Below are 96,601 nucleotides of genomic sequence, written 5' to 3' on the forward strand. Positions count from 1 at the left end.
CCCTTGGCAAGCGGCGCAACGCAGCAATACGCCCAAATAGCCCGTTCCCTTCGGGTTCTTACCAAAAGTGGCGCTGGCCGCGTTGTGCTCCTTGCGCATAGGCCACTATGCGACGCGTCGCACGCCTTGCCAGCACCGCTTTTGGTAAGAACGCATCTCACGGATATTTGTGAAATGAGTTCTAGTAGATTTAGCCAGGAGTATGGCTGAGTGCATTCGACAGCAGTTTGGCCGTGATATCGACGATCGGGATCACGCGTTCATACGCCATGCGGGTCGGGCCGATCACGCCCAGGGTGCCGACTACTTTGCCGTTCACGGTATAGGGTGAGGTGACTACGCTCATCTGATCCATAGGCACCAGCTTGGATTCGCCGCCGATGAAGATTTGCACACCGGTCGCTTTATTCGATACATCCAGCAGCTGCATCAGGCTGGTTTTTTGTTCGAACAGATCAAACAGCTGACGCAAGGACACCATATTCGATGACAGGTCGCTGACGCTGAGCAGATTGCGCTCGCCGGAAATGACGACGTCGTCACTATTGTCATTCATCGCATCGCTGCCGGCTTCAACTGCAGCCTGCATCAGGCGCGTCATATCGTCGCGCAACTGCTTCAATTCACCCTGCAAACGTATTCTTACTTCGTCGAAGCTGAGGCCGCCGTAATTCTGGTTGATGTAATTCGCCGCCTGTATCAACTGGCTCGGTGTGTAATCGACATCGGTCAACAGCAAGCGGTTCTGCACGTCGCCGCTCGGACTGACGATGACCAGCAGGATGCGTTTTTCGGACAGGCGCAGGAAATCGATTTGCTGGAATACTGATTCGTGCCGCGGCGTCATGACGATACCGGCGAATTCGGACAGTGAGGACAGGATTTGCGCGGCGTTGGAAATAATCTTTTGCGACGAACCGGTTTGCAGTGAATTCTGCAATTTCGATTCGAGTGCGCTTTCATCGATGGATTGCACCGTCAGCAAGGTATCGACGAAGACACGGTAGCCGCGCGGTGTAGGCACGCGTCCGGCGGAGGTGTGCGGGCTGGCGACAAAGCCCATCTCTTCCAGGTCGGCCATCACATTGCGTATGGTCGCAGGTGACAGGTCGAGGCCCGAGATCTTGGAAAGCTCGCGCGAACCGACTGGCATGCCGTCCGCTATATAGCGTTCGACCAGGGCTTTCAGCAGGGTTTGTGCACGGTTATCAAGTTGCATAGTATCGCTATTGTATGAGTGGTCATGCCGGGCGGCAAGGGCAAGGCCGCAGCGGCATGCAGACCATTATGCGCGCTTTAGCCAGGCATCGAGCTCATATAAATTGGTGATGCTGGCTGTCGGCACGATATGTTCAGGCAGGGTATGGTCAAAACGATTCATCCACACCGCGCGTAAACCGGCATTTTGCGCACCCTGGATGTCCAGTTTAGGATCGTCGCCGACGTAAATGGCTTCGTGCGGCGCAACTTCCAGCGCAGTGCAGGCGGCATGGAAAATTTCCGCACCGGGTTTGGCGCTGCCGAATTGATGGGCTGCGATTGATACCTGGAAATAAGGCGCCAGGCCAATTTCACCGAGGTCGGCAAAACCATTGGAGACCGAGCCCAGCGCATAACGTTGGCTCAGGCTGGCCAGGGTCGGCGCCACATCTGCAAACGGGTTAACGGCATTGCGTGCGACGGAAAAGACGGCCATCGCCTGATCGACCAGATCCTTGTTTTCGCTTGTTAAGTGACAGGCGCGTGTCAGCGCAGCGTGGCGTAAAGCCCATACATTGAATTGAAATTGCGGATCGGTAGGTAATAACTCCATCCTCAGCTCGCGCAATTCCTCATTGCTGAAGCGCTGCGTCACGCCCGGAATGTGCACATTCAGCCAGTCATACAAAATGGCTTCTGCCTTGACCAGCGTCGGGGCCAGGTGCCACAAGGTGTCATCCAGATCGAATAGGATGGCCTTGACTGGAGGATGGGTGGAATGCGGTGTCGGCTGGGACGTCATGTCGGATACTCAATCATTTATGTAGATGCTGCATTGCATAGCGCAAGAGAAGGCCAAAAGAAGTACAAATTATGGTCTAATCTGCAGCATGTCGCTTACCTCACACCCTAACCACCCTTCCAGTTTTAATACGATTGCTATCGTCGGCAAACATATGGCCGGCGGAATTGCGAAATCGTTGACCGATATCGCCGACTGTATGGCCAGTACCGGCCGCAGAGTCATTTTTGAAGCGGAAACTGCACTTAACTTCTCCCTCACTGATTACGAGGCCTTAACTTTGCCGGAAATCGGTGAGTGCGCGGATGCCGCTATTGTAGTCGGCGGCGACGGTACCATGCTGGGGATTGCGCGCCAGCTGGCACCCTACAATGTGCCGCTGATAGGCGTGAACCAGGGACGTCTCGGTTTTATGACCGATATCTCACTGGATCAGATGATGCCGCTGCTGAAAGAAATGCTGAGCGGTAAAGTTCGGTCTGAACAGCGCAGCTTACTGAAGGGCTCGATAGAGCGTGAGGGCGAGGCTGTATACAGCACACTGGCTTTCAATGACGTGGTTTTATCGCGTGGCTCGGGCTCCGGCATGGTGGAATTGCGCGTCGAAGTAGATGGTCATTTCATGTACAACCAGCGTTCGGATGGCCTGATCGTGGCGACGCCGACTGGTTCCAGTGCATATGCTTTATCGGCCGGTGGCCCGATTTTGCATCCCAGCCTGACCGGGATCGGACTGGTGCCGATTGCACCGCATGCCTTGTCGAACCGTCCTATCGTGGTGCCGGACAGTAGCGTGATCGAGATCGAAGTGGTCGGTGGTCGCGAAGCCAATGTCAATTTCGATATGCAATCGGTAGCGCGCTTGCTCAAGCATGACCGGATTACCGTGCGTCGTTCTGAACATACGATTACCTTCCTGCATCCGGAAGGCTGGAATTATTACGATACCTTGCGCGAAAAGCTGCATTGGAATGAATACCCGTCAGTAGAAGGTCGCTTGAAATAAACATGCTGCGCACGCTCTCCATCCGTGATTTCGTTATTGTCGATGCCATCGAACTGGAATTTTCGCCTGGTTTCTCCGTCTTCACTGGCGAAACAGGTGCGGGTAAATCCATCCTGATCGATGCGCTGGCACTCGCGCTCGGCGGGCGTGGTGACGCCAGCGTGGTACGCGAAGGTGCAGCCAAGGCTGACATAACGGCGGAGTTTTCCAGCAGTGCCGAGCTGGATGCCTGGCTGGCAGAAAACGAATTCAGCAATGAAGACGGCGGCGCATTGCTACGCCGCGTCATAGACAATGCCGGTCGTTCCAAAGCATTCATCAACGGCATCGCAGCCACCGCGACACAATTGCGTGAACTGGGCGAGCAACTGGTCGACATCCACGGCCAGCATGCACACCAATCTCTGTTGAAAACCGATGCGCAACGCGTGCTGCTGGATAACCAGGCTGGTTTGCAGGATGAGGTGAAAGCGGTCGCCGCCGCGTACAAGGCATGGCGCGCGCTGGCGCGGCAGCGTGAAGAGTTTGAAACCAATGCCAAGAATGTCTTGCTGGAGCGCGAGCGCCTGGAGTGGCAAGTCGGTGAGCTGGAAAAGCTCGCAGTCAAACCGGGTGAATGGACCGATATCAGTAATGAGCATAGCCGCTTGTCGCACGCCGCCAGCCTGATAGAGGGCGCGCAGGAAGCGCTCAGCCTGATCTCCGAAGCCGACACGCCTATGCTGTCGCAACTGTCGTCGCTGAATACCCGCATAGGCAAACTGGTGGATCTCGATGCCGGCTTGCAACCGGTGCTGGATGCGCTGGAGCCTGCCCGTATCCAGTTGCAGGAAGCGGTTTATGCATTGAACGATTACCTGAGCCGGGTTGAACTGGATCCGGCGCGCTTGCGCGAGGTGGAAGTACGACTCGAGAACATCCATTCAGCTTCACGCAAATTCCATGTTGCGGCTGATGATTTGCCGCAGGAACTGGAAACGTTATCCGGGCAGCTGAAGCAACTGGCCGATGCCAGCGACCTCGATGCCTTGCGTGCGCAGGAAGAAAAACTGAAAGCCGCGTACACCAGCGCTGCACAGAAGCTGACCAAGGCACGCAGCAAAGCAGCCAAGGCATTGGGTGATGCAGTGACTGCGGCGATGCAGGATCTCAGCATGAGCGGCGGCAAGTTCGCGATCGCCTTGCAGCCATGCGAAGCAGCTTCGTACGGACTGGAACAAATAGAATTCATGGTGGCCGGGCATGCCGGTACGACGCCACGGCCGCTGGCCAAGGTTGCGTCGGGCGGTGAACTGGCGCGTATCGCGCTGGCCATCTCTGTCATCACCTCAAGCGCGACTGCCACACCGACCTTGATTTTCGATGAAGTTGATAGCGGCATAGGCGGTGGCGTGGCGGAAGTTGTCGGCCGTTTACTGCGCCGTCTCGGACAAGACAGGCAGGTACTGTGCGTCACGCATTTGCCGCAAGTAGCGAGCCAGGCCAACCAGCACTTCCAGGTCAGCAAACAAAACAACAAAGGCAAGACCGCATCGTCGATCGCTGCGCTGGATAGCAATGCGCGTGTTGAGGAAATCGCCCGTATGTTGGGTGGGCTGGAAATTACTGCCACTACGCGTACGCATGCACGTGAATTGCTGGCAAACTGAGCTAAGCTTATACCTGCGATGCTTAGGCATCGCTTCCCATAAGACTAATAATATTGAGAGCTCATGTCCTTTAGAACTGAACCACCGTACACCCATGGCAGTTTGCCGAAAACAGCAGTGGTACTGGTCAACCTCGGTACCCCCGATGCGCCGACGACATCGGCAGTAAGACGTTACCTCAAACAGTTTTTATCTGATCCGCGTGTGGTGGAAATCCCGCGTGCGGTCTGGTGGTTCATCCTGCATCTCATCATCCTGCCGTTCCGTTCCGGGCAATCGGCAAAAAAATATGCGTCGATCTGGAGTAACGAAGGTTCACCGCTGAAGGTGCATACCGAGAAGCAGGCCAAATTACTGAAAGGTTACCTGGGTGAACGCGGTCACAAAGTCAAAGTGGTGTATGCGATGCGTTATGGCCAGCCGGCATTGCCGGATGTGTTGCGCGAATTAAAAGCTGACGGCTGTGAACGCATCCTGATCCTGCCAGCTTACCCGCAATATTCCGGTACGACGACGGCCTCCATCTTCGACGCCGTATTCAGTCATTACGCGCAGGAACGTAATGTGCCCGAGTTACGCTTCGTCAAGCATTATCACGATCACGATGCCTATATCCGTGCCTTGCGCAAATCGGTGCAGGCACATTGGGATATGGCTGGACGTCCGGACAAGCTGGTCATGAGTTTCCACGGCGTGCCCAAGCGTACGCTGACCCTGGGTGATCCGTATCACTGCGAATGTCATAAAACAGCACGCTTGCTGGCCAAAGAGCTGGAGCTGACGCCGGATCAGTACATGGTTACCTTCCAGTCGCGCTTCGGTAAGGCGGAATGGCTGCAACCCTACACCGCACCAACGCTGAAAAAACTGGCGCAGGAGGGCATAGGCCGGGTGGACGTAATTTGCCCGGGCTTTACCAGCGACTGCCTGGAAACCCTGGAAGAAATCGCGATGGAAGCACGCCACGACTTCATGAGCGCCGGCGGCAAGGACTTTAACTATATTGCCTGCCTGAACGAAGACGATGCCTGGATTAAGGCAATGGCGGAAATTACGGAGTTGCACCTGATCGGCTGGCCGACTATTGTTTCGCCTGCGCAGCACGAAGAGCAGGTACACGACGCGCAGATTTCTCGGGATGAAGCGCAGCGCCTGGGCGCAAACCAATAAAAATGGCCCGTAAGGGCCTTTTTACTGGAAAAACCTTGAGTTTGTGCAATAAAACCCCATTTATTGAGGGTAAAGGCGGTCTGGACATGCTTTTACCCCGCTACGACTACTAAGTGGCTGGTGCATTGTTTTACAATGTCGTATAACAAATGACCGTGGTCGCAATCGCGGTATAGGCAAGGATCGACATGGAAATGAACGGCAGTTTCATGGCTGGCTCCTGTCGGCAGCAGTGGCGGTACGCACCGCACACTCCATTACAGCCTAGTCCGTATCGAGAAAAATGCCATCCCATGAACAGGGAAATTTTGTAACAACGGCAGCGCTACTGCGCTTATCATCGCGGTTCGTGAATTTTTGCTAAGCCTGCAGGAATACCCCTTGAAATAGTGTGGGATAACCCCATGTGCACTGTCGCATTGGCATTTTTTGTCATAACTCATTGATTGTTGGAGATTTTTTCATGCAAGACCAAGATAAATACGCTGAGCAAGCAGCGTCGATCGAAGATCCGGTAACGGCTGAGGCGGCTTCTGCTACTACTCCTACCGTGGAGGAGCAGCTCGCGGCGTCCCAATTGCTCGTACAGGAATTGCAGGACTCATTCTTGCGTGCAAAAGCCGAGGTCGAGAATTTCCGTCGTCGCGCCCAGGAAGATGTCACCCGCGCACACAAATTCGCGATTGAAGGCTTTGCCGAAATGCTGCTGCCAGTGAAAGACAGTCTGGAAATGGCGCTGCAAGTAGAAACACCTTCCGTCGAGTCCTTGAAAGAAGGTGTGGAAATGACCTTGAAACAGCTGAACGCTGCCTTCGAGAAGAATCGTCTGCTGGAAATCAAACCACAGCAAGGCGACAAACTGGATCCAATGAAGCACCAGGCGATGTCCCTGGTTCCTGCTGATCAGGAACCAAACACAGTCGTCAACACGCTGCAGAAGGGCTATCTGATTGCAGATCGCCTGTTGCGTCCAGCGCTGGTAACGGTTGCACAAGAAAAATAACTTGAAAGCATCTGTTTACACCACATATTGACGTTAACAAATTTTGTATTTAACAGTTTCGCATCACAGACATTAAGGGAAATTCCATCATGGGCAAAATTATCGGTATTGACTTGGGTACGACCAATTCCTGCGTAGCAATCATGGAGGGTGGCAAACCTAAAGTTATCGAAAACTCGGAAGGTGCGCGTACTACGCCCTCCGTGATCGCATATCAGGAAGACGGCGAAATCCTGGTTGGCGCACCAGCCAAACGCCAGGCCGTAACCAATCCAAAAAACACGCTGTACGCAGTCAAGCGTCTGATCGGCCGTAAATTCGACGAAAAAGAAGTGCAAAAAGATATCGGCATGATGCCGTATCAAATCGTCAAAGCCGACAACGGCGACGCATGGATCTCCGTGCGCGACAAAAAGCTGGCCGCACAGCAAATCTCCGCAGAAATCCTGCGCAAAATGAAAAAAACCGCCGAAGACTACCTCGGTGAAGAAGTGACTGAAGCCGTCATTACGGTTCCAGCTTACTTCAACGATGCGCAACGTCAGGCGACCAAAGACGCAGGTCGTATCGCTGGTCTGGATGTTAAGCGCATCATCAACGAACCTACTGCAGCTGCGCTGGCTTTCGGCCTCGACAAAGGTGGCAAGGGTGACCGCAAGATCGCTGTGTACGATCTGGGTGGCGGTACCTTCGATATCTCCATCATCGAGATCGCAGACGTAGACGGCGAAATGCAATTTGAAGTGTTGTCGACCAATGGTGACACCTTCCTCGGCGGTGAAGATTTCGATCAACGCATCATCGATTACATCATCGACGAATTCAAGAAAATCAACGGCCTCGACCTGAGCAAGGATGCGATTGCACTGCAACGTATCAAGGCATCGGCTGAGCGCGCGAAGATCGAATTGTCGTCGTCGCAGCAAACTGAAATCAACGAACCGTACATCGCTATGGCGAACGGCGCACCTGTGCATTTGAATTTGAAAATCACCCGTGCAAAACTGGAATCGCTGGTTGAAGAACTGATCTCGAAAACCATCGAACCATGCCGCACCGCGATCAAGGATGCAGGCGTTAAAGTTTCCGACATCGATGACATCATTCTGGTCGGCGGTATGACCCGTATGCCTAAAGTGCAGGAAACCGTAAAAGACTTCTTCGGTAAAGATCCACGTAAAGACGTGAATCCGGATGAAGCAGTTGCTGTCGGTGCTGCAATTCAAGGTTCGGTTCTGTCCGGCGATCGTAAAGATCTGTTGTTGCTCGACGTGACTCCGCTGTCGCTGGGTATTGAAACCCTGGGTGGCGTGATGACCAAAATGATCCAGAAGAACACCACCATCCCGACCAAGTTCAGCCAGGTCTTCTCGACTGCTGACGACAATCAGCCTGCGGTCACCATCAAAGTGTTCCAGGGTGAGCGCGAAATGGCCGTTGGTAACAAAGCGTTGGGTGAGTTCAATCTGGAAGGCATTCCGCCATCAGCACGTGGTACGCCGCAAATTGAAGTAACCTTCGACATCGATGCCAACGGTATTTTGCACGTCGGTGCGAAAGACAAGGCAACCGGCAAGGAAAACAAGATCACCATTAAGGCAAACTCCGGTTTGACCGAAGAAGAAATTCAAAAAATGGTGCAGGACGCGGAAGCGAATGCAGAAGAAGACAAACGTCTGAAAGAAGTAGCGGAAGCACACAACCAGGGCGATGCACTGGTGCATTCGACGCGTAAATCCTTGACCGAATACGGCGACAAACTGGAAGCCGGTGAGAAAGAAAAAATCGAAGCAGCGATTGCTGAACTGGAAGAAGCATTGAAAGGTAGCGACAAGGCTATCATCGATGAAAAATCCGCAGCCCTGACCACTGCAGCGCAAAAACTCGGCGAAAAAATGTACGCCGACATGCAAGCGCAGCAAGCAGCAGGCGCAGCTGGTGGTGATGCAGGCGATGCCGGTCACAGCCACGCTGAAAGCAAACCACAGCAAGATGACGTAGTGGATGCTGACTTCAAAGAAGTGAAAGACAAGTAATTTTTAATGGTCTAGCGGTCGGATGCATGGCGCCGCTGGTCACTTCAAATTGTTGTCTTGGAGTGTCTTGCGTTTGCCATCGTCTGTACTGTGCAGACTCGCCGGGTCGTATGGTTTTTTAATAAAAAACCGTCGATTCGGCGTTTTAGTTTAGATAGAACAAGGCGCCTACAAAAATGGCAAAACGTGATTTTTACGAAATTCTTGGCGTAGGGAAGAGCGCTTCCGACGAAGAAATCAAGAAAGCGTATCGCAAGCTTGCAATGAAACATCATCCGGATCGTAATCCGGATAGCAAGAGCGCGGAAGATAAATTCAAAGAGGCGAAAGAAGCCTACGAGATGCTGTCGGATCCGCAAAAGCGCGATGCGTATGACCGCTATGGTCATGCCGGCGTGGATCCGAACATGGGTGGTGGCGGAGGCGGCGGCGGTTTTGCAGATGCCTTCGGCGATATCTTTGGCGACATCTTCGGCCAGACCGGTGGTGGTCGCGGTGGACGTGGCGGCCCGCAGGTATATCGCGGCGCAGACTTACGCTACAACCTCGAAATTACCCTGGAACAGGCAGCGCACGGTTACGACACAACTATCCGTGTTCCTTCGTGGGATAACTGCGAAACCTGTGATGGCAGTGGTGCCAAGCCAGGTACTTCGCCAGTCAACTGTACGACGTGCGGTGGTCATGGTCAGGTCCGCATGCAGCAGGGCTTCTTCAGCGTGTTGCAAACCTGTCCTAAGTGTCACGGCAGCGGCAAGATCAATCCATCGCCTTGCGGTACTTGCAGCGGCGCCGGCAAGATCAAACGCAACAAGACACTGGAAGTCAAAATCCCGTCAGGCATAGACGATGGCATGCGTATCCGTTCGTCCGGTAACGGCGAACCGGGTATGAACGGCGGCCCGCCAGGTGATTTGTATGTTGAAATCCGCATCAAGCAGCATGCGATGTTCCAGCGCGATGGCGACGACTTGCATTGCGAGATTCCTATCTCGTTTGCCAAAGCAGCATTGGGCGGTGAAATTGAAGTGCCGACGCTGAATGGCAAGGCTTCGTTCACGATTCCTGAAGGCACACAGTCGGGCAAGACTTTCCGCCTGCGCAGCAAAGGGATCAAAGGCGTCCGTTCCGGTTATGCCGGTGACTTGTTCTGCCACGTCATCGTGGAAACACCTGTCACCCTGACCGAGCGCCAGAAGGAATTGATGCGTGAGTTCGAACAATTGACGGTCGAAGGCGGTTCCAAGCACAGCCCGCAAACCAAATCATGGAAAGACAAGGTTAAGGAATTCTTTGAATAAGGCTTCCTGATCCCAGCAAAATGCCGGTCGATATTTCGACCGGCATTTTTTTTGTTGATCACCGGGCTGTAAGCTTCTATGCTGGTTCCACATCCATCACAGGAGACACCATGAAACCGTTCCAGGCGATAGGCTCCATCCTGACCTTATGCAGTGCCGTGTTCTTCTCCGGTAACGCAGCTGCAGTCGAATTGGCCGGGGTCAGGCTGGACGACAGCGTGCGAGTGGCGAATCAGGACTTGCGCCTGAACGGTGCGGGTATCCGCAGCAAGCTGATCTTCAAGGTGTATGTGGTGGGTTTGTACTTGCCGGAAAAGAAAACCTCGGCCGCCGACGTCATCGCTGTTGCAGGAGCCCGGCGCGTCAGTATCGTGATGTTGCGCGAGGTTACCAGCGATGAGTTCGCCAAGGCATTTACTACAGGCATCGAGCAAAACACCGATGCGGCTGAACGCGCGACTTTGGCGCCATCGATGGCGAAATTCAATGCCATGTTTGCATCTGTTGCCCAGTTGAAGGAAGGTGATGCCTTGCAGCTGGATTGGGTACCTGCCACTGGGATGACGGTGCAACTGAACGGCAAGCGCATACTCGAACCACTGGCTGATGCTGCTTTCTATAACGCCGTACTGCGGATCTGGATCGGTAATAAACCGGTTGATGACAAGCTCAAACGACGGCTGTTAGCAGAGCAGTAAAGCCTGCTCCCCCTGGTTTCCATGCTACTCAATGCTCTTTATCCGGATTGCCTGATTCCGGATAAAATGGCTGCCATTATGGTCGCGCCGTCGGCGTAGCCGGTCCGTAGCATGATAGAAAAAGATGACTAAAAAAGAACCGCTCGAATTGGAACAACTGTTTCAGAAAAACCGGAATTGGGCAGCAGCAATGGTGGCGCAGGATGCCGATTTCTTTGCCAAACTTGCTGCCCAGCAATCTCCCGAATATTTATGGATAGGCTGCTCTGACAGCCGCGTCCCGGCAAATGAAATTGTGGACTTGCAACCGGGCGAATTATTCGTCCATCGCAATGTCGCCAATGTGGTCGCGCATTCGGATTTGAATTGCCTGTCCGTGCTGCAGTTTGCGATTGATGTATTGCGCGTCAAGCATGTGATCGTCTGTGGTCACTATGGCTGCTCGGGCGTGCACGCTGCGATGACAGGACGCCGTGTCGGTCTAGCTGATAACTGGCTGCGCCACGTGCAGGATGTGCACCAAAAGCATGGCCGCTATCTGGGTGACGCTTTACCGACACAGGCGCAGCATGATCGCTTGTGCGAACTGAATGTGATTGAGCAGGTGGCCAACGTTTGCCGTACCACCATCGTGCAGGATGCTTGGGAAAAAGGTCAGGACCTGACGGTGCACGGTTGGGTGTATGGCTTGAAAGACGGTTTGCTGCACGATCTGGACGTGACGATCAATAGCCCGGATGCAGCAGATGAAAAACTGGAAAATAGTTTTGCCCGTTACGAGCAATTGGAAAAACGCTAAGCTAGCAAAACATGCTTTAAGCCGGGGGAGGCAACATGAAATGGGACGGTAATCGCGAAAGCGATAATGTGGAAGACCGACGCGGCAGCGGCGGCGGTGTTTTCGGCGGTCGCTCGATCGGCATAGGCACCATCGTGATTGCCTTGCTCGGTTCTTACTTCCTCGGCATTAACCCGGCCACCATCATCAGTTTGCTCAGTGGCGGTCCCGGCCAGTTGCAGTCGCAGCAGGCACCGGCGCAACGTCCGCCAGCGGATGACCAGACCGCGCGCTTTGTCAGTACTGTGCTGGCCGATACCGAAGATGTTTGGGGGCAGATTTTCCGTGAAAATGGCGGCACGTACGGCAGGCCTAAACTGGTGCTGTTCTCCGGACAGACGCCGACCGCGTGCGGCACTGGTGATACCGCAGCCGGGCCTTTCTATTGCCCGGGTGATCAGAAGGTTTATATAGACCTGGAGTTCTTCCAGACCATGCGTGATCGCTTCCGTGTCTCCAGCAACTTTGCGCAAGCTTATGTGATCGCGCATGAAGTCGGTCATCATGTGCAGCACATCAGCGGCATTATGGACAAGGTTGATCAGGCACGTCGCGGCGGTACGCAGAAGCAGGCGAATGCATTGTCGGTGAAGGTTGAGTTACAGGCAGATTGCTTCGCTGGTGTCTGGGCTTACCATGCGAACCAGGCGCGCAGCATTCTGGAAGACGGCGATGTGGAAAGTGCGTTGAAGGCAGCGAGTGCGATTGGTGATGATGCCTTGCAGCGCCAGTCACAAGGTGTGGTGGTGCCGGATTCATTCACACATGGTACGTCGGCACAGCGGGTACGCTGGTTCCAGCGCGGCATACAACGTGGTCAGTTGAATGACTGCAATACCTTTGCAGCGCAACAGCTTTAAATATCCGCAGCCATATGAAAAAAGCCTGTTCACAGAACAGGCTTTTTTATTTTCAGAAACAGTGTTCCGGTGCAGGGAAGGAGCCATCCTTGACCGCTGCAATGTAAGCACGGGTCGCGCCTTCTATGCTGGTCTGGCCTTCCATGAAGTTGCGCACGAAGCGCGCTTTCTTGCCCGGGAAGACATTGATGTAGTCGTGCAATACCAGTACCTGGCCGGAGCAGTCAGGGCCGGCGCCTATGCCTATGGTTGGCATGTCGACCAGCTCGGTGAGCTCTTTGCCGAGCGAAGCCGGAATCGCTTCCAGCAATAACATCGCAGCACCAGCGGCTTGCAATGCCAGTGCATCGCTTTTCATTTGTTCGGCACCTTCTGCGGTTTTGCCTTGTACTTTGTAGCCGCCGAACTGGTGTACGAATTGTGGTGTCAGGCCGAGATGCACCATGACCGGGATCGCACGTTCGGTCAAAAAGCGCACGGTGTCTGCCATCCATGCGCCGCCTTCTATCTTCACCATTTGCGCACCGGCTTGTACCAGTTTCACCGCGTTTTTGAACGCGTCTTCTTTCGTGGCGTAAGAGCCGAAAGGCATGTCGGACATGACGAATGCTGTCTTCGAACCGCGCGCGACGCAGGCAGTGTGATAAGCGACGTCATCTATCGTGACCGGCAACGTGGAGTTGTGCCCCTGGCACACCATACCCAGCGAATCGCCGATCAAGATCATCTCTACGCCGCAGGTATCCATCATCGACGCAAAGCTGGCATCGTAGGCGGTCAGCATGGTGATCTTCTCGCCGCGCTCTTTCATCGCGAGCAGAGATGGAACTGTTACGGCTTTGGTACGTGCTTCTTGCAAATAGCTGGACATGCTTATTCTCCACGGCTAAAAAATTCGCGTTTTCCGCGCATGTTGGCGATGCGCGTTAACAGCAGCGCAAAGTCTTCATTGTTATCAATCGGGTTCAAATGTTCGGTGTTGACGATCAGCAAGGGTGCATGATCGTATTCGTAAAAGATGCGGCTGTAGCTGTCGCACAGGCGATGCATATAGTTTTCCGAAATACCGGCTTCCATAGCGATGCCGCGTTTCTTGATGCGATCTATCAGGGTTTGCGGTTCTGCCTGCAGGTAGATGACGAGATCAGGCAGCGGTGCTTGCGGGCGCAAGTGATCGTACAGTTGCTGGTAGAGTGCGAGCTCGTCATCGCTCAGGGTCAGACGCGCGAAGATGGGGTCTTTGTCCAGCAGGAAATCGGACACGATGCGTGCATCGAATAAATCCGGTTGTGCCAGGTCGCGTAGCTGGTTCATGCGCTGCAGCAGGAAAAACATCTGCGTCGGTAATGCATAGCGTGCGGCATCACGATAGAACTTTTCGAGGAAGGGGTTTTCTTCCGGTAGTTCCAGCAAGGTCTGTGCGCCGAGCTGGGTCGCGAGTTTGCGCGCCAGCGTGGTCTTGCCTGCACCGATGGCACCTTCGACCACGATATATTTATATTTCTCTAAATCCATAAGATGTTTTCTTGACCTTTTCTATAGGCGATATTGCGATGTCAGGTACGGAAAATGAAATAAACCGCGCCAACCAGACAGAGTGCTGCCCAGACATAGTCCAGCTTGAAAGGTTGGTCCATAAAGACAATCGCAAAGGGCACGAACACCGTGAGTGTAATCGCTTCCTGCATAATTTTCAGTTGGGCCAGGCTGAACTGGGTATAGCCGATGCGATTGGCAGGGACTTGCAACAGGTATTCGAAGAGCGCGATGCCCCAGCTGATGAGTGCGGCGATCCACCATGGTTTGGATGCCAGTCCTTTGAGGTGGCCGTACCAGGCGACGGTCATGAAGATATTCGATAGCGTCAGCAAGCCGACTGTTTGGACGATTACAGGTATCTGCATGCTGGCCTCGTGTATGAGCAATCAGTATGTGGGTGTGGAGCGAGAGGGGGCGGGTAAAGACTCAGGCTAGCTTGCTGATGGCCTGATCTGCCACCGCTGGTGCAAACTGATGTGCGGCTCCCAGTCCCGGAATCTGGATGTAGGGATCGATTTGCAGCAACGGAATAAGTACGAAAGCGCGACTGGTCATGCGTGGATGCGGTACGGTCAGCGTGTCCGATTTGATCACGACATCACCGTAGAGCAGCAGGTCGAGATCAAGCGTGCGCGGTGCGTTGAAGTAAGGGCGCTCGCGGCCGCGTGTCTGTTCCAGCGCCAGTAAAGCCTGCAGCAATTCTTCTGCTGACAGGCTGGTGCTGACAGATGCAACCGCATTGATGTAATCGTCGCCGTCGGAATCTATGGGAGCGGTACGGAACAGCGATGACTGCGCCAGCAGGCGGGTCGATGCGAGCTGATCCAGCTCGCGCAAGGCGTACAAGACATGATCCCGGGCATCACCCAGATTCGAGCCTATCGCTATATAGGCTGTGACTGGCTTTGTGGCTGCGGTCATTCGGTTTTGGCAGTACCGCCGGCGCTACCACCAGCTGAGCGTGAGCGACGACGGCGTGGACGTTTCTTGGCAGGGGCTGCTTCAGCAGTGCTGGACGGTTTCTTCGCCAGCAAGGCTTCGCGTCCCGGGCCGTCTGCTTCCATGAAGGCCGTCCACCATATACCGATTTCGCTATCGATTTCACCCGATGCGCAGCGCAGCAGCAGGAAGTCGTAACCGGCGCGCATGCGCAAGTGTTCGAGCAATTTGTAAGGCGATTTGCCGATGCGACGTTCGAAGCGCGGTTGCATTGCCCAAATGTCGCGCATGTCGGATGCAATCTTGCGTTGCAGTGCGAGCTTATCGGTTTGCGTGTTCAACACATCATCGGCTGCCAGGTGCAGCGCCGGTATCGGATACTCGCCAGCAGCCTGATAAGCCTTCCATTTTTCCAGTACCTGATGCCACAACAGTGAAGCGAACAGGAAGCCCGGCGAAACCGGTTTGCCTTGTTTGACGCGTTCATCGGTGCTGGCCAGCGCGAGGCGGACAAACTTCTCGCCCAGCGGTTGTTCGAGTACGACGTCCAGCAAAGGCAGCAAGCCGTGATGCAAACCTTCCTTGCGCAATTGCTGCAGGCAGGCGAGGGCGGAACCGCTCATCAGCAACTTCAGCATTTCATCGAATACGCGTGCCGCCGGAACGTTGTTGATCAATGGCGCCATCACGCGGATAGGCGCGCTGGTGGCCGGATCGATGACGAAGTTCAGTTTGGCGGCAAAGCGCACGACGCGCAGCATGCGTACCGGATCTTCGCGGTAGCGCGCTTCCGGCACACCGATGATGCGCAGGGTTTTGTTGCGTATGTCGGCCATGCCGCCGTGGTAATCCAGTACGGTTTGCGTGGCCGGATCGTAGTACATCGCGTTGATGGTGAAGTCGCGGCGCAAGGCATCTTCATGCTGCTCGCCGAAGGTGTTGTCACGCAGTACGCGGCCGTGTTCATCCTTGGGTGCGGCGTCTGTCGAGGTGCCGCGGAAGGTGGTCACTTCGAGCAGGTCCTGGCCAAACATGACATGCACGATCTGGAAGCGTTTGCCGATGATGAAGGCGCGACGGAACAGGCGTTTGACTTGTTCCGGCGTCGCATTGGTCGCGATATCAAAATCCTTGGGCTTGACGCCCAGCAGCAAGTCGCGCACTGCACCACCGACCAGGAAGGCTTTGAAGCCAGCCTGTTGCAGGGTACTGGTGACGCGCACGGCATTGGCGGAAACCAGCTTGGGATCGATGCGATGTTCTTTCGCAGTCAATACGACAGCTTTGCTGGTATCGCCGTTTTTTTGTTTGGTGCCGAGGATGCGACGGATAAGCTTTTTAATCATTGAAGAGATTGATGATAGTCCAGCCCTGCGCTTGAGCGTGCGCAGTCAGCAAGGCATTAGGGTTGGTTGCAATCGGATGAGTGACGATGGACAACAAGGGAATATCGGCTTGCGAGTCGCTATAGAAATAGCTGCGTTCGAAATCCTTTAATGTAAGGCCACGCGCGGCCAACCACGCATTGGTATGTGCGATTTTACCCGCGCCTGAGGTCGGAACGCCAACTAGTTTTCCGGTCAGGTTGCCGTCGGGTTTGACTTCAGGCTCGGCAGCCAGCAAATGCTCGACATTCAGCGCCTGTGCGATAGGTGCGGTGACGAAGCGGTTGGTGGCGGTGACGATAGCGACCAGGTCGCCGGCATCCTGGTGTTTTTTTAATAAATCGCGGGCCGCAGGCAGGAGTACCGGATGGATGACTTCATCCATGAATTCCCGGTGCCAGGCGTCGAGCTGGGTGCGCGGGAATTGCGCCAGGGTACCGAGTGCGAATTCCAGGTATTCATGCGGATCGAGCGTGCCATTTTGGTATTGCGCGAAGAATTCGGCATTGCGCTTGGCAAAGGCTTCCCGATCGACGGCGCCGGTACGGGCCAGAAACTGTCCCCATTCATAATCGGAATCAAGCGGGATCAGCGTGTGGTCGAGGTCAAAGAGAGCCAGGTTTTTCATGTATCTGTTTCGGGGTTTGTTTAATCCTGCCGCTGCAGCAATTCGCGCAGCAGAGGCAGGGTAATCGGACGTTTGGTTTCCAGTGAATATTGGTCGAGAGCGTCCAGCATCGCTGATAAAGAGCGCATATCGCGCGCAAAATGCGTAATAAGGTAGGGTAACACGCCGGGCGACAGCGTTAGCCCGCGGGCGTTGGCTGCATGCGTGAGGGCCGCGATTTTCTCTTCATCGCTCAAACCGTGCACCTGATAAATCAGGCCCCAGCCGAAACGCGTGCGCAAATCTTCCCGCACCTCGAGACTGGCCGGAGCAGCATTGCCCGCTGCGATCAGGCAGCCGCCTAGTTCGCGTACCTGGTTAAACAGGGCAAACGCGGCGATTTGTGCATCCGGCGACAGTTTATGGCTGTCATCAAGCAGGTATAGCGTGGTAGCCGGGTCGTACATAAAGTCGTCGGCACTGGCGTCTGCTGCCAGATAGCGCGCCTGTGGCGTTTCTGCCATCGCACGCAACAGGTGGGTTTTGCCGGCGCCGGCCTCGCCCCACAAGTAGACGAAGCGTTCATCCAGGCCATTTGGCTGGCCTGCGGCCAGGCGGTGCAGCAACTGCGCCAGTTCGGCGTTGGTGCCGACCACGAAGCTGTCCAGCGTCTGTGGTTTTTCGGCGGGTAAATCGAGTAACAACTGCCTCATGCGTGTTTTGTCATATTTGTTTGTGAAAAAGGCAATGTTCGTAACCGGTATTGAAAACCGATAAAACGTCATTCCGTGCAGCATACCGGAGCATATCCGGGTTTATTTTGCTCCCAAGGCAAAGAAAGTGTCATCAAATGACGGAGGAGGGGGAGCGATTTGCTAAAATACGGCTTAATCCGAATTATAGAGCCTGAATCATCCTGTTTTGGAAGCGCGCTTAGTGATTTTGCCCGCGATGACTCCCGCTCATTGTGATCCTGATCCGATCCGCCCTCCAGAACATTGATCCACAGGCTAGCCATCTGGCCATAACCGTCTATTTTACTGCCTCTGCTGACTATCCATCATGAGTTCCAATTCCAATATTTCCCTTTCCTACCGTGACGCTGGTGTAGACATTGATGCCGGAGATGCTCTGGTCGAAGCGATCAAGCCATTTGCCAAACGCACCATGCGTGAAGGCGTAATGGGCGGCCTGGGCGGTTTCGGCGCGATGTTCGAAATCAGCAAGAAGTACAAGGAGCCAGTACTGGTTTCCGGTACCGACGGTGTCGGCACCAAGCTGAAGCTGGCTTTTGAATTGAATCGCCACGACACGGTCGGCATCGACCTGGTGGCGATGAGCGTCAACGACATCCTGGTACAAGGCGCAGAACCTTTGTTCTTCCTCGACTACTTCGCTTGCGGCAAGCTGGATGTTGGCATCGCAACCGACGTTATCAAGGGTGTGGCCAAGGGTTGCGAACAGGCCGGTTGCGCGTTGATCGGTGGTGAAACCGCTGAAATGCCGAGCATGTACCCAGCGGGTGAATACGATCTGGCTGGTTTCGCTGTCGGCGCAGTAGAGAAATCGAAAATTATCGACGGTACTAAAATTGCTCCGGGCGACGTGGTACTGGGTCTGGCTTCGTCGGGTGCGCATTCCAACGGTTATTCGCTGGTACGCAAAATCATCTCGGTCGCCAATCCTGATTTGAATGCTGATTTCCACGGTCGCAAACTGGCCGATGTATTGATGGAGCCTACCCGCATTTACGTCAAACCTTTGCTGGCTTTGATGGCATCCATGGAAGTTAAAGGCATGGTGCACATCACCGGTGGCGGCCTGGTCGAAAACATTCCACGCGTGTTGCAGCCGCATCTGACTGCCGTGCTGGACAGCGGTGCATGGGACATGCCGCCATTGTTCAAATGGTTGCAGGAACACGGCGGTGTGGCTGACGCAGAAATGCATCGCGTCTTCAACTGCGGTATCGGTATGACCGTTATCGTGTCGAAAGAAAATGCAGACGCAGCGATGGCGCAATTGAAAGCGGCTGGCGAAACCGTAATGCGTATCGGCGAAATCCGTGAGCGTGCAGAAGGCCAGGCGCAGACTATCGTACTGTAAAGCTCAGCGCTGACCAGCGCATAGCAAAAAGGCTGCGACACGCAAGTGTGGCAGCCTTTTTTATTTGCCTGACGGCGCTTGAGTACTGATCAGTGCTGTTGGTTATTGCTATTGCCTTCGTCCTGCGCCAGGGTCTGCAAGGGGCCAGGTGCGCTGATGGTTTTATCCATGCCGAACTGGGCCGGTGCCTGTATGCGCAGCGGCTGGTTCTTATGGCCCTGGCTGGACAGGACATTGCTGGTGGTTTCCGGCGCTGCGTTCCATACCGGATCGTGGATGCTTTCAAACACGCTCTTCAATTGTTTGGCCCAGGTGTTACGTATCATCTGGAAGTATTGATTGTGTTCGTCGATGGTGACGAAGCGGGTCACGGCCAGCTTGTCGGTTTCGTAGATCAGCAGATCCAGCGGCAGGCCGACCGAAATATTCGAACGCAAGGTTGAATCCATCGAGATCAGTGCGCACTTCGCTGCTTCATCCAGCGGTGTGTCCGGTGTAACGACGCGATCAATGATGGGTTTGCCGTACTTCGATTCACCGATCTGGAAGTAGGTGTTCTCATCCTGCGATTCGATGAAGTTGCCCGCCGAGTACATCTGGAACAAACGACAGCGTTCGCCCTTGATTTGTCCGCCGAATACCATGCTGACATTGAAGTCGATGCCGAATTCTTTCAGCGTACCGGCGTCGCGGTCGTGCACCATGCGGATTGCTTCACCGACAACTTGTGCCGCTTCATACATGGACGACACATTCCAGATGCTCTTGCCATTAGTTGTTGTGTGTTCTGCAATGATTTGCCGGACTGATTGTGAAATCGATAAGTTGCCGGCAGTCATCAAGACCATCAGGCGTTCGCCCGGGATCTCGAAAACATTCATTTTGCGGAAAGTACCGACGTGATCAACGCCAGCATTGGTGCGCGAATCTGACAGAAACACGAGCCCGGCATCCAGGCGCATCGCAACACAATAAGTCATGGTGAGCAGAGAAAAAGCAAAACGCGAATTTTACAGGAAGCCCGGCCTTTGTTCATTTACTGAGCACACAGGGGCACGACTTTGACGCTTACGTCCAACGATTCTTCGCCACCGCCGCGCCTTACCCCGCTGACCGGTGCCGCCGAATCGTAGTCGCGCGCCACGGCGAGGCGGCAATGCGCATCGCTGGCAAAACAGGCATGCGTGACGTCTATGCTGACCCAGCCGGTGAAATCCAGTTCTTCGACCCAGACATCAACCCAGGCATGGCTTTCGGCATGGCCGGTACTACCGGAATCGATATAGCCGGAGACATAGCGCACCGGGATGTTGCGCGTGTGGCAGCAGGCGATGAATAAATGTGCGTGATCCTGGCATACGCCCTGGCCCAGTTGCAGGGCATCGTTGGCGGTGCTGGTGACGGCAGTTGCACCGCTTTGGTACGCGACTGCACCACAAATTGCTGCGGCCAGTTTGAGTAATTCCGTACTGCTGGTGCCTTGCAGATTCTTTTCTGCAAATGCCTGGATGAAGTCGGTCGCTTCGGTCAGGCGGGTCGGCACGGTGAAGACCAGAGGCGACAGTGCGCCGCTTTCCGGTAAACGTCCTCTGTCGAGTGGCAGTACCTCGACTTCGCCGGCGACCACGATGCGCACGGTATCGTGGCTGTCGGTAATGGTCAGCATATGACACAGATTGCCATAGGCATCGGTGAAGGCATGACGGTGACCGGATGTATCTATGCTCCATGACAGCATGTGCTGATGTGTTTCCACACGCGGCGTCAGGCGCAGTTGCTGGATCGTATACGTCAGTGGCGAGGTATAGCGATATAAGGTTTCGTGACGGATGGCTAGTTTCATTTATGCCGCCAATGGAACGAGGAACTCGCGGCTGATGCGATTGCCCAGTTCGTAAATATGTTCAAGGAATTCGGTCAGGTAGTCGTGCAGGCCTTCCTGCAAGACATCATTGATCGAAGCGAACTTCAGTTCTGCATGTAGCTTGCCTGCGAAGCGCAAGGTGTCGTTATGCGGATCACCGGTGACCATGCTCAGGTTATTGACGACTTCGGTGAGTGAGGCCAGCAATGAACGTGGCATATCTGGTTTGAGCATCAGCAGATCGGCGACCCGTGCCGGTGTAATCGCATCACGGTAAACCTTGCGATAGATTTCAAAGGCGGAGACTGAACGCAGGATTGCCGCCCAGTAGTAAAAGTCGAGCTGGTTGTCGTGCCCCGGCTTTTCACCCGATTGCGCACTGGCACCGTGGAATTTGACGTCGAGTATGCGCGCTGTGTTATCTGCACGTTCGAGGAAGGTGCCGAGCCGGATGAAGAACAGGGCCTCATCTTGCAGCATGGTGCCGAAGGTGACGCCGCGTGACAGGTGTGAACGATGCTTGACCCATTCAAAGAACTGGCTGGGGTCATGCTCGAAGTCGGTTTCATTCATCTGGTTATGCATTTCCAGCCAGGTGGTGTTATGCGTTTCCCAGACTTCTGTGGTCAGCGTGCCGCGCACTGCACGCGCGTTTTCGCGGGCCGAACGCAGGCAGGATGCGATCGATGATGAGTGCGACATATCGCGTGCCATGAAGTGCAGCACATCGCCTGGCGTCAGTTTTTCGTATTTCTGATCGAAGGCTTCCTGCAATTCCGAGATGCCGAGCGTGGCGCGCCAGCCTTGTTCGGCAGCGCGGGCAGATTGCGGCAACAGGGCAGTCTGGACATTCACGTCCAGCATGCGGGCGGTGTTCTCGGCGCGCTCAATGTAGCGCGCCATCCAGAACAGGTGATCGGCGGTGCGGCTGAGCATATTAGTTCTCCAGTATCCAGGTGTCTTTGGTACCGCCACCTTGCGAAGAGTTGACGACCAGCGAGCCTTCTTTCAGCGCGACGCGCGTGAGGCCGCCGGGCACCATCGAGATGGTTTTTCCGGACAGGACGAAAGGACGTAAATCGATGTGACGTGGCGCCACGCCTGAATCGACAAAGGTCGGGCAGGCCGATAGTGCCAGCGTCGGCTGCGCGATATAGCCATCGGGTCGCGCGATGATGCGCTGGCGGAAACTCTCGATCTCAGCCTTGCTTGAGGCCGGGCCGACCAGCATGCCGTAACCACCGGCGCCATGTACTTCCTTGACTACCAGTTCCGGCAGATTCGCCAGTACATAAGACAGCTCATCCTTTTTACGGCATTGGTAAGTCGGGACATTGTTGAGTATCGGTTCTTCCGACAGATAGAAGCGCACCATGTCCGGCACGTATGGATAAATCGATTTGTCGTCAGCGACGCCGGTGCCGATTGCATTTGCCAGCGTCACACGACCGGAGCGATACACGGAGAGCAAGCCGGGTACGCCCAGCGTGGAATCAGCGCGGAAGGCCAGCGGATCCATATAGTCGTCATCGATACGACGATAGATTACGTCGACGCGCTTCGGTCCGCGGGTGGTGCGCATATACACCGCATTGTCATTGACGAAGAGATCCTGTCCTTCGACCAGCTCGACACCCATTTGCTGGGCCAGGAAGGCGTGCTCGAAGTAAGCGGAGTTATACATGCCGGGCGTCATCACGACCACGGTAGGATCAGTGACGCCGATAGGCGCGACCGAGCGCAGATTATCCAGCAACATGTCGGGGTAATGCGCAACCGGCGCGACCTGATGCCTGGCGAATAATTCAGGGAAGAGGCGCATCATCATCTTGCGGTCTTCCAGCATGTAGGACACGCCGGACGGCACACGCAGATTGTCTTCCAGTACGTAGAACTCACCTTGTCCGGCGCGGACGATATCGACGCCAGCGATGTGTGCGTAGATATCTGAAGCGACCGAGATGCCCTGCATCTCAGGGCGGTACTGTGCATTCCGGAAAATTTGTTCGGGCGGAATGATGCCGGCCTTGACGATGTTCTGGTCGTGGTAAATGTCGTGAATGAACATATTCAACGTGCGTACACGCTGTTCCAGACCCGCTTCCATATGCGCCCATTCGCGCGCGGTGATCATGCGCGGAATGATGTCGAAAGGGATCACACGTTCGGTACCAGCTTCATTGCCATAGACGGCGAAGGTAATGCCGACCCGGCGAAAGATCAGGTCGGCTTCCGCGCGCTTGCGGGCTACCGTCTTGGGCGACTGGGTCGCCAGCCAGGCTTCGAATTCACGGTAATGGTCGCGTACATTGTTGCTTGCGCCATCTATATACATCTCGTCGAAAAATTTTCGCATGGCGTCGCTCACTCATAGTTTTCATGGAGATGAAATCTAGCTATATCAAGAAGCATGCCAGATCGAGCGAGTGCTGCTTAGGGCGAGCGCAGGTGTTTCAGTAAGTCTTCTGTACGTTGATCGGGGGCGCGCGTCAGCAGACTCACGATAATAATGGCACAAAATCCGGCAGGAACACCAAAAACTCCTGCTGAAATCGGCGCAATATTGAACCATTGCCCGGCTGCCGAGCCGCCGAAAGCGGGCAGGGTGTGGATCATGTAGTACGCGCATACCGAAAAGCCTATGATCATGCCGGCGATGGCGCCCAGCTGATTGGCACGCTTCCAGAACACACCCAGCACCAGGGCCGGGAACAGGGCTGAACCCGCCAGTGAAAAGGCGGCCCCGACCAGAGACAGGATGTCGCCCGGTTTCATCGAGGCAATATATGCTGCCACCAGCGCCACCATCAACAGCAGCAATTTGGAAACCGTCACGCGTTTCTGTGTCGAAGCATGCGGATCGACGGTTTTGTAATAGATGTCGTGCGACAACGCATTCGAGATGGTGAGCAGCAAGCCATCGGCAGTGGATAGCGCGGCGGCCAGGCCGCCCGCTGCAATCAGGCCGGAGATGACATAGGGCAGACCGGCAATTTCCGGCGTCGCCAACACCACGATATCGACGTCCATGACGATCTCGGCCAGTTGTACGATGCCATCCCGATTGACGTCATTGATGCTGACCAGCGGATGCAGTTTGTCTATGCTGGCCCAATATGAAACCCATTCCGGTAATTGCGAAAAGCTGGTGCCTACCAGTGAACTGTAGATATCGTATTTGACCAATACCGCCAGCGCCGGAATGGTGATGTACAGCGCCATGATGAGGAATAAGGTCCAGAACACGGAATGCCGCGCTTCCTTGACGCTGGGCGTCGTGTAATAGCGCACCAGTACATGCGGCATGGCCGCCGTGCCCAGCATCAGGCAAAAGACGAGCGCGAGGAAGTTGTTGCGCTTGATATCCGACGCTTCCTTGCTGTCGCCGGGGAACGGTTCCGTGTGCCTGGTCGGCGGTTTGGCCAATTCGAGATTGAGTGCCCGCTCTTCCTTCCATATTCGTTCTGCTTCGTCGGCGTCGCGCGGATACGCCGCCAGTTCACGTGCGGTCTGTTTGATATCCTGCAGTGCGGCATTGCCGAGTTTGAGCGCTTCCAGGTTGTGCTGGATTTCGGCTCGGCCGTTTTCCCACGACTCGGGCAGGGTGGCCAGGCGGTCGTCCAGGTCATAGGCGCGCTGGCGGAAAATCGCCCGCACTTCTTTTTCCTTGGGGTCGTCGATCAGGACTTTTTCACGTTCGGTCAGTTGCGCAATTGCCGAACCGTAAGCGATAGGTGGTACTGGCATATTCGTATGCTTCATCGATAGCCAGACCACCGGGATCATGTAAGCGATGATCAGGATGATGTACTGCGCCACCTGTGTCCACGTTACCGCGCGCATGCCGCCGAGGAAAGAACACACCAGGATGCTGGCGAGGCCGAGAAAGATGCCAACGGAAAAATCAACACCTGTAAAGCGCGAGGTAATCAGGCCGACGCCGTAAATCTGCGCGACGACATAGGTAAACGAAACGATGATGGTGGCGATGACAGCGATAACGCGCACCACATTGCTGCTGTACTGCCCGGTGTAACGCGCTGCCAGGTAATCGGGGATGGTGTACTGGCCAAACTTGCGCAGATAAGGTGCGATCAGGAGCGCAACCAGCACAAAGCCGCCGGTCCAGCCCATGATGTAGGCCAGTCCGTCAAAGCCCCACAAATACAGGCCACCGGCCAGGCTGATGAAGCTGGCCGCTGAAATCCAGTCTGCCGCAGTGGCCATGCCGTTGAAAAATGCCGGCACGCGGCGTCCTGCAACGTAGTACTCCTGCACGTCCGAGGTTCGACTGATGACGCCGATGGTGGCGTACACCACGATGGTGGAGAACATGAAAACGTAACCTATCCAGACGCGCGGGAAGCCCTCGTGTTCGAGGATGGCGACACCAAACAGGAATAGCACAAAACCTACTGTGTACAGCAGGTAGTAGCGAACCAGGCGCTGGAAGAAGGACTTATCTTTCATGTTCGCTATCGTTGTTGTATACGTCGTCGAGCCTGTGCATGCGCCAGCCGTAGAACGCGATGATGGCGACAAAAATCAGGATGCTGCCCTGGGCTGCCATGAAGAAGGAGATAGGCCAGCCGAGGAAGGTGTAGACCGACAATTGACGCGCGAAGAAGATCGCAGAGAAGGTCACCACGAACCACAATAACATCAGCCAGAAGGTCATGACTTTCGTGCGTCGCCAGTAGATACGGGCGCGCTCGGAAGTCTGTTCTCGCTGGCTTGTCGTCATATCAGATACTGCCATCAAAGAATGGTGCTGGTTGTTCCAGTGGCAGCGTGATACGCATCAGGCAGCCTGGCGCTTTCGGATTTGTGCAGTTCGGATTGGTAAGGATATCGATTTCTGCGCCATGTTGCTGCGCAATTTCACGCACGATAGCGAGCCCCAGTCCGCTGCCTTCGACGTTGCTGCCGAGGATACGATAGAAGCGCTCAAAGATACGTTTGTGTTCGTGCGGGGCGATGCCGGGACCGGTATCCTCGACTTCGAGGAAGGCCAGTCGTGCTTCATCGTCAGCGCGCACACGGACGGTGGCGTGGCCACCGGCGGGGGTGTAGTTGAGTGCGTTGTCGATCAGATTGTTCAGCAACTCGCGCAACATGATGGCGTCGCCGTTCACCATGATGTGGTAGTCCGGTTGTTCGAAACCGAGATCGATTTTCTTGTTGAATGAAGTTTGCACCCATTCCTGTACCGTGTCGCGCGCCAGTTCCGATAACTCCAGCGGCTGCAATGGCCGCGTGGTCGGCGTCTGGTTCTCGGCGCGCGCCAGTGCCAGCAACTGGTTGATCATGCGGGTTGCGGATTTGGAACTCTTGGCGAGCTGCTCCAGTGATTTATGGATTTCGACCTGATCGGTCTGGCGCAGTGCCAGTTCGGATTGCATACGCATGCCGGCCAGTGGCGTTTTCATTTGATGCGCAGCGTCGGCGATGAAACGCTTTTGTATCTTGATACTTTGCGACAGGCGCTCCAGCATTTCATTGAGGGAGCCGACCAGAGGCAGAATTTCTTCCGGTACGTAACCAGAGTCGATAGGACTTAAATCATCGGGACGGCGTTCGCGTATGCGTTGCTGCAATTCGGCCAGCGGGCGCAAACCACGGGTAAGGGCAAACCACACCAGAACCAGTGCGATCGGCAGGATGATGAACTCCGGCACGATGACGCCCTTGATGATTTGATTGACGAGTTGCGAGCGCTTGTCCAGTGTCTCGGCCACCTGCACCAGGGCCAGCCTTGGTTCTACACTGAGTTGAGGTGAGGTCTGGGTCTTATGCAAATCGACATAGATGTAGGCGATACGTACTTCAGTATTGCGGATGAAGTCGTAGCGATATTGGGTGGACCACGGTGGTGGTGCTTCCAGGTCTTTCGGTAACGGTATTTCGCCATCGCCTTCGACTATTTCACCGAGCGGGTTACGTACCTGGTAGTAAACATTATCGATGTCGTCGGCATGCAGGATGTCGGTGGCGGCGCCGGTCAGGCGGGTGACGACCTTGCCGTTGACTTCCTTGACCTGCTGCGCGACGACGGTGACTTTGTCATCGAGTGCACGATCAAAGGGTTCGTTCGCGATGGACTTTGCGACCAGGTAGGTGATGGCAATACTGAGTGGCCATAACAGGAGCAGTGGTACCAGCATCCAGTCCAGGATTTCACCGAACAGAGAGCGCTGCGTGCGTTCTTCCGGCTGAGTCGCATTTGTACGCGGCGCCATAGGCTTGTGCGGCGTGCCGGCATCGGCTTGCGCATCGAGTCGTTGGGCGTCAGGCATAGGCTGGATTAGCCGGGTGGCGCGATGGAGTTAGGAGCTGTCTCGGTAAATTTTTCGAGGCAATAACCGAGGCCACGCACGGTGGCAATGCGCAAGCCACCGATTTCTATCTTCTTGCGCAAGCGGTGGACATACACTTCGATCGCATTGTTGCTGACTTCTTCGCTCCATTCGCACAGATGATCGACCAGTTGTTCCTTGGAGACCAGGCGACCGCTGCGCTGCAGCAAAACTTCGAGCAAGCCAAGCTCACGGGCGGAAAGATCCAGCATCTGATCGTTGATGTAGGCGATACGACCAACCTGGTCATACGAGAGTGGGCCATGCTTGATGACAGTAGGACCGCCGCCGGCACCACGTCGGGTCAGTGCACGTACGCGCGCTTCCAGTTCCGACAAGGCAAATGGCTTGGCCATGAAATCATCCGCTCCCAGATCGAGGCCCTTGACGCGTTGTTCGACTGAATCACCGGCGGTCAGGATCAATACCGGCAGGCGCGAATTGCGCGCCCGCAGACGTTGCAAGACTTCAAGGCCGGACATCTTGGGCAAGCCCAGGTCGAGGATGAGTAAATCGAAATCTTGGGTGGACAGGACGGAGTCGGCCTCTGCACCATTTTTTACGCAATCGGTGGCATAACCGGACTGACGCAGGGAACGCGTTAAACCGTCGGCAAGCACACTATCGTCTTCGGCAAGCAGGATTCGCATGGGGATGGCTAGAGGGGGAAGTTGGCTCGTAGTCTATTGGGTTTCGCCCGCAGCAGCAAGACAAGTGTCATGCTGCGCGACTTGTTATTTACATACTAGGCCTGTTGCGGGTTTGCCGCTGCTGCAGCGTTGCGGATGGCTCGTTGTGAGAGGGCGTCGGCCTGACCATTTCGTTTGCGCGGTATCCATTGCAGGCTCACTTGCGGCAGGCTAGCGATGAGGTCTTGAGCCTTCAGGCGTTGTTCACTGAGAATCGCAGCACCATTGTCCCGGCTTTGTACATCGTTGATGACGACCTGACTGTCGCCATAAATGAGCAGCTTGTCGGCACCGGTCTGGATGGCTGTTTCCAGAACGCTGATGAGCGCGATGTACTCTGCTTCGCTGCTATCGCCGATGCCGGCAATGAAGCTGATTTCGGTTTCCTTGCCTTGCGGACTTTTGAGTAAGCCGCCTATGCCCATCTTGCCCGGATTCGGATGGCAGGAGCCGTCGAACCAGGCCAGCCATGCGTCCGCATCGGGCTGCCGGGCTGCCTGTTTATGCGCGCGCGCCGCTAATTTGGTTTGTTTGTGTGCGGTGACCTTTGCTGCGATATGTGCTTTTTCTTGTAGTCGCTGGTTGACCAGTTCAGCCAGGGAGCCAGTTCCTGCTGCCTTGCTCAAAACTTCTGTCAGCGCGGCTTCCGTGCTGAGCCCCTGGCGTTTGGTGAGACGCAGGGCGGCAGATTTTTCCTTTTTGTAAGCGACTTCGGATAGCTCAGCGGTAGTGCACATAAAGATAGAAGTGTGTATCGGATAGGCAGATATTACGTGGGAATTGCCGCGTCGCTGGAGAGAAATAGCTGTGCTTGCTAGTATCTGGCCTGCTTGCAAAGACTGGTTGCTTGCAGGATGAATGCATGTCAAAAAGTAATCTTTTTGACTGTTTGCAAAAATATCGCAAGAGCAGCTTGCATAAAGCACTGTTTTTTTATACAGTGTGGTTTCTGGCTCCAAACACTGTATAAACCCTGTTTCGTTACAACCAACCGCCGAAAGAATCTTTATGGACGACAAAAAAAACGCTCCGAGCTCGGACAAGAGTAAAGCACTCGCCGCTGCACTAGCGCAAATCGAAAAGCAGTTCGGTAAAGGTTCGGTGATGCGCATGGAAGACGGCGCAGTCGTCGAAGAAGTGCAGGTTGTTTCTACCGGCTCTCTCGGACTGGATATCGCACTCGGCGTCGGCGGCTTACCGCGTGGCCGTGTCGTTGAAATCTACGGTCCTGAATCGTCGGGTAAAACCACACTGACCTTGCAAACCATCGCAGAAATGCAAAAGCTGGGCGGTACTTGCGCGTTTATCGATGCAGAACATGCGCTGGACGTGACTTACGCGCAGAAGCTGGGTATCAATTTGTCCGAGTTGCTGATTTCGCAACCGGATACCGGCGAACAGGCACTGGAAATTTGTGATGCGCTGGTACGTTCTGGCGGCGTCGACCTGATCGTTATCGACTCGGTCGCAGCACTGACACCACGCGCTGAAATTGAAGGCGACATGGGTGACTCGCTGCCAGGTTTGCAAGCGCGTCTGATGTCGCAGGCATTGCGTAAATTGACCGGCAGCATCAACCGCACCAACACACTGGTGATCTTCATTAACCAGATTCGTATGAAAATCGGTGTGATGTTCGGTAATCCGGAAACCACCACTGGCGGTAACGCATTGAAGTTCTACGCATCGGTTCGTCTGGATATCCGTCGTACCGGTTCGATCAAGTCTGGCGATGAAGTGATTGGTAATGAAACCAAGATCAAAGTCGTTAAAAACAAAATCGCTCCGCCATTCAAGGAAGCGCATTTCGATATTCTGTATGGCGAAGGCACATCACGTGAAGGTGAAATCCTCGATTTGGGCGCCGATGCCAAAATCGTTGAAAAATCGGGCGCCTGGTATAGCTATAACGGCGAACGCATCGGTCAGGGTAAGGACAATGCACGCAACTATCTGAAAGAGCGTCCGGAACTGGCACGCGAAATCGAAAACAAGGTACGTGCTTCGCTGGGTGTGCCTGAGTTGAGCCCGATCAAGTCGGATGAGCCAGCTGCAAAGAAATCTTCGGCTAAGGAAAGCAAAGAAGCCAAAGAATTGAAAGAAGTTGAATAAGGTTCAGTGTCGCTGCACTTGATTCAACGTTTGATCTTAATTAACGAGCGCCCGCGCTGAAGGACTCATATGGCAAAACTGCAAGTGAGTCTGAAAGCGCGGGCGCTTCGTTATTTATCGGCGCGTGAACATAGCCGGCAGGAGTTGGGGCGCAAGCTGGCGCGCTATGCGCAAGAAGGCGATGACGTCGAAGCCTTGCTCGATACACTGGAAGCGGCGAAGTTTCTTTCGCAAAGCCGCTTTTCTGAATCATTGGTACACAGACGTGCGGCCCGTTTCGGCAATAGTCGCATCATGTCCGAATTAAAAAGTCATGGCATAGACGCGGAGTCGCTGACTGACATCAAGGCGAATCTGGCGGCGGATGAATTTGCGCGTGCGCGGGCAGTGTGGGAGCGCAAGTTCGGTGCGGTCGCGACGAGCTCTGAAGAGCGCGCCAAACAGATGCGTTTTTTAATGCAGCGCGGATTTTCGCATCGGGCGATACAGGCTGCGATGCGTGCAGCGAATACGGACGAAGATTGAAATGCCAGCCTGCGTTTATCAAGGCGCAGGCTGGCAGATATGCTTAGTGATCCATCAGGGCTTTGACGTGCACGGCAGTGCTTGAAGCCAGACCTTCCAGGCTGTAACCACCTTCCAGTATCGACACGATACGTCCTTCGCAGGTTTCGTCCGCTATTTTCATCAGTTCACGTGTGACCCAGTCAAAGTCGTCATCCTGCAGTTTCAAACCTGCGAGCGGATCCAGATGATGGGCGTCGAAACCGGCAGAAATAATGATCAGTTCAGGATTGAAGGCGCGGATAGCCGGCAGCATTTTTGCAGCGGTTTGTTCCCGGAACAAAGCCGAATCACAGCCGCGTGGCAGTGGCACGTTGACGATGTTGTGTGACACGCCGGTTTCCTTTTCGAGGCCGGTGCCCGGATAGAAATGTGACTGATGGCTGGAGGCATAGAATAATTCCGGCCGGTCATAAAACGCTGCCTGCGTGCCGTTACCGTGATGAACGTCGAAATCGATGACAGCCACGCGCTCCAGCTTGTGTACCTCGTAGGCATAGGCAGCGGCAATCGCTGCCTGATTGAAAATGCAGAAGCCCATCGCGCGGCTGGGTTCGGCGTGGTGGCCGCAAGGACGGGTGGCACAGAACACATTGTGCGCTTCATTGTCCAGCACCAGGTCAACTCCGGCGCAGGCAGCGCCGACGCAGCGCATGACGGCTTCCAGCGAGCCAGGCGACATGACTGTATCGCCGCCGTCCAGCGGCATGGTGCCACGGTACGGTGATGCGTCTTCGACGTCGAGTACAAAGTCTTCGGTATGTATGAGTAACACCTGTTCACGTGTACCCATAGGTGCTTCGCGCCATTCTGCGGCGGCAAATTCCGGTAAGCGCAAGGCGCGCAGGACGGCCTTCAGGCGCTCAGGTGATTCCGGGTGGCCGGAGCCAGGTTTGTGTTCCAGGCAAGCGTCGTGGGTGTAGATTACTGTGGTCATATTTAATTATTGATGCCTGGTATAGCGGCATCTTCTCCATTATAAAAACCTGAATAGCGGGTATGTCTGCGCGACACTATGTGTGCCTGCTTCCCATTATAGAGGTGCAGCCGTGGGCAGGCGACTATCGTCGCTGTATTTAAAAATTGGTCTTCCCGATGCTGCCTGAACGGTGTTGAACGAGCCGGGTTTAAGGTATGAACCGTGGCAGGATCGCTGTAAACGTCCGTTTTTGGTCTGAAAGCAGGATATGATCTGTTCCTGTCAGGAATCTAGTTATTTGCCTGTAAACGAAAATTGCATTTCCCTCGCCTAAAACCCAGTCGCTAATCAGCCATCTTTATGACGTATTCCGTCGAGCTTCAATTCGCCGCCAAAACCGATACGGGTTTGGTGCGTGCGCATAATGAAGATGCGGTGGAAATCATCGAAGCTTACCGGGCACTGGTGCTGGCAGACGGCATGGGCGGTTACAACGCCGGTGAAATTGCCAGCGGCATCGCCACCACGGTTTTTCGCGCTGCGCTGGAACAGCAACTACTGCAATTGCAGGAAAAGGCGCGCGTCGCCAGTAGCAAATCCTTGCAGCGACTGGTGGTGGAGGCGGTTGCTTCCGCTAATGAACAAATCCTTGAAGTGGCGCGCATCCAGCCGCAGTACAGCGGCATGGGGACGACCCTGGTTGCGGCCTTATTTCATCATGACCGTATCATCGTGGCGCACGTCGGCGATTCCCGTGCCTATCGATTTCGCCATGGACAACTGACGCAAATCACGCGCGACCATTCCCAATTACAAGAGCAGATTGATGCCGGACTGGTGAGTCCGGAGTGGGCCCGTTTCGCGCCGAATAAAAACCTGATTACGCGGGCGCTCGGCGTGGCCGCACACGTCGAGGTGGAAGTGAACGATTACCAGACCGAGGATGGTGATATTTATCTGCTGTGTTCGGATGGTCTGTCCGATATGCTGGCCAGCGAGCAGATGCGCGCGATGCTGGCAGATAACGATACGGATCTTGAATTACTATGTAGTTCGCTGGTGCAGGCGGCGAATGATAATGGCGGACGCGATAATATTTCCGTCATGCTGGCAAAAGTCGAATCGAGCGTGCCGACGCCTAAGGGCTGGTGGGAACGTCTCGCAGCAAATTTCAGGTTCTGACTTGGCATAGATATTGATAGTGTGATGCAGCATCAAGTGACATTGCATGGAGCTGAATGCTGAAAAGCCAGCCTGGACAGGCATAAACAGATAAGTAAGAAGGGAAGTTGGAAAGTAATGCCTACGATTATTTTGGCAAAAGACGGCATCGCCCTGCAGGAATTTCCATTGTCGAAAGAGCGTACCAGTATAGGACGGCGTGCCTATAACGACATCGTCATCGATGCGGCCGGAATCAGCGGCGAGCATGCGGTGATCATTTCGCACCCGGTTGGTTGTTACTTTGAAGATTTGGGCAGTACCAACGGCAGTCAGCTCAAGGGGCAGGGAGTCACGAAACACTTTTTGGAAGACGGCGATGTGATAGCCCTCGCTACGTATACCATCCAGTATTGTGCGCATGCCAGCATCGAAGATTCCATAACAGTATTTACAGATAATGTGAGCCGCCTGGAAGATCTGGGCGATATTCAGCAAATTACCGAACCATCGTATCGGGATTCAATTGAAGCAATCATGAGTACAACAGCTGTAGTCAAAATTCTTAACGGAGCCAGCGCTGGCAAAGAAGTAGTCTTAAATAAGGTCCTGACGACCATAGGTCGCCCGGGGCGGCACGTCGCCGTGTTTGCGATAAGCCCGCAAGGCTACAGCCTGACGCATGTCGAAGGGGACGAGTATCCGGTTGTCAACGGTACATCGATAGGCACATTGAGCCAGCCGCTGAACAATGGCGACCAGATACACTTTTCTGGTACTGACATAGTGTTTATGCACGAAGCGTGACGTAATTCTGCGTCGCTGCACTGCCGCAAGACAAAATTTATAGCTCGATGTGACAAATTTTGGCGCAGGCCTAACCAAAATTGTTACTTTTCGTTAAATAGTTATGACAATTGCACAAGATTAGACTGAATTTGGGGTGGCACAGCGATTGCTGTATGACTGTCAGGGTGGAAAAGCTACCTGTATTCCCAAACCAGGAGAGATAAATGAAATCGATGAAAATGATGAAGAAAGCACAAAGCGGTTTTACGCTGATCGAATTGATGATCGTTGTAGCGATTATCGGTATTTTGGCTGCGGTGGCGATTCCACAGTATCAAAACTATGTAACACGCGCTAAGTTGGCGAAAGTTAATTCGGTGATTGACCCGATCAAACTCGCAGTTGCAGATTTTATGCAAGACAATGGCGGTACATTGCCAGGCACTGCTAGCGCCTGGGCCAGCTTGGGTTTTGATGCTACAACTGGACCATCGACCAGCACAGAGGTACAAACGCTGGGTATAACGACTGGTGCTACTGGCGCAATTACTGCATTGTTGCGCAATATCGGTTCCCCGTTTGATACAAGAACTATTAGCTTCACTCCTTCCCAATCGCCTACTCAGTCGGTTATAACCTGGACCGTTAGCTGCGATCAGTCCCTGGGTAATGCCACTGCAACTGCAACGATGAACAAAGTATTTGGATCAAGCTCCGGTTGCTAATACTCTGTCCTTAAAAGGGAACCCTAATCGGGTTCCTTTTTTATTTGTACTTAAGAAAGACGTATAGCGAAAGTATGGTCCTAAGATTAGATAATTTCGGCCGTTTATCTTTCGTTGTGATTGGTATCTTTTCTCTATTGATACCAATATTTTTATATTTCCCGTTTTTTGAAAGCACGCTGGTCTTTGATGATCATGGCTTGTTTGCAAATTCAAAAGTTTACGAATTTGCCCAGCAGCCGCTTGATTTCAAGCCAAGAACCTTTCCCTATTTTACAATTGGCTTCATTCATGTTTTGAGCCAAAGTCTTGCGCTCAATCGCATCTTCAGTCTGATACTTCATATTGCGTGTGCCGGCTTATTGTTTGCCTTGCTGCGCGCGCTTCTTGTTGCTACAACCCGGGAATGGAAAGAAATCGCTTGTTCCCAGCACAGTCGTTCGATCGTTTTGTTGAGCGCAGTTGTTGCAATCGGTTTTGCTGTCCACCCTGTTGCCGTGTACGGCGTCGCGTATCTTGCGCAGCGCGCGGGTCTTTTTGCAACCCTTTTCTCTCTCTTATCCCTGTGGTTTTACCGCCGCGCCTTTGCTGAAAACCGCAGCGTAGATATCATCACAGCAGCCTTGTTTTATTCACTGGCAGTCTTCTCCAAAGAACACGCAATCATGTTGCCCCTGGCAGCTTTGCCACTTGCAGCTTTATATGAAGGAAGCCGGCGCTTACATTTCAAGCGCATGGCTTTGTATTTAGTACTTTGCTTGCCAGCAGCTTTGACGGTCTTGCTGGCGAGCAGACATATAGTCGCCAGTAGTTACGAACCCGATGTAGCCGCCATGCTGCCGCAGATGCAAAACATCGCTGTCATGGCGCAAGCGCGTGGCGAATGGCTGGTCAGTATTATTTTGCAGGCAGGTTTCTTTTTCGATTATCTGGCGTACTGGATAGTGCCGGATGTGCGCTTTTTGTCCGCTGATATGCGCTTTGATTTTGTGCATATCTGGTCATCATGGTGGATATTCCCGAAAGCCTTTTTATTCTTTGTTTCGCCGCTGGTCGCGATTTATTTTCTGCGCAAGAAAGGCCTGGTCGCACTGTTCTGCTGCGGTTATCTGTATTCGTGGTTTTTGTTCATGACTGAGCAGGCAGCGGTGCGTTTCCAAGAGCCTTTTGTTTTATATCGTAGCTATTTGTGGGCACCTGGTTACGCAATGATGCTGGCCGCTGTGTGCGCGCGTATTCCGCGACGCTGGTTGCTGATGGCGGCCATTCCAGTCTTTGTGGTTTTCTTTTTACTCGCCCGAGACAGGCTGACCAGTCTTTCGACTGAGGCGAATGTGTGGAAGGATGCCGCAGCCAAAATGGAGTCTCCGACCCTGGTTGGCAGCGATCGTATTTTTTATAACCGCGGGCTGGCATATATGCGGGAAAAGCGATACGAAGATGCGATAGCTGATTTCTCCCGCACTATTCAACTTAATCCGAAAGTGGCGCAAGCTTATTACAATCGTGCGTTGGCTTATTACACGCTGGAGAAATATCCTGCAGCCATGAATGATCTCAATCAGGCTTTGGCACTGAATGCCAAGGATGGCTCTGCGCTTTATATGCGTGGTTTAATTTTTGAGCGTCGTGGGTGTGTTGTACAAGCTAAACAAGCCTTCGCCGCCAGCATGGCGCAGGGGAATCAGGTTGCGAAGTTAAAACTGGAAGATATGGAAAAGAAAAGCAGGGCTGGTGAAGATGGCAAGCAACCGGAAGCCAGTGCTTGCCAGGATTAATTCAAGATTTAAGGGGCGCTAAGGCTACCATCAGTAGTCGACCAGCTGCCCGACTTCCCACCATGTTTTTCCTCCACCCGGACGTCAGACATCACCATCCCCCGGTCTACCGCCTTGCACATATCGTAAATCGTCAACAAACCGATTTGCACCGCGGTCAACGCTTCCATTTCCACTCCGGTTTTGCCGAAGGTTTCAACTTGCGCGGTACAGGTAACGCTGGCGTTCGCTTCGTTCACGGCAAAGTCAACCGTGACGCGGGTCAGTGCTAGAGGGTGGCATAGCGGGATCAGGTCGCTGGTGCGTTTGGCGCCCATGATGGCGGCGATACGTGCAATGCCCAATACATCGCCTTTCTTGGCGGTACCTGAGGTAATGATGGCCAGGGTTTCCGCTTTCATGCGGATGACGCCGCTGGCAATCGCGATACGGTGGGTTTCATTTTTGCTGCCGACATCGACCATATGTGCCTGGCCGGTGGCGTCGAAATGGGTCAGGCCATCGTTGGCGGCTGCGTTGTCTTTATGTGTAGTCATGATGGCAAGGGGGCGGGTGGAGCGCCAGAGGTGGAACGTTTGCAATGAGCAGGTATCATAGCATCGTGAAACTGAAATTCATTATTCCTTCTGCTATTTCCTCACCACGACCATGGTTGCGTACGCTGGCTATGGTCGGCTTGTTGGCATGCGCCAGCGCGCCGGGATTGGTCGCGCCTGTGCACGCGCAATTGCTGCCCAGCCTGGGGGATACCGAGCGTGAGGCTTTGTCGCCGTTGATGGAGCGCAAGCTGGGTGAGCAGATCATGCGTGAGATCAAGCGTAATCGTGATTACCTGAGCGATGCGCCATTGCAAGAATACTTGAATAATCTCGGTGCCAGCTTGTTGACCGTACGCCCGGAAGCACGCGGCGAAGCGCAATACGATTTCTTTTTCTTTGCAGTGCGCGATCCCATGCTGAATGCGTTTGCCTTGCCGGGTGGATTCATAGGCGTGCATTCCGCGCTGGTGCTGGCGGCGCAGAATGAGTCCGAGCTGGCTTCGGTGATGGCGCATGAAATCGGCCACGTTGCGCAGCGGCATATTGCCCGCATGCTGGGCAAGCAAAAGCAGGATATGTTGATTCCTCTGGCGGCCATGCTGTTGGGTGCGCTGGCCATCAGTTCCAGCCCGGATGCAGGGATGGCCATGATTATGGGCGGGCAGGGCCTGGCGATACAACGGCAACTCAATTTCAGCCGCGATGCCGAACGTGAAGCAGACCGGGTCGGCCTCGACATCATGCGTGAAGCAGGTTTTGAAACCACGGGCATGATCAACTTCTTTGGCCGTTTGCAAACGGCCAGCCGCAACTATAGCGACAACGCGCCGCCTTACCTGCGTTCACACCCGATGACGACCGAACGTATCGCCGATATTCAGGCGCGTACCCGTGATCTGCGTTATCGGCAACATGTGGATAGCCTGGATTTTCCGTTGATACAGGCACGTGTGAAGGTGTTGCAAGATCCCAGTCATCAGGGTTTGCTCGATGCAGCTTCCACTTTTGAGCGTCAGTTACAACTGAAAACACGCACTGCAATAGTCGCCGGTAAATATGGTTTGGCAGTGATTGCCCTGCGGCAGGGTAATCCGGCTAAAGCGCAAAGCTTGTTGAACGATGCACGCGCAGCCTTGAATAACGGATCGCCGAGTTCCAAGAGCGCAGTGTTGTCCAGCCTCGCTATCGAGATCAAGCTGGCGGCACATCAGCCACGTGAAGCAGTGCAGGAAGCGGAAGCGGCACGTACGCAATTCCCAATTTCGCGCGGCATTGCATTGCAGTATGCCGATGCGTTGTTTGCCGCCGGGCGTTATGACGATGCGGTAACTTATTTGCGTGACCAGACGCAGTTGTATCGCCAGGAGCCGCAGCTGTATGAACGTCTGGCCAAGGTCTATGCGGCATTGAAGATGCAGGCGCAGCAACATCTGGCGTTGGCGGAGTCCTATGCATTGAACGGCAGCTTGTCGGCGGCACTGGATCAGTTGTCTATCGCACGCAAGGCGCCGGATGCTTCTTTCTACGATCAGTCGATTATCGATGCGCGTGAGCGTGAGATTAAGGCGCAGCGCCTGGAAGAAATACGCCAGGAAAAAGAAGGCTATACCGGATAGTTACCCTGCCTCTGCCCGGCAATGCTCAGTCTGCAGCGCGCGGCTGACGTATGAAACGGAAGCGGATACTCAGCTCGTCATCCTTGATGTAATGCAGGCTTATATTGCCCGATTTGGTTTGCAAACTTAAAGCGCCGGTCTTTCCTTCGTGTGCCAGCCAGCCCAGCAATTCTTCATCTTTAATAGGGCGATTTTCCAGTTGGATGTGCGGCAGACATAGCGCCATATCCCTGTCGTCCAGCGCGGCGAATTTGTCGTCGCCAAGCAGAAACAATCTCCCCATCGTACTCAGATAGGCTGCACTGATGTGCTCCAGTGGCAGGCCCGTGTGCAGGATGAAACCTTGAGCAGGATTGGTGTGCGCGATATAAGGCGCGATTTCGAGGTCGACATACACGCGCTGCGGACCGTTCTGGAAATAGTAACGACCTTGCGCGTCACAAGTGTAGTTGCGTTGTATGAAGCCGATTAAAGCGGGATGGACGATTTTGTCGCCGGGCAGGTGCTGCGCTTGCGCAGCTTCATTCCGCATGCGCCAGTTGCCGCGCGCATCCAGTGCCAGCCAGCCATAGCAATGCGGGACATTCGGCCATTTGGCCAAAGCTTGTGCAACGACAGTATCCATTCCACCTCCTCAGGCAGCGCTACCTTCCAGAAATCTGACCATACGCTGCGGCAGCCAGTTCAATTTACCCGGTATCGAGCCGACGGCAAAGCCGACATGGCCGCCATGTGCAGGATATTCCAGTGTGACTTTATCCGATGCTTTGGATGGTAAATATTTTGCGGGCAGGAAGGGATCGTTGCGCGCATTCAGTACCAGCGTAGGTACTGTAATGTCTTTCAATACGTGCTTGGCGCTGGCGCGGTGCCAGTAGTCTTCGGTGCTAAGGTAGCCGTGCAGCGGTGCTGTCACGATATTATCGAAGGCGTACAGATCGCGCGATTGCAGCATGGCGTCACGATTAAAGAGGCCGGGAAATTGCGCCAGTTTGGCGACGCATTTCGGCTTCAGTGTTTCAAGGAAGACGCGCGTGTAAATCATATTGAAACCGCGCGAGAGTGCACCGCCGCCGCCAGCCAGGTCGAGCGGTGCAGACACGGCGCAAGCGGCATCGACGATTTCAGCCTGATGCTGAGATTCGCCCAGCCAGCGCAGCAATGCATTCGCACCCAGCGAAACACCGGTCGCATAGAACTTGCCGGCGCCGCGTGTGCGGGCATAAGGCACCAGGCGCCGCAGTATCCAGTTGATTTCAGGTGCATCGCCGGAATGATAGAAGCGCGGTGCACGATTCAGTTCACCCGAACAACCACGGAAGTGCACCACCGCTCCGGACCAGCCGAGGCTGCTGATGTGCGCCATCAACGCACGTGCGTAGTGGCTGTTGGATGAACCTTCCAGGCCGTGGAACAAGACGATGAAAGGCAGGTCTTTACGACCGTCTACAAAATCCAGATCGATGAAATCGCCGTCCGGCGTATCCCAGCGTTCACGCCGGTAGCTGACTTCAGGTTTGCTGATGCATTTGGCCGGATAGATGGTTTGCAGATGGCCGCCGGGCAGCCAGCATGGAGCGGGGTAGTTCATTGCTAGCTTAGTCCTGGAAATTCTGATGCGTCATGCGCGGCGGGTAGATGGATTCGTTGCAGCCCGGGAACAAGCGCTGCGATTAGTGCAACACGTTGCTGCTGTGCGCCAGTTCAACGCGTGGTTTGCCTGGTGCGATCGAAGCGTGGTGCAACACGATGCGCCAACCGAGTGGCGTTTTGATATATACGTTGGTGGCGATGATATGGATGTCGCGATCGTCTGTCGTGTTGACGGCTTCGATCAGATTGTGCACGGCATTCATCGTGTTCTGTGATGTGTGCAACTGGGTCGGACGGATATGTACGCCGCCGCGTGTGAAGATTTCCTCCCATGAGGCACGGATGGCGGCGTAACCGATCAAGCGCGTGCCGTCAGGGTGGATGCAGACGATTTCTTCGTCATCTGCCCACAAAGCCATGAGTGCATCCAGATCGGCACGGCCGATAGCATCGTAAAGAGCGACTTCGATGTCGTCTGCGGTACCGAACTGTTTGCGGGCTTTGGGCATGATGGTCTTAGTGGTGGTGTACGACTGCGCCTGGTTTCAGGCGATATACGGTGCCGCAGTACGGGCATTTTGCTTCACCGCCGTGGGACAACTCCAGGAACACGCGTGGATGCGAGCTCCAGGCCGGCATCGCCGGGTTAGGGCAGTAGGCTGGCAAATCCTTGCCGTCCAGTTCGATTGCTGAGGTGCCCTTGTTTGCTTCTGTCATTTCATTCTCCGGATTACTAGGTTGTAGTCTTGATGCTTGTTTATATTTAAACGATGGTCAGCCAATGGCTGTATTGCGGCGCTTTACCAGCGACCACATCAAAGAACAGCGATTGCAGCCTGGTCGTGACCGGGCCGCGTTTGCCGTCACCGATCTGGCGGTTGTCGAGTTCGCGTATCGGTGTGACCTCTGCGGCAGTGCCGGTGAAGAAGGCTTCATCGCAGCAATACATTTCGTCACGGGTGATGCGTTTTTCGATGACTTCGATACCGAGGTCACGTGCCATGGTCAGGACTGCGTCGCGGGTGATACCGTCGAGGCAGGATGCCAGGTCTGGTGTATAGAGTTTGCCGTTTTTGACGATGAAGACGTTTTCGCCGGAGCCTTCGGATACATAACCGTCGGTGTCCAGCAGCAGTGCTTCGTCGTAGCCGTCGGTCAGTGCTTCCTGGTTTGCCAGGATGGAGTTGATGTAGTAACCGCAAGCCTTGGCGCGTACCAGCGAGACATTGACATGGTGGCGGGTGAACGAAGAGGTTTTGACGCGTATGCCTTTGTTCAGGCCGTCTTCGCCCAGATAAGCGCCCCACGGCCAGGCCGCGATCGCGATATGTATGGTGTTGCCTTTGGCAGAGATGCCGAGTTTTTCGTCGCCGATCCAGACCAATGGGCGCAGATAGCAGGTTTCCAGCTTGTTTTCGCGGACCACTTGCAATTGCGCTTCCATCACTGTTTCCACATCAAATGGAATTTTCAGCTGAAAAATCTTGGCGGAGTTAAACAGACGTTCGGTATGTTCGCGCAGGCGGAAAATCGCCGTGCCTTTGTCTGTTTTGTAAGCGCGCACGCCTTCAAACACACCCATGCCGTAGTGCAGTGTATGGGTCAATAAATGAACGGTTGCATCGCGCCAGTCGATTAATTTGCCGTCTTTCCAAATTTTGCCGTCGCGATCAGACATCGACATTTCGGGATCTCCAGTAATTGTGCAAGACCTCGATTTTAACGGATTCGGCTATCCAGAAAGAATGATCATGGACATTCTTGCGCGAAATATTGTGGTTTTGAGTGCAGGTCGCCGTCGGCAGAACAAGGCGGATACGGCGAAAAATATTTTTTGTTGTAAAAATTGAATCAATTCGAAGCAGGTGCTTCTAACCGTGGGATTTGCTGCATCGCGGTAATTTCCTTAATATGCGACCTCTGTTTTCCGTCCGGATCACCCTTTTTGCCCTTTTTCAAGCTGAAACTAGGCATAAAACCAAGGTTTTTGCGGCATCTGGTGCGGTAAAATAGCGGTCTTTCTGATTTTCCATCTTTAACCCTCCAATTTACGAGCACATGCAATTTAAAAGATTGAGCGACCTGATCGCGCGTGGTGAACTGCAGGGCAAGCGCGTTTTTATCCGTGCCGATCTCAACGTGCCGCAAGACAGCACAGGCAATATTACAGAAGACACGCGTATTCGCGCCTCAGTGCCGGCGATACAGCAGGCTTTGCAGGCAGGTGCCGCGGTCATGGTGACGTCGCATCTGGGACGTCCGGTCGAAGGTGAATTCAAGCCTGCTGATACGCTGGCGCCGATTGCGCAACGTTTGTCCGAATTGCTGGGGCAGCCGGTCGCGTTGCAGCAAAACTGGGTAGACGGTGTAGATGTTGCGCCGGGCCAGGTAGTCTTGCTGGAAAACTGCCGCGTTAATAAAGGCGAGAAAAAGAACGATGATGCACTCGCGCAAAAGATAGCCGCCTTGTGCGACGTCTACGTCAACGATGCATTCGGTACCGCCCATCGCGCTGAAGCAACGACACATGGTGTTGCCAAATATGCGCCGGTAGCCTGCGCGGGTCCGTTGCTGGCAGCCGAGCTGGATGCATTGGGCAAGGCACTGTTTGCACCTGCCAGTCCGCTGGTTGCGATCGTCGCCGGTTCCAAGGTTTCGACCAAGTTGACCATCCTGAAAACCCTGGCTGATAAGGTCGATCAGTTGATCGTCGGTGGCGGTATTGCGAATACCTTCATGCTGGCTGCCGGCCTGAAAATCGGCAAGTCGCTGGCCGAAGCGGATCTGGTGGCTGATGCCAAAGCCATCATCGACATGATGGCTCGACGTGGTGCATCAGTGCCTATTCCGGTTGACGTCGTATGCGCGAAAGAATTTGCGCCAACGGCTGCGGCAACCGTCAAGGATGTGGCTGATGTGGCGGATGACGACATGATCCTCGACATCGGTCCGAAAACTGCAGACTTGCTGGCTCAACAAATTGCACAGGCTGGCACTATCGTCTGGAATGGTCCGGTCGGCGTATTTGAATTCGACCAGTTCGCCAACGGCACCAAAACCCTGGCCTACGCGATTGCGGAATCCCGGGGCTTTTCAGTGGCTGGCGGCGGCGATACCCTGGCGGCGATTGCCAAGTACGATATCGCTGACAAGATCGGCTATATCTCGACTGGTGGCGGTGCCTTCCTCGAATTTCTCGAAGGTAAAGCCCTGCCTGCGGTCGCTATCCTGGAAGAACGCGCACAAGGCTGAATGTAGCAAACGGAAGCATGCGATTTGTTGCGTGCCTTCCGCTGATTATTTTTAAAGAAAATTGCAGCAGTACCGAATTACTGTTGAACCTTTTACTGATTTTGGAGAATTACCATGCCTCTCGTATCCATGCGTCAATTACTCGACCACGCAGCCGAAAACGGCTACGGTCTGCCCGCGTTCAACGTCAACAACCTTGAACAGGTCACGGCCATCATGGAAGCGGCGAATGAAGTCGGCGCACCGGTAATCATGCAGGCATCCGCTGGCGCACGTAAATATGCGGGCGAACCATTCCTGCGTCACCTGATTGAAGCAGCAGTCGAAGCTTACCCGCATATTCCTGTCGTCATGCACCAGGATCACGGCCAGTCGCCGGCAGTCTGTATGGCAGCGATCCGTTCCGGTTTCACCTCGGTGATGATGGACGGCTCCCTGAATGAAGACGGCAAATCGGTTGCCAGCTATGAATACAACGTTGAAGTATCGCGCAAGGTCGTCGAGTTTTCGCACGCGATCGGCGTCACGGTAGAAGCAGAGCTGGGTGTACTCGGCTCGCTGGAAACCATGATGGGCGACAAGGAAGACGGTCACGGTGCCGACGGCAAAATGACACGCGAACAGTTGTTGACCGACGTGGAGCAGGCAGCAGACTTCGTCAAGAAAACCCAATGTGATGCACTGGCTATCGCGATTGGTACTTCGCACGGCGCATACAAGTTCACCAAGAAGCCTACCGGTGACATCCTCGCGATCGAACGTATCCGTGAAATCCATACCCGCATTCCTAACACCCATCTGGTGATGCACGGTTCGTCTTCGGTACCGCAAGAATTGCTGGCGGAAATCCGCGAGTTCGGCGGCGACATGAAAGAAACCTACGGTGTACCGGTAGAAGAAATTCAGGAAGGCATCAAGAACGGCGTGCGCAAGATCAATATCGATACCGATATCCGTCTCGCGATGACCGGTGCTATCCGTCGTTACTTCATCGAGAATCCATCCAAGTTCGATCCGCGCGATTACCTGAAACCAGCGCGTGAAGCGGCCAAGCAAGTATGTAAGGCGCGTTTCCTGGCATTCGGTTGCGAAGGACAGGCAGCCAAGATCAAGCCGCTGCCTTTGGACAAAATCGCAGAGAAGTACAAAAAAGGCGAACTGGCGCAAATCATTCAGTAAAGTGTAGGCAGCAAATTGTTTGCTGCAATTATTTGGTAGTGCATACCCACCATCGGCGATTCCTGGAATCGCCGTTTCAGATTTATGGAAACGTCATGACTAGTCTGTATCAATCCACCATTACTTCATTGCCTTTACTCGGTCGCGGCAAGGTTCGCGAAAATTATGCGGTTGGCGACGACAAAATTCTGATCGTTACCAGTGATCGTTTGTCCGCATTCGACGTGGTGATGAACGAACCGATTCCGACCAAAGGTCAGGTGCTGAATCAGATGTCTGATTTCTGGTTCGAGAAACTGAAAGATATCGTGCCGAATCATTTGACTGGTATCGCACCTGAATCGGTGGTGGCACCAGACGAAGTGGCGCAAGTAAAGAATCGTGCAGTGGTCGCCAAGCGCCTGCAGCCGATACTGGTGGAAGCAGTGGTGCGTGGTTACCTGATCGGTTCCGGCTGGAACGATTACAAAGCGAGCGGCGCAGTCTGTGGCGTGGCTTTGCCAGCTGGCCTGAAGCAGGCAGAAAAACTGCCTGAGCCGATTTTCACGCCAGCGGCGAAAGCAGAGATGGGTGAGCATGACGAAAACATCACCTTCGCTGACATGGAACAGCGTATCGGTAAAGAACTGGCCAACAAAATTCGCGACGTCAGCATCAAGCTGTACAAAACTGCTGCCGACTACGCAGCAACGCGCGGCATCATCATTGCCGATACCAAATTTGAGTTCGGTCTGGATAAAGACGGTACCCTGCACCTGATGGATGAAGTGCTGACCGCGGACTCGTCGCGTTTCTGGCCTGCTGATTCGTATGCTACCGGCATTTCGCCACCATCGTTCGACAAGCAATTCGTACGTGATTACCTGGAAACACTGACCGAATGGAAAAAGACAGCGCCAGCACCGGCATTGCCTGCTGACGTCATCGAAAAAACCGGTGCCAAGTATCGCGAAGCACTGACCCGTTTGACCGGTGAAGAACTGAAAGGCTGATATGGCAGACGCATTGACGACCAAGCCAGTGGTTGGCGTAATCATGGGCTCCTCTTCCGACTGGGATGTGATGCAGCACGCAGTAGCGATCCTGAAGGAATTCGGGATTGCACATGAAGCCCAGGTGATCTCCGCGCATCGCATGCCGGATCAAATGTTTGCCTACGCTGAGTCGGCACGCAGCCGCGGCTTGCGCGCCATCATCGCCGGTGCCGGCGGTGCCGCGCACTTGCCGGGCATGGTAGCGGCCAAAACCATCGTGCCTGTGCTCGGTGTGCCAGTTCCATCCAAATACCTGCGTGGCGAAGATTCCCTGCTGTCCATCGTGCAGATGCCGAAAGGCATCCCGGTTTCGACGTTTGCGATTGGTGAAGCAGGTGCGGCGAATGCTGCATTGGCGGCGATCGCTATCCTCGCTACCACTGACGATAAACTGGCTGCCAGCCTGGAAGAATTCCGCGCCAAGCAAACGCAAATCGCTGTAGAAATGACCCTGCCGACATGAGCACACCGAAACAACTCCCGCCTTTGAATCCATCCGCAACACCTGGCACCTGGCTGGGTGTGATGGGTGGTGGCCAGCTCGGCCGTATGTTTGCACATGCTGCACAACAAATGGGCTTCAAGGTCGCGGTGCTGGAGCCAGCACTTGATTGCCCGGCCAGCCACGCTGCTGATTTTTTGCATTGCGCGGATTACACCGATAGTGAAGCCCTGAGCAAACTGGCGGGGCAATGCGCGGCTGTCACGACTGAATTTGAAAATGTCTCGGCCAAGAGCCTGGCGTACCTGGCTGAGCGTACCTTTGTTGCGCCATCCGCCGATTGCGTCTCGATTGCGCAGGATCGTATGGCAGAGAAGCGTTTCTTTATCGAATGCGCGACGACTTCGGGCGTGTTCCCGGCTTCGCATAAAGAAATCAATTCGACTGCTGATGTCGATGCCGTACCTGATGATTTATTGCCCGGCATCCTGAAAACGGTGCGTATGGGTTACGACGGCAAGGGTCAGGTTCGCGTCAAGACACGTGAGGAGTTGCATACTGCCTATGCCGGCATGAATGGCGTTGCCTGCGTGCTGGAAAAAATGTTGCCGCTGGCGTATGAAATCTCGGTGCTGGCTGCGCGTGGTGCGGACGGCAAGGCAGTGGTGTATCCGATTGCGGAAAACGTCCATCGCAACGGCATCCTGTTTACCACCACGGTACCAGGTCCTAACATCACCAAGGCTTCTGCCGAGAAAGCACAAGCGGCAACGCTGGCTGTGATCGAGCAACTCGGTTATGTCGGCGTGCTGTGCATAGAATTTTTCGTACTGACCGATGGTTCGCTGGTCGTCAATGAAATGGCGCCGCGTCCGCACAATAGCGGCCACTACACCATCGACGCCTGCATCACTAGCCAGTTTGCGCAACAGGCGCGAGCGATGGCGCGTTTGCCTTTGGGTGACGTGCGTCAACACTCGCCGGCCGCAATGCTGAACATCCTGGGCGACATCTGGTTCGAAGGTAATTCCGACGAAGCACGTGAACCGGCATGGGATAAAGTGCTGGCCTTGCCGGGTGCGAACCTGCACCTGTACGGCAAAGATACGGCACGCCGCGCGCGCAAGATGGGTCACATCACCTTTGTTGCAGCGACACTGGAAGAAGCGCAAACCAACTTGCGCAAAGCCTGTGACATCCTCGGCATCGCTGCCTGATTGCACTGACGAAGTTATCCATGCCTGAAGAGAAACTGGACTGGCCGGCGATACGCGACGCAGCTCGCAGGCTGGAGCAGGGCGAGCTGGTCGCATTCCCTACCGAGACTGTTTACGGTCTCGGTGCGGATGCAGAAAACCCGGCCGCGGTAGCGAATATCTATGCGGCCAAAGGTCGCCCGTCGAACCATCCCGTCATTGTGCACCTGGCACCGGAAGCTGACCTGAGTTATTGGGCGCAGTCGGTGTCGTCTGATGCACAGAAACTGATCGGGGCCTTCTGGCCTGGTCCGCTCACCCTTATCCTGAAACGCGCTGCTCATATTCCGGACACCGTATCGGGTGGACAGGATTCGATCGGTTTGCGTTGCCCGTCACATCCGGTGGCGCAGGCTTTGCTGCGTACCTTCAAGGATGGCAAGGGCGGCGTCGCTGCCCCTTCGGCAAATAAATTCGGTCACGTTAGTCCGACTACCGCAGAGCATGTGCGTAATGAGTTCGGTAATGATGCAAATAGCTTGCTGACTTGCATACTGGACGGTGGACAAAGCGATGTCGGTATCGAATCGACTATCGTTGATATGTCGCGTGGTCATGCGGTGCTGCTGCGCCCAGGACATATCAGTGCGGCGCAAATTGCAGAAGTCATCGGGTCTGTACCTGCGTTGCCGGATCAGGGGGCACCACGTGCTTCCGGCACGCTGGAAGCGCATTACGCGCCGCGTACGCCGGTTGTGCTGGTGGATGGCGAGCATTTGCTGGCAGTCGTGCAAAAGTTGATTACGCGCGGCCGCAGTGTCGCCATGATGCAGCATGCCGCAGATGCGATTCCACCAGTTGCCGCCAATATGCGCTTACCGAATACACCGGGTGATTATGCCCACGATTTGTACGCAGCACTGCGTGCGATGGATGAGGTGCATGCCGATGTGATCATTGTGCAGACGCCACCGGCGGACGCTGCATGGAGCGGGGTCAATGACAGATTGCGCCGTGCTGCGCATGATTCGCTCGGCGTCCTGCAGCAGTTATCGCAAGATTAATGAAACAGGACTAAAGCAGCAGTAGCGTTATTCCGACAGGAAGCGCCCGCCGTGGAATACCAATGGCGCTTGTGCGCGTACATCACAGCATTCCACTTCGCCGACAAAGATAACGTGATCGCCTTCCGGGTAACGGCTGCGGTTATGGCATTCAAACCAGGCCGAGACACCGGCCAGGATAGGCAGGCCGGTAGGTGATAGTGTGTAATCCACTCCTGCGAAGCGGTCATCGCTGGGTTTGGCAAATTTCATCGCCAGTTCAGCCTGATCGGCCGCCAGGACGTTAATCACGTAGTGCGAGTTACCGCTGAATACCGGCATGCTTTTGGCAGCCTGGTTGAGGCTCCACAATACCAGCGGCGGATTGAGCGAGACGGAATTGAAGGAGCTGGCAGTCAGGCCGAGAAAGCTATCGTCAGCCAGACGGGTCGTGATAATCGTCACGCCAGTGGCAAATTGCGAGAGCGCATCACGGAAGTGGCGCGCATCCATCACGGGTGCAGCCTTAGGTGAAGAAGAAATAGACATCGATGTTCCATGAAATTTCGTTCATTATGCCGAAAAAGGAAGTGACATGGCAAAACGCCTCACGTTGCATAGGGCTTTTTCATAAAATGATGTCGGAGGAGACCCCTGTATATGACCCTGTTTGAATTCCTGCGTGCCCGTGCGAAAACGCATACCGGCATTATTGTTTCACGCTCCAGCCGGCGTCTGGTGAGTTGGCGCAAGTTCTGGTCGCGTATCGAGCGTGGTACCGCGCGCCTGCAGGGTGAGTGGGACGTCAAGGCAGGCGATACCGTCGCGTATTGGGGTCGGGGCCATCAGGATGCGCTGATGCTGTATATCGCTGCTGCACGCTGTGGTGCACGCTTGCTGCCCCTGGAGCACGCATCCTTACAGCAGGCCAGTGCGACTATCCTGCGTGATATTCCGGTCAAGATTTTGTTGCACGACGATGAACTCAGCTTTGCGCAGCCACCTGCGGTTCCGGTTATCACCAACCTGTCGTCGCTGATCGCTACCCGCAGTTATCATGCGCCGGTAGTGACGGAGGACGTGCAGCTGCCCAGCCTGATTACTTTGTTTCGTGATGCAAATGGGCGCTTCCGCACAGAGGAACATAGCCTGCAGCAACTATCATCAATGACCACCACACCAGTGACTCAAGAGTTCAGGGTGGGGGCAGCGCTGTTTGATAATGATGTATTCGCACCACAGGTTTTATCGACGTTGACAGCTGGTGGCACCATTATCTTTCGTTGAAATTCCGGCTGAAATTCCGCGCCAAATCCCCATATAAGGGGCGATAGGCAACTATTTGCCTGCGATATGCCCGGTGATTAGTCTCAAATTTGGTAGGCAGGCTGCAACAGTTGCGCTACAGTCACAGGCATACATGAAGGGAGTCTATGAATGGCAATGGAAATCGCAACTCTGGGCGGTGGGTGTTTTTGGTGCACCGAGGCTGTCTTCCAGCAGCTTAAAGGCGTGCAGGCGGTTGAATCCGGTTATACCGGTGGTCACGTCGAGAATCCGGTGTATGAGCAGATCTGCGAAGGCACGACCGGCCATGCTGAAGTCGTACGCCTGACCTTCGATCCAGCGGTCGTCAGCTACCGAGAAATTCTCGAAGTCTTCTTCACCATCCACGATCCGACTACACTGAATCGCCAGGGTAATGATGTCGGCACCCAATATCGCTCGGTGATTTATTTCCACTCACCGGAACAACAGGATACGGCCAAGCATGTCATTTCCGAAATGGCGAATGTGTGGGATGCACCTATCGTCACTGAACTGAGTCCGGCCGAGACTTATTACAAGGCGGAAAATTATCATCAAAACTATTTCCGCATGAACCCGATGCAAGGCTATTGCGCTTTCATCGTGGCACCCAAGGTTTCCAAGTTCAGGAAAACATTCAGCGAAAAAATCCGCGGAGATATGCGGTAAGTCGCTGATCTCAGGCAGGAGGGCCGCATCATGCATATTGAAGAGTCAGTCAAACTGGATTTCAAGGATGTGCTGATACGGCCCAAACGCTCCACGCTGACATCGCGTCTCGATGTCGATATCTCGCGTGAATTCATCTTCCGCAATTCACACAATACCTATCGCGGTATCCCCATCATTGCTTCGAATATGGATAGCACCGGCACCATGGCGATGGCGCAGGCCTTGTCCGGTCATGGCCTGTCGGTGGCCTTGCACAAGCATTATTCGGCCGATGAACTGGCCGACTTCTTCCTGATGCGGCACGGTAAAGGCATACCTGCATCGGGTGCGTTTTATTCGATGGGCATCAGCCAGCCTGATTTTGAAAAGTTGAATGTCGTCATGGCACGCACCGGCGACACACTGGAGTATGTATGCATAGACGTCGCGAATGGCTATACCGAGGGCTTCATCAACTTCGTCAAGAAGGTGCGCAAGGCTTATCCGCAGCTGACCATCATGGCTGGCAATGTGGTGACAGGTGATATCACTGAGGAATTGATTCTGGCCGGGGCTGATATCGTCAAGGTTGGCATAGGGCCGGGTTCGGTATGTACGACGCGCAAAATGACGGGTGTTGGCTATCCGCAGTTATCGGCGGTAATTGAATGCGCCGATGCGGCGCATGGACTGGGTGGTCAGATTTGTGCCGATGGCGGTTGTTCGGTGCCGGGTGACCTGGCCAAGGCTTTCGGTGGTGGCGCAGACTTCGTGATGCTGGGTGGCATGCTGGCCGGGCATGATGAAAGTGCAGGTGAATTGATAGAACGCGACGGCAAGAAATTCAAACGCTTTTACGGCATGAGCAGTCGTACCGCGATGGAAAAATATGCGGGCGGCGTCGCCGAGTATCGTGCGGCAGAAGGCAAGGATGTGCTGATCGATTATCGCGGACCGGTCGCCGATACGCTGCAGGATATCCTCGGTGGTGTACGTTCAGCTTGTACCTATGTGGGTGCGCACAAGCTGAAGGAACTGACCAAGCGAACGACCTTTGTACGCGTGACGCAGCAGTTGAACGAGGTGTTTGGCAAGTCCTGAGCTGACAGGCTCAGACAGCAGGCTGTTCTGCTGCTTCTGCCAGTTTGCGCAAGACATGGGCCGCGGCGACCAGACCGAACGAAGCCGTTACCACCATCGCAGAGCCGAAGCCGGCGCAGTTCAAACCGGTAATGCCGCTTTGCTCGTCGCCATCAACCGCACATACTTCTGCCGTTTCCGGAAAGCGCAGTGGCTCACTGGAAAACACGGCATCAATACCAAATTTGTTCTTGGTCCCGCGCGGGAAGCCGTGTTCGGCACGCAGGCGTTTGCGAACCTTGGCCAGCAAAGGTTCCTGTTCGGTGCGGCATAAATCCAGTACTTCGATGCGGGTCGGATCGATCTGACCACCGGCACTGCCTATCGTCACCAGCTTCAGGCCGTGTTTGCGGCAGTAAGCGATCAGCGCGGTTTTGGCGCGTACATTATCGATCGCATCAATGATGTAGTCGTAGTGACGTGCACCTATCATTTCTTCCAGATTGTCTGCGGTGAGAAAGTCTTCTATCTCGGTGACCACGCAGTAAGGATTGATTTGCGCGATGCGTTCCGACAGCGCGGTGACCTTGGCTTTGCCGAGCGTGTCGGTCAGTGCATGGATTTGCCGGTTGATATTGGATTCCGCCAGGTTATCCAGATCTATCATGGTGATCTTGCCGATCGCGCTGCGGGCCAGCGCTTCGACCACCCAGGAGCCGACACCGCCGACGCCGATGACGCATACATGGGCAGTACGGAAGCGTTCCAGCGCGGCGCTGCCATACAGGCGCGCAATGCCGCCGAAGCGACGGTCAAAATCGATATCGGGTACGGCGGTAAGAGTAGGGGCTGCATTTGAAGTCATGCCGCCATTTTAACGGAGGACGGCCTGACTTTTTTGTTTGATGATGCTTAGGCAAGCGCTGGAGGCGTTGTTATTGTTGTCTATGCAAGGAAATGCTTGCGTTGGATCAAAGAGATGGGCGCTGACTCCGGTTAAGGTAGCTGCAGGGACAGGAAATGCGCGCTGTCTTACAATGCATGACTAACATGCATGCCATAGCGTTATGCAGCACTTTGTATCTGGAGAATCAGGAGAAAGAAGTATGTCGATTGCAGATATCCGTACCGATTACACGCAGGCAGCCTTGTCGGAGCTGGATACAGATCCGGACCCGGTTGCGCAGTTTGCCAAATGGTTTGATGAAGCCTTGCGGGCGGAAGTGCCGGAGCCGAATGCAATGAGTGTCGCTACGGTGGCGGCCAATGGGCGTCCGTCGTCGCGTATTTTGCTGATCAAGGATTTCGATCAGCGCGGTTTTACCTGGTTCACCAATTACGACAGTCGCAAAGGTCGGGAGCTGGCGCAGAACCCCCATGCAGCTTTGCTGTTCCACTGGATACCGCTGGAGCGGGAAGTGCGGATAGAAGGCAAGGTAGAGCGCGTCAGCGCGGCCGAGAGCGAACAGTATTTCCAGAGTCGCCCGGTCAAGAGTCGCTTAAGCGCATTGGCTTCATCACAAAGCCAGCCGGTAGCTGATCGTGCGGCATTGGAAGCGCAGTATGCTGAGGTGGAGGCGCAGTTTGGTCAACATCCGCCACGGCCTGAACATTGGGGCGGTTATCGTTTGAAACCGGATTACATCGAGTTTTGGCAAGGCCGTGCCTCGCGCCTGCATGACCGTATCGTCTATGCGCTGGATCAAGACGGCAAGTGGCAACGGCATCGTTTGCAGCCGTAATTCAGTCTGTTGTCACCAAACAAAAAGCCGCTGTCCTGAGGAAGCGGCTTTTTGTTTGTTCAGAGACGGTATTACTTCGCGTCTTTAATATCCTTGCAGCTGGCTTGCGGCGGGATGATGCCCCACTCGACGACTACGGTAGGGCCGCCGGCTTTCTTGGTCCACGGGATTTCCAGCGTGCCGTGTTCGGTAGATTGCGCCATCAGCGCAATCACGTCGATGCCGATGTCATCAGGATTGACTTCGCTGCGGTTGATCGCCACCAGCATCCCGCATTTCTCGGCTTTTTCTTCATTGACCCACGGTGCCTTGTGGAAGTCGCCATCGATGAATACCTGTACTTGCGGGCCGATATGGGTCGCGATATTGCCGCCCAGCCAGGTGTCGGAGGCGACAAGCGTCAATGGTGTCTGCATATGGGCTTGCCATTGCGCATGCACCTGACGGGCAACTTCAGCACCCGGGAAAGTAGCGCGGCTGGCACGGCCGGATTTGTCCGCCAGCGGGCCGCGCGCCAGGCCATAGCCGACCGAGCCGAGTATCTGGAACAGGACGACGATGATGATGGTTTTGCGCAGCAGCGCAGCATCGTTACCGGCACGGAAGACCCAGAACGAAAAGAAGCCGAACAGGACGAAGAAGGTGGTTGCCCAGTGCGCTGCCAGCGGTACTTTCATCGCTCCTGCCACCAGCAGCGTCAGCACCAGTGGTGCCAGGCCGATGAAGAGCAGGAAGAAGCGATCCGACGCCGCCAGTTCACTGGCGATTTTGGCCGGACGGGCAGATTTCGGCGTGAGTTTATATTGGCGACCGGCCCAGAAGGCGATCACGGCAATTGCCAGGATCATGGCGGCGATACGTCCCAGATTGGTCACCAGGAAACCGGACAAGTCTTTGATTTCCAGCCAATACGTTGCCAGCGGTACCATTTCGCTGCCAGCGTAGGCTATCGGGCCAGCGGCTTGCTGTTTCAGCCACATCAAGTGCGGCGCGACCATTACCAGCAGGATGACAGTTGCAAGCAAAATGCCTTTCCAGGTTTGCGCACGCAGCAGCTTACCGGTCACCAGCAGGTACAGGAAGAAGGCGGCGAACTGGATCAGCGCGCTGTATTTGGTCAGGAAGGCGCAACCGCAGAAGAAGCCGAGCGCAGCCCAGGCACGCATGCTGTCATAGCGGGTAGCGCGGTAAAACATCCAGATCGCACCGGCTACCGCCCACAGTTGCATCGTATTGTGGTTATTCATGACGCCGCGTACGGTGAAGTAGGCGACCAGCGAAACCAGCAAAGTCGCGACCAGGGCGCGGCTTTGCGTCGTCATTTCACAACCGAGTTTCCAGACCAGCCAGAGTGTCAGGATGACGCTTAACTGGCCTGTGAAGAAGGTCAGCCAGACCGGACGACCAAAAATCGAGACCAGTCCATACAAGATCCAGGTCGGCAGTGGCGGGTGTTTGTAGTAGCCCCATTCCAGTCCGCTGGCCCAGACCAGCTCTTCCATATTGTCCCAGTCGGGCGCGCGGTGGCTGATACCGGTGAAAACGCTCCATAACACCAGGTGCAGCAGCAACAGGACGATGACCAGTGGCACCAGATTGGATGAATTCAGCGAAAATAGCCGATTGTTTTGATTGGGCGGGGAAACTGGTGGGGTTGGCATCATCGTCGTGAAAAAAGGAAAAGATGAATATCTGGCGTGGAAACAGGCTTAGTTTCGCAATTGCATATAGTGGTGGTGAATTATAATCGTTGCCAAGAAACGCTTTGCACTCATTTTTCTCTGAAAACATGCATATTTCTCTGATTTTCGCAGAATTGGAAGAGGCTCTGCAATTGGCTCCCGAAAGGCTTTTTACATGTTGACAGTGCCAGCACTCCCGAAGAATCGCCCGGCTGATGCCCTGATTTCCTGTGTGATCCCGGCTTATAACGAAGCTGCCCACCTGGCCGACTTTTTGCGCGATTTGCGCAAGACGCTGGCAGGCTTTGCTGTGCGCTATGAAATCATCGTCATTAACGACGGCAGCAGTGACAATACCGACGAGATCATGGCGTCGCTGTTGCATGAAGGCGGACTGCGCTACATCAGCTTCTCGCGCAATTTTGGCAAGGAAGCGGCGTTGTCGGCGGGTATCGATGCGGCACAGGGCGATGCGGTGATCCTGATGGATAGTGATTACCAGCACCCGCTTGAACTGCTGCCCGAAATGACGCGTTTGTGGCGCGACGGTATCGACATGGTGTACGGCGTGATCAGCGATCGCAGCAATGAATCGTTGCTGAAACGCTGGGGCACGGGCATGTTTTATCACCTGATGGAGTCGGGTTCGCCGATTACGATCCCGCGCAACGCCGGTGACTTTCGTCTGATGGATAAGAAGGTAGTGGATGCCTTGCGTCAGCTACCCGAACGGAATCGCTTCATGAAGGGCTTGTACGCCTGGGTCGGTTTCAGCAGCATCGCCTTGCCGTTTGTGCCGGCAGATCGTGCGACCGGGGTGTCCAGTTTTAATTACCGCAGCCTGGGTCGTCTGGCGATGGCCGGGGTAACCGCGTTCACCACCTTGCCGCTACGGATCTGGAGCATGGTCGGTTTTGTGATTTCGATCATCGCGATCTTGTATGCGTTCTGGATCGCCGGTGAATCACTGTTGTTTGGTAATGATGTGCCGGGCTGGTCAACGCTGGCTGCCGGCCTGATGTTCTTCTCGGGCGTGCAACTGATTTCCATTGGCGTTTTGGGTGAGTATCTGGGGCGCGTGTATGACGAGGTCAAGAAACGCCCCTTGTACGTGGTTGCACATGACATTAATAACGGCCCTGCAACAACTGCAAACAGCGCCAGCGATAAAGACACCACACCATGCGCCTGATGGAGTTGTTGCGGGTAATGCGTTTTGGCATCGTCGGTTTGACGGCGGCGGCAGTGCATTATTGGGTGGTCATCGGCCTGGTCGAGTTGCTGCATATTGCGCCCTTGCTGGCGAATGTCGGTGGCTTCATCGTCGCCTTCTGGGTCAGTTATTTCGGCCACCGGCACTGGACTTTTTCCGATGCGGTTGCCAGCCATGCAAATGGTGCCAGGCAATCGTTTATGCGTTTCCTGGCGGTGGCGGTGCTGGGCTTTTGCATGAATGAATTACTGTTTTATTTGTTGCTGCGTTATGCCGGTTTGCCTTATTACGTGGCGCTGGCTATCGTGGTATTCACGGTGGCAGTGATGACTTATATCCTGAGCCGGCTGTGGGCGTTCCGCCATGCCGCACATACGTAAGAAGTGATACGACCATGACTCCGATAGCACTTTGCTCCGACGACTATGCGCAGAATCCCGGTATTGACGCCGGTATTCTGCAATTGCTGGCGTGCGGCCGCCTGAGTGCGGTCAGCTGCTTTAGTACGGCACCGAACTGGATGCGTACAGCGGCACCAGCGATACGTGAGTACAAGGGACAAGCGGATATTGGTTTGCATTTCAATTTGACTGAAGGCTTTAGTCAGACCCGCATGCCCAGCCTGCATGCGGTGATCTTGCGTAGCTTGCTAAAAGGGATGAATGCCGAGCACCTGCAACAGGAACTGGAGCGGCAACTGGATGCCTTTGAAGAAGGTTACGGCCAGGCGCCGGACTTTATCGACGGTCATCAGCATGTGCATCAGTTACCGGGCGTGCGCCAGATCGTATTGCAAGTGATCAAACGTCGCTATGCAGGTAAGCAGATATGGGTGCGCAATACAGTACCGGCGAATCCTGCATGGCGCGGTAAGCCACAAATCCTGAAGTACCTGGGCGGGCAGAAACTGGCGGCAGGTTTACACGTATCCGGTATCAAGACTAACCACGGGTTTGCCGGGGTATATGGTTTTGATCGCACCGATTACGGTAACTGCTTCAAGGATTGGCTGGCGGCGGCACAGCCGGGCATGCTGATCATGTGTCATCCGGCGACCGAGGTGTATCCGGATGATGAGATCGCGCGGCAACGGGTGGTCGAGTACAACTTCTTCCGTTCGCAGGAGTATCTGGATCTGCTGGCAGCCGCCAGACTCAAGCTGGCGCGGCTATCCAGCATAGCTTGAGTCGTACTTAGAAAGTATCGAGGCGATAGCCTATGGTGTACACCGTCGTCAGGCGTACATTGTTGTCCAGTTTTAGTTGCAGCTTGGTCCGGACTTGCGACATATGGGTATCCAGTGTGCGCGAAGTCATCATAAGCTCGCGTCCCCATACTTCTTCCATGATACGTTCGCGCGAAATTAATTGCCCGATGTTCTGGAAGAACAGCGCTGCAATATCGAATTCCTTGGGTTTCAGTTCGACCGGTTCGCCGCGGATGGTCGCGGTTTTACGCATCAGGTCAAAATTGAAAATGCCGACTTCTATTACACTCGCCTGCGGTGCGACTACTGCCGCATCATTTCCCGCCACCAGGCGTATGCGTTTCGACAAGGCATGGATGCGGGCTGACAGTTCTGCCTCGCGTATCGGCTTGGTCATGTAGTCGTCGGCGCCAGCCATTAGTCCGGCGACGATATTTTCTTCCAGTACGCGATTGGTAAGGAACATCACAATAATGTTTTCACCTATGTTGCCGCGTACCCATTCGATGACATCCTTGCCTGTCATATCGGGTAAATGCCAATCCAGTATCAGGATATCGAAACGCTGGCTTTGCAGTGCCGCGATCAGTGTTTTTCCATCCGCAAATGACGTACATTCATGGCCTGCATCGGTAATGACCTGATTGATCAGTTGCGATTCGATCGGATCATCTTCCAGTGACGCTATTCTCATGGCTTACTCTCTAACTCCGTTTTTAATTAATCTATCCAATCACGCACGGCAGGGTGATGGTGAAGGTACTTCCCTGGCCGACGATACTGCTGACTTCTATGCTGCCGTTGTGGCGTTCGACCACCATTTTTACAAACGCCAGTCCGAGGCCGACGCCGTCATGATCCTGTTCGTCTGCACGCAGGAACGGTGAAAAGATAGCTGTGCGATCAGCATCGGAAATACCTTTGCCGTGGTCGGTGATATTGCACACGACGCTGCTGCCGCTGGCGGTATGTACAGACCTGGCGCTGCAAATGATTTCTGAACCCTTGGGGCTGAATTTGATTGCGTTCGATAACAAGTTGCCGAGTGCACGTATGACCAGCGAACGATCGACATTCAGCCAGCAGTTCTCTACTTCCTGGGAATCAACCACGATGCTGATGGATTTGCTATGCGCAAATGCCCACATATCGTCGGCCGCCTCAGCCAGCAGTGATGAAAAATCAGTGTCCTGTAATTGATAGGATTGTGATTCCGCCTTGGCCAGATGGACGAAGTCATCCGCCAGGTTGAGGGTGGTTTCAACCGATTTTTCTATGCGGCTGAGGAATTCTGGAATCGCGAATGCAGTGCTCGGGTTTCTTTGCAACTGGATCAGCGCGAGGATGGACGATTGCGGCACGCGCATATCATGCGAAATAAAATTCAGGCTTTCTTCGCGCCGGCGTTCGGCAGCGCGTAAGGTCGTTACGTCAATCAGCGAAACGATCCAGCCCAGCATGGAGCCATCGGCCATGCGCGAAGGCGCGGATTTAATCAGAAATTCACGTTTGTTGACGTCGCGCGTTTCGATTTCTACTGCGGTATTGCCGGGGGTCGAATGCAACAGTGCCTCGCGCCAGTCGGTGCGCTTGGTGCCGGCGTCCTGGTGCATGTCAAATCTGGAAAAAATTGCTTCCAGCGTTGGCGTTTGTGTTTTATCCAGATTAAGCGTCGCAAAGTATTCGCGTGCGATGCGGTTATACATGAGGATCTCGCCTGTCTGCGACAGAACCAGAGTGGCGTCCGGCATGCTGTTCAGATTGTCGATGACAAACTGATGCATATCGCGTGAGCGATTGGCGGCGATGTGGATGGCGGCAATCTGACGATCCAGATAATCGGAATTTTTGATGCGCACAGCTTCGTTTGCATGACGCAAAACCATAGGGGTGGTTTGATTCAGACGCGCAAATTCTTCGCTGAGGTAGGCAAGGGCAGCCTCAAGCCGCCGCCAGCTCCATAAAGGATAAACGATGACCACCATCAGGATGGCTGCACTCGGCGGTATCCACAATTCTTCGAGGAAGGCGCCATACGTCAGAGCGCTGATCAGGCTGGCCAGAAAGAGGGTCAGGCCGAGCGCGCCGAACGGCGAGAAGTAACGACAGGCAAGCAGGGCCAGTGAAGTTGACAGCAGGGTAAACAGGATGGTCTGCCAGCGCGCTGCAGTGCTGATACTGCGTTCTTCGATCAGGCCGGTCAGAATATTGGCATTGATTTCAACGCCGGACATCGCTTCGTGGTCGGTCGTTACCGGGGTTGCAAAAGTAGAGGCTATGCCAGCCGCGGTTGCGCCGACCAATACATACTTATCCGTAAAGAAGCCGGGCGGAATCTTGCCCGACAATACATCGATATACGAAATCGTCTTGAAATGACCGGGGCCACCAGCATACGGAATACGCGCAAGGTGATCGCCTTCCGGGATATTGTTGAGATCCATATCCCGATAATCGTCAGATACGGTGCCTGCAATATTCATGTGCTGCGTACCATTACTTTGCCCTGCGTTGAAAACCGCCAGTGCAAATTGCGGCCACGACACGCCATGCAGATTTTCCTGCAGGTAGATGCCTCTGACTACGCCGTCAGCTTCGAAGGTGAAGTGGATATGCCCCAGACCGTTTGCCGCCTGACGAAGGGCAGGCAAGGGCAATGTCGGTTGCAGGCCGGTAGGCGTGCGTTCTATCAGTACCGGCAAGACGGTGCGCTTGTTGCCGGCGATCGCACTTGCCAGCAACGCGTCGTCATCGGACAGATACTGCGGCTCGGCGAAGATGATATCCATCCCGACCGCCCTGGCTTTGGCTGCCGTCAGTATGTCCAGCAATTCCGCATGGGTACGTCGTTGCCATGGCCAGCGGCCGAGCGAGGCGATACTGAATTCATCTATCGCGATAATGACGACATCGGACGGGGCAGCACGCTGCGTTGCCTTGACCAGATTGTCATATATAAAGCGGTCAGCCTGGCCCAGGCCATTTTCGTACCCGAGCAGGATTGCCAGTAACAGCATGAGGAGCAGGAAGATGCGCCATTCTTTTCTTAATGGAGATTTAACTGTCCGCAAACTGGGCGTCATGTATCGGGTAAGCAAACCAGGGCTAGGCGATTAGTAGCTGGTACCCAGGGGCTGGCCCTGCGATTCGAGCGTTGCATCGTATTCAGTACGCCATTGCAGCGGTACCGAGAATTTTTGTGCTGGCGAGAAGGCACCGACGAAGCCGTCGCTATCCGTGCTACGTACGCGCGCATAGTAGACGCCTGCTTCCGGACGAGGAATGGCGACTTCTGCTTTTGCGCTCTCTATATTGTTCAGCAATGTTTTGAATTCCGGCGTGTCGGCAACCTGGAAGGTAAAGTGCTGGCCAGGTGCGGCACTCCAGGAAAACTGGATTTCCTTTTGCCCTATGCTGGCGGATGGCGCATCCAGGCCTGCTACCACGGCCAATGGTTTTGCGTCGCCAAACGGTCCCTGTTTCGAAGTGCTGCCAGACTGCAGTATCGAAGCGACACGCCAGTAATAATTGCCGCTGGCGAGCGATACGATCATTTGATCCTGCCCTGTTTCTGCGGTCTGGTCGAAGATAAGGGTCTTGAATGCAGCATCGCTTGCCACTTGCACGCGATAATCCCTGATACCCTCTGCCAGCGACCATTTCATCGTGACAGGGATTTTTTTATTCTGTACTTGCCCCTGGAACTTGGTACCCGGTTGCAGCAGGAAGGGCGGGAATGGACGCGCATCGACACGGAAGGCCTGTATCGTCGAGACACCCTCGAGGCCGACTGCATCCAGCGCACTGGCACGGACAAAGTAAGCGCCATCTTCCAGATTTTCCAGTTTCGCGACGGCTTTGCCTTGACTACTGCGTACGCTGATTTCGGCAATATTATTGCGGCCCGCTGCGTCTGTGGAAATGACGACGCGGAAAGCGGAAGCGTCCGCGTGCGACAGCGGGAACTGGATAGGCAAGCGTGTTTGCTGTTGATAGCCGTCAAGCAGTAGCGGCGCCTTTAGCAGATTGACTGGTTTACTGACACGGCCGTTCTCGACCACGGTGCCGTAACCGGCAGCAACCAGTTGCTTGCTGGGCTTATTGACGGCTGTATTTTGTGCGACGGCGACTTTGCCTTCCAGCACTTCATTCAAGACCCTTTGGTCATCAACGTTCACGCGGAAGTCGGTGCCGCGTACGCCGGATACGGCGAGCGGGCTGATGACTTCATATTTGCTGTCGGGTTTGTTGAGTGGTGTAACGTGCGATTCAACCCGGCCTTTTTGCAGATACAGCTGCGTGCGCGGTGTTTCCACATATTGCGTGGCGCGCAGCAAGCGCAGGTTGACGACGCTATTTGGTGGCAGTGTGAATTGGGTGCCGTCATCCAGCATCAGCGAAATGAAACTATTCGCCATCGTGGTCAGCGTATCGCCTTCTTTTAATAGTGCATCGATCTTCGCCTCTATAGCGCTGCCGTCATGTCCGCGGATCACGACGTCGCCGAAGAAACTTTTGATGCGGGCAAATGCAGAAACCGGGGTGAGCAGGCGAGTAGGAATCAGGACTTTGCGGCCGATAGGGATCGCCCTGTCGTTTTCGATCTGGTTGGTCTGGCCTATCGTGCGCCAGTTTTTGACATGGCCGGTGAATTTCTGCGAAATACTGGACAGGGTTTCGTGTTGCGAAACGGAATAGATAACGCCATCGCGCGTTACGCTGATGTTATCGGCGTATGCGGAAGAAGTGATGGCGATTAACAGGAATGCACTAGCTATGGTTCTCAACACTGCTTGCCTCTTAAAGTACTTCGCGAAATGCCTGAAAGTGTGGTGTTTTGTTGATTTCGGGAATTATAGGTGTATCAGAAAAGCCGGATGGTGATGAAACGTTAACATTTGCAAATATTGCCGATATGGCCTGATTTTGCTTGGCGCAGGCCATGCTTCTTATGATAACGACGTATATGTAGATGCTGTCTTGTATATGCATACACATATATTTCCACATGGAAATACTTTGCTGTGGCTTTTCTGCAAAATACAATGATTTGTGCGCGCCTGAACAAGTTTGCCCGTCGTGAGCAGCCTAGTATTTGCTGATTCTATATCCATTCCGCAGCGCCGAATTTATTCCGGGCAATGTCGCTTATGAATGTGCTCCTTGTGCATTCTTTGTCCCAGCCCGGTCTGATAGCGAGTGAGCTGTCGTAATATTGCATTGAATAGAATGAAGCGTGCCGCTGCAGGCATATGGATTTAGAAGATGTGGGTGAAGCATGGCTGATAACTTGAATCGTTTTTCGACTGACGCCTTCCCTGGCGAGTTACGTGCTGCAGCATGGCTGCAGACCCTGGGTCGAATTGGCGTGGCATGCGATTTCCCCGCAACAGAGCGCGCACCTCTGCACGGTTGTGCGTCTGTCAGCGTTTCTTCCCGCTCGTCTGTTTTTGCCAAATTGCATGGTTCACCGCAGATACTGCATTCGTCGCAGGATGCAGTGGGCAAGCGCAATGACGTGGTCCTGATCCTGGCACTGCTGGAAGGTCACGGCCAGGTCAGCGTCGGACCGGAGTCCGCACGCCTGCTTGCCGGAGATATCTTTTTGCTAAATCCACAGCAAGACTGGCGACTCGATTTGCAGACGGCATTCACGGCGATTATGGTCGAGCTGAAGGAGGCCGGATTTCTGGCTCGTCTGATGCGCACCGGCTCCAGTGATCTGAATAAAGTCGTCACGAATTTTGGCGCTGGCGGTATCAGCGCCGACTTCCTGTATTCGATAGGTGAACACTTCGACGGCTTAAGCCCGGAAGATCTGGGACAGATGGAGGCCAGTCTGACCAGCTTGCTGATTGCAGGTATGGCGCGGCATGGTGATGCCGAGGAGTCGGGCGATAGCGATGCCGAGCATTCCACCTCGGTCCAGCTCGGACATCTGCGCCGGGTTTGTCGCAGCATAGAAAACCGGCTGACCGATCCTGATGTCTCGATAGGCGAAATCGCCCGCATAGAAAATTTATCCGCACGCTATATACAAAAGCTGTTTGCTGGTGGAGACACCACATTTGGCGAATACGTAAAGAAGCGCAGACTGGATCGTTGTCGTAATGATCTGGCCAATAGTGCGCTCAAGCATTTGACCATTTGCGAACTGTGCTTCCGTTGGGGCTTTAACGATGCGGCTAACTTCAGCCGGGCGTTCAACCTAGAGTTCGGCATCAGTCCCAAAGCGTATCGTGCTACTGCCGGTAAACAAATTGCCTTGCATTTGCAAAGGGGGCGCCCTGCCAGCAATGCGGCAGTGACTTCAGAAAAGAGACGCAACAGCCGCAAAGTGCACGGCGCCGCAAGTGTCGTGCACATCGTCGCTGAAAAGGATGGCTTGCGTGATCAATTCGCCAGTATCCTGAGCGAAATCGCCGATTACGATGTGGCGCTCCTGCCCGTTGCTGAGCACGGAAATTTGCCTGCAAACGATGAGCACTCATCGCTCAACTCCGTTCAGAGCAAGCATCACTACATCCCGGTGTCGGACAAGACTGTGCACTGGGGCTATTTCAGCCAAACGATCAAGCCGGTGGTCACTGTGCATTCTGGCGATTGCGTCACGATAGAAACGCTGACCCAACATGCGTACGATGATTACGAGCGCATGATTAAAGGCGATCCTGGCGCAGAGAGCGTGTTCCATTGGGATGCCAAGGGAAAATCGGTGGATCGCCGCGGTTCCGGTCCGATAGACGGCTCCATTTATGGGCGCGGTGCCGGTGAGGGCTTTGGTGTGCATATCTGTACCGGTCCTGTTTATGTGCAGGATGCAGAACCGGGCGATGTGCTGGAAATACGCATACTCGATATACAAACCAGGCCTGCGGCCGCCGAAGAGTACATAGGTAAATCATTCGGCAGTAATGCTGCGTCATGGTGGGGCTTCCATTATCATGACTTGCTGACCGAGCCCAAGCCGCGTGAAGTTGTGACCATTTACGAGATTGAACATCCGACGCATGAGCATTGCTGCGCCAAGGCGGTCTACAACTTCCGCTGGACACCGCAGACCGATCCATTCGGCGTGCGGCATGACACCATAGATTATCCGGGTATTCCGGTTAATCACAGCAGCATCGTTAAGAACTATGGCGTATTGAAGAATGCGCGTATTCCGATTCGTCCTCACTTCGGCGTCATGGCAGTCGCACCGTTGCTGGATGATGAAGTGGATTCGGTGCCGCCGGGTTCTTTTGGCGGCAACCTCGATAACTGGCGCGCTGCCAAGGGCGCGACTTTGTTTCTGCCGGTTGCCGTGCCGGGCGCCTTATTCTCTGTCGGCGATCCGCATGCGTCGCAGGGTGATTCCGAACTATGCGGGACAGCGATTGAATGCTCGCTGACTGGTGAATTCCAGCTGGTTCTGCATAAGAAAAAAGATATAGCGGGGACCTTTCTTGATGAGCTGGATCATCCTTTCCTCGAAAGTGAGACTGAATGGGTAATCCAGGGCTTGAGTTATGCCAACCATCTGGTCGAACTCGGAGCCAATGCACAAGCCGATATCTACAAAAAAGCATCGCTCGACATGGCGATGCGCGATGCTTTCCGCAAGACCCGGCGTTACCTGATGACGGCACATGGATTAAACGAAGATGAAGCGATTTCGCTGATATCGGTAGCGGTCGATTTCGGTATTACCCAGGTCGTCAATGGTAACTGGGGCGTGCACGCCATTATCAAAAAATGCATCTTCGACCACCCTGAGTAGACGACCCCGGAACATACAATCGCATGCTGATTGACCGGGGCCTTTTCAGCGCGTGCTGGGCAAGACGAGCAAGCCGGAAAACACAGCGCTGGTAATGCCCGAATAATCGCAGTCGGAAACCCGCGAGCAACAGGCGCGGTACGTTTTCAGTTATCCCGACTATCTGTATGAGTTCGGGGGCGAATACACAAACCGACATTTGCAGAAAATTATCGCCAGACCTGGCGCTGTGCGCTGTGTGATGTTTTTCACAAGATGCGGCGCTTCCTGATGCATCCCCGACATTTGAATGAAGAGCAAGCTATCTCATCGAGATTGGCGGTGGTCGATTTCGGCTATGCCCAGGTCGTCGATGGCCATTTCTGTTTGCATGAGCAGATCAATAAAAGCTTCGAAGCGAAGGGTAGTAAGGATCAGTGTCGCCGATAACAAAGATACATTGCCTGCTTACTATCGGCGGCAAAGCGCAGATAAAAATGACGTTTTTAATCTCAAAAAAACGTACAAAAATTCCAAATATTCAGTCGCTTTTCACGATTTAACCAAAAGTCATAGATCCTTTGAAATATCTTTGTGACGTGCACGTTTTTACCTAAAGATTCATCTTGGAATGACGTAATCAAGAATAAGCTGGAAGGGGGATTTTTCCCGTTTCAGCTCTCGTTATTTTTAAGTTACAAAGTTTTGTCCAAAGCGCAAAAAACCATCCCTCTTATAACAGGCCATCCATGCAAAACAAGCAACAATCTCTCGGCGGAACCGAGGTATTGGCGTTTACTTTAGGTAACGAAGAATACGGCATCGATATTCTGAAAGTTCAGGAAATTCGTGGTTACGACGCCGTTACGAAAATCGCTAATGCTCCCGAGTTCATCAAAGGAGTTATCAATCTGCGCGGCATCATCGTACCGATTGTGGATATGCGCATCATGTTCAAACTCGGAGCGCCTACTTATGATCAGTTCACTGTAGTCATTATTTTAAATATTGGTAATCGTGTAGTCGGAATTGTGGTCGACAGCGTTTCAGACGTCATCACACTCAATAGCGAGCAAATCAAACCGGCCCCGGAAATGGGAACCTCCATGAATGCAGACTTTTTAATCGGGCTGGGGACGATCGAAGAGCGCATGCTGATCTTGCTGGATATAGACAAGTTGATGTCTTCATCCGAAATGGGACTGATAGAAAAATTAGCGGCCTGATAAATAGAGCCGTTTTCACAATAATGGTCTGAGAGGGAAAAAATGTTTAATAACTTATCAATCAAGATGCGCCTGATAGGCACGATGGCTTTCATGGGCATCATGCTGATCGTCGGTGGTGCGATGGGCGTGTTTGGCCTGCAAAGCACGAATGACTCGCTGAAAAATGTATACGGCAACCAGCTGGCATCGTCCCAGGCAATTGGCACTGCGATGACGCGCATGTTCCAGTCGCGTTCGAATATTGACCGTGTCCTGATTAAGCCGCATGCGTCGAATGCCGCGGATTTGCTGGCCCGCTCGGTGACTTTGCGTGCGCAGTCTGATGAAGCATGGAAGCTTTATACCGAATTGCCTGCAGACGCTGAAGAAAAAAAATTGGCCGAAGATGTCCAGGCCAAGCGCGAAGCTTATGTACGCGATGGCGCAGTCCCTATGGTTGCTGCCATACAGGGGGGGCGCTTCGAAGAAGCAGAGCGCCTGATGTTTGAAAAGGCCACCCCGCTGTTTATTGAATTGAATAACAGCGCGGAGAAGCTCTCTGATTTTCAAATGAAAATTGCCGTCGGTAGTTATGAGGCTAGTCAGTCCATGTACGGCATGTTCCGTATTGCTGCGATCGGAGGTGTGTTGTTTGGCCTGATCGTCGTTGCGATTGCTGCTTTCTTCCTGATCCGCGCCATCATGCAGCCGCTGACTGAAATGCTGGGTCATTTCAGTGCGATTTCTTCCGGTGATCTGACCAGCCGTATCGAGGTCAAATCGCGTAATGAAATGGGCGTCTTGATGAGTGGCCTGGAGGTCATGCAAAAAAGCCTGATAGAAACGGTCTTTAATGTACGCCAGGGTAGTACCGCAATCGGTGTCGCCACACAGCAAATTGCTGCCGGTAACCTGGACTTGTCCAGCCGCACCGAAGAACAGGCCAGCTCGCTGGAAGAAACTGCATCGTCGATGGAAGAATTGACCTCTACCGTTAAACAGAATGCCGATAATGCGCGTCAGGCAAATCAGCTGGCAGCTTCGGCTTCTACCGTGGCAGAAAAAGGTGGCGTTGTGGTATCGCAAGTAGTCGATACGATGGAAGACATTAATGCATCGGCGAAGAAAATCGTGGACATCATCGGCGTCATCGATGGCATCGCTTTCCAGACCAACATCCTGGCCTTGAATGCGGCTGTAGAAGCGGCGCGTGCCGGTGAACAGGGTCGTGGCTTTGCCGTGGTCGCAAGTGAAGTACGTAACCTGGCACAACGTTCCGCTGCAGCTGCCAAGGAAATCAAAACATTGATCGGCGATTCGGTCGACAAGGTAGAAATCGGTAGCAAGCTGGTAGCCGAGGCTGGTGTGACGATGAAGGAAGTTGTACAGGGCGTACAGCAAGTCACCGACATCATGTCCGAGATCACTGCAGCCAGCCAGGAGCAAAGCGCGGGTATCGAGCAAGTCAATCAGGCGATCAGCCAGATGGATCAGGTTACGCAACAAAATGCCGCGTTGGTTGAAGAAGCTGCAGCTGCCGCCGAATCGCTGAATGAACAAGCCGGTAAATTGGCGGAAGCGGTCAGCGTCTTCAAACTGGATGGTGTCGCTGCAGCAGCACCGATCAAAAAAGTCACAACTAAAATCGCTGCCGTTCCAGGCAGTCCGGCGCCTGTCAAGCGGGCAATATCAGCGCCAGCACCAGTACGTCAGAAAGTAGCGAATGGTGCGCCAACTGGCGGTGATGACTGGGAAGAGTTTTAAGCCTGAACTACCCCAAAGTTGATGGGTCGAGTAGGGACGTATCCGTTTCTGCCTGATTCGGTCAATACGATGACATCAAGTTTGTCAGCTGGTCTGGCAACTTGATGTTTTTTCGTGCACTTTTGTTTGCAAATATCCTTTCTTCACTTTGAACATAAAAATGAAAATATCTAATCTGAAAATTGGCGTACGACTGGGACTGGCGTTCGCTGTGATATTGGTACTGATGGCATCCATGATCGTGATCGGCGTCTGGCGCTTGCAGGAAGTCGCACAGGCTACTGTGCATATGGAAGAAGCCGCTACCAAGGAACGGCTGACGCATCAATGGTATTTGGGAAATATTGCGAATGCGGTACGTACGGCGGCGCGTGTACGCAGCAATGATGCAGAAGTGCAGAAGTTGTTCCAGACTGAAATGGAGGCTCAGAGTCAGGAGATCACCAAACTGCAAAATCAAATTATTGAATTGATTACCAGTGCAGAAGGTAAGCAGCTGATGGCGGTGGTTGGCGAGCGTCGCACTGCCTATATGGATATTCGTAAAGATGTTTTCAAACTTAAGGCCGAAGGTAATGCTGCCGCCGAAATAGCAGCAACAAAGCTGAGAGAGACCAAAATGGAACCGGCGCTACTCGCTTACAATCAGTCTGTGCAGGCCGTGGTGGAATTCCAGCAAGTCATATTTCAACGAGCCAAGGCAGAAGTGGATGCGCTGTATGTGTCCGGTCGCACAGTCCTGATTGCTTTGGGCACCATGGCATTAATACTGAGCGCAGTACTGGCGTGGCTGCTGTCGCGCAGCATCACGCGTCCGCTTGATTATGCAGTATCGGTTGCTCGTACCGTTGCATCCGGTGACTTGCGCAATCGGATTCAATCGAGTTCGAATGATGAGACTGGCCAATTGTTGCATGCCTTGCGTGACATGAACGACGGCCTGGTAAAAAGCGTGAGCCAGGTGCGTACAGGCATTGATACCATCGCTACTGCATCCAGCCAGATTGCTGCCGGTAATCTGGATCTGTCGAGCCGCACCGAAGAACAAGCCAGTTCACTGGAAGAAACCGCTTCCTCGATGGAAGAGCTGACTTCCACCGTAAAACAGAATGCAGATAATGCACGTCAGGCAAATCAACTTGCCGTATCTGCATCCGGGGTCGCTGAAAAAGGTGGTGCCGTCGTATCGCGCGTCGTTGACACCATGGAAGACATCAATGCATCGGCGAAGAAAATTGTAGACATCATCGGTGTGATCGATGGCATTGCCTTCCAGACGAATATCCTCGCCCTGAACGCCGCAGTCGAAGCGGCGCGTGCCGGTGAACAAGGTCGTGGCTTTGCGGTGGTTGCCAGCGAGGTACGCAACCTGGCACAACGCTCTGCTGCCGCCGCCAAGGAAATCAAAACCCTCATCGGTGATTCGGTTGATAAGGTTGAACTTGGTAGCAAGCTGGTTGAAGAGGCGGGTGTGACCATGGATGAAGTCGTGCAAAGCGTGCGACACGTCACTGACATCATGTCCGAGATCATGGCCGCGAGCCAGGAACAAAGTGCGGGGATAGAACAGGTTAATCAGGCTATCGGCCAGATGGATCAGGTCACCCAACAAAATGCCGCATTGGTGGAAGAGGCTGCAGCCGCAGCTGAATCGCTCAACGAACAAGCCGCTAAACTGGCCGAGGCTGTTAGTGTCTTTAAACTGGATGGCGCTACGGTAGCGCTTGCACCATCGAGGAAAACCGCCAAAGTACAGGTCGTGCCATCGCATGGTGAAGCCGCGAATCGTACCATCGCGCCATCCACACCCAAGAAAATTTCCAACGGTGCGGCCGTAGGTAACGACGATTGGGAAGAGTTCTGATTTTTGCTGTTGTAAAAAAACGAAGCCGGGTTCTTACCCGGCTTTTTTATGTGTGATGTTTGCAAGTACAAATTTTGTAAACTGCGTGTCGGATATTTCAAACATTTTTCAGAAATGCGATGCCCGGATATCTGATGGCGTGGTCGTCAGGGAACGCTGGTTTCCGGTGCCAGCACACGCGTATCAGATCCATGGGCGGGCGATCTTGAGCATCGCGCGCTGGGTGGTTCGGCAGGCTGCAAGAAGGATGATCTGAAGTACGATGGTAGCCTGAAATGGCGTAATACCCTGGGTTATCAGGTTGATGCTGCATGGCGCATTCATCGATAGTAATTATCGTGAGTTCGTGCTGCCTTGATTGTCGGTCGGTGGTTAAATGTTGCCTTTTGGAATGTGTTGACGGTTGTTTCTGTATAATGCGCGGCCTATAAGGCCGGCATTGCAGTGCTTTGCCGTTTCCCGTTATCCAGGGTCACGCATTCCGTTTTCGTCAGAAGTGTAATGTCTATTAAACCGCTCGTTTTTGCAGTGCTATCCGTCGTTTCCGCCGTTTCGTTTGCAGATGAAAATGCTGCCGGGACGTTCTATTTGGGCCTGGATGCCGGTAGCGGCAAGGTTAAGAAAAAAGACCCGCTAACCCCGAGTTATCGGGTTACTTCCGAAACGAACAGGGTGGATGGCGGCCGACTTTATATCGGTTACCAGATCACGCCAAAACTGAGCGTAGAGCTGGGTGCGGTACGTCCCAGCGACTATAAGCAAAGCGCGACTAACGGCGTCATTTCCTACAATGCGCGGGTCGAGACCAAAAATCATGACCTGACTTTCTTCTATAAATTACCCGAAGTTCTGCCTGGCCTGTATGTGCTGGCCGGTGCGACGTATTCGACCATCAATACCACCGTTGAGGTTCCTGCCGCCCGCAGAATTACCTCGGTCCGGAAAACGGATACGGATTTTACCTGGGGTGCCGGTTATGAAGTCCGCTTGTTCGATAACGTGGATGGACGCATCATGTATGCGCGCTATGCAGGTGCAGACCTGGTTACGGTCGGCCTTAAATATCGTTTCCGCTAGGATGGAATAAGACGCAGTATTTTGGTACTGGGGTGCTTACGAAGCAGGGCGGCTCACCATTTCGATGGTGGAAATGACATCCCTGACCTTGAACGGCTTCAGCAGGATGCGGGAAACTTGCAATATTTTTAAGCGTTCAGCCAATTCCTCATCGCAGGTCGGGGTGATGATGACGATGGGAATGTCCGGTGAAGCATTGAAGGATGCATTGCGCAGTTCGTACAGAAATTTGAGGTCAGCGGCTTCGTCATCGATGGTGGTAATCAAACCGGAGAAGGCTTCACTACCCAGGTAGTGCTGCGCATTGTTGATGCTGGCAGCCTTGCGCACGGTCGCCAGATTCAGTTGGCGTGCCGTCAGCGCGATGACGCTACCCACCATATGGTTCTTCTCCACCAGCAAAATATTGGGAAGTTTAGCGTCCATAGTGTTCGGCAGGTTCCCTGAACTGGTTCGTCAATTCCTCGACTGCCAGGTCGCGCAGCGCAGCAAGGATAGCCAATCCGACGGCATCCATGGTGCGCGGTGCATTATCGATCAGGCACAGGGTGCCGACATTCTGGCCTGAGGCTAGCGTCAGGGGGGCACCTGCGTAGAAACGTACCTGCGGATCTTCAAGTACAAAGGGGTTGTCGCTAAACCGGGCATCTTTAGTGGCATCGGCCACCACCATGGTGTCGTTCGACATGATGGCATGTCCACAAAATGATACATCCCGTGCGGTCTCGCATACATCGAGACCCACGCTGGCCTTGAACCATTGGCGTTCGGTGTCTAACAATGTAATCAGAACGATCGGTACATCGAATTCATGTGCGGCAAACGACACGATGCGATTAAAACGCTCCTCGGGTGGAGTATCGAGGATCAGCAACTGGCGTAATGCATACAGTCGGTCATCCTCATCATCTGGAATCGGCGCTTTAATCATTATTTCTTTGCTCTATGAAATCCAACAGCTATCTGTCCTGATTTTCTTGCCGTAAGGGGAGTGCTGTCAATAAGAACTTGCAGTGGACGATCGTCCTCAAGATAAGTTTCAGCTATCAGGAGAAACGATCGTTCTCCCCGGATGATCGGGTAGCCATTCCGGATGTCGGACTATTGCCGGAACGCAGATTAGAAATATCTGAGCCAGCTGATATCGCGGCGGCGTACCTTCAGGCGTGAGTACCACGCCGTAGGTACATACAGCAGCGGCAGCAGCAGGGCATACCAAAGCCATATCCAGTTGAAGTTCTCTAGGCCAAAGCTGACGCCGTGCGTTGCCCCCCAAATCAGAAAGGCGATGTGATACAGCACGCGTAACACATACATATGCAGAATATAAAAAAACATGGGTGCACCACCGAACACAGCCAGCATACTCAACCACCGTTGGCCGTTCCAGCGTTCGAACAAGGCCAGCAAGATGACGCCTATACCCAGGGTCTGGAGCAAGAATAAGAAGGACGGTGGATATTTGGTCAGGGCGATAAAACTCATCGCCGTATGTAGTACGGAGTCTTCCGCAGACCAGGGCTTATCGCCATAAAAATTCATTGCCCGCAGCACCACGAAAGCCAGCAGCATTCCCGCACCCAATACCAGTAAGCGATGCACGCGCTGTTCACTATCCTTATCACGATCAAACCAGCCACCAAGCACATACCCGATGACGATCACACCGATCCACGGTAGAACCGGATACGAAGTTCTGGCGACAGCACCGAACGGTAGTGCAATCAGATCGCGTTGATGCAGTAATGCCCAGATGGTAAAGCCGGGCTGATCCGGCATCAGTTGAATACCGTCGAGCAAGTTATGCCCCCCGACCAGCGCGAGGCCGAGTACAAGTAACAACTTCTTAGGCAGATAAATCAGACCCGCAAGTGCGATCATGCACACGCCGATAGCCCAGATGACTTGTAGCCAGATAGTCACTGGCAGTTTGACCGTCCATGCCAGCGTAATGAGCGTGACCTCGATCATCATCAGCAACAAGCCGCGTTTGAGCAGGTAACTGGCGGTTTCTGCTTTTGTATGGCTGGTCCCGTAGAGATACGCGCTGAGCCCGGTCAGGCCGACAAAGATCGGGGCACACAGATTGGTGACGATACGCATATAAAACAGGGCTGGCTCTACCGTCATTGGATTTACCGGATCCGTCACGTTCATGTATAGATACCAGTTTTCGCGTATATGGTCGATCAGCATAATGACCATTACCAGGCCGCGTAATGCATCTATGCTCTGTAGTCTTTGTCTTGATGCTGCGGTGTTCAGCGCCTCCGCACCGCAAGGTGGTTGGAGACAGTTCAATACAGAATTTTTCATTGATCTCATCTAACTTTGATTACAGTAGCTTACTGCTGCCGTGAAACTCTGATACCAGTCCTGCGACTTCGGCTCGTTCCGTAAATTACATTTTCCAATTCATAGCAATGTAGAAAGCACGACCGGGCCCTGACGAATACATGGGTTGCGCACTACCTGCTGGCCAGAAGAAGTTGTCGTACCAGACATATTCATATTTGCGATCAGCCAGATTTTTGACTTGAAAATCGACGCTGAGATTCTTGCTCAGGTTGTAGCGCATATTGGCATCCCACAGCATGAAGCCGCCGAATTTTCCGGCAGCATTTTCTTCGTCGATGTAGTAGCTACCCTGTGCGCGTCCCTGTACACCAAACCGCCATGCGTCAGAAGGTCGGTAGTCGGCGCCTATATTGGTGATGTAGCGTGGCGTCGAGAATACCTCCTTGCCGGCTAGTGACTGACCCGTACCGGAAAATGCGCTGATTACCTTGGCTTCTTGTAATGAATACGAGAGCCAGAGATTCAACTTATCCGTAGCCTGGCCTGATATCTGCAAATCCAATCCGCGCCGGCGCGTTTGTCCCAGACCTATCGTCGTTCCGGTACTCGGCATATTGGCCACCTCATCTGTAGCGTCCTGCTGCCAGGCAGCTACGCGCATCTCTGCCTGTGGTACCGGCTTGAACTTGATGCCAAATTCCTTGCCGGTATTGATCGATGGCCTGTATCCGGTTTGACCTGTGGTCAGATACGCGGGTGCGGTCGAGCCAGTCAACACCTGAAATGTTCGCCCCCAATTTGCGTAAATACTGACGGCCTTTTCAGGACTGTAGACGACGCTGAGTTTGGGTTGATTGATCCAGCCGTATTTCTGCAACGATGCAGTTTCGCCCGTCTGTAGACGTGTATTGCCGGAGAAGTGATCGACACGGAATCCGGGAATGATTTTCAGCTTTTCTGTGGGTTTGAATACTGCCTGCACATAGGCACCCACATTATTTAATGTGTAATGATCGTTATTTTGCGTGCGTGCCGGCGTACCGAAATCTGTCGGGCTGGCATAGTTATAACGCAAGCGCTGGTAGCTATTATCCTGACGTTCCACATTCAGGCCACCTTCCAGCACGACTTTTTCGCTCGCATTCCAGGTCAAGGTGCCCAGATAGCCAAGCTGATCTTCATCCCACAGACGACGTTGTCGCGGCGCGTTGCCAACCGGGTTGCTCGTAAACGTTACGCGACGGTCATCCTGATAGGTATTGAAGTAAAGTTTGTTGCTGAAGAAAACATCGGGCGTGATTTGCCAGTCTACGTGCGCACTGATATGCCCCATATCGCGATCGTCGCCGTCGTTGGCATTTTTAGTCGGCGACTGGCGCCGGTTTGCCTTCAGTTCAGTCGCGGTCAGAAAGCCAGCTTCTTCTGCCTTATGCGTATAGGCACGCACGACGAGTCCGGCTTTCAGATCTCCGTTGGCGGAAGTGAGAAACCACTTGGCCCCTGCTGAGTACTTTTCGGAACGCGAGTGATCGCGATAACCATCCGAATCTTGCTTTGCAAAGAAGTAGTTTTGCGCAAAGCCATCCGCTTCCCGCCCCATCACTACTTGCATCTCGCGCGTGTTGTAGCTACCGTAGGTGAAGCGACTCTCCAGATAGTTGCCGCCCTGACGCGTACCGATATTGATATTGCCGCCGATGTTGTGCAGGCCATAACGCGGATCATTCGTTCCGCGCACGACTTCGATGTAATCGGTATCCAGTGGGAAAACCATGTCGATAAAGCGTTGATTGCCGCTATTCACGTTACTTGGTATGCCGTCGATCAGTACCTTGATACCGTTGATGTAGCCCTCGCCATTGAACGCGCGAAAGGTCGCTTTCCCTGACTCAGCTCCCATGCGGAACTCTGTGAGTTGTATGCCCGGCATCTGGCCTACCAGCTCCCAGCTATTCATCACGTTCTTGTCTTGTATCTGATCGCCGCCGAGAACATCGACTGAAGTCAGGATGCTGCCGGTCATTAATGGCCCCTTACCCTGAGCCGTGACCGGAATCTCGCCAAGCACAATCACGGCATCTCCGGCATAAGCGGAATAGCCAAGGAAAAACAGGGCAGATGCGACTGCCATGGACATACGATTTATTTTCATTATTAGTAATCTCTTGCACACGCAGTGCGCCTGACGAAGGATGCCCGAGTCGCAATAATCGACCAGGGGGAAGAAGGGCCGCAGGGCCCGCCAAACAGGAGGTCAGGAAAGAGAAGGTGGTGCGCGCGAGGATGGAATCAGCCAGGCAAACAGCGTGCTGTGCGCAGAAAGGTAAAGCGGGGGAACGAACGTCATGCGAGCATGGTCACCGTCCAACTGCATGCTCAACATCGCCGGATATCCGGATACATGATGTTTCATGCAAAAGGGGCAGTGTTCGTGCTGTGAGTCCTGCTCGTCTGACGTAGCAGGTTCTGAGAAGGTCGCGCCGTTACTCAGTTCAACCACAACGTGTTGGTAAGCGTCTTCCACATCATGGTCATGCAGATAGGCGTGCGCAATTGGCGGCAGCAATGCCGCGGCGATGGTGCAAACCACCAGCAGCCAGACCAGGAAGACGTTAGGGACGCGCGACATTTGTTGAAAGCCGATACAACCAGACAGGATAAGTGCCGTATTTTATGCAACTTGATTGCATTTTGCAATGGTGTTGCATATGCCTGTCCGCAGCAGGGGCTTTCGCAAAGTAACAACAGCTTCTTTCAAATCGCTGGAAAAAAGAATGTGCATAAGTGATAATGAGAATCAATATCAATAACATGTCTTTTTATGTCAGCCCCAGAATTTCAGTTGCGTCCGTTGGTTAGCACTATTCGTTTAGCACTTCTCGTCATTTCATCCGTCGGCATTTCCTCAGCAAGTGCGCAGGAAGCCCCATCTGAAAACGTCCTGCCGGTGATTCAGGTGATACAGCAAGGTGAGCAGTCTGGTTTCAGCACTCAGAAAGTCAACACCACAAAATCCGATAAGCCCCTTTTTGAAACGCCTCAATCCATTACCGTCGTCACGCGCGATTTAATGGATGCCCGGCAGGCAACGACATTGGACGAAGCGATCGCAACAGTGGCTGGTGTGACTTCATCTTCACTTGGACGCCGTGGCTGGGATGACTTCCTCATTCGCGGTCAATCAGCATCTGACACGATGTATCTGGACGGGCTGCGCATCGGTCAGGGCAACTGGGTTTCACAAGAAATTTATGGTGCAGAACGGCTGGAAGTAATCAAAGGTCCTGCATCGATTTACTTTGGTCAGGTTACGCCCGGTGGCACGGTAAACATCATCAGCAAGCGCCCAACTGCTGAAGCTTTTAATCAGGTCGGCTTCACTGTAGGGGATTACGGATATGTGCAAGGCACCTTCGATTTCAATCGGCCATTGAATTCTGCCAATGGCAAGGCCGCAATCCGCATTAATGGCATGGCAATGAACTCGGATGATCCGACGGATGGTGTGTGGTTCAAGAACCGATACATAGCACCATCCATCTCGCTCGACTTCGGCGCCAGGACGGACTTTACTATTCTGACCGCCATCAATCAACGCAACTACGTACGCCAGCAAGGCATTCCGCTTGCCGCTAGTTCATTGGTCAACAATGGTGTCCGTGTCGGCAATAATTATTTTGCCGGTTCAAATGGAGTTGCGCCCTACGATGCAGAGCAGAAGTCGATTGGATATGTGTTGACCCATCGCTTTGACAGCGGCTGGACCCTTAATCAAACATACCGTCATCTGGAAATGGATATGACGGGGCAACTTGCAAATACCAGCGGCGCCGTGAATCTCGTCACAGGTAATTTTGCGCAAAACGTATTGAGTCAAAAGTTTTGGGGGCGATCCGATGGGCTTGATACAAATATAACCAAGACATTTGCCCTTGGCGGTACACGTCATACCGTGACTATCGGTGTCGATGCGATGTACGACGTGCTTAACCAGGATAGCCGTCGCTGCACAATCGCCAACCAAAACATCTACAGACCCAACTACAACCGGGCAGTAGGTCCTTGCAGCCTTACTTCAATTACCGATACCACGCTTGCACAAACCGGCCTGTACCTGCGTGACTACATCGATATTAATGATCGATTGAGCCTCAGCGGATCGTTGCGCCAGGACCGGTCCCGCATTTCCACGTATACAGTAGAGCCGACAAAAACTACTTCGGTTAATAGCGAAAAAAATGCCACCACCGGTCATGCCGGTTTAATCTATAAAGCCACACAAAATATTGCTCCCTACCTGAGCTATGCGACGTCATTTTATCCGCAGACAGATTTGACATATCCGGGTACGCCGATAGACCCGGAAGAGGGGAAGCAAAAAGAGATTGGGGTGAAGCTGCTGTCGGATGACAAACGTTTGAGCGCAAGCTTCGCTTACTATGACTTGATGCGCAAGAACGTGAAAGCAGCGGATTTAGTTAATACCAATTTCTTCATTACGATAGGCGAGCAACGGACGAAAGGCTATGAAGCGGAAGTTTCCGCAGACCTGAAGAATGGATGGCAGTTGTCGGGCGCCATTTCGATTTTGGATGCGTTCGTAACACAAGCCAATGCGGCGCAGCAGCTTTCAATTGGTCAGCCATTGTCTAACATCCCGAAGAAATCAGCGAACATATTTGCTAACTACAACTTCAAAGGAGCGTTGCAAGGTTGGGCAGCAGGTGCGGGCGTGCGTTATGTAGGCCAGAAGATATCTCGTGATGCAGCCAGTGCTCTGGTTTATTACACAGTTCCGTCGTATACCGTGGCAGATGCCAATGTCTCTTATCAAGGCAAAGGCTACCGTGTGCAGTTGAATATCAAAAATCTATTTGATAAGGAATATTTCGCGGGCGCTTCGGGGCAGAACTGGGTACCGGTTGGTAATCCAAGAACGGTCATGCTGAGAACGGTATTTGATTTCTAAAATAAAGGAGCGCTCAGGCGCTCTTTATTATTCGACCTATTCTCTGGTGGGTTGCATCGGGTGCTTGAATTCACGACCAAGGCGCACTCGTACCTGCCAAGAAAATTGATTTAATGCATTGGCGGGGCCTGGAGCTTCGCTATTTTTTAAGCGATACATACGCGATTGCGTCCTTCTGCTTTTGCTTTGTATAAAGCCTGGTCAGCTAATTTGACTAAGAATTTGATGTCGGCTTGAGACATGGTGGGTCTTATGGAAGCCACACCTAAGCTTATCGTCGCGTATGGCGCTACATTCGATGAGTGCGGGATCTTGAATTCTTCCACTGCCGCCCGGATACGATGGGCGATTGCAATCGCGCCTGCCAGATCAGAGTCCGGGAGTAGGACGGCAATTTCTTCGCCTCCGTATCGAGCGCACAAATCGGCGGGTCTGCCTGGAATGTTCCTGATCGCTTCAGCTATTTTTCTCAGACACTCATCACCCGCCGGGTGGCCGTAAATATCGTTGTATTGCTTAAACCGGTCTACGTCTATCATTACTAAAGACAGTTCGCTTTTACTGCGCAGCGCCCGGTCAAATTCCGTTTTCAGGGTCGCGTCAAACTTGCGTCGATTCGCAAGCTTCGTCAGGCTATCTTCCGAGGCTAAGGCCTCCAGTTCCTGTTTTGCTTCTCTCAGCTTTAACTCTGTATTTTCCTTTTGATTGATCTGAACGACTAAATAAATCCCAAACAAGGTGATCAGGAAAATCAAGACGATGCAAAGCGTTACATGGCGGATGGTTTGCGTGCGCCAGCCAGAAAGAATGTCGTTCTTGGCGATTGCCACGGAAACAAGCAATGGATAGTCATCAAGTAGTCGGTAGCTGTAAAGACGTTCTGTCTTATCAACAGCTGCAACCAGCATGGCCGTGCCGACAGGTCCTTTATTGCGGTATTCGGTAAAGACGGGGCCTTTTACTACACTGGTACCTATGACGTCTTCCACAAAAGGACGTCTGGTGAGCATGATGCCATCAGAACTCGCCAGAAATATGGCTCCTGATGTGCTGATGTCGAAGCTGTCATAGAAATTCTTAAAGTAATCCAGCGGAATGGTCGCAAGCACCAGTCCGGCAAATTTCCCATCGGGATGGTCCAGACGACGAGAGACGGTGAGCACCCAATGGTTGGTAGATTTGCTTTTTACAGCAGGGCCTATGTAAAGGCTGCGATGATTGTTTGTCTTATGGTGCAGGAAGTATTGACGGTCTTCGTAGCTTATGCCACGAGCAGCGTCGATATAAGAGGTGACTAAGGGATGCCCATTCTGGTCTATGACAAACAGTCCGCCTACGATAGGTTGATCCGCAACCCTGCTGACAAGAAATTCGTGCAAAGAAGAGGGGACAAAGTTATTGATACCTTTCTCTTCAATGCGCTCGACCAAGCCTGCGAGTATGTTGTCCGTGCTGCCTATCGTTGCGCTGGCGTGCTGCGCTAACGCACGCGCCATGTTCATGGTGCTGATTTCAAATTCGCGTAGTTTATTTTTTCTGGCTTGCCAGCTATCCCACGCTACCAGAACAATCAATGAATTCGATACCAATACGATAAACAGAACCGCCTTAAAGATAAGTGTTCGTCTTTTTGAGATTAACTTGCGCGATAAGGATTGAAACAATCAACAACCTCGGTCATGAATTGGAGCAACAGATTTGCAGCCGTCAAAATCGTGCATGATACTTGAGACCATTCGATTAGGGGAATGTTGGTTTGCATCGAAAACTACCTCACGTTTAGAACTCAATTCACTTTGCCAAAGTGACTAGGAGATTAGAGTGATCGACGCAGCATTTCTTGGAATTATTCGATGTTGGCACTTTCGTGACAAGGTCTCATTGAGGGAAATATTCAAACGATTAGGTTTTTCTCGAAATGCCGTCGGCGCTATCGGCGCGCTGAAACTGCCGAGCCAGCTTATGCTGACTGACGTTGCTTTACCTCTTTCGACAAATATGCGTCCAAGCTTTTAGCTGGGCTAAAGACTAAGGCAACGAAGTCGTGTAAGCAACGATGAACCTTTGAATAGATGCACATCGATCTATATGCGTTGGGATTTGATGGGGTGTTTGATCGGGCGCAGCCTTCGCCAGACAGTGAAGGGTGGATTGGTTGCAGAAGGGAAATTCTGCGAGCAAATCAACACTCTGTATGTTCTGGATGTCAATATTCCGCTTTGGACGTCAAAACGAAAAAAATGCATTCTCATAGGGAGAAATGCGGTTTTTTGGACTTCATGTCTTTAAACATGTTCCTGGTGGTGGCGGGAATCTCCCGGCTGTGCGCTTGCAAGCGCACATCGCTCAGCCAGCGCAACGCATGCGTTGCGCAACCCTGGCCTCGCCCCGCGTCCTGCGGGTTCGATTTCGCAAACGTCAATACAAATAAAAAAGGCCATCCTGACGGATGACCTTTTGTATTTGGTGGGGCGGCGTCCCTCACATTCAGTCAAATAGGCAATATAGATAAAGGTTTTTTTTGATACGAATTTTTTTCATACCCCCAAAAATACCCCCGCAAATAGGGCGCTTGTTGATTTGCATCGAAAACTGTCCCACGTTTAGAACACAATCCTACTTACCAAAGTGAGTAGGAGATATGGAGTGATCGACGTGGTTTTACTTGGAATAATTCGACGCTGGCACCTTCGTGACCATGTGTCTTTAAGGGTGATATCTAAACGATTGTGCATCTCTCGAAACACCGTTCGGCGATATCTACACGCTGAAACTGTCGAGCTAGCCTATGCTGATCGACGTTCCCCGACTTCTCTCGGCAAACACGCTTTCAACCTGGTTAAAGACTGAGGCGACGAAGTCACGCAAGCAACGACGGACTTTGAAACAGAGGCACATCGACTTGTGTGCATCGAGATCTGAAGGGTCGTGTCGCAGCCTTCGCTAGACAACGGAAGGTAACTCAGTTAGAGCGGGCCAACTCTGCGAGCAAATCAACAACAACTAGACAAAGAGGAGAAAACTACTCGATTAATCTCAACCTAACCTCAAATTACATTAATAGGGTGGGTCAAAATTCGATGCAAATACGGGTCAAGTTTCGGCACAATTCAATAAAGGTTTGGTCTGATTTCATTGTTTGCCCAACTTCGCAGCTCCTATCTTTCGGGGTGTATAGCATTTCATGATGTCGCGTTCTTCATTCCCTTCAGTGAGACAACCAGAAGGCAAAATATAGTACATATAGTGGCAGCGGTAACCGTTTGCCTTGAAGTCGGAAAAACAATGAATGTAAACCCGTGTCCCTTTACTATGGCTGAGAAGCTTGATACGCAAAACGGCATGAAGAAAAAACGGAAAATTTGCCACTGGCTTAGGTTGGTTGGTGTAAAAGGAAAACCGGTGGTGCTAAAAAGTAGGCCGAAGCCCATCATTGTACCAATGCCGAGTGAGGTTAGCCAAAGCGTGGGAGACGGGTCGAAATACCAGAAGATGGTAAGGCTGTACCAGATGAAATAGCACCAGAGAACAGCACGACCTAATGATAATCGCGATAGATAATCAATCATGGAAGCGGGGCAACAAAGCCGGAAAGGTCTAAGATTGGCAGTTATGGCATGCCGCCAACCTTGCGGCGACGACATGCCAACCGGACGAAAGGTCAAGCTGCGCCCAGAGCGACTTGCTGTTCCAGTAACATGTCAGTCATAGTTTCAAGATTTGGCGCTGTGTATGTGGGCCGTACGCCCATTTCCTCGAATACCGAATTGCGTCGATTTACCCAACATACTGGGAAACCAAAATGTGCGGCTGCCGTTGCGTCCCAAGCATTGGAGGAAACGAACAGCACATTTTCTCGTGGCAGCCCCATACGCGTCTCAGCCAATGCATAGACGCTCGAGTGTGGCTTGAATACTTGCACTGATTCGACACTGATTAAGTCGTCGAAGGCCCAGCCCAATTTCGAGTTCTCTACCACTTGTGAAATGGTCGCAATCGAACCGTTAGAAATGATCCCTAACGGGAAACCCGCGTCACGCAGTCGTTGTAACGCGGCAGGCGTATCTCGGTGTGGCTGAAGGTGCAAGTAGGCATCACTGAGACGGCGGTGTAATGTTTCATCGAGTTTGAGTTCGAAATGAGCGCAGGTGTAGCGGAGCGCATCTTCGGTTGTCTTTTCGAAATTCACATAGCGATCCATCAGGCTTCGTAACCAGGTGTACTCCAGTTGTTTTTGACGCCACAATATTGCGATGGCATCGCCCATCGTGGGATAAACCTCTTCACATAGTTTGCTTACAGACTGAACATCGTACAAGGTTCCATAAAGATCGAAGACGATACTTTTGATATTTTTCATTTACTGCTCTCCTTTGATGTTACGGCTTCCTCGCCGTAAGTTAAATAAATGGATGATTAATGAACTTCAACACCGGTCTGTGCACGGTATAGAACCTCTTCAAAGCGTTCTTCATTGGCTAGGTCCCTACCGCCGAGGAAAGTACCCGCGATCGCCCCTAGAAAGCCGAGGGGCAGGCTGAGAACGGTTGGATTCACGATTGGGAAAATCGCTGTCTTACCCATGAATGCTGGACCGATAAAAGCCAGACCAGCAGCCGATACCAGACCGACCGTGATGCCGCCAATAACACCCGCAGTATTGAAGCGTCTCCAGAACAGCGACAGCACTATGACCGGGAAATTTGCCGACGCCGCGATAGAAATGGCAAGGATTACTAGCACTGCGACATTCACACCTTCAGCTAGTAACCCGAGCGCTGTTGCAATTACGCCGATAGCCAGGGTCGAGAGTTTTGCTACGCGGACTTGATCTGCTTCACTGACTTTGCCGTGGCGGATTACATTCACATACAAGTCGTGTGCTACGGTGCCGGATGTGGCTAGGGTGAGGCCCGCGACTACCGCGAGGATGGTTGCAAAGGCTACCGCGCAGACTACCGCGAGGAATATCTCTCCTCCGATTGAGCCGGCGCCACCCCCTAAGGCTTGTGCCAACAGAGGCAGGGCAAGATTGCCGCCTTTGTCGACGGCGCGAATTGCATCCTGACCAACGAAGATCGCGGCGGCAAAGCCAATGAGGGTCGTGGCAAGGAAGAACGAACCCGCCAGGAACATCAGCCAGATGACTGATTTCCGTGCAGTCTTTGCGTCAGGCACGGTGAAGAATCTCGTCATGATGTGTGGAAGGCCAGCAGTACCGACGATCAGACTGAGTGACAGCGAAAATGCGTCCAGTGGATGTTTCAGATAATTGCCGGGCGCGAGCATCTGCAGACCGTATTTGTCTTCCGCAGTGGAAAATAACTTAAGCGGGTTAAAGCCAACTTTCGCCAACAGCCAAGTCACCAGTACGGTAGCAGTGGCCAACAATAGTACAGCCTTGATGATCTGCACCCAGGTAGTGGCGATCATGCCTCCGAAGCGTACGTACACTACCATGCCGATGCCAACGAAGATAACCGCGGTGGAATAGGGCACACCGAGCAGCAATTTCATCAGTGCACCGGCTCCCGCAAGTTGCGGAATCATGTAAGCCACATTGACGATAGCCGTGCCGACTACTGCAGCGAGACGCGCTTGCGGGCGTTGCATTCGGTAGGCGATGACATCACCCAATGTGAAACGTCCTGTGTTACGGATCGGCTCTGCTACGACCATCAAGATCAGCAGAAAGGCTGCCAGCGCCGAGACGGCGTAAAGCGATCCGTCCATGCCGTATAAGGCAGTCAAACCGGTAAAGCCGAGAAAGGCTGCAGCGCTCATCCAGTCGCCGGCGAGGGCAAAGCCATTTTCTTTGGCCGACAGGTTGCCGCCAGCCGCATAGAATTCGCTGGTGGTATTGGTACGCCGCGCAGCCCAGTAAGTTACTACTAGCGTGAGTGACAGGATCAACACAAAAATGCCAAGTGTGAGGAGCTTCATGATTGGTTGCTCCTTGCGTGCTTGGCGCCAACCATGGCGTTGACCTTTCTATCAAAGATATTGTTGGCGGCCCGTACATACAACACGGCCGCCGCCCAGCAGACTAGGTAGGCCAGCAGGATCAGGAAGAATCCAATATTGAGCGCCCCTACGAGCTTGGTTGACATCAGCGGCCTGGCGAATCCCGCTAGCAGCGTGAGACAAAAAAAGAAACCGAGGCTGACCACTAGCAAGGGACCTACGATGCGTTTTTTTGCCTGCATCAAATCGCGAAATCCTGGTGAACTGCAGGATTGTAAATATTGCGTGTGAGGTGGGGCGGTGAGCGGTTCGTGCTCGGTGAGTAATAAATTTGCAGCCATTTCCGTGTCTCCTGATGTGAAGTTATGCCTCTCGTGCCTCTAACGGGCAATTGACGGCATCACTCCTTTAGCAGTCTTCGTGCCAAATGCATAAGTCATTGATTTGTAAGAAAAAGAAGATGGATGTGGAAAATTTTATTGAGAAAAATAGAAAAATATGAGTCAAAGTAGAATCAATGTGAGTCATAGAAGAATCACATTGAATAAATTAGATTATTTCTGGTTTTAACCTAATTTATTTAGAGTAAAGAAGGAGTTCCCATACTTTTACAAATTGATTCATAATTGAATCAGCGGCAAATTTGCATTTGTAGAAAGTTCGTTTCTAACCCTGGAGGTTTCATGTCGCCATCACCTCAAGCCCTTGCTGCCCTGTTGTCGCGGCTGCCCATCGGTATCATTACGCGGCAACGAGACGGGTCTGTCTGGTTTAATGATTTCTTCGGCACCCATCATCCAAAATTTGCATCGATTGATGTTCCTGCCCTTGATCAATGGCTTAGCGGTGGCATAGCACCGATAGGTATGGTCGAAGTTGAGGGGGAGCAATATCAGGCTGAATGTGAGGTGCTTGAAGAAAGTGAAGCGCTGTTATTGTGGCCGACCGCCACCGCAGTGAAGTTCGCGCCGCAGATGCAGCAGCTTGAACAGATGTACCAGGATTTCCGAGAGATTTATCGCAATTCATTTGACGGCATTTTTATCGCAGATGGCATGGGTAACACCTTAATGGTTAATGAGGGGTGTGAGCGCAATTACGGAGTGTCAGCCAGTGAAATGATTGGTCGACACGTGTCGGAATTTCAGCGTAGTGGCCTGATCAGTCCTGTCATCGCCATGCGCGTGATTGAGAGTCGTCAGCGTATCAGTGCCGTACAGGAAACGAGCATCGGTAAGACCATTATGGTTACGGGCATTCCCTTGTTAGACGATCAAGGTGCGGTACGCAAGGTCATTATTAATTCACGCGATACGACTGAACTTATTCAATTGCAGGAGGAGTTGGCGCGAGCTCGGGAAAAACTACATCGCTTCGAAATGGAGGTAAGCCAGCTACGTATGGGTAATCCCGCTATCGCTGGCCTTATTACACGCAGTCCTGCCATGCAGCAAATTACCGCACTTGCTCAAAAGGTTGCGAAGGTGAATGCGACTGTATTGATTACGGGGGAATCCGGTGCTGGCAAGGAGGTGCTGACTCGCCTGATTCACAAGGAAAGTGCGCATCACAAGGGGCCCTTTGTGAAAATCAACTGTGGCGCCATTCCGCGAGACCTGCTGGAGTCTGAACTGTTTGGTTACGAAGCGGGTGCCTTCACTGGAGCACAACGTCAGGGCAAGGTTGGCATGATCGAAGTGGCCGACAAAGGTACACTGTTCCTTGATGAGATTGGTGAATTACCATTAGATTTGCAAGTCAAACTCCTGCAGGTCTTGCAAGATCGCACGTTGACACGCTTGGGCGGAACGCGGCCGATCCATGTCGATGTCAGAGTAGTAGCGGCAACTAATCGTGATTTACAGGTGATGGTAGATGCACGCCAGTTCCGCAGTGATCTCTTTTATCGACTTAATGTGGTGCCGCTCCACGTGCCACCGTTGCGTGAGCGGCGTGAAGACATATTGCCATTGATCCAGCATTTTCTGGATGAACTCAATGCGCAATACGACTTTGATAAAAGACTTTCGGAGCAGGCTTTGGCGGCACTACTTGACTACGACTGGCCAGGAAACGTACGTGAGTTGCGTAACATGGTTGAACGACTAGTTGTGACGGCACCGGAATCGTTGATTCGGTCGGACAGTTTGCCGACGCTGCTGCGTCCAACTGAACTCGAAGGCGATATGGCAAATCTCGATATCAAGGCACGCTCTGCACATTTTGAACGTAAAATCGTGCAGGAGGCAGTAGAGCGCTATGGCAGCACGCGTGCGGCTGCTAAACATCTGCAGATAAGCCAATCAACCGTAGTTCGGCGGCTTAAGATGGATTGATGTTGGCGCAGTTATGGGCGCTCGTTCCTGCGGCGCGCGCTCTTTAAGGCTCCGAGACATACCAACACAATACATGTGGCTCGATCAATCGGCCAAATAAGGTTGCAATTGATAGTCCGAGCAAGTACCAGAAGCTAACAAAGGGCGTGGCTGTTTCTAGGCAATGTATTCTGACAATTTTTTGCATCATGGCCTTTGAATATTGGATTGCGGACCTTGGAAAGACGCCTGAAGGAGGGAAATCGATGCCGCTAACAGTACAAGATCCTTAAGAAGGAATTGGCCAGGCATAGCTCCAATAGCTGGAAAGCCACCAGCCGTTACCTCTGCTACACCGGGTGTGCTAAAGAAAAAAGTGAACGTGATTAGATAGGTCGCAGCTGACATGGCCGCGCCCAATGCTGAGAAGATGGGTTGGAAAGCTCCCAAAATCAGGGCAGCTGCAGTGGATAATTCAAGTACACCGATAACGTAACTTGTTCCTTGAATTCCAAATAGAGAATGCAACCAACTCATAACAGGACTGTTGGCGATGAATGGAGCGATGGCATTCGCTTCGTAAGAAGTAAATTTCATTCCACCAAACCAAAGAAAGACGATGATCAATGCCCATCTGAGCAAGGCCAGAGACGAGAGCGATCCGACACTTTTTTCGGCGATTTGTAGACGTGTTTGATTTGTGCAGATGTTCATTTTTTGGTTTCCCTTTTAGTTGTTGATTGGATGGTTAGAAGCCTCTACTTTAGGTCACTCTGATACCTGTTTCGAGACTGCATTTGCTCAATAAAATTCCGAAAAGGATCAAGTAACGAATCAATCCATTCAACATCGGTACGGCACCGATGGCCGATATCATTAAGTAAGATGAAGGGGAGTCTAGTTCACGGTGGCGATGAATCTTTCGTGACCGATGCCTTTGTCAACTTGCGGGCGCGTGCAATGTCACCGGAGATAGCGGTGCGCTGTGGGTCTCCCTCAGGTAGGGTGGCTACCAAACGTTCCCAGTAGTTGACTGCCTCGGCGTAGTGACCCGCCTGTAACGCTGCCATGCCTCGCAGTTTCAGACTGGCTGCTTCTTGCGGGTTGCTAGCCAGAGCTTCATCGGTCAGTGCCTGTAGTTGGGGCGTCCATTGCTTATCGCCTGCGAAATACAATGCCTGGGCCCAACGTCCCAACAGTTCGGACGGTCGCCCCGCCAAAGTGGCGGCACGTTCGAACGCTCGGGCTGCATCGACCATGCGTTCTTCCTTCATGTAGGCGCGCCCCAGCAATGACCAACCTTCGGCCGACTCGGGCGATGTGGCTAACAATGTTTCCAGACTCGCAGTTATTTTTTCGATATCTGGATTCGAACTTCCCGTGTGTTGGCGCGCCTGTACAAGTTGATCCAGTGAGCCCCAGTGTAGGTACAGTACTAGCGCAAGTAACGGGGTCGACAGTGCCGCAATCAGCGGAATGGCTCGACCCAGGGAAGTGCCGGCGGCATGCTCAGGATCCTGCGCATCGTCCAGCAGATTGCGGACTGCCTCGACCCGTCGCGCTTCGAATTGCATCGCGTCGAGGGTGTCAGTGCCATGCTGTGTTTCTAATTCGCGCAGACGTTCGCGGTAAAGTCCAACATTCAAATGGGTGCGATTAACGTCGACACGCCTGCGAGGAAGGCGCAGTTGTGGCACCAAAATAAAAGCTAGAGCTGCTGCGAACAGTAGTCCCGCGTAGAGCCAAAAAATGGTCATGAATCTTGCTCGATAGGTGGATTCGTCTTTTGCAGCAGATCGGCCAGGCGACGCTGTTCGGTATTGGACAATGCGTTTCCGGCTACCCGACGTCGGCGCCGGCTTGCGACGATGGCAGCTATGGCCGCGCCTCCAATGAGCAATAACGTAGCCGGACCTAACCACAGCAGCGCTGTCCGGGAGGATAGTGGGGGGTCGTATAGTACGAAATCGCCGTAGCGCGAGACCATGAAGTCAATGATCTGTTCGTCGCTTTGACCTGCACCCAGCATGCGATAGATCTCGCCGCGTAAATCGCTGGCGATGGGCGAACTTGATTCCGCAATGTTTTGGTTCTGACACTTGGGACAGCGCAGTATCGAAGTCAGATCGTGATAGCGCTGGCGTTGGCTGTCGTTGGCAAATTCACGCGTGTCGATGGCGGCTTGGCTACTACCTAGTAGCCCAAGGCCGAGAACAATCGCTATGATCAAGCGCTTCATGGCGCAACTTCCTGCAGCAACTTGTTGTAAATGGGGGCCAGTTCTTCGTCCCAAACATGCTGATCAATGATGCCAACGTACTTGTCACGAATAATGCCTTGGGCGTCGATGAAAAAAGTCTCGGGCGCGCCATATACGCCAAGGTCCAAACCCAATGTGCCGGCCGCATCCTCTATATTTAGCCGGTACGGGTTGTGCAAGGTACGCAACCAATGTTGTGCCGCATCCCGGTCGTCCTTGTAGTTAACACCGTAGATCGCAACACCCTGATTGGCCAGTTTGGTCAACAGGGGGTGTTCCTGACGGCAGGATGTACACCATGTCGCCCAGACGTTGACCAATGCCGGTTTTCCCTTGAGGTCGTCGCGTGTCAACATGTGCGATGTGTCGTCGAGAGACGGCAGCGCGAAGCTGGGGAAGGGCTTGCCGACTAGTGCGGAGGGCAACCGGGTTGGATCGAGGAACAGGCCGCGATAGAGCAGTACCACGATGGATAGGAATAAGGCCAGCGGCAACAGCAGCATCAATCGCTTCATGGCTGTACTCCAGTCATGTGCGTGTCCGAATCCAGTTGGCGTTTTCCGGTGCGATAGCGTCGGTCAGTGGCTGCTAGCATGCCGCCCAAAGCCATCAGCAACGCGCCGAGCCAGATCCAGCGCACGAACGGCTTAATCTGTATTCGAACTGCCCAGGCGCCGTCAGCTAGCGGTTCACCCAGAGCCACGAACAGGTCACGGGTGACGCCGGCCTGAATTCCTGCCTCGGTCATGGTGGCCTGTTGGACTTGGTAAATACGTTTTTCGGGATACATCACGGCGACCTCACGGCTGTCACGAAAGACGCGTACGCTGCCACGATCAGTGACGTAATTGGGGCCTTGGAGCCGAGTCGTGCCTTCGAATAAAAAGTAATAGCCGCCCAGGTCGATGGCTGTGCCCGGCGCCATGCGCAGTTCTCTCTCGAGACTGCCGACGGTGGCTAGTACAGCGGCCAACGCACATACAGCGAAGCCCAAGTGGGCCAGTTGCATGCCCCAATAGCTACGACCCAATGTCGGCAGACCTTTGAGTAGTCCCTTGTGACGCGTTTTGTCGAAGATGTCGCGTAGGCCTGCCAACACGACCCAAGCAGCCAGCAAGCAGCTTCCCGCCACTACCCAACTCGATCGGTCCTGCAGCGTCGCAATGGTCAGTGCAATCAACAGACTGACTACCAATATTGGGAAGAGCATGCGCGCCAGCCAGCGCACCGGCGTGTCTTTCCAGCGTGTGAACATGCCGATGGCAACTGCGACCATCACCAGTGCCATTAGTGGAACGAACATGGCATTGAAGTAGGGTGGGCCGACAGACAGTTTGGCACCGGTTAGCGCATCGAGAATTAGAGGGTAGAGTGTGCCTAGAAGGATCATGGCCGCTGCTACTGATAGCAGGAGGTTGTTCACCAATAATAGTGTCTCGCGCGACAAGATTCCGAAGCCGGCCTGACTCTTGACGACCGGTGCTCGCAACGCAAATAACGTAAGCGAACCGCCTACTACCACCAGTAGAAATACCAGCACGAATACGCCGCGTGCAGGATCGGTAGCAAAGGCATGAACGGAGGTCAACACGCCTGAACGAACTAGGAAAGTGCCCAACAAACTCAGTGAGAATGCAGCGATCGCAAGTAGTACGGTCCAACTCTTGAACACGCCGCGTTTTTCAGTTGCCGCAAGAGAGTGAATCAGTGCTGCTCCCACTAGCCACGGCATGAATGAGGCGTTCTCGACTGGATCCCAGAACCACCAACTACCCCAGCCAAGCTCTGCATAAGCCCACCATGATCCAAGAGCGATACCCACACCTAGAAATGCCCAAGCCACGGTTGTCCAAGGGCGAGACCAGCGTGCCCAAGCGGCGTCGAGTTTACCTTCGATCAGGGCCGCGATAGCAAATGCGAACGCCACCGAGAAACCGACGTAGCCCATGTAGAGTATGGGTGGATGGACGATTAAGCCGATGTCTTGTAGCAGGGGATTAAGGTCACGACCATCAATGGGGACATTGGGCAATAGGCGGATGAAAGGATTGGAGGTGTCGATCAGGAACAGCAGAAAGCCAGAGCTGATCATACCCATCACGGCCAAAACTCGTGCCAGCATCGCCGCGGGTAATTGGCGGGCACCGATTGACACCGCAAATGTCCAACAGGCCTGTATCAAAACCCATAACAGGAGCGAACCTTCGTGTGCGGCCCAAATCGCGCTGAGCTTGTAGTACCAGGGTAGCCTACTGTTGGAGTTTTGTGCTACATACGCGACCGAGAAGTCGTCGGTCAGGAAAGTATGAGCCAGACAAGCGAATGAAAACACTAGGAACGCAAGTTGACCCCAAGCAGCCGGTCTTGCCAGCGCCATCCAGCACCAATCATCGCGCCACGCGCCGACCAGTGGAATGGTGGCTTGAACTAGAGCGAAGCATAGTGCCAAGATCAGGGCTAATAGCCCGAGTTCAGGGATCATCGAGCGGACTCCGGGTTGTCGCGCGGCAGATGGCCATTTGCCCCAGCTTGTTTGAGCGCATGCATGGCTTCGGGCGGCATGTAGTTCTCGTCGTGCTTGGCCAGTACCTCATCGGCTTGCAAAACACCGTCGGGGTCGAGTTTTCCCAACGCGACAATGCCCTGACCCTCGCGGAACAAGTCAGGTAGGATGCCTTGGTAGCGCACGATGATGCTACGGCTGCCGTCGGTGACGCTGAATCGCAGTGTCAACGAGTCTTGGCTGCGCTTTAGTGATCCTGTCTCTACGAGGCCGCCTGCGCGAATGCGAGCACCCTGCGGCGCCTCACCAGCTGCGATCTGACTCGGGGTGTAAAACAAGTTGATGTTTTCTCGCAGAGCGGCGAGTGCTAAAGCCGCGGCAGCACTGACACCACAGACCAAGGCCAGTATCCAGTACAGACGTTTTTTTCGAACAGGTGTCATGGCAGCCTTTCCCGATGTTGGCGACGCGCCAGTTCGTTTAAATAGCGGCGGCGAGCCAACAGTGGCAAAACCACGTTCAATGCCAACAGTGCCATGCACAAGCCGTAGGCGCTCCAGACGTAGCCGCCATGGTTGCCCATGATGAGAAAATCAGAGAACGATGTAAACCTAGTCATGTCCGGTCCTTGAGTAGTCGGGCGATTTCGTCGGTAGCCCAGCGGCTACCGGCTTCGCGCCGCAGCACTTCTAGGCGCATTCGTACAAACAGCACAGCCGCGAAGAAACAATAGAAACCCAGCACGCTCAACAGTAGTGGCAGCCACATCTGTACAGGCATGGCTGGCTTCTCTGATAACGAAAAACTGGCGGATTGGTGCAGAGTGTTCCACCATTCGACCGAATATTTGATGATGGGAATGTTGACGACACCAACCACGGCGAGCAGCGCACAAGCTCGAGCGGCACTGTCGCGATTGGTGATTGCTTGGCCCAACGCAATAACGCCCAGATATAGAAATAGCAAAATGAGCATGGAGGTCAGGCGCGCGTCCCATACCCAATAGGCACCCCACGTGGGTTTGCCCCAAATAGCTCCCGAGATTAGCGCGATGGCCGTCATCCAGGCACCGACGGGGGCGGCCTGTCGTAGGGCCACATCCGCCAGCTTTATTTTCCAAATCAAGCCGATGATGCCGGCCGCCGCCAGCATGACGTAAATGGATTGGGCCAGCAGTGCCGTCGGCACATGGATATAGATAATTCGGAAACTATTACCCTGTTGGTAGTCAGGAGGAGCAAATACCAGCCCCCATGTCAGGGCAACGGTGAGTAGCAATGTGCTGGCGATGATTAGCCACGGCATGCATTTGCCGCTCATGTCGTAGAACCATTTGGGCGAGCCCCATTTGTGTAACCAGATCCAGTTCATTTGAGTTGTTCGCGCCTCATTCTGCAATACTGATGGACAGTCCTGCGGCTATAGCAAATGGTGCCAGGGTGATTGTCAGTATGGCGAGACAAGCTAGCCAAAGTAGATGTCCCGCGATGGGGAGATTCTGTAAGGTAGCTTGCAGAACACCACTGCCCAAAATCAGTACCGGGATATACAGCGGCAGGATCAACAAGGCCAGCAATAGTCCCCCGCGTCGCAAGCCAACCGTGAGAGCGGCACCGATTGCACCGAGCAAGCTGAGCACAGGCGTGCCTAGGAACAGCGACAGCATTAGTGCAGGGAGAGAATGGGTCGGCAAGCCGAGCATTAGGGCCAAGAGCGGGGCAAGCACCACCAGTGCAAGACCGCTGCAAAGCCAATGTGCGGATACTTTGGCCAGCACCAGCACCACCAGTGAGTGCGACGAAAGCATCCATTGTTCCAACGAGCCGTCTTCGAAATCGGCGTGGAACAAGCCGTCTAGGGACAACAATACGGCCAGCAGTGCTGCAACCCACAATAATCCCGGTGCAGCGCTTTGCAAAAACTGCGATTGTGGTCCCAGTGCCAGTGGAAATAGGGAAACCACAACGGAGAAAAACACTAACGGGTTCGCAAGGTCTGAGGGCTGGCGGCATAAGAGGCGTAGCTCACTATTGAATAAGGTGATAAAGGTCTTGCTCACGCGGCGTACTGCCCCAAATCGAGATCTTTATAGGCGTATGCTTGCTGGCTGAGTTCGTGGTGTGTAGTTAAGACCACTGTGCCACCGCGGTCACAATGTCTGGCCAAGTGCGCTTCCAATTGCTTCGTACCCGCCTTATCTAGCGCAGTGAAGGGTTCATCTAACAACCACAAAGTTGGCAGATCGGGTAAGTACAGGCGTGCTAACGCGATACGACGTTGCTGTCCAGCGGATAACGCATGACAACGCGTGTCCTCGAAGCCGCGCAATCCGACAGCGAATAGGGCCTGTTCGATTGATGCGTTCGCCCCGTGCATGTGTAAAGCTCCTAGCCAAGCCAAGTTTTCCTCTGCCGTCAAAAGCGCTTTTACGCCGGCAGCATGGCCTATCCAAAGCAATTTGGAAGCGAGGGTACCCCGTTGTCGGACTAGCGCTTGACCGAACAGGTCGACATGTCCGGACACCGGCTGGGTCATGCCACATAGCAATCGCAGCAAGCTGCTTTTGCCGCTACCGTTGGGGCCGCGAATACGCAACATGTCCCCGGTCTGCAATTGGAAAGAAAGTCCTGTGAATAGCCGGCGCTGGTCCCGTTCGCAACTGAGGGTAATTGCCTCAAGCACGGGGCGGGTGGCGTCGAGTTTGATATTCTGAAAGTCGCCAAGGTTTTGCACAGTGTGCTGCATTTATAAGGGAGCGTTTAGGCTGATATTGAATTCGTTGTCACTTTCCCGCTTGCGAAGGATCCAGTTGGGGCGAGGGAAGTGACAGGTGTATCCCTCAGGCCGATTTTCAAGATAATCCTGGTGCACGGACTCGGCTTCCCAGAAGTCTCCGACAGGTTTAACTTCAGTGACTACCTTACCCGGCCATAGGCCTGACGCATTCACGTCAGCGATCGTTTCCTCTGCCACATTTTTCTGGTCGTCGTCTGTATAGAAGATAGCCGAACGGTAGCTTGTACCTACATCGTTACCTTGACGGTCCCAAGTCGTGGGATCGTGAATTTGAAAGAAGTATTCGAGCAGTACCCGATAACTTGTCTGCGTTGTATCGAAAACGATTTCGATAGCCTCTGCGTGACTGCCGTGGTTGCGATAGGTCGCATTCGGCGTGTTACCGCCGGTATAGCCGACACGAGTCGAGATAATGCCGGGAAGCTTACGGATCAAATCCTGCATTCCCCAGAAGCATCCGCCAGCAAGTACAGCACGTTGATGCATGTTAAATTCCTTCTATTTGATCGAGATATTCGCCGTAGCCTTCGCGTTCCATATCATCGCGGTGGATGAAGCGAAGTGACGCGGAATTGATGCAATAACGCAGGCCACCGCGATCAGGAGGGCCATCCGGGAAGACGTGGCCGAGATGGCTATCCCCATGTGATGACCTAACCTCGGTTCTGGTCATCCCATGGGATGTGTCGCGCAGCGCTGTAACATTTGCTGGAACGATAGGCTTGGTGAAACTGGGCCATCCACAACCTGACTCAAATTTGTCCGACGACGCGAAGAGAGGTTCACCCGAGACAACATCCACGTAGATGCCAGGTTCTGTGTGATCGTTGTACTCTCCAGAAAATGCGCGCTCGGTTCCGGATTCTTGAGTGACACGGCGTTGTTCCGCGGTCAGTTGATGTATTGCCTTCTCAGACTTTTTGTACTTCACGATCAACCTCCAATATCTTGCTTGAGTGCCTAGGTGTTACTGTCAGCGCACATGCATCGTCACCAGCTATCGCTGCGCAAATCGGAATCCCGCCTTGTGTGGTCAATGTCGCTTCGATGATGACGTAGACATTGCTTCAACAATCCTTACTATCACCATCGATAATGTTTTAAATACCTTTGCAATGTTTAGGAATATTTACGATGTGGGCAGTGGAAAAGTTCCGAGCGCTCACAGAGCACGAATGATTGTCTTCCCTTTGTGGCGTTCAGTACTATTGAAGACAGCCACAGCATTATCAAGGTTTGAGACGGTACCGATGTTTGTTCGCAATCGGCCCTCTCGCACCCGTTGGACTATTTCATTCAATTGAGTACGGTCTGCTTCAACTACAAAGTCGATTGCTAGCCCATTGTCAGGCCGTACTTCTGGCAACCCGACAAGGGATACTAGTGTTCCACCGGCACGAATCAGGCGCGCCGATCGTTTTCCGATATCACCGCCAATGACATCGAATACCAAATCTACTCCACCGATGTCTTCAAGCGTGTCATGTTCGAGGTCGATAAACTCTTGTGCACCAAAGTCGAGTGCCGTCTGACGATCTGCGGCGCGTCCAGTACCGATGACATAGGCTCCGGCTTCTCGGGCGAGTTGCGTTACCATCGCCCCGACTGCGCCTGCCGCACCATGCGCGAGGATGGACTGACCGGCTTGAACGCGCCCGTGCTGAAACAGTCCTTGCCATGCGGCCAGGCCTGAAATCGGCAGGCTCGCACCGACGGTAAAGTCAACATCACCTGGTAGCGGTGCAAGATTACGTGCCTCGATTGCCACATACTCGGCCAAGGTACCGTCACGATGCCAGTCTGCGAGGCCAAACACCCGTTGCCCCACTGATAGTCCTGTCGTACCGTAACCGAGAGCCGTGACTACTCCGGCCAGTTCGTGTCCAGGAATCGACAGTGTTCGGTTCTGTCCACGGCGATCGACCCAAGTCGAAGGCCATTCCATTTCAGTCGAAACGAATCCCGATGCGTAGATCTGGACAACAACGTCGTTTATCGATGCCTGTGGCTCGGGCCACTCCATCAGTTTCATTCCCGCTATTCCTGCAGTTTTGTCCGTAACTACGATTGCCTTCATCGTTTTCTCCTCTGTACTAATTCGTCGGATGCATGTCACTCCACGCGAAATGCTGAATGGACATATCACTTTAGGTGTAAGAAAAGTTGCTGTTCAATCATTTTTTCATTTGCTGGAAATTCTCCAGAGATAGAAGCCCTGTTCAACTTGGTACGTTACCGCTGGCCGACATGACTTCGTTTCTGAATTGTCTGATACAGAACAACGTCTCGATTTTTAATGACATGTCATCGACGCTATACCTCGTTATCGCTTCAGAGGTGGGTAGCCGTAGCTGTAGATCCAATCTGAAGCTTGTGCCGGCACGTGGCAGGACAAGCAATCCTTCTTGTAATCCGTGGATGTGGTCTTTTTAGGATCAGCTGCATTGAACCAGGACCAACCCCATCCGTCTCCCCAAAGTGTGTTTTTTGGAAAACGACCGACGTCATCTTTCACCATAACGAACCAGCCAACGAGAGTGTCAGCACTGCTTACGGTTCCAGTTGTCATAGGTTTAGTGGTGGTTTTGTATACTTCCTTTACAAGAACCGAGCCATCAGGATAGCGTCCCGTCTTGCGATATGCGGCGATCACTCCAGGAGATGCATAAACCACATGCATCTCCTTTGAGCCAGCGCCCTTTTTTTCCGCTATAGCCCATGTACCTAGCATCTGATAACTGGTTTGATAGTCAGCAGGGACATGCATATTTCCCTGATCATCTACAACTGCTGCTGTTGTCGCGTCAAACTGTGAATGCGGAGCGGTTTGTCCGTAGGCATTGCCGTCGAACATCATGAACATTCCTATTACAGCGACACCCAATGCACCTATGATTTTCATGGCTGATTCCTTATGTTGATGAGCCTATACGTTTAATGCTATTTCAGTCATCCAGGAGTGGGTAGAA

General features: G+C 53.4%; 92 protein-coding genes. 37 read left to right on the forward strand and 55 right to left on the reverse strand.

Going from position 1 to position 96,601, the window contains the following annotated elements; all coding sequences use genetic code 11:
• Positions 1–190: 190 nt before the first annotated feature.
• Positions 191–1,219 (reverse strand): heat-inducible transcriptional repressor HrcA, encoded by a 1,029-nt coding sequence (gene hrcA / locus DBR37_RS00005; protein WP_124572248.1) that lies wholly within the window; start codon positions 1,217–1,219, stop codon positions 191–193.
• Between the two features lie 66 nt (positions 1,220–1,285).
• The gene (locus DBR37_RS00010) at positions 1,286–2,002 is read right to left on the reverse strand and encodes an HAD family hydrolase (RefSeq protein WP_124572249.1); all 717 of its coding nucleotides are present in this window, start codon (positions 2,000–2,002) and stop codon (positions 1,286–1,288) included.
• A gap of 88 nt (positions 2,003–2,090) precedes the next feature.
• Here DBR37_RS00010 and DBR37_RS00015 point away from each other — a divergent pair, with 88 nt between their 5' ends.
• From DBR37_RS00015 to DBR37_RS00055, 9 genes are all read left to right on the forward strand, one after another.
• Positions 2,091–3,008: an NAD kinase gene (locus tag DBR37_RS00015; RefSeq protein ID WP_124572250.1), complete on the forward strand. Its 918-nt coding sequence runs from the start codon at positions 2,091–2,093 to the stop codon at positions 3,006–3,008.
• A gap of 2 nt (positions 3,009–3,010) precedes the next feature.
• Positions 3,011–4,657, forward strand: coding sequence for a DNA repair protein RecN (gene recN / locus DBR37_RS00020; RefSeq protein WP_124572251.1), 1,647 nt, complete (start codon positions 3,011–3,013; stop codon positions 4,655–4,657).
• A 63-nt stretch (positions 4,658–4,720) separates the two neighbouring features.
• Positions 4,721–5,827 (forward strand): ferrochelatase, encoded by a 1,107-nt coding sequence (hemH, locus tag DBR37_RS00025; RefSeq protein WP_124572252.1) that lies wholly within the window; start codon positions 4,721–4,723, stop codon positions 5,825–5,827.
• Positions 5,828–6,290: 463 nt separating this feature from the next.
• On the forward strand, positions 6,291–6,830 hold the full coding sequence (grpE, locus tag DBR37_RS00030; protein ID WP_124572253.1) for a nucleotide exchange factor GrpE: 540 nt from the start codon (positions 6,291–6,293) through the stop codon (positions 6,828–6,830).
• A gap of 89 nt (positions 6,831–6,919) precedes the next feature.
• Complete coding sequence (gene dnaK / locus DBR37_RS00035; protein ID WP_124572254.1) at positions 6,920–8,866, forward strand: molecular chaperone DnaK; 1,947 nt, start codon at positions 6,920–6,922, stop codon at positions 8,864–8,866.
• A 176-nt stretch (positions 8,867–9,042) separates the two neighbouring features.
• Positions 9,043–10,167: a molecular chaperone DnaJ gene (dnaJ, locus tag DBR37_RS00040; protein WP_124572255.1), complete on the forward strand. Its 1,125-nt coding sequence runs from the start codon at positions 9,043–9,045 to the stop codon at positions 10,165–10,167.
• 110 nt (positions 10,168–10,277) lie between these two features.
• Positions 10,278–10,865, forward strand: a complete 588-nt coding sequence (locus DBR37_RS00045) for a chalcone isomerase family protein (protein ID WP_233588224.1) — start codon at positions 10,278–10,280, stop codon at positions 10,863–10,865.
• Between the two features lie 124 nt (positions 10,866–10,989).
• Complete coding sequence (gene can / locus DBR37_RS00050; protein ID WP_124572257.1) at positions 10,990–11,664, forward strand: carbonate dehydratase; 675 nt, start codon at positions 10,990–10,992, stop codon at positions 11,662–11,664.
• 35 nt (positions 11,665–11,699) lie between these two features.
• The gene (locus DBR37_RS00055) at positions 11,700–12,563 is read left to right on the forward strand and encodes a neutral zinc metallopeptidase (protein WP_124572258.1); all 864 of its coding nucleotides are present in this window, start codon (positions 11,700–11,702) and stop codon (positions 12,561–12,563) included.
• Positions 12,564–12,615: 52 nt separating this feature from the next.
• On the opposite strand, the gene panB is transcribed toward DBR37_RS00055, so the two are convergent.
• The 7 genes from panB to hda form a co-directional block, all read right to left on the reverse strand.
• On the reverse strand, positions 12,616–13,434 hold the full coding sequence (gene panB / locus DBR37_RS00060; protein ID WP_124572259.1) for a 3-methyl-2-oxobutanoate hydroxymethyltransferase: 819 nt from the start codon (positions 13,432–13,434) through the stop codon (positions 12,616–12,618).
• 2 nt (positions 13,435–13,436) lie between these two features.
• Complete coding sequence (locus DBR37_RS00065) at positions 13,437–14,078, reverse strand: deoxynucleoside kinase (RefSeq protein ID WP_124572260.1); 642 nt, start codon at positions 14,076–14,078, stop codon at positions 13,437–13,439.
• A 41-nt stretch (positions 14,079–14,119) separates the two neighbouring features.
• Positions 14,120–14,467 (reverse strand): DMT family protein, encoded by a 348-nt coding sequence (locus DBR37_RS00070; RefSeq protein WP_012080725.1) that lies wholly within the window; start codon positions 14,465–14,467, stop codon positions 14,120–14,122.
• Between the two features lie 61 nt (positions 14,468–14,528).
• Positions 14,529–15,023, reverse strand: coding sequence for a 2-amino-4-hydroxy-6-hydroxymethyldihydropteridine diphosphokinase (folK, locus tag DBR37_RS00075; RefSeq protein WP_124572261.1), 495 nt, complete (start codon positions 15,021–15,023; stop codon positions 14,529–14,531).
• Positions 15,020–16,387, reverse strand: coding sequence for a polynucleotide adenylyltransferase PcnB (pcnB, locus tag DBR37_RS00080; protein WP_124572262.1), 1,368 nt, complete (start codon positions 16,385–16,387; stop codon positions 15,020–15,022). Before pcnB ends, folK begins: the two co-directional genes overlap by 4 nt.
• A complete protein-coding gene (locus DBR37_RS00085) occupies positions 16,380–17,054 on the reverse strand; it encodes an HAD family phosphatase (protein WP_124572263.1) in 675 nt (224 codons plus the stop codon). Before DBR37_RS00085 ends, pcnB begins: the two co-directional genes overlap by 8 nt.
• A 20-nt stretch (positions 17,055–17,074) precedes the next feature.
• Positions 17,075–17,746, reverse strand: coding sequence for a DnaA regulatory inactivator Hda (gene hda, locus DBR37_RS00090; RefSeq protein WP_124572264.1), 672 nt, complete (start codon positions 17,744–17,746; stop codon positions 17,075–17,077).
• A gap of 349 nt (positions 17,747–18,095) precedes the next feature.
• Between hda and purM the strand changes: the two genes are divergently transcribed.
• Positions 18,096–19,139 (forward strand): phosphoribosylformylglycinamidine cyclo-ligase, encoded by a 1,044-nt coding sequence (purM, locus tag DBR37_RS00095; protein ID WP_124572265.1) that lies wholly within the window; start codon positions 18,096–18,098, stop codon positions 19,137–19,139.
• Between the two features lie 89 nt (positions 19,140–19,228).
• On the opposite strand, the gene DBR37_RS00100 is transcribed toward purM, so the two are convergent.
• The 9 genes from DBR37_RS00100 to DBR37_RS00140 form a co-directional block, all read right to left on the reverse strand.
• Positions 19,229–20,119, reverse strand: coding sequence for a proteasome-type protease (locus DBR37_RS00100; protein WP_124572266.1), 891 nt, complete (start codon positions 20,117–20,119; stop codon positions 19,229–19,231).
• A 56-nt stretch (positions 20,120–20,175) separates the two neighbouring features.
• Positions 20,176–20,982, reverse strand: a complete 807-nt coding sequence (locus DBR37_RS00105; protein WP_124572267.1) for a transglutaminase family protein — start codon at positions 20,980–20,982, stop codon at positions 20,176–20,178.
• Positions 20,983–21,939: an alpha-E domain-containing protein gene (locus DBR37_RS00110; RefSeq protein ID WP_124572268.1), complete on the reverse strand. Its 957-nt coding sequence runs from the start codon at positions 21,937–21,939 to the stop codon at positions 20,983–20,985.
• 1 nt (position 21,940) lies between these two features.
• The gene (locus DBR37_RS00115) at positions 21,941–23,359 is read right to left on the reverse strand and encodes a circularly permuted type 2 ATP-grasp protein (protein ID WP_124572269.1); all 1,419 of its coding nucleotides are present in this window, start codon (positions 23,357–23,359) and stop codon (positions 21,941–21,943) included.
• Positions 23,360–23,436: 77 nt separating this feature from the next.
• The gene (locus tag DBR37_RS00120; RefSeq protein WP_124572270.1) at positions 23,437–25,473 is read right to left on the reverse strand and encodes a sodium:solute symporter family protein; all 2,037 of its coding nucleotides are present in this window, start codon (positions 25,471–25,473) and stop codon (positions 23,437–23,439) included.
• Positions 25,463–25,747, reverse strand: a complete 285-nt coding sequence (locus tag DBR37_RS00125) for a DUF4212 domain-containing protein (RefSeq protein ID WP_124572271.1) — start codon at positions 25,745–25,747, stop codon at positions 25,463–25,465. Before DBR37_RS00125 ends, DBR37_RS00120 begins: the two co-directional genes overlap by 11 nt.
• A gap of 1 nt (position 25,748) precedes the next feature.
• Complete coding sequence (locus DBR37_RS00130) at positions 25,749–27,299, reverse strand: sensor histidine kinase (protein ID WP_124572272.1); 1,551 nt, start codon at positions 27,297–27,299, stop codon at positions 25,749–25,751.
• 8 nt (positions 27,300–27,307) lie between these two features.
• On the reverse strand, positions 27,308–28,009 hold the full coding sequence (locus DBR37_RS00135; RefSeq protein WP_124572273.1) for a response regulator transcription factor: 702 nt from the start codon (positions 28,007–28,009) through the stop codon (positions 27,308–27,310).
• Between the two features lie 95 nt (positions 28,010–28,104).
• The gene (locus DBR37_RS00140; RefSeq protein ID WP_233588225.1) at positions 28,105–29,067 is read right to left on the reverse strand and encodes a ribonuclease HI family protein; all 963 of its coding nucleotides are present in this window, start codon (positions 29,065–29,067) and stop codon (positions 28,105–28,107) included.
• On the opposite strand from DBR37_RS00140, the gene recA reads away from it, so the two are divergent.
• Together recA and recX are read left to right on the forward strand one after the other, a co-directional pair.
• On the forward strand, positions 29,057–30,160 hold the full coding sequence (recA, locus tag DBR37_RS00145; protein ID WP_124572274.1) for a recombinase RecA: 1,104 nt from the start codon (positions 29,057–29,059) through the stop codon (positions 30,158–30,160). The genes DBR37_RS00140 and recA overlap by 11 nt on opposite strands.
• A 69-nt stretch (positions 30,161–30,229) precedes the next feature.
• Positions 30,230–30,685: a recombination regulator RecX gene (gene recX, locus DBR37_RS00150; RefSeq protein WP_124572275.1), complete on the forward strand. Its 456-nt coding sequence runs from the start codon at positions 30,230–30,232 to the stop codon at positions 30,683–30,685.
• 43 nt (positions 30,686–30,728) lie between these two features.
• Here the strand turns inward: recX and DBR37_RS00155 are convergent, their stop codons facing one another.
• Positions 30,729–31,661: a histone deacetylase family protein gene (locus DBR37_RS00155; protein ID WP_124572276.1), complete on the reverse strand. Its 933-nt coding sequence runs from the start codon at positions 31,659–31,661 to the stop codon at positions 30,729–30,731.
• Positions 31,662–32,003: 342 nt separating this feature from the next.
• Here DBR37_RS00155 and DBR37_RS00160 point away from each other — a divergent pair, with 342 nt between their 5' ends.
• The 4 genes from DBR37_RS00160 (at position 32,004) to DBR37_RS00175 (ending at position 36,096) form a co-directional block, all read left to right on the forward strand.
• Positions 32,004–32,825: a Stp1/IreP family PP2C-type Ser/Thr phosphatase gene (locus DBR37_RS00160; protein ID WP_124572277.1), complete on the forward strand. Its 822-nt coding sequence runs from the start codon at positions 32,004–32,006 to the stop codon at positions 32,823–32,825.
• 117 nt (positions 32,826–32,942) lie between these two features.
• Positions 32,943–33,611, forward strand: a complete 669-nt coding sequence (locus DBR37_RS00165; RefSeq protein ID WP_124572278.1) for an FHA domain-containing protein — start codon at positions 32,943–32,945, stop codon at positions 33,609–33,611.
• 215 nt (positions 33,612–33,826) lie between these two features.
• On the forward strand, positions 33,827–34,318 hold the full coding sequence (locus DBR37_RS17180; protein WP_370454212.1) for a prepilin-type N-terminal cleavage/methylation domain-containing protein: 492 nt from the start codon (positions 33,827–33,829) through the stop codon (positions 34,316–34,318).
• Between the two features lie 74 nt (positions 34,319–34,392).
• Complete coding sequence (locus tag DBR37_RS00175) at positions 34,393–36,096, forward strand: tetratricopeptide repeat protein (RefSeq protein WP_124572279.1); 1,704 nt, start codon at positions 34,393–34,395, stop codon at positions 36,094–36,096.
• Between the two features lie 8 nt (positions 36,097–36,104).
• Here DBR37_RS00175 and moaC read toward each other — a convergent pair whose 3' ends face one another.
• Positions 36,105–36,632, reverse strand: a complete 528-nt coding sequence (moaC, locus tag DBR37_RS00180) for a cyclic pyranopterin monophosphate synthase MoaC (protein WP_124572280.1) — start codon at positions 36,630–36,632, stop codon at positions 36,105–36,107.
• Between the two features lie 44 nt (positions 36,633–36,676).
• Between moaC and DBR37_RS00185 the strand changes: the two genes are divergently transcribed.
• Entirely contained in the window at positions 36,677–38,251 is a 1,575-nt protein-coding gene (locus DBR37_RS00185) for a M48 family metalloprotease (RefSeq protein ID WP_124572281.1), read from the forward strand.
• 25 nt (positions 38,252–38,276) lie between these two features.
• Here DBR37_RS00185 and DBR37_RS00190 read toward each other — a convergent pair whose 3' ends face one another.
• From DBR37_RS00190 to DBR37_RS00210, 5 genes are all read right to left on the reverse strand, one after another.
• A complete protein-coding gene (locus DBR37_RS00190) occupies positions 38,277–38,876 on the reverse strand; it encodes a DUF2946 family protein (RefSeq protein ID WP_124572282.1) in 600 nt (199 codons plus the stop codon).
• A gap of 9 nt (positions 38,877–38,885) precedes the next feature.
• Positions 38,886–39,842 (reverse strand): YheT family hydrolase, encoded by a 957-nt coding sequence (locus DBR37_RS00195; RefSeq protein WP_124572283.1) that lies wholly within the window; start codon positions 39,840–39,842, stop codon positions 38,886–38,888.
• An 82-nt stretch (positions 39,843–39,924) separates the two neighbouring features.
• Entirely contained in the window at positions 39,925–40,353 is a 429-nt protein-coding gene (locus DBR37_RS00200; RefSeq protein ID WP_124572284.1) for a nuclear transport factor 2 family protein, read from the reverse strand.
• Between the two features lie 7 nt (positions 40,354–40,360).
• Positions 40,361–40,561, reverse strand: coding sequence for a zinc-finger domain-containing protein (locus DBR37_RS00205; protein WP_124572285.1), 201 nt, complete (start codon positions 40,559–40,561; stop codon positions 40,361–40,363).
• Between the two features lie 46 nt (positions 40,562–40,607).
• Positions 40,608–41,528: a branched-chain amino acid transaminase gene (locus DBR37_RS00210; RefSeq protein WP_124572286.1), complete on the reverse strand. Its 921-nt coding sequence runs from the start codon at positions 41,526–41,528 to the stop codon at positions 40,608–40,610.
• Between the two features lie 374 nt (positions 41,529–41,902).
• On the opposite strand from DBR37_RS00210, the gene DBR37_RS00215 reads away from it, so the two are divergent.
• From DBR37_RS00215 to DBR37_RS00240, 6 genes are all read left to right on the forward strand, one after another.
• Complete coding sequence (locus DBR37_RS00215) at positions 41,903–43,096, forward strand: phosphoglycerate kinase (RefSeq protein WP_124572287.1); 1,194 nt, start codon at positions 41,903–41,905, stop codon at positions 43,094–43,096.
• A 114-nt stretch (positions 43,097–43,210) separates the two neighbouring features.
• A complete protein-coding gene (gene fba / locus DBR37_RS00220) occupies positions 43,211–44,275 on the forward strand; it encodes a class II fructose-bisphosphate aldolase (protein ID WP_012080695.1) in 1,065 nt (354 codons plus the stop codon).
• A 95-nt stretch (positions 44,276–44,370) separates the two neighbouring features.
• Positions 44,371–45,267, forward strand: a complete 897-nt coding sequence (locus tag DBR37_RS00225; protein WP_124572288.1) for a phosphoribosylaminoimidazolesuccinocarboxamide synthase — start codon at positions 44,371–44,373, stop codon at positions 45,265–45,267.
• A gap of 1 nt (position 45,268) precedes the next feature.
• Positions 45,269–45,772, forward strand: a complete 504-nt coding sequence (gene purE, locus DBR37_RS00230) for a 5-(carboxyamino)imidazole ribonucleotide mutase (RefSeq protein ID WP_124572289.1) — start codon at positions 45,269–45,271, stop codon at positions 45,770–45,772.
• On the forward strand, positions 45,769–46,968 hold the full coding sequence (locus DBR37_RS00235) for a 5-(carboxyamino)imidazole ribonucleotide synthase (RefSeq protein ID WP_124572290.1): 1,200 nt from the start codon (positions 45,769–45,771) through the stop codon (positions 46,966–46,968). Before purE ends, DBR37_RS00235 begins: the two co-directional genes overlap by 4 nt.
• A gap of 20 nt (positions 46,969–46,988) precedes the next feature.
• Positions 46,989–48,011 (forward strand): L-threonylcarbamoyladenylate synthase, encoded by a 1,023-nt coding sequence (locus DBR37_RS00240; RefSeq protein WP_124572291.1) that lies wholly within the window; start codon positions 46,989–46,991, stop codon positions 48,009–48,011.
• 27 nt (positions 48,012–48,038) lie between these two features.
• Here the strand turns inward: DBR37_RS00240 and DBR37_RS00245 are convergent, their stop codons facing one another.
• Entirely contained in the window at positions 48,039–48,539 is a 501-nt protein-coding gene (locus tag DBR37_RS00245) for a flavin reductase family protein (RefSeq protein WP_124572292.1), read from the reverse strand.
• A 111-nt stretch (positions 48,540–48,650) separates the two neighbouring features.
• On the opposite strand from DBR37_RS00245, the gene DBR37_RS00250 reads away from it, so the two are divergent.
• The 3 genes from DBR37_RS00250 to DBR37_RS00260 all read left to right on the forward strand — a co-directional run bounded on the left by DBR37_RS00250 (position 48,651) and on the right by DBR37_RS00260 (position 51,050).
• Positions 48,651–49,277 (forward strand): AMP-binding protein, encoded by a 627-nt coding sequence (locus DBR37_RS00250; RefSeq protein ID WP_124572293.1) that lies wholly within the window; start codon positions 48,651–48,653, stop codon positions 49,275–49,277.
• A 150-nt stretch (positions 49,278–49,427) separates the two neighbouring features.
• Positions 49,428–49,967 (forward strand): peptide-methionine (S)-S-oxide reductase MsrA, encoded by a 540-nt coding sequence (gene msrA / locus DBR37_RS00255; RefSeq protein ID WP_124572294.1) that lies wholly within the window; start codon positions 49,428–49,430, stop codon positions 49,965–49,967.
• A gap of 30 nt (positions 49,968–49,997) precedes the next feature.
• Positions 49,998–51,050 (forward strand): GMP reductase, encoded by a 1,053-nt coding sequence (locus DBR37_RS00260; protein ID WP_124572295.1) that lies wholly within the window; start codon positions 49,998–50,000, stop codon positions 51,048–51,050.
• Between the two features lie 10 nt (positions 51,051–51,060).
• Here DBR37_RS00260 and tcdA read toward each other — a convergent pair whose 3' ends face one another.
• A complete protein-coding gene (gene tcdA, locus DBR37_RS00265) occupies positions 51,061–51,894 on the reverse strand; it encodes a tRNA cyclic N6-threonylcarbamoyladenosine(37) synthase TcdA (RefSeq protein WP_124572296.1) in 834 nt (277 codons plus the stop codon).
• A 241-nt stretch (positions 51,895–52,135) separates the two neighbouring features.
• On the opposite strand from tcdA, the gene pdxH reads away from it, so the two are divergent.
• Positions 52,136–52,771 carry a pyridoxamine 5'-phosphate oxidase gene (gene pdxH, locus DBR37_RS00270; RefSeq protein ID WP_124572297.1) on the forward strand — a complete coding sequence of 212 codons (636 nt, stop codon included), beginning with the start codon at positions 52,136–52,138 and terminating at the stop codon, positions 52,769–52,771.
• A 71-nt stretch (positions 52,772–52,842) separates the two neighbouring features.
• Here pdxH and DBR37_RS00275 read toward each other — a convergent pair whose 3' ends face one another.
• A complete protein-coding gene (locus tag DBR37_RS00275; protein WP_233588226.1) occupies positions 52,843–54,432 on the reverse strand; it encodes a glycosyltransferase family 39 protein in 1,590 nt (529 codons plus the stop codon).
• 196 nt (positions 54,433–54,628) lie between these two features.
• Between DBR37_RS00275 and DBR37_RS00280 the strand changes: the two genes are divergently transcribed.
• The 3 genes from DBR37_RS00280 to DBR37_RS00290 are packed head-to-tail and all read left to right on the forward strand — an operon-like array spanning position 54,629 to position 56,852.
• Positions 54,629–55,645, forward strand: a complete 1,017-nt coding sequence (locus tag DBR37_RS00280) for a glycosyltransferase family 2 protein (RefSeq protein ID WP_124572299.1) — start codon at positions 54,629–54,631, stop codon at positions 55,643–55,645.
• Entirely contained in the window at positions 55,636–56,046 is a 411-nt protein-coding gene (locus tag DBR37_RS00285) for a GtrA family protein (RefSeq protein ID WP_124572300.1), read from the forward strand. Before DBR37_RS00280 ends, DBR37_RS00285 begins: the two co-directional genes overlap by 10 nt.
• Positions 56,047–56,060: 14 nt before the next feature.
• A complete protein-coding gene (locus tag DBR37_RS00290; protein ID WP_124572301.1) occupies positions 56,061–56,852 on the forward strand; it encodes a ChbG/HpnK family deacetylase in 792 nt (263 codons plus the stop codon).
• Between the two features lie 7 nt (positions 56,853–56,859).
• Here DBR37_RS00290 and DBR37_RS00295 read toward each other — a convergent pair whose 3' ends face one another.
• From DBR37_RS00295 to DBR37_RS00305, 3 genes are all read right to left on the reverse strand, one after another.
• The gene (locus DBR37_RS00295) at positions 56,860–57,567 is read right to left on the reverse strand and encodes a response regulator transcription factor (RefSeq protein ID WP_124572302.1); all 708 of its coding nucleotides are present in this window, start codon (positions 57,565–57,567) and stop codon (positions 56,860–56,862) included.
• A gap of 31 nt (positions 57,568–57,598) precedes the next feature.
• The gene (locus tag DBR37_RS00300; RefSeq protein ID WP_158610212.1) at positions 57,599–59,890 is read right to left on the reverse strand and encodes a CHASE2 domain-containing protein; all 2,292 of its coding nucleotides are present in this window, start codon (positions 59,888–59,890) and stop codon (positions 57,599–57,601) included.
• Positions 59,891–59,986: 96 nt separating this feature from the next.
• Entirely contained in the window at positions 59,987–61,660 is a 1,674-nt protein-coding gene (locus DBR37_RS00305; protein ID WP_233588227.1) for a FecR domain-containing protein, read from the reverse strand.
• 491 nt (positions 61,661–62,151) lie between these two features.
• Here DBR37_RS00305 and DBR37_RS00310 point away from each other — a divergent pair, with 491 nt between their 5' ends.
• The 5 genes from DBR37_RS00310 to DBR37_RS00330 all read left to right on the forward strand — a co-directional run bounded on the left by DBR37_RS00310 (position 62,152) and on the right by DBR37_RS00330 (position 70,527).
• Positions 62,152–64,635 carry an acetamidase/formamidase family protein gene (locus DBR37_RS00310; protein WP_124572305.1) on the forward strand — a complete coding sequence of 828 codons (2,484 nt, stop codon included), beginning with the start codon at positions 62,152–62,154 and terminating at the stop codon, positions 64,633–64,635.
• Positions 64,636–65,363: 728 nt separating this feature from the next.
• Positions 65,364–65,840, forward strand: a complete 477-nt coding sequence (locus DBR37_RS00315; RefSeq protein WP_124572306.1) for a chemotaxis protein CheW — start codon at positions 65,364–65,366, stop codon at positions 65,838–65,840.
• Between the two features lie 42 nt (positions 65,841–65,882).
• Entirely contained in the window at positions 65,883–67,586 is a 1,704-nt protein-coding gene (locus DBR37_RS00320; protein ID WP_124572307.1) for a methyl-accepting chemotaxis protein, read from the forward strand.
• A 160-nt stretch (positions 67,587–67,746) separates the two neighbouring features.
• A complete protein-coding gene (locus DBR37_RS00325) occupies positions 67,747–69,450 on the forward strand; it encodes a methyl-accepting chemotaxis protein (RefSeq protein ID WP_124572308.1) in 1,704 nt (567 codons plus the stop codon).
• A 501-nt stretch (positions 69,451–69,951) separates the two neighbouring features.
• A complete protein-coding gene (locus DBR37_RS00330) occupies positions 69,952–70,527 on the forward strand; it encodes an outer membrane beta-barrel protein (RefSeq protein ID WP_124572309.1) in 576 nt (191 codons plus the stop codon).
• Positions 70,528–70,563: 36 nt separating this feature from the next.
• Here the strand turns inward: DBR37_RS00330 and DBR37_RS00335 are convergent, their stop codons facing one another.
• The 5 genes from DBR37_RS00335 to DBR37_RS00355 all read right to left on the reverse strand — a co-directional run bounded on the left by DBR37_RS00335 (position 70,564) and on the right by DBR37_RS00355 (position 75,454).
• Positions 70,564–70,953 (reverse strand): response regulator, encoded by a 390-nt coding sequence (locus DBR37_RS00335; protein ID WP_124572310.1) that lies wholly within the window; start codon positions 70,951–70,953, stop codon positions 70,564–70,566.
• Positions 70,943–71,458, reverse strand: coding sequence for a GAF domain-containing protein (locus DBR37_RS00340; RefSeq protein ID WP_124572311.1), 516 nt, complete (start codon positions 71,456–71,458; stop codon positions 70,943–70,945). The genes DBR37_RS00335 and DBR37_RS00340 overlap by 11 nt, the downstream gene beginning before the upstream one ends.
• A 188-nt stretch (positions 71,459–71,646) precedes the next feature.
• Positions 71,647–72,843 carry a DUF1624 domain-containing protein gene (locus DBR37_RS00345; protein WP_124572312.1) on the reverse strand — a complete coding sequence of 399 codons (1,197 nt, stop codon included), beginning with the start codon at positions 72,841–72,843 and terminating at the stop codon, positions 71,647–71,649.
• Positions 72,844–72,928: 85 nt separating this feature from the next.
• On the reverse strand, positions 72,929–74,977 hold the full coding sequence (locus tag DBR37_RS00350; RefSeq protein WP_124572313.1) for a TonB-dependent receptor: 2,049 nt from the start codon (positions 74,975–74,977) through the stop codon (positions 72,929–72,931).
• Positions 74,978–75,079: 102 nt separating this feature from the next.
• Entirely contained in the window at positions 75,080–75,454 is a 375-nt protein-coding gene (locus DBR37_RS00355) for a DUF2946 family protein (protein WP_124572314.1), read from the reverse strand.
• 192 nt (positions 75,455–75,646) lie between these two features.
• On the opposite strand from DBR37_RS00355, the gene DBR37_RS00360 reads away from it, so the two are divergent.
• Entirely contained in the window at positions 75,647–77,794 is a 2,148-nt protein-coding gene (locus DBR37_RS00360) for a TonB-dependent siderophore receptor (RefSeq protein ID WP_124572315.1), read from the forward strand.
• A 146-nt stretch (positions 77,795–77,940) separates the two neighbouring features.
• Here the strand turns inward: DBR37_RS00360 and DBR37_RS00365 are convergent, their stop codons facing one another.
• The 4 genes from DBR37_RS00365 to DBR37_RS00385 form a co-directional block, all read right to left on the reverse strand.
• A complete protein-coding gene (locus DBR37_RS00365; protein WP_124572316.1) occupies positions 77,941–79,458 on the reverse strand; it encodes a diguanylate cyclase in 1,518 nt (505 codons plus the stop codon).
• A 1,997-nt stretch (positions 79,459–81,455) separates the two neighbouring features.
• Positions 81,456–82,154, reverse strand: coding sequence for a haloacid dehalogenase type II (locus tag DBR37_RS00375; RefSeq protein WP_124572317.1), 699 nt, complete (start codon positions 82,152–82,154; stop codon positions 81,456–81,458).
• 56 nt (positions 82,155–82,210) lie between these two features.
• Positions 82,211–83,737 (reverse strand): cation acetate symporter, encoded by a 1,527-nt coding sequence (locus DBR37_RS00380; RefSeq protein WP_124572318.1) that lies wholly within the window; start codon positions 83,735–83,737, stop codon positions 82,211–82,213.
• Complete coding sequence (locus tag DBR37_RS00385; protein WP_124572319.1) at positions 83,734–84,099, reverse strand: DUF485 domain-containing protein; 366 nt, start codon at positions 84,097–84,099, stop codon at positions 83,734–83,736. The genes DBR37_RS00380 and DBR37_RS00385 overlap by 4 nt, the downstream gene beginning before the upstream one ends.
• Before the next feature lie 342 nt (positions 84,100–84,441).
• Between DBR37_RS00385 and DBR37_RS00390 the strand changes: the two genes are divergently transcribed.
• On the forward strand, positions 84,442–86,094 hold the full coding sequence (locus DBR37_RS00390) for a sigma-54-dependent Fis family transcriptional regulator (protein WP_124572320.1): 1,653 nt from the start codon (positions 84,442–84,444) through the stop codon (positions 86,092–86,094).
• 43 nt (positions 86,095–86,137) lie between these two features.
• On the opposite strand, the gene DBR37_RS17380 is transcribed toward DBR37_RS00390, so the two are convergent.
• The 15 genes from DBR37_RS17380 to DBR37_RS00465 all read right to left on the reverse strand — a co-directional run bounded on the left by DBR37_RS17380 (position 86,138) and on the right by DBR37_RS00465 (position 96,534).
• On the reverse strand, positions 86,138–86,284 hold the full coding sequence (locus DBR37_RS17380; RefSeq protein ID WP_124572321.1) for an NrsF family protein: 147 nt from the start codon (positions 86,282–86,284) through the stop codon (positions 86,138–86,140).
• Complete coding sequence (locus tag DBR37_RS00400) at positions 86,281–86,787, reverse strand: YkgB family protein (RefSeq protein WP_124572322.1); 507 nt, start codon at positions 86,785–86,787, stop codon at positions 86,281–86,283. Before DBR37_RS00400 ends, DBR37_RS17380 begins: the two co-directional genes overlap by 4 nt.
• 188 nt (positions 86,788–86,975) lie before the next feature.
• Positions 86,976–87,830, reverse strand: coding sequence for a c-type cytochrome biogenesis protein CcmI (gene ccmI / locus DBR37_RS00405; RefSeq protein ID WP_124572323.1), 855 nt, complete (start codon positions 87,828–87,830; stop codon positions 86,976–86,978).
• Positions 87,827–88,312 (reverse strand): cytochrome c-type biogenesis protein, encoded by a 486-nt coding sequence (locus tag DBR37_RS00410; RefSeq protein ID WP_124572324.1) that lies wholly within the window; start codon positions 88,310–88,312, stop codon positions 87,827–87,829. Before DBR37_RS00410 ends, ccmI begins: the two co-directional genes overlap by 4 nt.
• A complete protein-coding gene (locus DBR37_RS00415) occupies positions 88,309–88,848 on the reverse strand; it encodes a DsbE family thiol:disulfide interchange protein (RefSeq protein ID WP_124572325.1) in 540 nt (179 codons plus the stop codon). The genes DBR37_RS00410 and DBR37_RS00415 overlap by 4 nt, the downstream gene beginning before the upstream one ends.
• The gene (locus tag DBR37_RS00420) at positions 88,845–90,815 is read right to left on the reverse strand and encodes a heme lyase CcmF/NrfE family subunit (RefSeq protein ID WP_124572326.1); all 1,971 of its coding nucleotides are present in this window, start codon (positions 90,813–90,815) and stop codon (positions 88,845–88,847) included. Before DBR37_RS00420 ends, DBR37_RS00415 begins: the two co-directional genes overlap by 4 nt.
• Complete coding sequence (gene ccmE, locus DBR37_RS00425) at positions 90,812–91,279, reverse strand: cytochrome c maturation protein CcmE (RefSeq protein WP_124572327.1); 468 nt, start codon at positions 91,277–91,279, stop codon at positions 90,812–90,814. Before ccmE ends, DBR37_RS00420 begins: the two co-directional genes overlap by 4 nt.
• Positions 91,276–91,455 carry a heme exporter protein CcmD gene (gene ccmD, locus DBR37_RS00430; protein ID WP_124572328.1) on the reverse strand — a complete coding sequence of 60 codons (180 nt, stop codon included), beginning with the start codon at positions 91,453–91,455 and terminating at the stop codon, positions 91,276–91,278. Before ccmD ends, ccmE begins: the two co-directional genes overlap by 4 nt.
• Positions 91,452–92,207 carry a heme ABC transporter permease gene (locus DBR37_RS00435; protein ID WP_124572329.1) on the reverse strand — a complete coding sequence of 252 codons (756 nt, stop codon included), beginning with the start codon at positions 92,205–92,207 and terminating at the stop codon, positions 91,452–91,454. The genes ccmD and DBR37_RS00435 overlap by 4 nt, the downstream gene beginning before the upstream one ends.
• Before the next feature lie 16 nt (positions 92,208–92,223).
• Positions 92,224–92,895: a heme exporter protein CcmB gene (ccmB, locus tag DBR37_RS00440; protein ID WP_124572330.1), complete on the reverse strand. Its 672-nt coding sequence runs from the start codon at positions 92,893–92,895 to the stop codon at positions 92,224–92,226.
• On the reverse strand, positions 92,892–93,569 hold the full coding sequence (gene ccmA, locus DBR37_RS00445) for a cytochrome c biogenesis heme-transporting ATPase CcmA (RefSeq protein ID WP_233588228.1): 678 nt from the start codon (positions 93,567–93,569) through the stop codon (positions 92,892–92,894). Before ccmA ends, ccmB begins: the two co-directional genes overlap by 4 nt.
• Before the next feature lie 12 nt (positions 93,570–93,581).
• Positions 93,582–94,118 carry a peptide-methionine (S)-S-oxide reductase MsrA gene (gene msrA, locus DBR37_RS00450; RefSeq protein ID WP_124572332.1) on the reverse strand — a complete coding sequence of 179 codons (537 nt, stop codon included), beginning with the start codon at positions 94,116–94,118 and terminating at the stop codon, positions 93,582–93,584.
• Between the two features lies 1 nt (position 94,119).
• Complete coding sequence (gene msrB, locus DBR37_RS00455; protein WP_124572333.1) at positions 94,120–94,563, reverse strand: peptide-methionine (R)-S-oxide reductase MsrB; 444 nt, start codon at positions 94,561–94,563, stop codon at positions 94,120–94,122.
• 231 nt (positions 94,564–94,794) lie between these two features.
• A complete protein-coding gene (locus DBR37_RS00460; protein ID WP_124572334.1) occupies positions 94,795–95,709 on the reverse strand; it encodes an NADP-dependent oxidoreductase in 915 nt (304 codons plus the stop codon).
• Positions 95,710–95,955: 246 nt separating this feature from the next.
• Complete coding sequence (locus tag DBR37_RS00465; RefSeq protein WP_124572335.1) at positions 95,956–96,534, reverse strand: cytochrome P460 family protein; 579 nt, start codon at positions 96,532–96,534, stop codon at positions 95,956–95,958.
• Positions 96,535–96,601: the final 67 nt, after the last annotated feature.

The organism is Herminiimonas sp. KBW02, assembly GCF_003852535.1.
GTDB lineage: Bacteria > Pseudomonadota > Gammaproteobacteria > Burkholderiales > Burkholderiaceae_D > Oxalicibacterium.

Bases quoted from the DNA above. Each gene is read 5' to 3' on its own strand.
- recN (WP_124572251.1), top strand. From the start codon at position 3,011: ATGCTGCGCACGCTCTCCATCCGTGATTTCGTTATTGTCGATGCCATC.
- DBR37_RS00380 (WP_124572318.1), bottom strand. From the start codon at position 83,737: ATGAAGCTCCTCACACTTGGCATTTTTGTGTTGATCCTGTCACTCACG.
- hda (WP_124572264.1), bottom strand. From the start codon at position 17,746: ATGAGGCAGTTGTTACTCGATTTACCCGCCGAAAAACCACAGACGCTG.
- recX (WP_124572275.1), top strand. From the start codon at position 30,230: ATGGCAAAACTGCAAGTGAGTCTGAAAGCGCGGGCGCTTCGTTATTTA.
- folK (WP_124572261.1), bottom strand. From the start codon at position 15,023: ATGACCGCAGCCACAAAGCCAGTCACAGCCTATATAGCGATAGGCTCG.
- DBR37_RS00015 (WP_124572250.1), top strand. From the start codon at position 2,091: ATGTCGCTTACCTCACACCCTAACCACCCTTCCAGTTTTAATACGATT.
- DBR37_RS00100 (WP_124572266.1), bottom strand. From the start codon at position 20,119: ATGACTTATTGTGTTGCGATGCGCCTGGATGCCGGGCTCGTGTTTCTG.
- DBR37_RS00320 (WP_124572307.1), top strand. From the start codon at position 65,883: ATGTTTAATAACTTATCAATCAAGATGCGCCTGATAGGCACGATGGCT.
- DBR37_RS00420 (WP_124572326.1), bottom strand. From the start codon at position 90,815: ATGATCCCTGAACTCGGGCTATTAGCCCTGATCTTGGCACTATGCTTC.
- msrA (WP_124572294.1), top strand. From the start codon at position 49,428: ATGGCAATGGAAATCGCAACTCTGGGCGGTGGGTGTTTTTGGTGCACC.
- DBR37_RS00350 (WP_124572313.1), bottom strand. From the start codon at position 74,977: ATGAAAATAAATCGTATGTCCATGGCAGTCGCATCTGCCCTGTTTTTC.
- DBR37_RS00070 (WP_012080725.1), bottom strand. From the start codon at position 14,467: ATGCAGATACCTGTAATCGTCCAAACAGTCGGCTTGCTGACGCTATCG.
- DBR37_RS00155 (WP_124572276.1), bottom strand. From the start codon at position 31,661: ATGACCACAGTAATCTACACCCACGACGCTTGCCTGGAACACAAACCT.
- DBR37_RS00375 (WP_124572317.1), bottom strand. From the start codon at position 82,154: ATGAAAAATATCAAAAGTATCGTCTTCGATCTTTATGGAACCTTGTAC.
- dnaJ (WP_124572255.1), top strand. From the start codon at position 9,043: ATGGCAAAACGTGATTTTTACGAAATTCTTGGCGTAGGGAAGAGCGCT.
- DBR37_RS00185 (WP_124572281.1), top strand. From the start codon at position 36,677: ATGAGCAGGTATCATAGCATCGTGAAACTGAAATTCATTATTCCTTCT.
- DBR37_RS00175 (WP_124572279.1), top strand. From the start codon at position 34,393: ATGGTCCTAAGATTAGATAATTTCGGCCGTTTATCTTTCGTTGTGATT.
- DBR37_RS00280 (WP_124572299.1), top strand. From the start codon at position 54,629: ATGTTGACAGTGCCAGCACTCCCGAAGAATCGCCCGGCTGATGCCCTG.
- panB (WP_124572259.1), bottom strand. From the start codon at position 13,434: ATGTCCAGCTATTTGCAAGAAGCACGTACCAAAGCCGTAACAGTTCCA.
- DBR37_RS00315 (WP_124572306.1), top strand. From the start codon at position 65,364: ATGCAAAACAAGCAACAATCTCTCGGCGGAACCGAGGTATTGGCGTTT.
- DBR37_RS00045 (WP_233588224.1), top strand. From the start codon at position 10,278: ATGAAACCGTTCCAGGCGATAGGCTCCATCCTGACCTTATGCAGTGCC.
- DBR37_RS00345 (WP_124572312.1), bottom strand. From the start codon at position 72,843: ATGAAAAATTCTGTATTGAACTGTCTCCAACCACCTTGCGGTGCGGAG.
- DBR37_RS00195 (WP_124572283.1), bottom strand. From the start codon at position 39,842: ATGAACTACCCCGCTCCATGCTGGCTGCCCGGCGGCCATCTGCAAACC.
- DBR37_RS00335 (WP_124572310.1), bottom strand. From the start codon at position 70,953: ATGGACGCTAAACTTCCCAATATTTTGCTGGTGGAGAAGAACCATATG.
- DBR37_RS00225 (WP_124572288.1), top strand. From the start codon at position 44,371: ATGACTAGTCTGTATCAATCCACCATTACTTCATTGCCTTTACTCGGT.
- DBR37_RS00160 (WP_124572277.1), top strand. From the start codon at position 32,004: ATGACGTATTCCGTCGAGCTTCAATTCGCCGCCAAAACCGATACGGGT.
- DBR37_RS00435 (WP_124572329.1), bottom strand. From the start codon at position 92,207: ATGAACTGGATCTGGTTACACAAATGGGGCTCGCCCAAATGGTTCTAC.
- recA (WP_124572274.1), top strand. From the start codon at position 29,057: ATGGACGACAAAAAAAACGCTCCGAGCTCGGACAAGAGTAAAGCACTC.
- ccmI (WP_124572323.1), bottom strand. From the start codon at position 87,830: ATGACCATTTTTTGGCTCTACGCGGGACTACTGTTCGCAGCAGCTCTA.
- DBR37_RS17180 (WP_370454212.1), top strand. From the start codon at position 33,827: ATGAAAATGATGAAGAAAGCACAAAGCGGTTTTACGCTGATCGAATTG.
- DBR37_RS00130 (WP_124572272.1), bottom strand. From the start codon at position 27,299: ATGCCTGACGCCCAACGACTCGATGCGCAAGCCGATGCCGGCACGCCG.
- DBR37_RS00340 (WP_124572311.1), bottom strand. From the start codon at position 71,458: ATGATTAAAGCGCCGATTCCAGATGATGAGGATGACCGACTGTATGCA.
- tcdA (WP_124572296.1), bottom strand. From the start codon at position 51,894: ATGACTTCAAATGCAGCCCCTACTCTTACCGCCGTACCCGATATCGAT.
- grpE (WP_124572253.1), top strand. From the start codon at position 6,291: ATGCAAGACCAAGATAAATACGCTGAGCAAGCAGCGTCGATCGAAGAT.
- DBR37_RS00385 (WP_124572319.1), bottom strand. From the start codon at position 84,099: ATGGCTGCAAATTTATTACTCACCGAGCACGAACCGCTCACCGCCCCA.
- msrA (WP_124572332.1), bottom strand. From the start codon at position 94,118: ATGCATCAACGTGCTGTACTTGCTGGCGGATGCTTCTGGGGAATGCAG.
- pdxH (WP_124572297.1), top strand. From the start codon at position 52,136: ATGTCGATTGCAGATATCCGTACCGATTACACGCAGGCAGCCTTGTCG.
- DBR37_RS00465 (WP_124572335.1), bottom strand. From the start codon at position 96,534: ATGAAAATCATAGGTGCATTGGGTGTCGCTGTAATAGGAATGTTCATG.
- DBR37_RS00115 (WP_124572269.1), bottom strand. From the start codon at position 23,359: ATGCGAAAATTTTTCGACGAGATGTATATAGATGGCGCAAGCAACAAT.
- DBR37_RS00250 (WP_124572293.1), top strand. From the start codon at position 48,651: ATGACCCTGTTTGAATTCCTGCGTGCCCGTGCGAAAACGCATACCGGC.
- fba (WP_012080695.1), top strand. From the start codon at position 43,211: ATGCCTCTCGTATCCATGCGTCAATTACTCGACCACGCAGCCGAAAAC.
- DBR37_RS00210 (WP_124572286.1), bottom strand. From the start codon at position 41,528: ATGTCGATGTCTGATCGCGACGGCAAAATTTGGAAAGACGGCAAATTA.
- DBR37_RS00325 (WP_124572308.1), top strand. From the start codon at position 67,747: ATGAAAATATCTAATCTGAAAATTGGCGTACGACTGGGACTGGCGTTC.
- DBR37_RS00065 (WP_124572260.1), bottom strand. From the start codon at position 14,078: ATGGATTTAGAGAAATATAAATATATCGTGGTCGAAGGTGCCATCGGT.
- DBR37_RS00300 (WP_158610212.1), bottom strand. From the start codon at position 59,890: ATGCTGTTACTGGCAATCCTGCTCGGGTACGAAAATGGCCTGGGCCAG.
- DBR37_RS00135 (WP_124572273.1), bottom strand. From the start codon at position 28,009: ATGCGAATCCTGCTTGCCGAAGACGATAGTGTGCTTGCCGACGGTTTA.
- moaC (WP_124572280.1), bottom strand. From the start codon at position 36,632: ATGACTACACATAAAGACAACGCAGCCGCCAACGATGGCCTGACCCAT.
- DBR37_RS00310 (WP_124572305.1), top strand. From the start codon at position 62,152: ATGGCTGATAACTTGAATCGTTTTTCGACTGACGCCTTCCCTGGCGAG.
- ccmD (WP_124572328.1), bottom strand. From the start codon at position 91,455: ATGACTAGGTTTACATCGTTCTCTGATTTTCTCATCATGGGCAACCAT.
- DBR37_RS00390 (WP_124572320.1), top strand. From the start codon at position 84,442: ATGTCGCCATCACCTCAAGCCCTTGCTGCCCTGTTGTCGCGGCTGCCC.
- DBR37_RS00360 (WP_124572315.1), top strand. From the start codon at position 75,647: ATGTCAGCCCCAGAATTTCAGTTGCGTCCGTTGGTTAGCACTATTCGT.
- DBR37_RS00240 (WP_124572291.1), top strand. From the start codon at position 46,989: ATGCCTGAAGAGAAACTGGACTGGCCGGCGATACGCGACGCAGCTCGC.
- DBR37_RS00085 (WP_124572263.1), bottom strand. From the start codon at position 17,054: ATGAAAAACCTGGCTCTCTTTGACCTCGACCACACGCTGATCCCGCTT.
- DBR37_RS00120 (WP_124572270.1), bottom strand. From the start codon at position 25,473: ATGAAAGATAAGTCCTTCTTCCAGCGCCTGGTTCGCTACTACCTGCTG.
- purM (WP_124572265.1), top strand. From the start codon at position 18,096: ATGAGTTCCAATTCCAATATTTCCCTTTCCTACCGTGACGCTGGTGTA.
- DBR37_RS00260 (WP_124572295.1), top strand. From the start codon at position 49,998: ATGCATATTGAAGAGTCAGTCAAACTGGATTTCAAGGATGTGCTGATA.
- pcnB (WP_124572262.1), bottom strand. From the start codon at position 16,387: ATGATTAAAAAGCTTATCCGTCGCATCCTCGGCACCAAACAAAAAAAC.
- hemH (WP_124572252.1), top strand. From the start codon at position 4,721: ATGTCCTTTAGAACTGAACCACCGTACACCCATGGCAGTTTGCCGAAA.
- DBR37_RS00105 (WP_124572267.1), bottom strand. From the start codon at position 20,982: ATGAAACTAGCCATCCGTCACGAAACCTTATATCGCTATACCTCGCCA.
- DBR37_RS00460 (WP_124572334.1), bottom strand. From the start codon at position 95,709: ATGAAGGCAATCGTAGTTACGGACAAAACTGCAGGAATAGCGGGAATG.
- DBR37_RS00055 (WP_124572258.1), top strand. From the start codon at position 11,700: ATGAAATGGGACGGTAATCGCGAAAGCGATAATGTGGAAGACCGACGC.
- ccmE (WP_124572327.1), bottom strand. From the start codon at position 91,279: ATGACACCTGTTCGAAAAAAACGTCTGTACTGGATACTGGCCTTGGTC.
- DBR37_RS00200 (WP_124572284.1), bottom strand. From the start codon at position 40,353: ATGCCCAAAGCCCGCAAACAGTTCGGTACCGCAGACGACATCGAAGTC.
- DBR37_RS00245 (WP_124572292.1), bottom strand. From the start codon at position 48,539: ATGTCTATTTCTTCTTCACCTAAGGCTGCACCCGTGATGGATGCGCGC.
- purE (WP_124572289.1), top strand. From the start codon at position 45,269: ATGGCAGACGCATTGACGACCAAGCCAGTGGTTGGCGTAATCATGGGC.
- DBR37_RS00235 (WP_124572290.1), top strand. From the start codon at position 45,769: ATGAGCACACCGAAACAACTCCCGCCTTTGAATCCATCCGCAACACCT.
- DBR37_RS00275 (WP_233588226.1), bottom strand. From the start codon at position 54,432: ATGCCAACCCCACCAGTTTCCCCGCCCAATCAAAACAATCGGCTATTT.
- dnaK (WP_124572254.1), top strand. From the start codon at position 6,920: ATGGGCAAAATTATCGGTATTGACTTGGGTACGACCAATTCCTGCGTA.
- DBR37_RS00190 (WP_124572282.1), bottom strand. From the start codon at position 38,876: ATGGATACTGTCGTTGCACAAGCTTTGGCCAAATGGCCGAATGTCCCG.
- DBR37_RS17380 (WP_124572321.1), bottom strand. From the start codon at position 86,284: ATGATGCAAAAAATTGTCAGAATACATTGCCTAGAAACAGCCACGCCC.
- DBR37_RS00330 (WP_124572309.1), top strand. From the start codon at position 69,952: ATGTCTATTAAACCGCTCGTTTTTGCAGTGCTATCCGTCGTTTCCGCC.
- DBR37_RS00355 (WP_124572314.1), bottom strand. From the start codon at position 75,454: ATGTCGCGCGTCCCTAACGTCTTCCTGGTCTGGCTGCTGGTGGTTTGC.
- hrcA (WP_124572248.1), bottom strand. From the start codon at position 1,219: ATGCAACTTGATAACCGTGCACAAACCCTGCTGAAAGCCCTGGTCGAA.
- DBR37_RS00010 (WP_124572249.1), bottom strand. From the start codon at position 2,002: ATGACGTCCCAGCCGACACCGCATTCCACCCATCCTCCAGTCAAGGCC.
- DBR37_RS00205 (WP_124572285.1), bottom strand. From the start codon at position 40,561: ATGACAGAAGCAAACAAGGGCACCTCAGCAATCGAACTGGACGGCAAG.
- DBR37_RS00415 (WP_124572325.1), bottom strand. From the start codon at position 88,848: ATGAAGCGATTGATGCTGCTGTTGCCGCTGGCCTTATTCCTATCCATC.
- DBR37_RS00295 (WP_124572302.1), bottom strand. From the start codon at position 57,567: ATGAGAATAGCGTCACTGGAAGATGATCCGATCGAATCGCAACTGATC.
- DBR37_RS00410 (WP_124572324.1), bottom strand. From the start codon at position 88,312: ATGAAGCGCTTGATCATAGCGATTGTTCTCGGCCTTGGGCTACTAGGT.
- DBR37_RS00165 (WP_124572278.1), top strand. From the start codon at position 32,943: ATGCCTACGATTATTTTGGCAAAAGACGGCATCGCCCTGCAGGAATTT.
- DBR37_RS00285 (WP_124572300.1), top strand. From the start codon at position 55,636: ATGCGCCTGATGGAGTTGTTGCGGGTAATGCGTTTTGGCATCGTCGGT.
- DBR37_RS00290 (WP_124572301.1), top strand. From the start codon at position 56,061: ATGACTCCGATAGCACTTTGCTCCGACGACTATGCGCAGAATCCCGGT.
- DBR37_RS00400 (WP_124572322.1), bottom strand. From the start codon at position 86,787: ATGAACATCTGCACAAATCAAACACGTCTACAAATCGCCGAAAAAAGT.
- can (WP_124572257.1), top strand. From the start codon at position 10,990: ATGACTAAAAAAGAACCGCTCGAATTGGAACAACTGTTTCAGAAAAAC.
- DBR37_RS00215 (WP_124572287.1), top strand. From the start codon at position 41,903: ATGCAATTTAAAAGATTGAGCGACCTGATCGCGCGTGGTGAACTGCAG.
- DBR37_RS00110 (WP_124572268.1), bottom strand. From the start codon at position 21,939: ATGCTCAGCCGCACCGCCGATCACCTGTTCTGGATGGCGCGCTACATT.
- DBR37_RS00125 (WP_124572271.1), bottom strand. From the start codon at position 25,747: ATGACGACAAGCCAGCGAGAACAGACTTCCGAGCGCGCCCGTATCTAC.